Raw genomic sequence first — 88954 nt, 5'->3', positions numbered from 1 at the left:
CGTTAGCTTTCATACCTTTGCCCTTTGGGATAGTGTCCACATACTTGTGACTGACTCTGGACTCTCGGCATCCATTAAGGAAGAACTTGAGCTGAAGGGTGTCGAAGTTTTACTTGCGTAACTGACAAACCTCTTAAAGCGGACAAATAAAAGGGGCTGTTGCAAACTCATTTTGCAACAGCCTCTTAATGTTCCTAAATATACTCTTTATTTAGGAAGTGTTAAGCTGTCTTGAGTGTTCCTTTTTACCCCTTCAAGGTCGTGATTAAAACTTCCTGTATTAGTCATTTGATCATCTATAGTATCCTTGTCAAGGGTACTATGGGCACGACCATTTAAGACATCGACTAATCCCGCTTTTTGAAGTTCACTCGCAATTTCGAAGAGAGATTCTCGTTTACTACGAGGCAAACGGTTGACAAAGCGATTTATTTTTACAGGGGGTACAAGATTTCGAAATTTAACTCCTCCGTATTTCATAATGCGTTCCGGCAAAAATATCCTCCTCCTTAAACTAAATAATGATATGAATTTCTTCTAATATTATTTGCCTATTGGTCAAAACAAATACAGGTATTTCTGTTTTATTGTCGAACAAAATAAATTAAGAGAAAGACAGTAAAAGTGCTGTCTGTTCTAACCATAATGGAAAGAACAGACAGCACTTTGCAATGGGATGGAGGAAAATCCTAGTGTTAGTTACTGACGGCATACATATGATCGAAGGGGTAAAGGGAGCCAATATTTACCTTGTCACTGGTGCTCACATATTCTTGGTCGATACCGGATTGCCTGGTCAAGAACATCGGATATGTAACTATCTAAACGCTATCGGAATTGAGCCCTCTGCTCTCGAAAGCATTGTGCTTACGCACTATGATGTCGATCATGTTGGCAGCGTTATGGCAATGCAAAAGCTTGCAAAATGTCCCGTCTATTCTCATCTTCTCGAAATTCCTTATATCCTCGGTCAAAAAAGCCGTTCCGGTATCAAACGTTGGTTGCCATGGGCCATTCGACCAGTTTACGGAAAGCTGATTTCCCCAACGGAGCTGCGTCCCTTGGCTGGTGGAGAATTCTTTGAAGATTGGGAAATCATCCACACGCCCGGTCATACTCCAGGCCATATTTCATTGTACCGTAATGGTATCGCGATTGTGGGCGATCTCTTTCAGGGCGGAGAGATTCGCTTGGCTCCAAGTTATTTTACCTGGGATGGCAATGAATTGAAGAAATCTGCTCAAAAAGTGCTTGAGCGTCCCCTTCGCTGGATTTTACCTGGGCACGGTCCGGCAACGCCTGCATCAAGCCATTGGCTTGACAGCCTTCTGAAATCACACAAAAAATAATAAGGGGTAGCCTATACCAACAATTTATTGTACCGGAGGGTCCTCTGTAATTTGAACGCTACTCAAGGTATCTATGACTTGTCCACGAATAAAAGACAAATACTCTTGGCGCAATGCCTCTTGTTCATCACGCTCCCATTCTTCTAAGCCAATAGACTTTTGTTTCTTCGATAGCTCGTTAATACGCGCGACAATTACATTAATGGGTGAAGTGCTCAAGACACGATCATCCTTTCATCCAACCTGTCTACAGATTTTACTGGTTGTATTTTTTTGCCACTAATTATAGCATATTAGTAAAAAAAATGACAGATTTGTCCCTATACAGATGAATCAATGCTATAATATACCTAAAAACGTCTAACAGACGAATGGGGGTTAGGATGAAAAACTATAATCTAAGAAAGTTATATACCTTAATTAGAGGATTTTTAACAGATTTAAACATTCGCACCAAAGCGTTCCTTATGGACCTGAAACCAGGGAGCGCAAAGTTTCATATATCTTGGAAATCTCCTAAAGTTATCGTTGGCACGATAACCTTTATTTTGGTCATCGGCGGTTCAACCGTATATCTAAGTGGTACAGCTTCTGCTGCCTATCTTGTCCTTAATGGTCAGACAGTTGGTTTAGTTGAAAGTGTAGAGACAGGTCAACATCTGGTTGACGATATTCTGACAGAACGTGGACAGGCGATAGGTAAGGAGGTTAAAACCCACGATCAAATTGAGTATAAAACAGCTCGTGTCAATAAGTCAGCCCTTTTAGGTGAAATGTCAACTGAAAATAAACTTCAAAAAAAGCTAACATCTTATGTTGACGGGTATGCTTTGGAAATTGCAGGAACACAAATAGCTATCTTACCAAACCAAGAGGATATAACCAAACTCCTTAAAACATATCAGGAATTTTATACCAAGCCAAGTGACAACAACCAAGTGACATCAGTTGAGTTTAGCGAATCGATTGCGACGAAACCCATTGAAGCTCAGCCTGATCAGGTTAAATTACCTGATCAAGTTTTAAAAGAGTTAAAAGATGGAAAAATAACGACAACGGAGTACACAGCTCAGGAGAATGACTCTTGGTGGCTGATTGCTCGCAAAAACGATATGAAAACAAAAGAAGTCTTAGACGGTAACCCAGGAATGACAGAAGATAGTGTGATTCAGCCAGGGCAGAAGATTAAGCTCGTTTCTTCTAGTCCTTACCTGACTGTTCTGAGCAAAGGGATCTTATCCAGTACAGAAATTGTGGCATTTGATGTAATTACGAAGACGGATACAAGCCTTAATAGTGGAGAAACAGAGGTTAAAGAAAAAGGTAGTGATGGATCAAAACTTGTCACTTACAGCTATGTTCAAAAAAATGGGGAGTACATAACCAAGGAAGTTATCGACGAGAAAGTGACTAAGCAACCTGTTTCACAAGTCGTTGCTAAAGGTCCCAGTCGCTCTCCAGTTACAGTGGCCTACAAGACATCCAGAGGATCTGGGAGTATCTCTGGAATTTCTTGGCCTTTGAGTGGGTCGATTAGTTCTTATTACGGATCAAGGGGAGGCGGCTTCCATACTGGCCTAGATATCAGCGGTGATACAGGTGAACCCTATTCCGCAGCTGCATCGGGAACGATCGTCGCAGCAGGATGGAGTGGAGGATACGGTAACATGATCCTCATTGACCATGGAAACGGAGTGATGACACGTTATGGGCATTCCTCACGACTTTTGGTTTCTGTTGGCCAACATGTGAGCAAAGGACAGACCATAGGATTGGTTGGTTCAACCGGGAATGCAACAGGCCCTCATCTACATTTCGAAATAATTCTCAATGGTGATACGACGAATCCTCTAAACTATCTACGTTAAAAGAAAGCGCCGGTGGCGCTTTTCTTTATTCCAATCAGAAAGTGTAACGTTTCGTTCCATACTTTCTGGAAGTTCCTAAAAAGTAAAATCTGAAATCTGAAGGTGGGAGCGTTATGGTATTGTCTTCAAAAACAAGTCTCCGTGTTCGTTATTCTGAAACGGATCAAATGGGAATTGTTTATCATGCCAATTATCTTGTTTGGTTTGAGGTTGGAAGATCAGAACTTTTTCGGGAATTGAACCTCCCTTATACGCAATTTGAGGAACAAGGTTTAGGTTTGGCTGTCATCGAGGCCAGTTGCCGTTACCGTAAACCTGCTAGGTATGATGATGAGCTGGTTGTTATTACTGAAATGGATCAGATTTCTTCGCGAGCAGCAAAGTTTTCTTACCGCGTTTATCATGAAGAAATCCTACTGGCGGAAGGTAAGACAGTTCATGTGTTTATAAACAAAGAGGGTCGTCCTGCGGATGTTCGGAAGTATGCGATCTGGCCACGTTTAGAACCAATCCTTAAAAAACAAACCTAGACTAACTCTTGTTCCTACGAAATATTTATGGCAACATATATATTTCGATATATCTATTGCATTACAGCAAGCCTCATGGTATTATGTATACATAATACAAAAGAGAGAAGGGATTTTATGTTTCTAGTAACGTGGATCGAAGGTGAGGAAGTTAATTACCGGCTCGTAATGAAGCAGGAACTTTCAACACTGATGGCTGCCACAGCTCTTGGGAAACATGCAATCGTCCAGAAACTAGCATTTTAATGAACTATCGTTGCCTAGAATCAGTTTCCAGGTTTAGGATTTATAAATATCGAAATGCCTATCGAAAATCGATAGGCATTTATTTTTTTGGAATTCATTTTGCAGGATAATTTAAGTTTTTCCCGAATATTATTTAAGCTATAGGTTTTTTCATCCTGCAAAGCTTTTGTCGAATCCGCAGGGTCGATTACTTGGAATTTTCCATGGGGCTTGTTATAATGATGCTCAGGTCTTGGACAAGAGATGCACTATTGAACTAGGAGGTTGTACTTTTTTGAAATTCATAACTGCCTTTTTCCTCGTAATTTCTTTATTATTTAGTATGACCCCCACAACATCTGCTGCTCCAACTGGCTCAAAGCCTCAAGTACGTGGTGAGGCTGCCTATTTAATAGATGTAAAGTCCGGGCAAACCATCTTTACGAAAAATCCAGACGAGCCACTGGCTCCTGCAAGTACCACGAAAATTATGACAGGACTTTTAGCGATTGAACATGGGGACTTGAATGACATTGTCACAGTAAGTTCTACAATGCTGAATAACAAGATTGTTTATGGTACCCAAATTTACCTTGTGCCGGGAGAGCAGATGTTGTTGAAAGACATGCTTTATGCTATGTTTTTAAACTCTGCGAACGATGCCGCAGTTGCTATTGCTGAGCATATCGGCGGCGACTTATCGCATTTTGTCGATATGATGAACCAACGGGCCCTTGAAATAGGGGCTACGCAAACTCATTTTATTAATCCGAGTGGTCTAACGGAGAAAGGGCACGTTACGACAGCTCATGATCTGGCTCTTATCGCCCGTGTTGCGTATCAAAATCCCTTATTTGCCCAGTATGTCCGTACTAAAACAAAGGTTATTCCTAGACCAAAAGCTGATCTTCCAACGCTGATGGTTAATGAAAACAAGTTGCTCTGGAGTGACTCTGATGTTGATGGCATTAAAACAGGCTATACGGCTGCAGCCCAGAACTGTCTTGTTGCGTCAGTGACGAAGGATGGACGCCAATTCATAGGCGTTATCCTAAAATCTCCAGGCCGTGAAATTTACACAGATATGGAGGATATGTTTGAATATGGCTTTACTCAATTTGAAGAAACTGTGTACAAGCCTTCTGGTGCAGTGCTCTCAACGATTACGGTGAATAATGAACCAGTTGATTTGATTCTTGATCGCCCGATTTATACTATCCAAAAACTTGACCAGCAGAATTCAAGCTTAAGTTTGCATGTCATCCCAAGTTATACAAGTCCACTTGTTTCAGTGGAAGAGGGCCAAGTTTTAGCTCATGTCGAGGTTTGGGATGGGAACGCACTTTTAGATACGCTGCCGTTAAAATCTTCACTGACGATTCTACCCCTAACACATAATAAAGGAATTTCATATTATTTACTTCGGATTGCAGGACTAATGCTCATAGGAGTCGCTTTGTCCTTCGCCCTGGCCTTTAAATTACACGTAGATCGACTTCGCCGAAGACATGAACGGCTTGCTAGAAGAAGGGAGTCCAATTAGTGAATCACGTAACTAGAACATTCCTAAGTCGCAGTTTAAAGTTCATTTCTTTCTGGGTTGTGGTAGGTGGGCTCATCTTCCTTGTCGGGCATTTTATCAATTTGTTCTTGCCCTTTATCCTGGCGTTTATCATGACAGCAACAATCAATCCCCTCAGAAATTTTCTTGTCCGAAAGGTTAACCTGCCCCAGGGAGTCGCTGTTATTACTTCCATGATTGTCGAAATTGGTGGAATAGGTGTCATTATTGTTCTCCTGTTTATTCGACTCATTCGAGAAATTCAGGATATTTACATTCATTGGCCCAATTACAATGAATGGTTACAACACTTAATTGCTCATTGGCTGGCCAAAGTGGAAATTTATTACTTGAAATTACCCGGAAATAATATTGAAACTATCAACAATACTGTGAAAGAATTTGTTAATACGATTCCCTCTCTCTTAGCCTACATATTATCGTTTGCAGCCAAAATTCCAGAAATGGTTATTGTTATTGTTATTGCTGTCGTTGCTACGTTTTTTATGTCCAGCGGCTCGAAGCGCTATCTCAGCGAATTTTCGCTGATCTTTCCACTAGAATGGCGGGAACACCTTAGTGAATTAGGCCGGGATTTTTCCCGCGCTTTTGCAGGTTTTATCCGAGCTGAATTTATTGTGTTTCTGATTACAATGTTTCTTTCCATCGCTGGATTAATGATTATTCACGCCAGATATGCGATTGTTTTAGGAACTATCACAGGAATCTTCGGCATACTCCCTGTCTTAGGCGTGGGTATTATTCTTGTGCCTTGGTCAATATTAGCTTTCATAGGTGGACATAGTCTATTGGCTATCGAGCTCTTGCTCCTGACAACTCTGATTACGATTCTGAGACACATTATTGAACCTAAGATTCTGGGTGACAATGTCGGACTTGATCCGCTCTTCGTTCTGATGAGCATGTACATTGGTTTAGAATCTACGGGTATAATCGGGTTGGTCTTAGGTCCTTTTATTCTTATCGCTTACCAAGCTTTACGAAAGGCCGGAGTATTCCGAAATCTTTAAATCTAAATAGCTAAGTTTAGATTTCTAAACTAAAGCCAATCAGAAGTTGAGACTTAGCCAGGCGTACGTTTGGCTTTTCAGTGTGGTTTATCTTATAATGAGATTCATAAGGATTAAGGAGACAATTTAGGAGTTGACTTTTCTTGGAAATGGGTAAAAAGGTTGTAACCTTAGCCTACGGTTGTCAGATGTCTGAACGTGATGCCGGAACATTGACAGAGATCACAAGACAACTTGGCTATACAAGTTCAGATGAACTTCAAACAGCAGACCTGGTGATTGTTAATACTTGTTGCGTAAGAGAAAGTGCAGAAAATAAAATACTGGGGAAAATCGGTGAGCTGAAGAAGCTTAAAGAAAAAAACCCTAACTTGAAGATTGCCATCAGTGGATGTATGGTTCAACAACCGGGCGCTTTAGAACGGTTGCAGAAACGAGCACCCCATGTGGACATCTGGGCAGGGACCCATAATCTGCACGATTTCTCGGTTCTGTTGGAGCGAGCAGAACAGGGAGGAAAAGTGGCAGAAGTATGGCAAGAACCGAAAAAAGCTATAGAATCTACCCCGCTCGCCGAGAAAGGTAAGCTGCAAGCGAATGTTAATATCATGTACGGGTGTGATAATTTCTGTTCATATTGCATTGTCCCCCACGTACGAGGTAGGGAAAGGAGTCGCCATCCTGAGGAAATTATCCAAGAGATAAACTATCTCGTCGCTAATGGTTGCCGCGAAGTCACATTATTAGGACAAAATGTGAACTCCTATGGTAAGGAGTTTTCTCCAGCCTATGACTTTGCGGATCTACTCCGAGATGTGGATCAAATCCCGCATCTCTTACGAATACGCTATATCACTTCTCATCCCAAAGACTTATCTGACAAGTTAATAGAAACGGTCGCTCAGGGAGAGAAACTTTGCGAGCACTTTCATCTCCCTATTCAATCGGGCAGTAATTTTATTTTAGAACGCATGAATCGGAAATATACGAGGGAATACTATTTAAGTCGCGTAGAAAGAATTCGCAGGCTTCTTCCCCAGGCAAGTTTAACCACGGACATTATTGTTGGATTTCCGGGAGAGTCGGAAGAAGATTTTGAACAAACTTTAGCTATGATGGACTCGGTCCACTATAGTCAAGCCTTCACCTTTATGTATTCTAAACGCTCAGGAACGCTTGCCGCCAATATGGAAGATCAGATTCCGCTCGACGTCAAAAAACGACGTTTGCAGAGGTTGATGAGTGAGCAAAACCAGAAAAGCCTGGAGTGGCGGCAGCAGATGATCGGAAAAACATATGAGGTTCTTGTTGAAGGCCCCAGTAAAACGAATCCCCAGCGTTTAACTGGACGAACCCGTGGCAACGAACTTGTCGTCTTTAGTGGTAATCCAGAAATTATTGGGTCTTTGGTTAACGTACGGATTGTTGAAGCAGGATCATGGACCCTAGTTGGAGATATCGAAAGACCTTAAAAGAATCCGTTTCCTTTGAATTTAAGCAGGAATTAAAGAGTTCTATGTAGAATGTAATAACCGGAGGTGTCGATAATGACGAATGAAATTACAGAAAAAGCCGGGCTCTTAGCTGATGCCATTGCCCGAAGCACAGAGCTTGCTGAACTACGCAGCACAGAAGATGCAATGGCTGCTGACCTGACAGCCCAACAATTGATTGCAGAATTACAGAAAGCTCAAGAGAGGTTTATGAAGAGTCAACAAGAAAATAGTGAGCCTTCTGAAGCCGATAGAAAACTGGTTGACGAGATCGAAACCAAAGTTGAGGCAAATGCTGCCATTGCCGCTTATATGAAAGCGCAAGACAAATTCACAGAAATGTTGGATACGGTTAATTCTATTCTAGCCGGAGCGATTGCTGGCTCAGAGGGTTGTTCTTGCGGAGACGATGGCTGTGAAAGCGGCGGATGTGACGTTAGTGGGTGCGGCAGCGGCGGCTGTGGTTGCGGAGGTCGCTAACAACAGGCGAAGCTCAAGAAAAAGTTAAAAAAGGGAAGGGCTAAATCTCTAGCTCTTCCCTTTTAGGATTTATAGAAAACCTGGCTTGCGCCCACACGAAGACACTGTCTTCGCACGTATTAGCCTTCTCGTTAGCCACAGGCGCTGGCGGAAGTCTTTGGTTGCACTTTGCGCTGACCATGACTCGAACAGGACGTTCGAGGTTAGAGCGCCGCCCGAAGACACTGTCTTCGCACGTATTAACCTTCTTGCAGGATGGCGAGAAGGGACCCACCTGAAATTTATACTTTCCGACTTGGTATATAGAAAACCGCGTAGAACGAATTCTTGAAGGGGAGAATTAAGGTATGACCACCCCGATGATGCGACAATATCAAGGAATTAAAGCAAAAGCACCCGACGCTATTCTTTTTTATCGGTTAGGTGATTTTTATGAAATGTTTGGAGAAGATGCCGAATTAGCAGCGCCTATTTTACAAATAGCTTTAACGGGACGAGATGCAGGGGAAGGAAAGAAGATTGCCATGTGTGGCGTCCCTTATCATGCTTTAGATAATTACTTAGCAAAGCTTGTTAAGGCTGGTCATAAAGTTGCCATTTGTGAACAAGTAGAAGATGCTAAAAATGCTAAAGGGATTGTCAAGCGTGGGATTATCCGGATTGTTTCACCTGGTACCTTGACGGAATCAGTCTCTGAACGTAGCAATCACTATTTAGCAAGTGTGTATCATGATGAACACTGGGGCCTTGCTTTTCTTGATTTATCCACGGGTGAATTTTCGATTTTCCAAACTTCAGACTTTGAGGTTCTCCTTGCTGAATTGTCCCGGATTAATCCAGCTGAGCTCCTACTGCCTCCTGAACTTATGAAAAGACCTAAACCCTGGGTAGGTTATTACTGTAGTGTGCGAGAACGTAAAACGTTTGGTGGTCAAGAGTTGCAGAATAGATTTTCTGGACAGCAGGATTTGTTTCTTGAATTTCCAGTGGCAACCCAAGCTGCCACCGCATTGTGGACATATCTGTTGGAAACGATGCCAGGCGTTGATCCAACCCATATTATCGAAATAAAGACATTCCGTTCTGAGCAGTGGATGTTTCTCGATCAGTGGACGCGTCACAACTTGGAACTCACAGAATCCCTTCGAAGCGTTGGGAAGAGAGGAACGCTATTATCTGTTCTCGACTTAACCCAAACAGCATTTGGAGGAAGGCTTTTAAAGCATTGGATTGATAAACCCTTGCTGTCGCAAGATGAAATAGAACGGCGCCTTAATGCTATTGAAGAACTGACCTCTGACTCATTTCTGCGCAAAGACTTGTTTAAGCTTCTTTCCGAGGTATATGACCTGGAACGTCTGATGGGGAAGGTTTCTTATGGGACCGCCAACGCCAAAGATTTATTATCGTTGGCGCAAACCTTAGCTCTGCTCCCTGAAATTCGGACCCTTATCACGGCGAGTTCTGCCGAAACCCTAAAAATACACGCCCCCCATCTTGAGGGCCTGGACTCATTTGTCTCTAAACTACAAAGTGCGCTTAATCCTACTCCACCGCTATCTTTGAGAGATGGCAATATCATCAAAACTGGTTATTCTCAAGAAGTCGATGAATTGCGCTATATTGCCTCAGGCGGCAAGGAATGGGTTGCTCAACTGGAAAATGCCGAGCGTGAACGAACGGGGATTCGTTCCTTGAAGATAGGATATAACAAAGTTTTTGGTTATTTCATTGAAATCACCCATGCAAATGCTCACCTTATTCCAACTGACTATCAACGCAAACAGACCCTGTCTAATGCCGAACGTTTTATTACGCCCGAACTGAAAGAGTATGAACAAAAGATAATTGGCGCTGAGGAGAAACTTAAAGATTTAGAATACGAACTTCTCTTAGCCCTACGCGAAGACGTTCGCACTCATACCAAAGCGATTTTGCAAGTAGCACAAGTATTAGCGGAAGTCGATGTTTTTGTCAGCTTGGCAGAAGTAGCTGTTCGCAATCACTATGTACGTCCTCAGATTAAACATAATGGTGAAATTGTTATTATAGAAGGTCGTCACCCAGTTGTTGAACAAATGCTTGAGCCTGGTGTCTTTGTTCCTAATGATACTCAGATGTCCGAGAGCCACCATCTAGCTCTCATAACAGGTCCTAATATGGCAGGTAAATCCACCTATATGCGGCAAGTGGCCTTAATCGTCCTCATGGCCCATATCGGATCATTTGTACCAGCTAAGAAGGCCAGCATCGCTCAAGTTGATCGTATCTTTACACGAGTCGGTGCATCGGATGATTTAGCGGCCGGACAAAGTACCTTTATGGTGGAAATGCAAGAAGTCGCTCACATTTTAAGGTATGCGACAAGTAAAAGTTTGATCATTTTAGATGAAATAGGGCGGGGCACTGCGACGTTTGACGGACTTAGTATCGCTTGGGCTGTTGCGGAGCATCTTATTCAATCTCAGGGATTCAATCCTAAAACCCTTTTTGCCACACATTATCATGAGCTGACCCAACTTCAAGACGAATTTCCCAGGTTATTTAACCTTCATGTGGGTGTCAAGGAACGGGGAGAAGACATTGTCTTTTTGCACAAAATATTGCCGGGTAAAGCAGACCGCAGTTATGGCATTCAAGTCGCACGTCTTGCTGGCCTTCCTCCAGAATTACTGCAACGTGCGAAAACGCTGCTAATAGAATTAGAATCTTCTGAGCCAGTCCATGCTGTGGCTGACCCATCCACAGTGGTTACTCAATTTTCGCTCTTCGATGTTCCCCAAACCCATCCACTGCTGCAAGAAATTAACCAACTGCCTCTGGAAGACATGACTGCGCGTCAAGCCCTGCAATATCTCTTTGACTTACGTGAGCGCATTCAATCAACAGAAACTATGTAACAGAAGTCAGAGGTCAGAGGCCGGAAGTCCGAAGTTAGAAGTTAGATGTTAGAGGTATTTAACATGAATTATGAATTAGATGATTCAACTTTAGTCGTCAGAGTCCAGGTTCAAGTAACTTCGCAGTTCGTAGTCAAGAATTTAGGTTTAAAGATCGAACGACGCACTACGAACATCGAACCTCGATAAAGGGGGGGTTAAGATGTCTAATCAAGTTGGTATTGATGTTGGGGGGACTTATACTGATGCTGTATATATCCAGGATGGCTATATTCAACATACTGCAAAAGTGCCTACCCATTCTGAAAATATTGTCGAAACTGTGCTGGAAGCCTTTGAAAAGTTGAAGATTATCGATGAAAATTCAATTGATCAGATCAATGTAAGTACAACACTTGTGACCAATGCAATTCTTCAGGAACGAATACCCCCTGTTAAATTACTTTTGTTTTCTGGAAAGGGGATGAGCGTTGATGCGCTTCCCTGGCCGGTTCACTACCTTGAGCTCTCCGGGGAAATGGATTTCCGGGGTAGAGAAATTGAGCCCCCAGACCAGAGAGAATGGCAGGAACTTCAACTATCTGAGCAGGGTGAGAATCCTATCCATGTTGCTATTGTCGGCAAGTTTTCTCATCGCAACTGTCTTCATGAGCAACAACTAGCTGCCTACTTAAAAAAACTTAATCCTACCTGGCGCATCGCTTTAGGACATGAGTGGGGACAAGCTAATTTTTATCGACGCAGCCTGACCACCTATCTTAATTTAGGTGTTTCTGACTTATATCAACAATTTGCCCGGCAATTACAAACTGCCGTGGCAGCTCGAAATATTAAAGCCCCTATTTTTATTTTAAAGGCGGATGGGGGGATTTTACCTCTGGCCAAGATTCGCCCGATTGATTCGATTTATTCTGGACCTGCTGCCAGTGTCCTGGCCGCTTTAACTCAAAATGAACCTACTGACTCTTCGATCATCGTGGATATTGGTGGAACAACAACAGATATAGGTCTTGTCCTTTCAGGGGTCCCGTTGTTCGGTTCAAAAGGAGCTCAAATTGGTCCTTTTGCTACCCTTGTCCGTTCACTTGCCGTTCGTTCAATTCCGGTTGGAGGGGATTCTGTTGTCCGTGCCACTGATCAAGGATTTAGCCTCGAAAGTTACCGTGTTGGTCCAGCCTATTGCCTAGGTGGAACCGAACCGACGCCAACCGATGCAATGCGTTATCTTGGACTTATTGACTATGGAAACGAGCAGCTTGCTGAGGCAGGTCTTGCCTCCATTTTACCGCCGAATCGTCGTACCCCTGAGTTTCTGCATAAGCTTGCTGGAGCCATTCTTGATACGATGGTCGATCGAATTGCGGCGGCCGTTGATTCTCTGAAGCGAGAGTGGCAAGAAGAGCCGGCTTACAAGGTTTGGGAAGTTCTCCATCCTCATGAAGACCAGGCGTTTCGCACATTAGTCAGCGGAGGTGGTGCTCGAGGTGTTTCCAAGGCATTGGGAAAACGACTTCGGACTCCTGTTCAGCTGGGATACTATTCGGAAATTTCCAATGCCCTAGGTGCGGCTATGGCTCGTCCAACCTTTGATTGCACGCTTCATCTGGACACTTATATGAAACGGTATCGTGTAGAAGAGACGGGAGAGCAGGGAAAATGGACAGGATCTCTGCGACCTTACCAAGAAGTGGACAAGTTTTTGGATAGCCTTGTTCAGCAACAAGCCGCGCACTATGAGTTTCAGACTGAGGATATCGAAAAAGAGCCCTTTGATTTCTTTCCTATTGTTCAGGGTTATAAAACGGTGGGTCAAATTGTCCGTGGGGCAGCTCATCAACGACCCGGTGTGATTGGGAGGGTGCATGTATGAAACGGACCGGAATTTTGTTTTTCCTGCCTTTGATTGGTCACTTGGTGATTCCCATCCTGAACGCGAAGAACGCCTCCTCTATACTCAGGAGCAACTGTTTGAGGAGGGCATTCTCGACTTGCCTCAAATTAAGCAATTTTCACCGCGTCTGGCCTCGATTCGAGAGGCGTTACGGGCACAAGCTCTATTCCCAACACCGGGGATGCATACCGATTCCTTAGATGCCCATCTCATAGCAGCCGGAAGTGCTATCTTACTTGGTGAAGCACAGGTTCGCGGGGACATTGCCAATGGTTTCGTCCTTGTTCGCCCCCCAGGACACCATTCCGGAGCGACCGTTTGGGGAAATCGTGGATTTTGTTCAATCAATAATGAAGCAGTTCTGGTAAACCATTTGAGAGCTCATTTAGGTATTAAGAAGATCGCTATTGTCGATACGGATGTCCATCACGGAGACGGCACTCAAGATATCTTTTATCATGACCCCAATGTCCTGTTCATTTCCCTTCATCAAGATGGACGCACCTTGTATCCCGGATCTGGTTTTGTCAATGAAAAAGGAGGGCCGAATGCTTGGGGTCAGACCATAAACATTCCCCTTCCGCCAGGTACTGGCGACGAAGGGTACCACTATGTTCTAGAAAACTGGGTGTTACCGCGGATCCAGGCCTTTGCTCCTGATCTGATTATTAATTCAGCAGGGCAAGATAATCATTTCACAGATCCTTTAGCCGCAATGAATTTAACTGCCGATGGGTATGGACGAATTACTGAACTTCTTCAACCGGATTTAGCAGTCCTCGAAGGTGGGTATTCCATTGAAGGAGCCCTGCCGTATGTCAATCTGGCTATTCTCTTGGCGCTTGCCGGAGAAGATTACCATCATGTTCGCGAACCTCAGAAATTAGATCGCCCGGTTTTAGATCTAGCGACCCTTAAACCGTACATCGAGGGCCTTAAAAAACAACAGCAAACGCTTAAACCCAACTTCACAATTCAGAACAAAGCCTTTTTCCCTAAAGGAAATTGGATTTATAGTCCCCATTCCGTCTATTACGACACGGAAGGTTTTCAAGAAAACCGACATGATTACATCCGGCAATGCAGTCATTGTGCGGGTACTGTATATATAGAGAGCCAACGTGCTCCTTTTCCCCAGAAGTCGATCTTAATACGAATCCCGTTCCAGGCCTGTTCAGAATGTGAGCAAGCGGGTTACGACCTGTGGGATCATCTAATTCATCAGAGTGAGGATACTGCAAGTGGTTTATTACAAAACCAACTCCATGACAAATTATCAGTTTGGCAGAGGAAAGAAGGACTGAAGGAATTTTGACACCCGTAATTCATATCCTTGATGCTCACTCAGCAAACCAGATTGCCGCTGGCGAAGTCGTTGAACGGCCTGTTTCCGTTGTCAAGGAACTGGTCGAAAACGCTTTAGACGCAGGAGCAAAACACATTGACATAACGATCGAAGGGAATGGTGTACCGTTAATTCGGGTGCGGGATGACGGCTGTGGGATAGCAATATCCGATTTACCTTTGTCCGTCATCCGTCATGCAACGAGTAAAATCAGGGGGATTGGAGACCTGGATGATTTACGAACTCTTGGTTTCAGAGGGGAAGCTCTTCCGAGTATTGCCTCGGTTTCACAGATAGAAATTTCCTCACGTCCGGCAGATGAGGTTGCTGGGTTATGCCTGGCGTTAAACGGTGGGGAGCAAGAGGAGTTTAAAGAAGTGGGGTGCCCTGTTGGGACTTCTGTGACAGTCCGTAATCTTTTTTTTAATACGCCCGCTCGTTTAAAGTTTCTCAAATCTACTCCGACAGAATTTGGTCTAATAAGCGACACTGTCAGTCGAATCGCCCTGGCACACCCGGATATTTCTTTTTCTCTGACCCATCCCCATCAAGTTGTTTTGCAAACGTCTGGACGCGGTGATTTACGGGAAACCATTGGGGCAATTCTCGGTCATACTATCGCTCGACAACTTATTCCGCTTAATGCACAACAGGAAGATTGGCAGATCGAGGGCTTTATCAGTCCGCCAGATTTGGTTCGCTCTTCTAAACAAGCTCAAACGTTTATGATTAATGGACGAATTGTCCGTTCGCCATTTTTGAGCCGCGCCCTGGAGGATGGGTATCATACCCTCATTCCTGCAAAACTGCACCCTGTTGTTGTACTTCACCTGCATGTTCCACCCTCAGAGTATGATGTGAATGTTCATCCCACAAAAATGGATGTGCGGTTTAAAAATGAGCCCGCTCTAACCACTTTCATCAGTAAAGCCGTCTATCAAACGCTAATCAATAGTAAGCCTTTACCCTCGTTCCAGAAAAGACCCGCGCCATCGTTTCAACCTAAGTCAACCCTCCCCCTACAAAGCTTTCCTCCCTCATCAACCTCAGGCCTTCCTGCGAACCCCAAGATACCGTTGCAAATTCGGGAGATTGCTGCACCAAGCGAAGTGAAGCCGCTGGATAATGAACCACCAATAAAACCGCAAACCTTTGAGCAACCGAACTTCTTCAACCCCACTCCAGGAAAGTCCAGAATGCTTGAAAGTCAAGTATTCAGTCTTGCACAACAAAGGTCTCCGAATAACTCTAATAACTCCAATAACTCTAATAAGTCTTATAACTCCAATATCTCAAATTCCCAGGACCAGAGCTCTCTGATTAATCAACCTCAAGCTGAACCCAATTTACTCAAGGATTTAGATCAAGATGATCTCCCTGCTCAAGATGAATTACAAACTGAAGACATTCTATCCCATCTCTGGCCCTTAGCTCAGCTTTTCAATACCTATATCTTAGCGACAGACGGCAAAATTCTACTTATGATTGACCAACATGCTGCTCACGAACGAATTAATTATGAACGGTTGTTAGCGGAGTTCAAGGCAGCTGAACGAACCAGCCAAGCCCTTCTAATTCCCCTTCCCATGGAGTTTACGCTTCAGGAGGAACAAGCCCTTTTAGAACACTTATGGATCCTTACTGAAATGGGATTTGTTTTAGAACAGTTTGGCTCACGAACATACTTGTTGCGTGGTGTGCCTGTTCAAACTGGAACGTTTCCGGCAGATGAAATGCTTCGCCAGTTTATTGAAGAAGTGTTGCAGAAAAATTCGACACCTAGTTTTGACAAACTGTTAGAAGAATGGATTCATATGTTAGCTTGCAAGGAATCGATCAAAGCTCAGGATTCACTTTCCTTGCTTGAAATGGAACAACTGATTGCCCAGCTTGGCAAAACGGATAATCCGTATACTTGTCCACATGGACGCCCCACGATGGTTAAAATGACTCGCTCGGAATTAGAAAGACGCTTCTACCGCACCTAATTGGCATGAAGTTTGTGCCCAGCTGGACATGGTCATAATAGTTATGGAGAGCAGAGTGGAGGGAGGCTCCATGGTTAATGAAATCCCAATCTTTATAAAAACAACGCACTTTGACTTGGAACTGCAAGAGAGACTCCGTTGGTTTTGTCAACAACCTGGATGTAACTGGTTACTCACCAGGAGTGAAGAAGAAGAAATGCCAGAGCTGACAATTTCACGTCGTGGTGTTTACTTAACAAAGGGGACAGAACAACTAGCGTTTCATCCAAGTATGGCCCTCATTCGCCTAATTAATCTTCTGCGTGGTGAGTCCGACCGTTATCTCGAAGCAACTCAATTAAAGACAGGGGACTCTTTAATCGATGCTACACTTGGTTTGGGAACCGATGCCCTGATTGGAGCATGGGCTGTCGGCACCAAGGGCAGCGTCTTGGCGATCGAACAATCTCCGATCTTAGCAGCCATGGTACAAGATGGCTTAAACCATTTTAAGGAGATCGTACCAGCCGACAAAAGTGAGGATAAGCAGAACGCTTGGACGGCTATGGCCCAAGCTTCCAGGCAAATTGAAGTTCGGTGGGGAGAACACCGTGAGTTGCTCAGCCGCATCTCCTCTAACTCGGTCGATGTTGTTTATTTTGATCCTATGTTTCGCCAGACACGTAAACAATCAGACTCAATCCAGCCCTTACATAGCTGGTCAGACCATAGACCGCTTGATCAGGAGGCTGTTCTTGAAGCTTGCCGGATTGCTCGGCGTCGGGTTGTGCTCAAGGAACGAAAAGACAGTTCAGAGTTTGAACGTCTCGGGTTTGAGATCTTACGCGGAGGGCGTTACAGTCCCGTAGATTATGGCATTATTTCAGTATAATGGGGGGTGGTTTAGTGTATCCATTGGTAATAATTATCGGCCCGACGGGAGTCGGCAAGACCTCACTGGGCATTGCTCTGGCCCAGGAAATCGGAGGCGAAATTATTTCTGGAGATTCCGTCCAAGTGTATCAGAAACTCGATATTGGTTCAGCTAAGCCATCCGTTGCCGAACTCCAGCTCGTCCCTCATCACCTTATTGATTATTTGGATCCCTCAGAGCCATTTACCGCCGCCCAGTTCAAGTTGTTAGCGAACTCCCTAATTGAAGAGATTAGGGGCCGGGGACATGTTCCGATTGTCGTTGGCGGTACCGGTCTTTATATACGTTCCTTACTCGATCCCTACGATTTCTCCGAACAAGGTTCTGAAGAAATCCGTTCCCAATGGAAGGAGTTTGCCGATTCATTTGGGAACTTAAAACTCCATGAGGTCCTCAAAGAACGTGACCCTGAGACTGCAGCTCAACTTCATCCCAACAATGTTATGAGAATTATTCGGGCCCTCGAAGTGTTTGAATTAACAGGTAAAACCCTCTCCAGCCAACGTCAATTTCGAGACGACGAATACCAACCTCTGGACTCATCCATCGTCTATATTGGGTTAACGGCTTCACGTGACCTAATCTACGAACGAATCAATCAACGCTGCGTGGCAATGCTTTCTCAGGGTTTAATCGAAGAAACCTTGAAGCTATTAAACATGGGTTATGCCCCGACGTTAAAACCGTTACAAAGTATTGGTTATCGTCATGCACTTTGGTATTTAAAAGGGTTAGCCACACAACCCGAAATGCTGCGGTTACTGCAAAGGGATACTCGGCATTTTGCCAAACGCCAATTGACTTGGTTTCGGCGTGATCCGCGGATCACTTGGTACGATATAGAAACCAAATTGAACGATATTCTTAAGTCTATCGTCCAGACTTGCAGTGCTAAGCAAACTCGTGTAGAATAGGTTACGAAGAAATATAAGGTGATGGAGGTAAATATATGAATAAATCGACCATCAATTTACAAGATACCTTTTTAAATCAGGTGCGTAAGGAAAACCTGCCTGTGACCATTTATTTGGTTAACGGGTTTCAACTTAAGGGACTTATCAGGGGATTTGATAATTTTACGGTTGTTATCGAGTTTGAAGGAAGACAACAAATGGTTTATAAACATGCCATTTCCACAGTAATGCCGATTCGTCCGATTAACCTGGCTGCTGCGAGTGCAGGGGAATCAAATACTTAAGTCGGAAGTCAGAGGTCAGAAGCCGGATGTGTCAGATCGTTGTATTCCTTTTCTGATCTCTGGCCTCTGTTATACGACACTGGAGAAATGCGAATAGGCACGTAAGCATTGAAGAACTAAGTTCGGTGTGGTACCGGACTTAGTTCTTTTGCTTGAATTCGATACCTAACTATGATATCTTTAATCCATATGCTTTTATCTTAGTGAAAGAAAGGAACTCAACCAAAACTATGGAAACTCGAAATTTAAGAAACATTGCAATTATCGCTCACGTAGATCATGGGAAAACCACCCTTGTTGATGCCATGTTGAAACAGAGTGGAACCTTCCGAGCTAACCAACAAGTGATTGAACGCGTCATGGATTCCAATGATTTAGAACGTGAACGTGGAATTACCATTCTTTCGAAAAACACATCCGTTAACTGGCAAGGAACGAAGATCAACATTATTGATACGCCTGGGCATGCTGACTTCGGTGGTGAGGTCGAGCGTGTCTTACAGATGGTCAATGGAGTACTCCTGATTGTAGACTCGTTTGAAGGTCCAATGCCTCAAACTCGTTTTGTATTAAGGAAAGCCTTAGAACTTAAGCTTGTTCCTATTGTCGTAATCAATAAAATTGACCGACCAGACGCTCGCCCAGCCGAAGTTGTCGATGAAGTCTTAGACCTCTTTATTGAGCTCGGTGCAGAAGACCATCAGTTGGATTTCCCAGTTGTCTACGCATCAGCACGGGCCGGAATTGCAGGACTCGTGTCGGATGCTCTTGAAGATTCTTTAGAGCCCTTATTCTCTGTCATTTTGGAGAATATTCCTGCTCCGGTTGTCGATCTCGAAGCTCCGTTTCAGATGCTCGTTACCACCCTGGACTATGATGATTATGTTGGCAAGATTGTGGTTGGTAGAATTGTCCGAGGAACAATTCACCAAAACGAAAATGTAACTTTAATCAAGCGGGATGAGAGCTTTGAACGAGTTAAAGTTGGAAAAGTTATGATTTTTGATGGGCTGAAACGGCAAGATGTTCCCGAAGCATCGGCCGGCGAAATTGTTGCGCTCACGGGATTAACCAGTGCGAATATCGGAGAAACCGTTGCCTGTGCTTTAAGTCCTGAAGCCTTACCAACCATTGAGGTTGATGAACCCACCTTGTCCATGAATTTTATGGTTAATAATAGTCCTTTCGCTGGCAGAGAAGGACATTTTGTAACTTCTCGGAAGTTGCGCGAGCGTCTATTTAAAGAAGTCGAGACAAATGTTAGCCTCAGGGTTGCAGAAACAGACTCGGCTGATTGTTTTCAGGTATCTGGTAGGGGTGAGCTTCACCTTTCTATTCTGATTGAAAATATGCGTCGGGAAGGATATGAGCTTCAAGTTTCGAAACCTGAAGTAATCTATAAAATGATCGACGGCGTTAAATGCGAACCCATCGAGTTCTTAATCTGTGATCTTCACGAGAGTGCCCTGGGATCCATCATGGAGCTTCTCGGAAAACGCAAAGCGGAAATGGCCAATATGACAAGCCTTTCAGCGACTCAACTTCGCATAGAATTCAAAATCCCTGCTCGGGGACTAATTGGATTTCGGGGCGACTTCTTATCGGAGACACGGGGTGAAGGAATGATGAGTCATGTGTTCCTAGGTTATGAACCCTACAAAGGCGATATCCCGGGACGAAATCGCGGCGCGCTTATTGCTTTTGAAGAGGGAGAAACAAATGCTTACGGCCTTTATTCTGCTCAAGAACGAGGTAATTTGTTTGTAGATCCTGGCCTTCATGTATATGCGGGTATGATAGTTGGAGAGAATAAGCGTGAGCAAGATATTGAAGTAAACGTTTGTAAGAAAAAGCAGCTCACCAACATGCGTACCAGTTCAGCTGACGAGGCGTTACGTCTTGACAAACCCAGAGAATTCTCCTTAGAGCAATCGTTAGAATTTATTAACGATGACGAGTTGGTCGAAATTACACCTAAGAGTGTCCGTCTCCGTAAGAAATTTTTAGACCACCAATCTCGGGTGCGTTATGCAAAAAGTTTAACCGGGAAATAATAAAAAACTCATTTTTTCAGGACACCTTTTGTTCTTACTTGCGTATAGTAGTAAGGATGGGAGGTGTGCCTGTACATATGACAATTCGTGTAACGTTTCGACCGGACAATCAACTGCCTCCGGTCATTCAGACTCCCTTGCCTCGCGAACCAGAACGTGTTGCTACTCCAGTGTCAGAGTTGGTGGGGCTAGGCAGAATTCGTAAGAATAATAATGTTTCTTCCCTTGAAAAAGATAAGGATAAAATCAAAGAAATCTTGGACGAATTAGAATCATTTACTGGTTTAGTTACCGTTAAACGCCTTATTCGTGATTTGCAAGCCTTTGTGGAGATCCAAAAGCGAAGAACACAAGAAAAACTTATTGCTGAACCCCTTGTTCTGCATATGATTTTCCGAGGGAACCCAGGAACAGGCAAAACAACAGTGGCACGCTTGGTCGGGCGACTGTTAAAAGAGATGGGAGTCCTTCAAAAAGGCCATGTGATTGAATGTGAGCGGGCAGATCTCGTCGGTGAATATATTGGACATACTGCGCAAAAGACAAGGGAACAACTTAAAAAAGCGTTAGGTGGCGTCCTTTTTATCGATGAAGCCTATTCGTTAGCCCGTGGGGGAGAGAAGGATTTCGGTAAGGAAGCCATTGATGCTTTAGTGAAGGCCATGGAAGATAATAAAGATAATCTTGTGTTAATCCTTGCCGGATATCGCCAAGAAATGGAATGGTTTTTGCAAACTAATCCCGGACTGCGCTCACGTTTTCCTATACATATCGATTTTCCGGATTATTCACTCGACGAATTGTTGTCTATCGGGAATTTAATGTTTAAGACACGTCAATATGAGCTAACTCCAGAGGCTAGAGAGGCGCTTCGCTTTCAACTCAATAATTTGTTGAATACGCATCCTTATGCCGGAAATGCCAGGCTTGTCCGCAACCTCGTAGAAAAGACAGTGCGTAAACAAGCCGTACGTCTTTTCCAAAAGCCTAGCTCAAGCCGTGAAGAGCTAATCCAAATATTGCCGGTGGATATAAACCTGGAGGATCTCTGATCTTCTTTACCACTCTGAAACTATGAGGTTGTAGGTTATTTACACCAACGAGTTCTATTTTAATGATATTAAAAAAACTTAGAATTAAGAGGTTTCATATGGACATGGATATTTCGGGAGACTTGGCAGGGATTCGGGCAAGCCAGATACAAGAACTCAAAAATCTTTCTGAATTTGGGACTGAACGTTCAGAACTGATCCATCCTGAAATTCTAGATAGGCTAATCTACCTTACCCAACTTTGGAATCGAGAAATTGCTTTATACCTTTCCCGTCCGGGTACCTTGTTGGCGGCTGCCGTAGGGCGACATGCCACAGTGACGCTTCCCCCGATTAAGGGACGATCGGTTAGCAAACATCTGCGCTGTATCCATACCCATCCTAATGGGGATTATAGGCTAAGCCCCTTAGATTATAGTGCCTTAGACTCCCTTCAACTGGAAAGTATGTCAGCTGTTGGAGTCCGTGATGGGAAGCTTACCGGTATCCAGATTGCATATCGAACGGGGGAGAGCGATCCTTATATCGTTAATCTTAGTCCGGAAACCTGGCACAGCTTTGACTATAATGAGTCGCTTGCTAACTTTTCACGTGGTGCGACAAAAAAGCAGTCGGCATCGGGTAAAGAGCGCGCTTTTCTTATTGCGTTAGAGGACAGTGAACAAGAAACCAATGAAGATTTGACGGAATTACGGGAGTTGGCCCGTTCAGCTGGTGTCGATGTCGTTGGGCAGCTTGTCCAACTTCGCCGTTACGGCCAATCACGTAGTTATTTAGGGAGCGGGAAACTTGAAGAATTAGTTCATCGTTTACAGGAAACCGAAGCAAATGTCGTGATCTGTGATGATGAACTATCCCCGACCCAGTTACGAACCTTAGAGACGGAAACCGGGCTCAAAGTATTAGACCGTACGGGATTAATATTAGATATCTTTGCCCAGCGGGCCCAGTCCCGCGAGGGTAAACTTCAAGTCGAGTTGGCTCAACTTAAACATCTCTTACCTTATTTATCCGGTCAGGGACAAGCACTCTCCCGTTTAGGGGGAGGAGTCGGCTCACGCGGTCCAGGAGAAACGAAATTAGAGCTTGACCGACGGAGAATGCGGGATCGCATTACTTTATTAGAAAAAGAATTGAAACTCGTTCTACAGCATCGAGATGTCCAACGCAAGCAAAGAACGAAAAGTGGGCTTCCGATTATTGCTTTAGTCGGGTACACGAACGCCGGCAAAACAACGTTTATGAAGAAAGCCATGGAACAAGCAGGTAGTCGGTCCGACATCCCGATTGGTGAAAACAAATTATTTGCTACATTAGACCCGATTGTCCGTTCGATTAGAGTTAACTCTTCCTTGGAAATTCTTCTGAGCGACACCGTTGGGTTTATCCGAAAATTGCCCACTCAATTGCTGCGGGCATTTCTAGCAACTCTAGAAGAAGTTCAACAAGCTGATGTTCTCCTCCATGTAGTTGATGCAAGCCATCCCCAAGCGCTTCAACATGCAGAGACGGTGCATGAGGTGCTAAAGCAACTGGGATGTCAAGATAAACCCATAATTACCTTGTTAAATAAGGTTGATAAAGTCTTGGGTGAAGACGATCTAACCGAGCTATCTCAATCCCTTCCTTATCCAATTGAGATATCCCTCAAACGTGGGGATTCATTAAAGCAGGTTTGGAAACTCCTCAGCTCAGTACTTGCCTGATAATACTTTGCGAGGTTTTCTTGTTAAGGAGGAAATTTGTTTGCATTCGAATTCTGATTGGCCGGAGTTGATTCGCAAAGCAGTCACCGAAGCGGAAGCAGTACTCCTGGGTCAACTACCTATTTTACAAGAACAAGCAACACGAAACCACGAAAAGGTCTTAAAGGCCTTTCAAGAAGAACGTGTTGCAACTTATCATTTGCACGGAACAACGGGTTATGGCTTGGGTGATTCAGGTCGTGAGGTCCTTGACCGTGTAGTTGCCCGAGTTTTAGGTACGGAGTCAGCAATAGTACGTGGTCAGTTTGTTTCGGGAACACACGCCATTGCTGCCGCCTTATTTGGCGTTTTACGTCCTGGAGATCATGTGATTTCTGTCAGTGGGACTCCTTACGATACGCTAGAGGAAGTCATAGGGTTGAGAGGAGAGGGGCAAGGGAGCCTAATGGATTTCGGTGTAACCTATGATGCCATTCCTCTCGATTCCCAAGCTAAACTACAGTATCCTCTGATAAGCGAGAGCATAACGGATAAAACCCGAATGTTAATCGTCCAGCGCTCTCGAGGGTATGCCTGGCGGAACTCCCTGATGATTTCTCAGCTCAAGGAACTTGTTGATTATATCAGGAAAAACCATCCTCATTTGATTATCTTCGTTGATAACTGCTATGGAGAATTGGTTGAAGCGCTGGAACCTGGTGATATCGGTGTTGATTTAATGGCCGGTTCGCTTATTAAAAATCTGGGAGGAAGTATTGCTCCAACCGGTGGATACGTAGCGGGTCGCTCCGATTTAGTTAAACTAGCTGCCCAGCGCTTAACAGCGCCAGGCATAGGTGAGCACGTAGGGTCAACCTTGGAATGGCAGCGTCTCTTTTATCAGGGATTATTCTTAAGCCCTTTAACCGTTTCTGAATCCCTAAAAGGTGCAGTTTTTTCTGCAGCATTTTGGCGCGCCTTAGGATTTGAAGTACACCCTGAGCCTGAAATGCTCAGAACTGACCTCATTCAAGCGGTAAAACTTGGATCGCGGGAAAAGATGATTGCCTTTTGTCAAGGTCTCCAGAAAGGATCTCCGGTTGATTCTCACGTTTTGCCCATACCTTCTGGAATGCCGGGATATGAAGACGAAATCATCATGGCGGGAGGTACCTTTATTCAAGGTGCAACCAGCGAATTTTCAGCAGATGGGCCTCTTCGAGAACCCTATATTGCCTATCAGCAAGGCGGTATTTCACATACTTACGTCCAGCTGGGGAACATTTTAGCAGCACTAAATTTATGGCAACTGGGGCTTCTCAGTTAATACGCTTTGAAACATAGCGACACTGTGTTAAAATTAATAGGCAGAAAGAGGTGAATTATGGGAGATTCAGAGTCGCCGAAAAGTACAGCCCGTTTTCTCTTCGAATTGATAGAAATTGTTCTGATTGCCTTTGCGCTTTCTTGGGTATTGCGTACTTATGTAATTGAAGCCCGCAAAATCCCTACTGGTTCAATGCTGCCGACCATTCAACTCGATGACCGAGTCATTGTGGATAAGTTTTTCTTCAAGCATTTTGACCATCTTACCCCTGGAGATATTATTGTCTTCCATCCACCACCGAGTGCCCACGCAACAGAGGACTTTATTAAACGGGTTGTCGGCTTACCCGGAGATAAACTCGAAATACGTAATCACACAACCTACGTCAATGACCAACCACTTTATGAACCTTATGTTTTAGAAAAGTCCAAAAATGATTTTGGGCCGGTTGTGGTGCCGAAGGATTCGGTATTTGTTATGGGAGATAATCGTAATAATAGCGATGACTCAAGAGTGTGGGGATTTTTACCCATTGAAAACATAACCGGACGATCCCTTTTCCGCTATTGGCCAATTGATCATTTTGGTGCTCTTGCCCGTTAGGCGGGAGCTTTTTTCTTTTTAAGGCATATACTGTTATAAGTTACAATAACATCTCCTTTAAGGGATATTAGGAAACATAGATAGGTTCTATTCCAACTACTTATTTGAGAGGATGGGGGATTGTGAACGAGCACAAAATTAGTGTGGTTCTTTTGTTTGGCGGTCGCTCAGGCGAACATGAGGTTTCTTTAAACTCAGCTCAATCCATTTTCAAAGCCATAGATCGCAAGCGCTACAGTGTCGAAACGATCGGAATTAATAAACAAGGCCAATGGCTCTGGGGTGTCCTTCCAGAAAACATGATCAAAGAAGGGTTTCCTTCAGTTGAACAAGCTTGTCAGGTTACTCTGGTTACCGATCCTACACATCCGCATTTCATAGCTTTAGACGGTCGTGCACTTCCCAATCAAGGGGAGTTTGACCTGATTTTCCCGGTACTTCATGGACCCTATGGGGAGGATGGAACTCTGCAAGGATTACTCGAAATGGCCAATGTCCCTTATGTAGGATCTGGGGTATTGGGGTCCTCTCTTGGTATGGACAAAGATCGGATGAAAGCAGTCTTCCAGGAAAAAGATCTGCCTTTGGCACGCTATGTGACTATCCTGCGTTCCAACTTTATTAATGGACCGGAAACCTGCCTTAATGAGATTGAAGCAAAGATAGGCTATCCCTGTTTTGTCAAACCTGCTAATTTAGGTTCCAGTGTAGGAATTTCTAAAGCACACCACCGTGAAGAGTTGCTGGAGGCCTTGAATATTGCCGCGATATTTGATCGCAAAATTGTCGTAGAAGAAACGATCAATGGTCGAGAGATTGAAGTCAGCGTTTTAGGAAATGATGCCCCAGAAGCCTCACTTCCCGGGGAAATAAAACCTGCGCATGAATACTATTCTTATGAAGCTAAGTATTCTGATATTGGTTCCAGCTTGTTAATTCCAGCTCCTCTCGATGAATCCATCATTGCGCGATTACAGGAAATGGCCATCGAAGCCTTCCGTGCAGTAGAAGCTTGTGGTCTCAGTCGAGTCGATTTCTTTGTAACTCCTCAAAATGAAGTATATCTGAACGAGATTAATACTCTGCCAGGATTTACAGAAATCTCAATGTACCCAAAGCTTTGGGCAGCTACAGGGATTTCATACTCGGACTTGATCGACCGTTTAATCTCTTTAGGGTTAGAACGTTTTAAGGATAAACAAAACTCAAAAGTTTCCCGTGATTAATTTTAGCGCTAAAGATTAAGAAAACTACAAAAAGGGAGCATAATGGTTGCCAACCATTTGCTCCCTTTTTGTAGTGAAATTTGTGAATTTAAGGTTAACCTATCTGTTATGTGCATATCTTTGGTTAGAGGGTACATTTACTGAAGAGTACGATAGACACCGACGACCTTCCCTAAAATCGAGACATCCTGGGAATAAATTGGTTCCATGGAAGGGTTTTCCGGTTGGAGTCGAATGAGCGTTCTTTCCTTAAAAAACCGTTTTACGGTAGCTTCCTCTCCGATCAAAGCAACCACAATTTCTCCATTTCGCGCCTCATTTTGTTGCCGGACTATAATAAAGTCCCCATCTAATATTCCTGCCCCAATCATACTTTCGCCTTGCACTCGCAGCATAAAAACGTTATCTTGGCGAACAAGATCATCAGGAACGGGAAAGGTGCCTTCAATGTTCTCAACAGCCAAAATAGGTTGCCCGGCAGTGACGTGGCCTATAATCGGTATATGTATGACTTTCTTTGATTCGAGTGCCTCACTGGAACTATCCAGTATCTCGATCGCGCGAGGTTTTGTGGGATCACGTCGGATATATCCTTTGTCCTCCAATGTCTGGAGATGGCCATGCACGGTAGAGCTGGATAGTAATCCGACAGCTTCTCCAATTTCCCGCACGGCAGGTGGATATCCTTTTTTACGTATTTCCTCTTTTATGAATTCTAAAATTTTCATTTGACGTTGCGATAAATCCGGGTACATAGTCGCACACCCCCATCTTTTCAGCAATATTGTACCATTCATTGAAACAAAGTGCAAACAAATGTTCGTCAAACCACAAAAACAGAGGAAAGTGGTGGAGGACTATGAAAATTCTATCGACATTCCAGCGAGCGTTGGTTCAGTTAAGTTGTCTCATTCTTCTTGCCATGGTTGCCTGGCAGGTCCTTCATCGCTCCCCCTCAATTCCTTCGGATGTCTATCCGTATCTAAGTTCAATATCACCAGCTTTAGTTAAGCAGTGTACACAAGAAAACCGTCTATCTCCAACAATTTCCTGGGAGGACCTTTTAGCTATACGCTCGACACTGCCAGAGAAAGACGTTCAACCGCTGGTTAATCAGCTTAATCTCCAGGTACCATTCGTTGATTTAAACTGGGCAGCAGTTTCAGCAGATACGCTTAGAACAGTTCAAAGACATCGGGAGATTCTAAAACAATATCCATACTATCAACCTAATAAGTATATCTTCCCAGTTATTGGAACAACCTGGTTCGAAGATAGTTTCGGGGCGGATCGGGAAGGTGGCAAACGGAGCCATGAAGGGACGGATCTCTTTGCAAAAGAAGGAACCCCCATTGTCAGCACCTGTGGAGGTACAGTCGAACAATTAGGGTGGAACCGGCTGGGGGGTGAACGTGTTGGGGTACGAGGTGATGACGGTAATTACTACTACTATGCTCATCTGCAATACATTTCTTCAACGCTTGTCAAAGGTCAACGGATCGAAGCAGGCGAGTCTGTGGGAACTATGGGGCACACAGGAGATGCTTTAACAACACCAGATCATCTTCATTTTGGTATTGAACTATCGAACGGGCAATGGATCAATCCCTATCCATTTTTAGCAGTATGGCAACATTGGAGCGAGTATTAAAACTTGCCCTAAGTCTATAAATTCGTTATAATAACGTTGTTTGTAGGCGTGACTATGGATGCATATGCTAAATTTCATGTTAAGTGCTTAAAATCTCGAAAAGAGGGTTAATTTTTGAAACGTACTAAGCGTCGTTACAACAGGCCAATCTTATTTATATCCGTCATAATAATTGGTCTGTTGTCGCTGGTAGGATACCACAATTTTCACCCAGCTTTTGTCAAAAGCTTTTTCGCTTCAGCGTTATCAGCTATCTCAGAGACTAAACCTAACTTGCTCAGTTCCAATATATCGACTATAGCAACTGCAGCTGCGTCTAAAACGGATCTTTCAACGTCTGACGAAAGCTACGTGCTTATTGACCCTCAAACGACTATGACTCTAAAATCAAGCAATGCCGACGTACAGCGTGCACCGGCCAGTACGACAAAACTTCTCACCGGGCTCATCGCATTGCAGAACTTGAACGAAACGGATATTGTCCGTGTGGGCTCAGAGGTGAATATTGACGGTTCTCGACTTGGGCTTAGTCCGGGAGATGAAATATCGGTCCATGACCTCTTAACTGCGCTTTATGTCCACAGTGCTAATGATGCGGCTGCAGCACTTGCGGTAAAAATCAGTGGGTCAATTCCAGCTTTTGCAGATGAAATGAACCAATATGCAGCCACACTTGGGTGTCAATATAGTCATTTTACGAACCCACATGGCCTACCTGACCCTGACCACTATACGACCGCCAATGACTTAGGTAAAATTGCCAGTCTTTTTCTTAAGAATGAAGAGCTTATGAAATTCGTTAAAGAAACCAGCGCTAGCGTTCAATGGAAAGACGCGCGAGGTATGAATCGTTATGCCGAAGTGCAGAATACTAACAGTCTCCTGGGGATCTATCCTGGAGACCAAGGTCTCAAAACTGGTACAACTACAGCAGCCGGGCAATGCCTTGTATCCTATGTCACAAGACCAGACGGAGATTTGTTACTCGTCTTATTAGGTAGCAAACAACGCTACAGAGATACAATCAAGTTACTAGATGAGGGCTGGGCGGAACAGCGAACAAATGCTGCACTTCGCGGCCTTGCTAAAGATCCCAGATCCCTGATTATGACTCCTGGAATGTTTTAATTTAATTGATTAATTGGAGGTTTAGACCTTGAAAAACCTGGGTGAACCATGCGTATTAGAAAATCGTGTATGTACAGAATGCGGCGAATGTGATCTTTGTGATTTAGATCCTACGAAACAATGTGACAATTGCTGCCAATGTATTAATGCTCCAGAGGGAGACTTTGCTGAAATTGAGATTGATGACATACTGTTGAATACTGAAGACCCAAAGGTTGTTAGCCGTAGTAACCGGAATAGTAATAAATATAAGATTAAGTCCTAATAAAGTTATCCTCCCAGTCTTACAAAGGCAGTCATAATTTATACATCGATAAATCCTTGCAACAGCGAATAATCTGTTCTATATGGGTATTGAGCACTAAATTGGGCAAAAAATGGGCATAAATCGGCATTACAAAAGTGTTAAAAAAAGTTGACCTTCTATTTTATAGGGATCCGAATAGTCGGATCCCTTTTCTATGCCCTGACGAAGGAATATTCGTTATTTTGTAGAAATAACAATTGATAATAAATACACGTTAACTTAAATTGTCCGTATACATTGCAAAATGTTGTAAGGTCATTTTGAGTTAAGCAATTTGTAGAGGAGGAATTAATATATTTAAGAAATTATTTGCTTTTATTCTAATTTTCTTATTTTTAATTGTGGGATGTACCAAGGAGAATGATGTGTCTGAGAATTATATTAAAGTGACACCTAGTAAACTCTTTAAAGGGGATGCTAAAAAGCTAGAACCACATTTGGATATGATAACAGGTTGTGTTGAGGTTAAATACCAGGGTGACAAGAAAAATCTATGTCTTAGATATGAAATATGGGAGAATGGCAAGCTTAAAGACTCTCAGGATATTGTATCGACAATTATTAGTAACAATGAATTTAATGGAGAAGTTAGCATTTCATTAAAAGATATTATTGGTACTGATCTGGAAAAATCGGATTCTATGATAATGAAAACCGTAATTAGTAACGCTAATGGTTACGTTGGTTCAACAAAATACATAGAGAGATTTAATCAAAACTATGGATATAGTCCTGCTGAAATAGATGGAGAACTCAACGTAACGGATAGTAAAGAGCTTAGTGTGTGGGGATTAACCTCAAATAAAGGTTCATATACTATTGGAGGAAAAGGCGTTGAGGATGAAGTTAAAGCGGCAGACTGGGGACTAATCCTAAAAATGTATTTGAAATAAATAAGCTTTAAATAGACACAAACAAGAGGACAAAAATATCGAGTTTATAGATATAATATTTTAGAGAAAGAAGTGGACACTGGAAGCACTATGAATTATGATGTTGCTCAGAAGTGTATCAATAGCTAGAATATCGCTATAGTGGAATTACCAATGCCCGTGCGGCAACCAAGACTCTTCATTATAAGTAGCTTATAGATAAATGGGTTATGATAAGTAGCTTATAGATAAATGGGTTATGATACAAAAATAGCTAAGGATCAATCTTATTAACTGTAATGAAATTGTTCAAGAAGGATATACGGTGGATAAACTAGAAGTAATGAGTGATACGAAACAAATTAAACTAAGTCGGATTACAAAATTTGATTTTGACGGACCATTCGTTTGAATCCTTAGGGGACTTACGCCCCGTTCACCATTACTCATTAAGAAAGAAGGGGTGTAATTTGCTTACAGTAAACCAGTTGGTTGAGGAATTTGATTTTGAGGTTCTAGCTGGGCATATGGGGTTAGACCGGGAAATCACAGAGTATAGCTTAAAACGTCCAAGTGCTGAATTGGCTGGTTTTTTAAAGCATTTGACTCCCAAGCGGATTCAAGTATACGGTCGGACAGAATTAGGCCTAATTCAGCAATTTGAAGATTCTATGCGTCGTGTAAAAATTGCTCAAGTAATGGTTCCAGAAGTACCTTGTGTGATTATTACCCGAGGTCTAACACTTCCCCTGGAGTTTATTGAATTAGCCAGTGAACGTAAGATTCCTCTCTTGACGACCCATCGTACTGCAACTCAACTCTTTTATTTGTTGATTCGTTACCTCATCAATCAGTTAGCTCCTGTCACGGTTGTACACGGTGTTTTAGTCGATGTATATGGAGTAGGGGTTTTGATCACCGGCGAAAGTGGAATTGGTAAAAGCGAGGTAGCTCTAGAACTCATTAAAAACGGGCATTTGCTGGTTGCCGATGATGTCGTAAAAGTTCGCCGGGTTGATGAAGAGCGATTGTTGGGCAACGCTCCGGCAAATATTCGACATTTGCTTGAGTTACGCGGCTTAGGAGTTCTGGATGTGACAACGTTGTTTGGAGCTAGTTCCGTGAGAAGTGAAAAAGTAATTCAGTTTATAGTTCATTTAGAGGGATGGCAGCAAGAAAAAATTTATGATCGTTTAGGGATTGATCCGCCTAAAACACGAGAAATACTAGGGATTTCTATTCCAGAGATCACGGTTCCAGTGCGCCCAGGGCGGAATCTGGCAACAATTATTGAAGTTGCGGTCATGCAAAGTAGGAATATGTCTGCTAAGAGCAAGACGCGTATCAACTTTAATAGGGACAAGTAAAGAATGAACGAAAATCAGATGGTTGAGAACAGAGAAGAATCGTGTTCGATCGTCAGTAAAATTGTTAAGATCAAGATTTTTCGCAATCGTGTAGAGGGTGGCTCTGAGTATGAAGGGGAAATCGTTGGCTTCGAGTGCAGCTCCGCAAGTACAAATTGTTTATCGAGATGTCATTATCGGATGTTGATGGAAGATTTTTAAAGGTTTTTGCTTTGGCCAGATGTGCTGTCAAAGGAGCCAGCGAACAAGTGTAAGAATGATAAGATCGCGAACGGTCAGATCGCTTTAGGGTGGTCTGGCGTTTTTGTTTTATTTTTGAATATTTCCTCGATCTTAGGAGGATATATAGGGAAAATGTGGAAGGTATTAGAGTTAAGTTATTAGGAGATTCAAAATATAAGCATTGGAGGGGATTTAAATTAGTTTAAAGTCTCTTGGAATTTCGGCATTACTACTATTAATAATTTTTTCACTGTACAACACTATAGGAACTGGTATAACTATACTTATATTTGCAATTATCTTTTTAATGATGGCAATTTTATTTAGCATTAAAGGAGAATACTACGACAAATTCCTAAGCTTTATGAATCCAGGACTCTACAGTGCATACAGCAAAAAAGGTAGTGAGTTTATAAGGAAAAAGAGAAGAATTAATATAATAAGTTACTACTTTCTTTCTGCCATAACAGGATTCAATGCATTCATGCAAATAAGGTTAATGGCATCGATCGATCTAAGGCCTTTATTTGGCTTGAGAGAATCTTTACACTTTGCGCTAGTAATTCTGGGCGCGATTTTTCTAATTAATTACATTTCCATTGTAATAATAAAGAAATCCAAAACTGCTAATGAAGATTTAGCGTGGAATATTATCTTAGGCATTGTATTGGCTATTATTTTAATTGTGATTATAAGCATTTATATTTTGCAGCGCTTAATATTTTGAGGTTGCTATCCAAGAAGAAAGGGGTGAGTTTTTTGGAAGGTATACTTTTTTTTGCACCGCTGATTATTTTGTTTATAATTTATTATAAGGTGTTCAGAATTGCCTCAGATATAAAGGAAATTAAAGAAATGCTCAAGAGCAAAATCAAGACTGAACTATAATTAGTATGTGCAAGAACATTATAAGGCACTAGGCCTGGAAGTATGCGTTGAGCTGATTAGCTCAACGGAAGTAATTGGGTAGATATATCATGATCAAGTACTTATGGAGGGACATGATGAAACAAGTATCCAATGGACGTATCAAAATGGGCCCGGGAACATTGTATGGAGTCCTTTCACGACTACAAAAGGATGGACTCATTGCAATACTAAATGATGATGGGCGAAGAAAAACCTACACTATTAGTGAAGATGTAGTGAAGATGGCCGAGGCGCGCTTAAACTAGAATTTCAAAGGCTAAAGGATATGATTCAAGATGGGGTTCTATTGGAGGAGGGAGATTAAAATGGGCATGATAGTAAGAAGACTAATGCTGGATGACATCTATGCTATTGGTCGGAATGAAAGCTGGTTGTCTGACATGGCAAAAAAAGGTTTTCATTTAAAAAGAATAGGACGGATCTTTATATACTTTGAAAAAGGAGTATCTAAAGAAACCAAATATAGAATTGATATAATGTCATCAAAAGAACCTTCACTGGAACAATTGGATGTTTATCATGATTGTGGCTGGGATATAGTCACAAACAGTGGGAGCTTTTATATTTTTTCGGCCGATGAGAAATCATGCACTACGGAGTTACATACAGACCCAATTGAGCAAGGATTTTCTTTGTTAGACTTAAACAAACGCTTGAAAAACAATTTAATTATCATATCAATTGTAATGTTGCTATTCTTTGGCCTAATCTTTAGTTCCTTTTTTCTCAATGATTCAGTGTTTATGATCAAGGGTCAATTTGTTCAGCAAATACTCCTTGTAGTTGTTGAACTTTATGTTTTTTATTCTGTCATAAAATACTACGTGGCTATTCATAAGCTGAAAAAATCTCTTTTACAAAACAAGGCAATTTACAAAACAAGGCAATTAATCATGAAGTGGACTTTAGAAAAGTCAGATTGACTGGTGGTATATTGGCCGGTCTATTTTTAATTTTATCATTTATTACTATTTGCCTACCAGTTGTTCAAATTGTCAAAAGCAAAGATTACACACTTCCTGAAGGCAATACTAATCTTCCAATTGTAAGGCTTGAGGAAATAGAACAAAATCCAAAGTTTATGCGGGAGAAGGTTTATAATGGAAATAATGTTGATTGGGCGAATAGGGTAAGATATGATTGGAGCCTACTTGCACCTGTCCAGTATGAAATAGATGAACATGGAATTATTGAGGGTGAGGCTTGGGAAGATAAAAGCGGGAAATATTCACCTAGTATAACCACTCAATTTTACAGGCTCACCTTTGCAGGAATGGCAGAAAATATAACGCTCGATCTTATAAAACGCAACGTTTACCGTGAAGATACCGAAATAAAAGTGATCAATAATTCGAAACTTGATAAAATGTATATTGCAGACGAGTATAAGTAAACAGATATTTGCCTTTATAGGTAATCAAGTAATTCATGTTACCTATTACGGAAGGGAAAAAATAGATCATATCATTCCTTTAGTTGAGGAGAAGCTGCAATCTTATTAAGCTTATTAAAGAAGTATTCAAAGAAGGGTCTAACAGCATACGCTACTACCTAACACTGAGAGAAGAAGGATCAAGGAAATCCATTCCGAGATAGTGTTCAGCCCGGGTTCTAAGATAGCAGGATTGAGAGCAAGGGAAAGGTGCTTTAAATGGGATTCCTTATAAGAGAGCTTGTTTTAACGAATACCCAAGTAATAGTTGTCCACCAGAACAAAAAAGTAAGATAAGCAAAGATGGGATAATACCAGGGTTTAAAATCAAATAAGCCCACATTATGAACTAAATAACCATATCCAACACTGAAAGCCCCAAATCCTAACACATAAGCGTATTTAAATAACTTTCTTATCTTATATGGTAAAAAACGGAGAAAGATCATAACGGTTAAGATCCAACTGGGAGGAGAAAGTAAGTTTTCCCCTAAAACATTAAAAATGCCAGCATTTTTGAACGAGATAATATGTAGTACATTCTGAAATAAACCAACTACCACGACATCACCAAATCCTCCGAAAAGTAGGCCATAAATAAAGTATTTTTTTAAATCTTTTTGGGGGATAGTTAGTAATACAACGATAAAAGCAATTAGTATATACGATGGATAAAATAATGTGGACAGCATAAAAGCACAACCTCACTTTTTTAGACGTAGTTCAACGTAGATAGTTTTTACTAGTGACTTTTATATATACATAAATATAATCTTACTAAACTTAACTGCGCGAAAGACTTCTCATACGTACTTACAAATAAAAGAGGTTCAGATATTGGTGAGTCAATTTGCTTTGCTCGTTTTACGAAGATACAATTTTTAATTGGGTCCGATAATAGATATTATGTAAAGTAGTGTATTTAATACCGTAGGGGAGTAGTGCTAAAATAGCCTAATAGCTTGATTTTGCTTGCATCAAGTTATCGGGCTATTATTTATGAGCGCTTCATTGCATTTTTGTTGTGAACTTATGATGTCTGCGCTACAGACAAGTTTGTTTTAACTTCTGACAGTAATCAGTTGCCGTCTTTCAGTGGATAGCTTATACTACATAAAATCTTTTCTAGTTACTGGTTTAGTAGGTTCACCTGACAATTACAAAACTCAGCCTCCAGGAGCCTATTTAAGGCTTTAAAGATATGAGCCTAGTACGATTCATCTTAATCTACGAGACCCATTGCTATAGGGCTTATAAATGGTTAAGGGCATATATAACTAATGAGACAATTCCATTGGATTTCAATAGGCGAGTTGACCGATTAGATGTTGAGATTTCGATATGTTGAAGCGAAGATTTAGCATTCTTTTCAACTATGCGCTAAAATACTCTTTAAAGCATAGTTGAATAGGTAATAAATAAAAATGTATCATTACGATAGCTTCATTCAATTTCACTTATTCTATTTGTAGTTGCTTGACGAAAGTTAAAATGGATTTACTTATTCTACCCATTTGGATACACAAGATTTTTTTATCACCTTGCTGTCTAACACAGCCAAGTTTTGTGTTGGAATAAAAGATAGTACACGGAGAATGGCCTTTTTGAAGGAGCTCCCTCCCCCTACCCCAGAATTAGCCTTCTTAATTAAAATATCTATTCTCTATGCGCTGCTCAAAACCAAATCGGCTCTAAACTCCAGCAGATATAGCCTTTTTAATAAAAGCCTTACCATTTCTCGTTGAGTTGAAAAATGGTTTTTCAGTCGTCTAAGCAAAAATAATTGATGATATTGGATGTAATAAATATCAAATAAAGCACCGCTTCTACTGCTTTTCCGCCATGCACAAAGCAATGCTCTAAGCCACATTCAGTTTTTAAGTTATTAAAGATTGAGTTCTCAATATCCCACCGTGCTCTTATTATTTTAAACAATGTCGTGAGCGCCATATCCATACAAGTCGTTACAATCATGATTTGTGAGCGTTTCTTGTCCTTGTGTTTAATCGCAAATTTTACAAAACGCAGTGGCTGCTCCATGTTGTCCATAGTAAATCTTGACTCATAAACTTCGACTTTCTCAAAACCTTTTTCATCTTCCCAAACATCAACGGCCTTCGACTTATTTGCCTTCTTTTTGACTAACCGCAAACTGTTATTATTATTGTTTTTTGCTCTGACAATTGTATCAATACCGAGATTTCTACAGTGTTTACTAGCTTTTCAAAGTAGTTGATTCTCAATTTGACCTCTCTTTCCTCAGAAATTATCATAAAGAAAGGTCTGAAAACAGCTTAAAAACTCCGAATTTGATACACTTTCGAAATCGTAAGAATACCAGTGAAATAAATGGTTTGACGGTGGTAGAGGCTAAACTGCTGCCGAAATACCGCATATCCCGTCACATCGAAGGTTTTATAAGCCGCTAGATAACGATCCTCATATATTTATGCATCCTTCTTTAAATTCCTCCCAAGATAGCAAAAATAATCCAAGATAGAACAACAAAACCAGACCGTCCAAACGATCTGGTAAATTACTTCAGTGGCCGATCTCGCATATATTTCTACGAACTTGTTTATTAAGACAGCCACCCCATCGGGGTTTCGCCCCGTTAGAACGGTAACTTGCCAAAGGCTTTTACATGAACTCAAGTGTCCCTTGCCGCAGAAGATAAACAGAAACTACTTTCATACTCATTCTGTAAAACCTTTCTCTTGCATTTCTGTGGCATTACAAAATAATGCCATCCCAGTCTTCATTTTTTTAAATTCTAACTTTTCGTAAAATTTTTCCTTACCGGGTGCTGCATATAATATTAGATTACATTTTGGAAGTGACTTTCTAATATTATTCACTATCATTCTTCCTATTCCCTTACCTTGGTACTCTGGTAATATTGCTATATCATATATGGCAGCTTGATATGCCCCATCTGAAAGTGCACGACCAAACCCAATTAGTTTATCGTCGTCAAAAATAAATACTACTGTATGGCTATTTTCAAAAGCTTTCTTATGAGTTTCTGCTGTGAAACTTGTCATTCCAACTATTTTTAAAGTTTGACATACTAAATCCCAATTAATATTTGAACAATCATACTGGATCTTAAAATTCATCCCTTTTCCTCCTTGCAATGGACTAGATACCCTATCTTCCAATGGTATAGTTAATATCAACCTAGAAATAATTACGAACACGTTTCATGAGACCGCCACCCGGCGGAGGTCGCTCGGATATGCACATTCGAGCTTGGATCGAGTCAACTGGTATCCTTTCATCCCCACTAGCTCACCAACCTTCGAAAGGGGCATTCTTTTGGAAAGTGGGGAATTTGAGTCTAATTCCTTTATAGGACACTCGGAAATTAGAGCGCTATGAGTCTATAACATTATGTTTTTGTAAAACTCATAATGTGCGCCAAATGATGATTACCATGCCAAGCATATAACCCAATTGCCTTTTTAAGACTTAAGTCTCCGGCCTCTGGATGACGAAATTGACGATTGAGTTCATTGGTTGATAATGACCTCAGTAAAACTGACCATCTTTCATGAAGAGTTTCGATAAGCTTTAATGAAACATCAACTGATAAGGTTCGAGCGTCTTCAAGCTCAGCCCATAAGACTTCGTTAAACGGCTTTATTGTTGGGTTATCCTCTGTCAGTGCGAGTTTGAATCTAATATAACCATTCATATGACTATCCGCTATATGATGTACCACTTGCCGAATTGTCCAGCCTCCTGGCCTATAGGAAGAATCTAATTGCTCCTTAGTCAAATCTCTGACTGAATCAACAAGTAACTGAGGAAGAGCCTCAATTTGGTTAATTAAGTTTTCAATTTGATCCAGACTAACATCTTCTGCTATATTAAATTGGCCGATGGGATACCTTAGTTTATCCATAACCTGACAAGACCTCCTTTAAAATACTGCTATATTTCTTATCTCAAACTTGAAGTACGATTAAAATCACGCCACAGTTACAGCTCACATCAGTTTCCCATCGTATGCCTGTTCCTATAACCAGTTTCGAAGGAGCTACCTTCTTCACGGATACAGCATCGTGCTTTTCGAGCACGTTCTTGGCACATAAACGAACTGTTAGTGTCATCTTCCTCTGACTGCACGTAAGTTATGCCGGTAATAACTTTACCCATCACACAACCCCTGCCTTTATGTTTAATCATCTCATATTTTTATGTAAACACAAAATTAATTTAGTCCCTCATGTTTCTTGTTGAAGGACTAAAAAGGCCTTGTTGGAATAGGGGATGAGAGTATTTTCATGATTATTTATCCCTCTGAGGCAAATGTTTTTTTATGTAAAAACTGAGTACGCTAGCAATCCAGTTCTCCATTTCGTTGTAATATTTAGCTATAACAAACCAATTAACAATTTCATCGAAGGCATTAATTTTCTCAGTATCAGACAACCCCAACAATATGTGTAGATTTTCTTTACACAGCCATGTCGTTGGTCCTTTATATTTATAAATTTTTTCAGCGTCCGGCAACGCAGATTTATTTATTGACGTTATAGGATTATGGGTCACCGTCTCCCTGTATTTTTCCTTCACCTCCGGGTCTGTTCTGTCTAATGCGGTGAGCATTTTCAGCAGCTCATCTTAGGCATTGATCATGTTATCTCGGTGAATGGTAAATGTGCTACGGCCGACTTGACTGAGAATTTGGTTTCCGCGTCTTTGAGCTTTTTTTCCAGTTCGGCAATTTTCCTGGCAGACGGGACCTCTTCTTTGGCCGCCTCCAGCTCCCTTAGCTTTAAGGGACTTTTTCCTGCTCGGCGGAGTATTTCGGCTTGTAGTCGGTTCACCTGTTGCTCCAGGCTTTGGGTCTGAGTGGTTAATTGGGCGAGTTCGCGGCTTTTCAAGGTCAGGTCTTTTTGGAGGTCTTTTTTCTCCTGAATGGCCTGGTCTCTGTCCTTGAGAGCCTGCTGCAATTCCAAGTGGGTCATGCTCTTCATATCACGCTCCGCGATAAACTCCTCCAGCTCTTCTTCCGGAATCCTCAGGAGGATAAGCGCCTGGGTGTAGGTCAGATTCGTCACCGGTGACGAATCTGGATGGCTGTAAGTATCGGGGGAAGCAAGTAGTTTCGTCCCGTACTCATCCCAGAGCTGCATTAGCCTATCGGCCGTTCGCTGAGAGTAACTGACCGATTCCTTTAACCACTTGCCCCATTCTCCATAGGGAAGCAGGCTCTTAGCCTCCTTTAGGCGCCGGCCGATCTCAATGACGCTAGCTGTCTCAGAATCAGCTCAATTTCCTTCCTGCAGCAGTAAGGAGATTGACTCGAAGGGCGGGCGATAAATGGTGCCGGTGTATTTCAAGTGAATCAATCCTCACCTTACATCGTATTTCCCAATCGGGTAGAATTCTTAATCCAATTTGAAATAGGCATTTATATTCCTAAAGTTAACAGTTCTTCAAAACGATCAATTACATAATCATAGTCTTCAACCTCACCAAAGCCATAACTTGCATAGACAAACAGAACTTCCGCCACTTTGGCTGACTGGGCATCTCCATGTGTATCGCCTACGTAAATAGGTTTTTTCAGGTCATTTCTTGCCATGATGATTTTATTGGTTTCCCCTTTCGACAGTCCTGTTAACCCCAACATTAAAATCGCTGAAATATTTATCTAAGCTATGGGCCTTAAAGAAGGCTTGTATATAGCCATCCTGACAATTACTGACTATGAACAATTTGTAGTTTTGAGCTAACGTTTCAAGGGTTTCTTCTAATTTAGGGTATAACATTCCGCCATGTTCCTCTAAATAAACTTGTTCTGTTTCACAGAATTCTTTCATTAACTTCCTTTGCCAAGCTTCATCTAGTTCAGGGAACAACTTTTTACCGATTTCTATCGTTTCATGATGATTTACTTTAGGCGTGTTTTTAAGTCTAATTGTATCTGGAAATGATTTATTATCCCCTAAATGACACTCAATACAATTCTGATCGGAAACGAGGCAAAATTACTTGACCTGTGCTATAACTTGGATTAAATCTTCCGTCAGTCGGTTTATTCAAACCACGTTTAAGAGCGTAAATACCAGTGAAATTAATGGTTTGACTGTGGTAGACCCTAAAGTGCTGGACCACAACATCTCTTATATTTTTTTCCGCTGCCGCAAGTGCATAATTCGTTTCTTCCTACTTTAAAGTTCTTGTTTATTTTATCATTGGGTGAATTAGTAGAGGGAGTTAGATGCTTATATAACTGTGCAACTATAGTTTCGGCTGTTATTGGTCCCTGTTGGCCTTCTAAAGTTAATGTTATTATCATGGTAATGACAAAAAGAATAATTTGAATGAGTTGATAGATATTTTGACGGGTTTCAGGCAATAGATCGGTTATAGAAGTTAATTCGGGAACCTCTTGTTTAATCTGTTGCCTAATCTCATTAATACCAGATTCTTTATCCTGGTAATTACGCAAAATTAGTGATAATTTGTTAAGTTCATCGATCGTTTTATTTGGGCCAGTTAAAAGTTCAATTGTGTGACCGATAAAATTGTAAATGCCTGATGGAACTTGACCGAATTCTCCACAAAGTGGACAACTACCGCTAATATCATTGATTTTATCCGTTAAATTCTCCACAACGTTACCTGAAGGGAAGATTGTTCCACAAGAATTACAAAATATTGGTAGATTGATCATTTTGGCACACCTTCTTTAAATATGATTTAAAAGAATGGTAGGATAATTTTGGTGACCTTGCAAAAACGAAGGACAGCCGGATAAAAACAAGCATACATATGCATACATGAAGTGTTTTTCACTTTCTTTTTCAACAATTATACTATTAGTATAGGACAAATACACCATCACTCTGACAAAATTTCGAATCTTCATTATTATCGATGTCATCCCCAGCGAGAAATACTCAATGCTTGGCGACCAACATCGAGAAAATAACGGTCATTATTGCGGAGTATAAATATGGAACCTGTCCTCTATGGGGCTGCCAATTGATCAGAGAATGCCAAGGACGTATAGGTCCATCATATTTTCATGGCTTTCGATAAATATTTAAACCGATTTTTATATCCTCTTTGTCTGGTATTGACACATTTCCTTCAGTCGAACTAATAATAATACTTTTTCCCGAAGCAGATTTCCCAAATTCCTTTGAAATATCAACTGTTATAGTCAATATATTGCCATCTAATTTCATTTCACAATTCTTCATGTGATGTCCCTCCCCATTCAACCAAATTCATTTCTCGCTTTGCTCGTAACTCCTTGTCAATAAAACTTAGATTTTCACTAATATAGCACTGAGCCAGTATTCGTCGTCTTTACAGGCCCTACAATCTTTTGTTTTATATAACTCTAGAATCCTTAATTCCGGCAATGTCTCGATCATTCTCGAAAAGGCATTTTCATCATAGCAATTGAAACTTCGGCCATCCTTCTCGTAAGCCTTGTTACCATACTTGAAAGACATATAAAATACGCCATCTTTGCAAAGCATATCCACAAGTCTCTGGAGTACGCCTCTTATTGCTTCTCTACCAATATGTAAAAGGGAAGCACAAGCCCAAATACCATTAAACTTATCTTCGAACGTAACATCCTCAAATCGAGCATGATGAACGGATAATCCGGTTAATTGAGAGCTTAAATTGACCATAGCATCGGAGGCATCAAATGCGTCCACTTTGTAGCCCTTAGTGTGAAAATAAAGGCTGTCCCGACCCGAACCACAACCAGCATCAAGAATGCGACTTCCTAGTATTAGGTGCTTTTCAAATCGCTTGTAGTGTTCGCTCATATCCGCATTGACGGTATTATTGTAAAAGTCATGAGCATTTTTGTTATAATAATCAATCGCTGAGTTTACCATTTTCTCATACTTCATATGAATGATTTATAGAAAGCATCCGTTTCCGGATTGTATCTCCATATACCTTCCCAGGTATATGGAGATACCTGCCTAACATGCTCAAATACTTTTTCCACAAAATCTCTTCCTCTCAAAAAAGGTTTTCCCGTGGTCAGTAGCAACTGATTATTATTGGGGTGATTACTTGCAACAAAGTGCTCGTCCCTTTCGGGTTGATTTCCCCCTCAAAATGCTAAAACACAGCCTCAAATTCATAGACTGGTTGCCAGCTATGTAATAATTTATTAATGACTAGGTGCAAAGTAAATGTTGACTCATAAAACTCTGTTCATTAAAGCTCTTTATCCTAAGCAAAAAACCAAAAAGCACAGGCAAAATAACTTGACCTGTACTATAAGTTGGGTTAGCTCTTCCGTCAGACAGTTTATTCAAACCATGTTGAAGATGGTAGACATTCTTCATATATCTTACTAATTTTACAAAGTAGTTTCTTCTCATTTTGTCCTCTCTCCCTCTGATTTTAGCAGATTGAGAGGTCTGACAAAAGCTCTGAAAAACTCCGAATTTGAGGCTTTACAATCCCCTCCTTATCAGTTTATTTTAATTCAATCAATTTTTAAGACCTGCAAAAATAATGTCATACTGTGAACTGTACATCCATCAGTATATCAATTTATTCTGACTATTTCAATAATTATAATAATCAGAATAAATCTTGGCGCTTTTTTTGCATTAAGAATACGAATGATTTTGAATTAATCTATTTCACATGGACTGCTCGGAAAAAGGAAACAGCCAGAACGTTTTGACGCTCTGGCTGTTTAGGTACAAATATGCTTGTTACCAATCTGGAAGATCTGTGTTTCAATTCCCTCGGTATTTAGCGTCTTTGCCACTTCTTCAAGTGCAGTATAAGTACAGCCATTGGCGTGAGGGCTACCGTTTACTAATATAACATTCATTCATATTTACCTCCGTTCGTTTTCAGTCAGATTAGAGCCTGCATGAAGTAATTATTTTCCCATTGGTTGCCCGTTCTTTTTGCGAATTCTGAACCTAAAGGATAGCGATCTCCCGAAATCTCGATCTTCGAGAGCGCGTCGTTCAAATCACGCAGTTCCTCGGGGGTCAGTTCAACGTCCGCTGCGCCCAGGTTTTCTTCCAAACGCCCCAGCTTCCGCGTGCCGGGAATGGGAACGATCCACGGCTTCTGGGCCAGCACCCCTGCGAGTGCAATCTGAGCCGGCGTTGCGTTTTTGCCTCCGCTACTTCCTTGATCAGATTGACCAAAGCCTGGGGATCAACGAAATTATTCATTCATATTTTTCTAATCCTTCGTTCTTTTTTAGCGCTTTTTCTTTTTCAACGACTACATTTTCATAAACTGCAATCTTATAATTCAGGCGTTCCAGTGTTTTCTGCATGTCTCCCATTCTTGCTACTAACTGTTTACGCTGCTCATTTAAGAGTTCTTTTCTAGCCTCTATGGTTTCATCACCCTGTTGAAACAGCCCAACATACTCAATCAATACTTCAATCGGAAGACCTGCATTTCGCATACATTTGATAAATTCGACCCACCTACAGTCTTCCTCTGTATAATCCCTGATTCCGCCTTTATTGCGGTTCACACTCGGAAGCAGTCCGATACGTTCATAATAGCGGAGTGTATCCTGTGAAAGTTCGAATTTTTTCTCACTTCTGTAATCGTCATACGATTTTACCTCCTGACATTCGATATCATAACACTTGGAGTTAGCTCCAAGTCAAGTGTTTTTTGCAACTAGGCGCGCCCTCGCCAGGCTGTCGAACTCACTAGCCTTCTTATAGGCGTTCCACATTCACGTTTTAGTTATTAAAAAATAGAGTTTTCAATATCCCAACGTGCTCTGATTATCTTAAACAATGGCTTTAGTTCCATATCCGTACAAGTCGTTACAATCATGATCTCTGTGCGTTGCTTGTTATTATGTATGTTTCATTGCAAATTTAACAAAACGTAACGGTTGGTCCACGTTGTCCATTGTAAAGCTGTCACAAATGTAAATTAAACTATCTAACGGTTCCCGCGATGGATTCCATGTAATCACGTAAAAATTCAATGCCGTTTCGGATTTCTTCCGGTTCCAGATGTCCGTATCCGATGAGAAGCTTGCTCTGAAGCCTGCCTTTTTCGATACAATGGATTTCCACGGGGGTTATATAGATACCGTTTTGCAGGCAGCGTCTACGGAACGTCTCATCAAAACACCTTCCCGGAAAATCAATCGCAATGTGTAGTCCGGCGTCATCGCCGTAGGCCATCCATGCACTGCCAAAGGCATCTTTCAGCGATTCCATCAGAACCTGCCGCCGCTGCCCATAAATCCTGCGCATTTTTTGGACATGCCTGTCCAGTTTGCGCGTTCGTAGAAATTCAGCGAGTGCCGCCTGCTCAAAGGGTGGGTTTTGCACATCGGTATGGGTGCGTATTTCGCCCCATTGCCTATGCAGCTGTTCGGGAAGAACGACATAACCAATTCGGAGTGCCGGAAACAGCGATTTGCTGAAGGTTCCAACGTAAATAACATGCTGTGGATCCATCGCATACAGCGGTGCGATGGGTTCTCCGCAATACCGGAACTCGCTGTCATAGTCGTCTTCCAAAATGTACAGACCGTTTTCTCTGGCAAAACGAATCAGCGCTGCGCGCCGGGCGGCGGGCAGAATTCCGCCCAAGGGGAATTGGTGTGACGGCGTAACATAAATTGCGCAGGCATCCCTACCGTCGGGTAGGTATTGCATCTGCATTCCCTGAGAATCCACGGGGACGGGAACAATCGGGCATCCTTTATATAAGAACGTCTGAAGCATGCCGCTGTGGCAGGGGTCTTCCATCAGAACTTTTTTGCCGTTTCCGCACAGCAGGTCGCACAGCAGATGCAGAGCATGGGTTGCGCCCGCTGTGATAAAGATATCGTCTGAGTTCACCGTAAGGCCGCGGCTTCTGAAAAGCCAGGCGGTTATTTCCGAGCGCAATGCGGGAAGACCTTGCGGACCAGTATATCCGTACATCTCAATCGGCATTTCCACAGAAGCTTTATGAAGCAACTGTTGCCATAAAAAATGCGGTAATTGCCGCAAATCTGGTCTTCCAGTCCTAAAGTCCGCTTTTAACGTCTGCTTGGGCAAACCATTCTCGTGAGGCGCAAAAGGATCAGTTTTATCCATATATAAGCCCTCAGCAACCCGCGTGGCGGCCCCTTGACGGTTTATGACGAAGCCTTCTGCAATCAGCATTTCATAAGCCTCTCCGACGGTGTTTCGGGATACATTTAGTGCCTTGGACAACTCCCGCGTGGATGGCAGAGCGTCGTTTGATTTCAGCTGTCCGTTCATGATTCGCGTTTTCAGTTCCTGATAAATCTGTCGTTTTAACGGCTGTTCACTTTTCCGGTTTAATTCGATTCCCCACATACTGCCTCCAACTGGTCTAATGTGATCTGTATTGAACTGGCGCTTTATCTATACCAGTCTGCTTGGTAAAATTATACCATTCATCCAAGACAAAGCAAGGCATTATGAAGGGAAGATTTAAGTTTGAAGAAATGGAAAGGGCCGGTTTGTTTATTCTTTGCATTTTTGTTGGCGGGAACAAGCGTTATATCCGCAAGATTTGTTTCCGAAAAGCTCGGAACATTTACAATTGCATCTGTAAGCCTTTTCTTTGCGCTTCTTTTATTGTTGCCTGTCTGTGGGAAAAAGTTGATGGAGAACTTGCGCGAGATATCCGCAAAAGACTATGTCTTAATTTTGTTTCAGGCCATATTCGGTATTTTTTTGTTTCGCATGTTTCTGCTATACGGCCTGCATTTTACCAGTTCCGTGGAAGCAGGTGTTTTGACAGGAGCCACGCCCGCAGTGACGGCGCTTCTTGCGATGGCATTATTGAAGGAACCGGTAAACGGAAAAAAGCTCGTGGGGATCATCGGCACGGTGGGTGGCATTCTGATGATACAGGGGCTGTTGAGTGCTGGAAACGGTTTTTCTTTGAAGCATTTTGGTGGGAATATGCTGGTGCTCTGCGCGGCGGCAAGCGAATCCGCTTTCAATATTTCTTCGCGCGTTTTAGTCGTCAAGACCGCATACAGTCAAAAGGAACCGATCAATCCGCTGGATCAGACTGCGCTGGTATCGACAATCGCATTCGTACTCTGCCTGATCCCGGCGTTTTTTGAAGAACCCGTTCAGAGACTTTGCGAAATTGGGCTTCTGGAATGGCTGGCGCTTTTGTGGTATGGCTTATTTGTGACTGCACTGGCTTTTGTTTTCTGGTACGCTGGAATCAAGCGCTGCGGAGCCTTTACCGCCGCAGCTTTCTCGGGTATGATGCCTTTTACATCCATGCTTTTGTCGGTAATCATATTGGGTGAACACCCCGGGTGGCAGCAATGGTTGGGCGGAATTCTTGTAATATTCGGCATGGTTCTGATCGGTACCGGCGACATTTCTATCAGAATGACAAAAGCGCAGGAATTGAAAAATGGAGAGGAGATGGCGAAATGATGTCTATGATACAGAACGAATTAGGAGTTAACGCAAAGGATTGCTCTCTGGGTATCTTGATTATGGAGGGTGTACAAAATACGGCCTGCGGTAACAGACTGGCTGCAATAAAACACGATCTTGAACATTCGCTCAGAGAAAAATACGGTCATGCAACACGGGGTGAGTTGAAGGCGCTGCATCCTATAGATACTTATGTTTTATACTATAAAAAGTTCGGCCACACCTATCATGTGCTGCCGCAGTTGGAGTCGGTCATCAAGGGGAAAGCGATTCCGGATGGTTTGCCTTTGGTCGAAGCGATGTTCTTGGCGGAGCTTAAAAATATGCTCCTGACAGCCGGACACGACCTTGATCAAATAAAGTCCCCTCTGAGATTCATTGTTTCGACCGGACAGGAAAGCTATGCTTCTCTAAATGGCAGGGATGTAACAACTATAGACGGCGACATCATGATTTCTGATCAGGAGGGTATTATCTCCAGCATCCTTCGTGGCCCCGATCTGCGAACTGCCATAACGGAGCAAACAAGCCGTGTGATTTATACGGTATATGCGCCGTTAGGGGTGGAGGAACAGGTGATATATCAGCACTTAAACGATATTGAGTCTTATGTCCTAGAATGTTCCGTGAAAGCTGTTACCTGCTTTAAGCATGTCTCTCAGGAATGAGATCTGTTACACATCACCGAATTTTGCAATAACACTGCTCGACAAAGTGTTATTGCAAAAACTCTTGTAGTCAGATGCTTACCAGAATTCTACTTTACCGGAATATTGACGACCTCATTATACGTCTTGACATAAGTCATACGCTGGACATCAAGCTCAAGGGTTTGCCCTGTTCCCGGAAAATGCAGGGTTCGCGTATGAATAATCTTGCCTGATTTTCCCTCTGCAATTTTGTCATAATGATCATCCTGAGTATTATTCAGGCTCACCCTCCTGCCATCTATAAGCAGGTAGACTTTTGTTAGCACCACTCCATCCTCACTGCTCAGGGTGATACAGGTATCACCCTCGGAGGGATAGACTTTCTTGATTTCGATGGTTTGCCCAAGAATGCTGAGAGCAGGATTATCCGAACCAGGCTTAAGGGTATAACTCTGGTTCACCTGGTGATCCGTACCCAGGCTGACAAGCTTGATCTCCAGCTTCTGAAGATCCGTAGGCAGGGCATCATAATCTTCGTTAAAGATTATCCCTTGAAGGCTTGTGCCCATTCCTCCTCCTTGTTTGGTGAGTTCCTTGTCGTTAGCATAGAGTCGCAAATCAAAAGAATCCAGAGAGATGTGCGCAAGTCGCTCTTCCCCGCTTAACTTTGCTTCCGCAAGCTCTAAAATATTCATCACTGACCCGTCAATAACGGTTTTCGTGGGTGAAGAGAGAATGGAATTAATATGAATTTTACTTCCGTCCACATCAAACGTTTGATTAATGTCCTTTTTCAGGGTATAACCCATGGCCGTGTTTCGATCGAGCGTAAAAGGAATATTGCCGTTATCCATCGTCCCCTTCTCGATCATGCTTACCGTTAATGTCAGTTTTTTTTCGAAGAACTTTGGGGGGGCAAAACTTGTTACGGATTTAATTTCAGTCTTATCCGCACCGATTTGTCCGGTACTGTTATTCTCCATGTACTCTCCAATCAAACCTTTGATGGTCATCCTCGGCATCATATCCCCCTGATCCACTTTTCCTGCCGGATCTTTCAGGGTGCTAAAGAGCAGAAGTTGATTGCTGTCCAGCATTACACCATCCAAAGTCAGGATAAAACCATTCTTAAAGGTATAACTCTTACTGATGAGTTGACCCTTCCCTAATTCATTCAGTTGCTTCAAAGTCCCGTTCATAATCTGGTCATATCCCAAAAATTGTTTTCCGTAATAGGCCAAGGCGTCATAATTATAGGCAATCAGGGAAAAAGCTATTAAAGCCACAGCAGTTCTCAATTTCCATTGCTGCAGCGGGCGCCGGGGAACCCTTCGGTTAGCCAGAGCACTTCGCAGCCTTTTTTCTAAATCATCGGGAGCAGACAAACGATCAATTTCTGCTTTTCCTTCTTCAAAAATATTCTCAAATTTGTTCAACCCACTCACCTCCAATACTTTGCTTCAAGAGTCTGAGTCCGTTATGAATCCGTGATTTTACCGTTCCCAAAGGGATATTCAGGATCTGGGCAATGGATTCGTAATCCAGGTCCAAATAAAAGCGCAGTTTAAGTACCTCCCGCTGCCTTTCGCTTAATTTAGCCCAATGCTTCTTCAGCGCGATTTGTTCCTCCTTTTCGGCAAACACATCCTGATAACTTCCTTCCGGAACCTCTTCCATAGCAATAACTTTTTTCTGCTTGCGTAAGGTGCTGTGGCAGCAGTTAACCAATATGGTCTTGCTCCAACTGTAAAAGGAGGCTCCGTTTTTAAGACGCCTAATGTTCTCAAAGAGAAGCACAATCATATCTTCCATTGCGTCCAGCACGTCCTCATTGTTCCCCAGATAAACATAAGCCAGCCTGTAGAATTCTTCTTTTTTCGCCATCACCAGTCGAACCAAAGCCTCTTGGTCGCCTGCTTTTGCCCGTTTTACCAGTTCTTCCAGATCCACTTTGTCACCTCACTCCAGTCTGTTCTAAAGTAAGAGTATAAACGACGGTGAAAAGTTCATAATAAGTAGTTTTTTCTTTCTTGGCCTCTCTTTCCCTCTGATTTTATCAGAAAGAGAGGCTAACATAATAAACTCCGAATTTGAGTTTGGTTGTTTATTATAAATGCTCAAACTAATCCTATATGCAAATTACCCCGTATCACTCCTACTTGAGTAATACGGGGTAATATTTTTATATTTTTGGTGCGCCACCCAGGGATCGAACCAGGGACCTGCCGATTAAGAGTCGGATGCTCTACCAGCTGAGCTAGTGGCGCAATAAGAACACTCGGAAGCAAAAAATTCCTATCGGTTCTCGAGGTCAGTAACAATGTTAAGAATAGCTGCTGACATACACTTTGGTCGTTAGGAGAAGAAACATTTGGTAGCCCCAAGGGGAATCGAACCCCTGAGTTCGCCTTGAGAAGGCGACGTCTTAGCCGCTTGACCATGGGGCCGTGTTAATTGGCTCCGGGACTAGGATTCGAACCCAGGCTACATGCTCCAGAAACACATGTGCTACCACTACACCATCCCGGAACACTGGCTGCCTTTTTAACTGGCAATCATCACTGAAACAATATATAGAAACATTCGTATTAACTTATGTTGATTATTATAGTCTATTTATAACTCATATGCTAGTCATTTGTAATTTTTTTTCTTAATAAATTTAATGGCTTTATCTAAGCGTTCTAAGCACTTCCTTTTCCCTAATAAAGCCATGACCTCAAATAGACCAGGACTAACGGTCCGACCGGTTAAAGCTAATCTTGTCGGGTGAATAATAATACCGCCTTTAATCTTGAGTTCATCCATTAACTGACGATACGAGATTTCAATACTTTCTACATCAAACCGATCTAGAGTGTTTAGACATTCGCTACCCTTAGAGAGCAAAGCTTCCACGCCTTCTTGTTTAATAAAGTATTTTTCTTCTCCTTTGTCATCATAGCTAACAATATCTTGAAAAAAGTAACGACTTGCTTCCGCCAGTTCTCCCAAGGTTCTTACTCTTTCTTTGACCACACTTACGACGTCTCGTATGTACTCTCGCTTTTCTTCCGCTTCTATCTGACTGATTAAACCCGCCTGAATGAAAAAAGGAACCGCTTGTAGTGTCAGGCTAACTGAATCATAGGAGGTCATATATTGTCCGTTAAGCCAAATCAACTTTTGCACGTCATACACAGCAGCAGTTTTCGAAACTTTTGCGAGCGAAAAGGAAGGAATGGTTTGGGCCGGAGAAATAATCTCGCCTTGCTCCTCAGTCGGAGACCATCCAAGAAGGGTCAAATAATTAACTAAGGCTTCAGGTAGACAACCCATCTCTTGGAATTCGCCAACAGCAGTTGCACCGTGCCTTTTGCTTAACTTACTACGGTCTGGCGCTAAAATCATGGATAAGTGAGCAAATAAGGGTGTCTCGTGTCCCAAGGCACGATAAATAAGACACTGCTTGGGGGTATTGGATAAATGCTCTTCAGCCCGAATAACATGACTAATTTGCATGGCATTGTCATCAACCACACAAGCGAAATTATAGGTAGGCGTTCCATTCGATTTAAGGATAATAAAATCATCAAATTGCTCCGATTCAAAACTTACTGTTCCTCTAATAATATCCTCGACGAGAACTTGGCCTGCGTCCGGTACTTTAATCCGGATCACCGAGGGGAGTCCCTGCTTCAGTCGATCTTGAATTTCCTCTGGAGATAAATTTCGGCATTTTCCCGGATAACGAAAGGGTGTACCCTCTTGCCGTTGCTTTTGGCGTTCCTCTTCAATTTCTTCTACACTACAGAAACAATGGTAGGCCTTGTTTTCTCGAAGTAACGTTAGAGCTTCCTTGGTGTAAAGTTCTTGACGTTGAGATTGGAAATAGGGACCGAAATCACCGCCTTTTTCCGGTCCCTCATCCCAGTCTATCCCTAACCATCTTAGGCTATTAAGAATTTGACCTACGGAATCTTCTTTAAGTCGTTCTGTGTCAGTATCCTCAATACGAAGAATTAATTTTCCGTTGTGTCTTTTGGCAAACAACCAGTTGAACAATGCTGTCCTTGCTCCCCCAATGTGCAAATAACCCGTAGGACTCGGAGCAAATCTAACTCTGACCTTTTTCATGAATTACTCTCCCAACCTAAATTGCAGTTAATTTCTTTGGTATAGCGAGTGTGTTTCGTTTTTGTTCTTCAAGGTAATTGCATAGTGCCAAGAAATCTTCATATCTATTAATTTTGGCCAGATTTCTCAAATCAAGAATTATGCCTGTACTCAAGTGTTTTATAAATTCCATATCCGACATTCTCGTTTCCTCAAACAATCCACTTTGCCAATTGTAGACACATGGAGCGAAATCGTCCCAGTTTTGATCAAAATATTTAACTTTGGCGTAGCAAAGCTTGTAAATGTAAAAGATCATTCCCAACGGCGATGCTTTTTTAGCAAATTTCTGACTAAAGTATTTTTGAATGGGATGGTGCTCATGATGTCGTTCCCAATAAATGTCGGCGTTACTTCTTAGTTGATACTTGTCTAATATCTCACATTTTTCCATTCCGAGCTCTTGTCTTAAATACTCATCCCGAATCTCTTGTGGAGCACTCTTCAATAATTGATGATTCAATTAGGTCCCCCCTTCAAGTCTAGGCTACATGAATTCCTTGTTGAATGGACAAGAACATAATATATTTGTTATGATTGGATATTATTTATTAATTATACATCCGTGCTACTCTATTTTTCAAGGCACTTAATGATTGGATTAGGTTGGGAGCATGCCCATGATGGACAAAAAAAGGCCAGATCCTATGATAAATACGATCTGGCAGGACTATAGTGTAGTTAAACGGAATGGGTTCTCCTCTTAGACGTAACCGTAATCTAGTCCATCGTAAACTGGATGGGCAGAGCATCAATTTTGATAGGATAGCCGATTTCTCGGGCAGTATCCATCATTGCCTGGATATTGGCAAAGGGCGTATTGATAGGTAGACTACATCCAGAACATATGATGTACCCCTTTGGACTATCGTACGCTTGTTTCACACACTCAATGGTTGCCTGCCTGACATCCTGAATCGTACCATCATACATTACACTAGAGGGATCGACATTGCCCATAATCCGTACTTTATCTCCAACCTTATTTTTGCAGTTATATAAACTTGCAACATTGTCAATACTAAGGCAATTCGCTCCAGACGCCACCATATCTTCCCAAATTTTTTCAGTCTTTCCACAGATATGCAGAGTAACTGTTTTCCCTTTAGAGAGGATGAAATCGATTAATCTTTTCAGATAGGGAAATGAAAATTCTTTGAACTGTTTAGGACTAACTATGGTAGTGGAGGACATTGGTTCCGATATGGTTGGGGTTAAGCCGATCTTAATAAAAGCCTCTGCATACCTTTTACAGGTTTCTAAAGATAACTCACATAATTTATGGACCGCTTCGGGGTTTTTTAAGATCAGCTTAGTCATTCGTTCAATTCCTATTAAGAAAAAGGCGTTCGTAAAGGGCCCTACAATACCGCCCGAGCAAGGAACCTCCAGACCGATCTGATCAATTAATATTTTCGCAGCTTCTAGATGCGCAGGTAGATGCCCATCTTTATAGGGGTTAGCGGGCTGCAGTTTCTCGATTTCCGATACATCGTTAATAGCTGGTGTTTCCAGATTAGCGGTATCATCCAAGGGATAATAAACCTTAGCTCCCATAGCCTCTGCTTGTACGTAAAGGTCGGTGAAAATTCTGACGCCGTCATGACCAAACATCCGATAGGCTTCAACCTGGGCTTTAGCAATTAACTTTCCGTTTCCTTTAAACTCTGATATTTTACAGCCAATCACCCTAGCTGCTCCGTTAGCAATATTGGGATTACAAGGTAACCGATCTATTGACTCACCTTTGTTATAAGCAGTCATCCTTTCTAAAGAAGTCATTTTATCTTTCATGGTCTATGCCTCCAATTACTAATTTTATGGCTAACTTGGCCGCTTCTGAAGCATTAACTGCATAGCCATCTGCTCCAATCTTCTCAGCAAAGCCCTGTGAAATTGGCCCGCCTCCAACCATTACTTTAATTTGATCGCGAAGGTTTTCTTTCTTCAATATGGCTAACACTTCTTTCATGCCTTCCATTGTCGTGGTCATTAAGGTTGAGAGGGCAATAATCTTCGCATTGACTTCTTTTGCCTTCTCGACGAAATCTCTTGGAGGGATATCTCTGCCAAGGTCGATCACCTCAAATCCTGACGTTTCGAGCATAACCTTTACTAGATTTTTCCCAATATCATGAGTATCACCTTCTACAACCCCGATAACGATCTTATTTTTGATTCCTGCATTATTGACTTTAAGGTGTTGCTTTAAAATATCTAGACCAGCGTACATGGCGTCCGCACATGTTAATAGTTCGGGTATAAAATACTCTTCTTCCTCATAAAGTTGCCCAGCCCTATTCATACCGTCAGATAGACCTTTCTCTATTGCCTCATAAGCATCAATATTCTCTTCAATGATGGTGTTCGAGAGGGTCACAGTTTTTTCTTCTTCCATTTCGAATACGGCATCGGATAATGATTTAAAGAGTAGTTCCTTATTTTGGGCCATTTCAGCTTCTCCCTTCAATACTTTGCCAATCTGTTTTGCTTTTGCTGACCAATTGTTTTTTAATGGATGCAGAAACAAAATACTCTGATTAAAATGGTCTGATATTTTCGTTCTGCAATAGTCTCTAGCTGATCATTTCAAGGAACGCTTCAATTCGAACTTTCAATTGTTCAATATCAGACTCTGAATAGTCCGTTTCAATTTGTAAAAACGGGCGACGTTTCTTCTCCTGAAGATAGTTCTTCAGACTGTAAGATTCAATGTTATATGTATGACACCCTTGCCAAGTGAGATCCATGATACCGTCTACGTTAAACTCGTCCGCTAGTTTTTCTATAAGTTCAAAACGCGAGGCGTTCGGAGACATACAGGAACAAGGCGTTCTAAGATATTTTTCGGCAATGGCTAAGAGAGGTTCTTGGTCTTCATTAACATGTTCGTAAACCGCTTTGTACGCTCCGCAGCTTTCGAAGCAGACCACATTTCCACCACACTCTTCAATGATCTGCACAACCTTATGGGAGCCTATCCCTACAGGGACACCAGTTAGTAATATTCTGGGAGTTTTTATATTAAACGGGGTCACTCCACGCTTGTATAATTCATGTAATTCGGAGGTTAAGCGATCAACTATTTGAACGACTTCCTTTTTGTCAGTACAAAAACCTCGATTGTAGATAACCATTAGTAAATCCATACCGCTTAGCGGTGAAGGCTTAAGTTTTCCTACATCCAGTAAATCTTTAAGTGAACGTCTTTCTTCATTTACCAATCGAATCGCATTTCTTAAATCTTGATCCGTTATGGTTACGGCAAACTCCCTTTCCAAGCGTTCTTTCATCTGATTTACTTCCCCCAGCCAATACCGTAAAGCCTCTTCACCATCTTGCTTTTGCGGAAGTTGAAGTAAGTGGAGTGGCTTATATTGAGAAAGTAGTTCGTACATTTTTTTCTTACCGTCACAGGTTGTTTCGGCAATGAGAATGTCGGAAAAATTAAAGTAGGGACAAGTACCGGAGGCTGCAAACCCATAACTTGATTTAATTAGGGGACAAAGATTTCTTGGAAGTACCTTCTCAGCGACGGCTATAGGATCTTGCCTAGTACCGCACAAGGGTATGGGTATTGCCCCTGCAGCTAAAATTATTTCTGACGGCGAATACAGACAATACATTCCGGCAACTTTCTTGCCATTTTCTTTGGCCTTGGACAGTGAAGTCACACTATTTGTGCGTAAATCCTCAAATTCGTCTAATAGGTTTGTTTTCATAGTTATCTCCTTTCAATTTAAGATTGTATGAAACCCATAACAGCTGCACCAAGGGCACCTACAATTTGAGGGTTCTTTGGAATATTAAATTTAAATCCTAGAGTTGACGACAGGATAGTACAAATTTCCGGATTGTTAGCTACCCCACCAGAAAAAGTAATCTCATCAAGACAAGGGACTCTGGAAGTTAAACTAATCAATTTTTTAGCAATGGTTTGAACTATTCCTGAAGCAATAGACGCTTTAGTCACTCCTTGGGCCAGGAAGCCAATGATCTCGGACTCAGCAAAAACAGTGCACATACTATTAAGACTAACAGGCTCATTACCTGAGGCCATTTGCCCTAATTCATCTAAAGTAATATCCAGAATTCCCGTCATGACTTGTAAGAATCGCCCAGTACCAGCGGCACATTTGTCATTCATGATAAAATCAGCAACAGAACCATCGTCGGCTACCGCAATCACTTTACTATCCTGACCTCCAATATCTATGACTGTTCTAGTTTGCGGAAAGAGAAATTTAGCCCCCTTTGCATGACAGGTTATCTCTGTCACCTTTTTATCGATAAATGAAAGCGATATACGTCCATAGCCGGTACCGACGACATTATCCACGTCCCGTTCTTGCAAACCAGCATTATTTAGCGCTTCACGAAATACATTTCGTCCAGCTTCTTTAGGGTTCCAGCCAGTAGGGATCATAGCCATACTTCTTATCGTTCCATCAAAAATGACTGCCTTCGTTGCAGTCGAACCAACATCAATCCCAGCGGTTATCACCATTTCACCTTCCCCATATTCACGCAACCTTTATTACATACAAACTTAATTTCTATAAATTATGAAAAAATCCTTTATATATAATTAATTAATTATCTTATATCATTATAAATATAAAATATATTATTAAACTAAACCTTTTGATTTTTCTTCAAAGAGATTTTGATCGCATCAACCTTCGGCAACTTTGTTCGTCGGGGGAAACAGTTTACTAAACTCATTATTCTTTATTTACATTGTCCATTTTCACCTTTTCGTTTTCATGTGAATAAAAGTTGAAGTTGTTGTCAATAGCAAGAAGTACACAAAAAACAAAGGACTTTTAAGATGTAGGTCTTTATCTTAAATTTTGTAATACTTTTGTCACAATCCCTGGTTATTATAGAGTCGTAAGGTTTTAACACCTAAATCAAAAGGAGCGTGATTTTATGAAAAACTTCAAGAAACTCGTTGCAGCTGTTACAATTGCCGGAGTTTTAGGGGTAACAGGAGCTGCCTATGCTGTAGACGCAACGACACCAGCTGGGATTGTATCCACCTTAACCGGCAAGTCTGTGGAACAAGTGACCTCAGAACGAGCCGCCGGTAAAACCTATGGAACCATTGCTAGTGAAGCTGGAAAGTTAGAGGAATTCAAAGCTGAGACTCTCGAACAGAGAAAGGCGTTTCTAGACCAAAGGGTTAAGGATGGTAATTTGACACAAGCGCAGGCAGATGCGGCTTATAATACTATGAAGGCCAATCAGGCAATCTGTGACGGAACCGGCAGTGCTCGAATGGGCCTAGGAAATGGTTCTGCACTGGGTATGGGTATGGGTATGGGTGCCGGTCGACGAAATGGTGGTGGAAGAGGCCTGAACGCTGGGTGCAGATTAGTGCAATGATGGGATATTCAATTTAAGTGCGAGCCGGGAAACAAAGATTATTCCCGGCTAATCTATTTTGTAGAAGGTACTAGACTGAGGAGATACCGTGTAATGTTTTTGATGAAACATGCATCTTCCAAATACTCGATATTACTTCAATTCTCCAAGCTGTTCTATTTTTCGGTTTTAGCAGTTTTAAGAGCTTTATCCATTTTAGACGGACTTCAAAATGTATTGTTGCTTTTGCCTTTAGCCCAATTATACTGATATAATTGAGCTATATTATAAAAACATTAAAAGGCAGGGTCAAAATATGAGTAAAGTTATCGCATTTATCGGTAGTCCGAGAAAAAACGGGTATACCTCTAAACTAATTCAGGAAGTAATCAAAGGAGCTCAATCAAAAGGTGCTGAAATAAAAATCTATGACCTTAACGACGATGGTATCAAGGGCTGCCAAGGCTGTTTCTATTGTAGGAGTCATGAGGGCTGCGCTACAAAAGATTATTTACAACCAATGTACGAGGATATTAAAAATGCTGACGGTGTAATTTTTGGCTCACCCATTTATTTTATGCAAATCTCAGGGCAAGCAAAGCAATGGCTTGATAGAATGTACCCTGTGCTTGAAGGCACTGGATTCCCATTCCAAGCCCGTTATCCTGGAAAAAAAGCAGTTACTATTTTCTCACAAGGAAACGAGAACAAAGATGCGTTTCAAGCCACAATCCAGTTCGTCAATGGCACGTTCTCTATGTTCGGTTGGGAGCTTACAGATAGCTTGCTTTGTTCACATACAGGTTCGCCTAATTTCAAGTTATCGGATGAATTACTAAAACAAGCATTTACCGCTGGAGAGTTACTCTCAAAGTAAAAAATACATACCTATAAAATTTCATTATGCTGAACAGCTTTTAATTTTGTAAGAACGGAGCTTTTGATTCCTACGTCTTCGCAAAATTACATTCATCTAAATATTCAAAATGGAGCCACCGATATCAGATGCAAAAGCTTGATCTCGGTGGCTTCAACATTTCTTAAATCTTATACAGAAACTATTTACAGGTATTCATTTTATTCTTAATCTCTAACCCTTTTAATTGACCGTTAATATTGCTTAGGTACTCATAAAAATATTCATGCGGTTGCCGGCAAGTTTCTCTACAAATTCCTAATAACTTGTTGTCCTTAACAACATTCCCATCATGGTGGAAGCGGATAGGACGTAGGTGTTTTGAGACACTTTTGAAACCGGGTAAAAATAGCAGTGAAATCAATAGTTGAGCTGTGTAGAAGCTAAAATGCTGTCTATTATGGGCTTTGCTTGAATCATTTAGAGGGAATTAATAATCTATATCGAAATATATAAGTATTAATCTTATATGTAGAATATTCACAACAAGATAGGATGAAAACCCTTGAATTTTATTAGAGAAAAACGTTTGGCAAAGGTGCTTCTGATTATGTTGATCCTAGTACCAGTGGTTACAATGGGTTATCTGTTGCTTTTTGATCAACTGAATGAGCAACGTCAAGAAATGATCAATAAGAATATGCAAATTGCTAGGCTTACGGCCAACTATGTTGATGACTATTTGAGTAGTTATAAACAAACTTTAAAAGGTGTTGCCTTTCGGGTGCCATTAATTGATAATGATCGTAACGAATTAACTAAGCTCTTAAGAGATATAAGCCTTGCCCACTCCGAGGCATCTTTATTTTACGTGGCAAATGCTAAAGGTCAACTTCTCGCTAAATATCCTAATGACCACGCAGATAAAAATATTGTTGATCGAGATTTTTTCACAGCAGCAATGCAAAAAAAAGTTTTTATCGGGGGACCCTATGTTGGCAGAGTCACAGGCATAGACATCATTAGCATAACAGCGCCATTTTACCAAGATGGCAAAGTTTCGGGTATAGTTGGTGTTTCAATTCCATTAGACGAATTGCAAAATAAACTTTCGGTTATACAGATTGGACACTCTGGATACGCTACGCGTTTCACCAAAGATGGAAATTTCCTTTGGCATCCTAAATTAGAAGAATTAAAAAAGACAATGGAATTAGATAAAACACCCTTGTTTAAAGCTGCTTTAGCCGCGAAAACAGGTGAAGGGTCCATCGGTCCATCACCGGGTGAAGAACCACCCGAACAGCATTCATTCGTAACGTTGACGGAAGCACCCTGGGTTATTGTTATTGTGCAACCACTTCAGGAATTTAACAATCAGATGAATCAAATTATGTGGCGTAATATCTTTATAATCATTCTTTTAATAATGTTTATCATCGTTATACTTCGTTATTTCAACTTATTGAAAGATCGGATAGCGGCTGAGCATATTCAAAAGGCGGAAAAGTTAGCACTTGTTGGCCAGTTAGCAGCAGGGGTCGCTCATGAAATCAGAAATCCGCTCACCTCTATTAAGGGTTTTGTTCAATTGATTCAAAGTAAAAAGAGCGAGCCAATTCCTGAATTCTATTTAGAAACCATTATGCAAGAAATCGATCGGATTAATGATATTGTGGGTGAAATGGTGGTTTTGGCTAAACCTGTACCTGTTCAATTTGCAGAGATAAATTTGCGGAATCTTATAAATGATATCCTTAACCTTATAGGACCACAAGCTGTCTTAAAAGATATTCAATTGGAATTGATTGCATCGGAGGATCTTTTAGCGATTAGAGGGGAACCTAATCAACTAAAGCAAGTATTTATTAATCTGATTAAAAATTCCATAGAATCGATAGTCGATGGAGGATTTGTAAAAATTCATCTGACAAATCGGGGTAATTCTGTTGTAGAGGTTAAAGTGCAAGATAACGGACCGGGAGTGCCCCGTGAGAACTTAGAGAAGCTGGGGACACCATTCTTTACAACAAAAGAAACGGGTACAGGTCTTGGCCTTATGGTGACGTATGGTATTATACGAAATCACAAAGGCGAAATTAATGTACTGAGTGAAGTTGGACATGGCACAACTTTCAGTATAAATTTTCCTGTTCTAACTATAGAATAGAAATTATGGACATATTCAACAAAGAACAGTAATTTACATAACAAACCCATCGTAATCAAGCTTAGGCGTGATTACGATGGGTTTGTTTCTGCTTTTCTAATAATTGTTTTATCACTATGTAAGAAGTAAGCACATACTCTAAGCTGATTATTTCTAAAACTGGGTTTCAATGGTTCAATCTTCTTCACTGCTCCTTCCATTCAGACTTGCCACTGCAATTTTCATTTTTTCATCCACCATTTTTTTGAAAATAGTTGCTATATCGTCAAGCCAATCACCGTCAAAAAATTCAATCGAACGTATATCACAGTTTATGCCATTTTGGTATCATTACAATTTTCACTCATTGGGTTCTCTCCTTAACCTAAACTTTCCTGAAATAGTATTTTGATCGTTTTATCAAAAATATTTTTTGTAGCGCGCCCAGCTTCACAATCCATATCAACAATACTCTGCCCCCTATTGATTGCCTTTACAACGTCTGGGTCAAAGGGGATTCTTCCAGCAAAAGGGAGGTTGAACTTTTGGCAAAACGATTCGATTATAACGGTATTTTCAATGTTGGTATCGAATTTATTAATACAAATGGCGGTTCGCGTTTGAAATTTTGCTGCAGTTTTAATGATACGTTCCATATCACTGATTCCCGAAACAGACGGTTCAGCAACGATCAAAACCATATCAACACCACTAATCGAGGCGATCACCGGACATCCTATACCGGGTGATCCATCAATGATTGCAAGGTCATGGTCTGTAATCGCCGCCGTTCTCATTTGCTTTTTTACTTCGGTTACCAGCATTCCGGAGTTGCCACTTCCCATTCTAAGCTGTGCAGTAGAAAATATTGCATCGTCTAAATACAACATTAATTCTCCGGTTAAGACCGGTTTTGAGAAGATGGCTCCCACAGGGCAAATTGATTCGCAGACACCGCAGCCTTCACAAGCATAGTCATCAACCTGATAATCAAGACCCACTTGTATTGCATCGAAACGGCAATTTTGCAGGCACAAATCGCATTGCACACATAATTTTGGATTAATGACTGCCTTAGGCAATCCGTAATAGTTTGATCGTTTGGCTTCCGCTGACTGATTCATAACCAAATGCAAATTAGGGGCATCCACATCACAATCTGCATAGACTTTAGCCTTAGCTAACTTAATAAATGCACTGGCAATCGTTGTTTTTCCCGTACCGCCCTTGCCACTAAGGATTAATAGCTGCTTCATATCTGCACCTCCTTAGTCACAATTTGAAGCAGAGAAGAGAACATATCGCGATATTTATTATTTTGTCTAACTAAAACTAACGCCTTTGAATTCAAAGTTCCAAGCTCCTGCTCAAAAGGAATCTTGCCAATGATTTTAATATCCTTTTCTAGACAAAATTTTTCTGACGGATTTTCTCCTTCCATACACTTGTTTAGTACCGCACCGTGCGGTTTGTTAAATAACTTTACGAGCTCATAAACCATATTCAAATTATGAACACCAAACAAAGTAGGCTCTGCTACCAATATGCAATAGTCCGCATCTTTGATGCTGTCCATGACAATACACGCGCTTCCGGGTGGGCAATCAATAAAGGTGAATTTATTTTCATGAGTATCCTTCAGAAGTTTTTTGATAATGGGGATGCCGGACTTTTCACCGGCATTTAATATCCCTGTAAGGACTGCAACATTTTCTGAAATACCACTTTGAATTTCCCCGATAATGATTTCTTTCTCTGATAAGGCTTTCTCAGGACAGAACAACACACATCCTCCGCAGGAATGACAAACTTCATTAAACACCTTTGGTTTGTTGATAATATAGGCCAAGGCATTGAATTTACAAAAATCAATACATTTACGGCAGCCATTACAAAGTTTTTCATCGACAGTAGGAACCTTGATCGAGATTTCTTCTGATTGAATATTCTCCGGCTTGAAAAACAAATGTCCGTTTGGCTCTTCAACATCACAATCTATATAGATTGATTCCTTGGCAGACGCAGCCAGATTTACAGATATAAGTGTTTTTCCTGTGCCGCCTTTGCCGCTTAGCACAGCTATCTTCATACTATCTGCCTCCGTGACCATGAAATCCAGCATGAATTTCTTCCAATAAAGAGAGTTTTCCCTCATTAAAGGCATCGATATTATCCTTAAGAGAATCATTGATCGTTTTATATAGTTGGATATTCGCTGCTTTAATGACCTCTGCAGCGTTCTCGCCGCATCGCGGGGTAAGCAAGGCATTTACCTTGTTATCTACAACGGTCTGCGCAGCCTTGATCCCTGCACCACCTTGGCTGGCTACTGCGCTATTATCGAGAAAAACACTTTCGTTTGATTCAGTATCATAGATTAAGTAATAGGGCGTGCGGCCAAAGGAATCACAGACACTTGCTTCCATAGATTTGTCATTTACCGGAATTGCAATTTTCATTGGAAATCCTCCATTCTCTTCAATTTGCGGCAAAAGTAACAGGAGTGTCCCCCTGCTAATTTTGCTGCCTCTTACAAGCTCTGTAATTGCTTGCTTATGATATCAAGCTTGCTTTCAAGGAGCGCTTTTTGCTCTTGCAGTAATTCCTTTTGTGTTTTGGATACGGTTTGATCTGCGGCAAAATTTCTATGGCCTCTTCTGGAACCTAATCCTTGTCCTAATCCAGTAGTGCTGCGAACAGCCTCTGTTCCCTGATAGCCTAAACCTCTTCCGCTCGCCACTCCACGTCCCGTAGGCCCTGTTCCATCTCTTCCAGGCAAATTCATCGTCTCCTTTATAAGTTATTGGCATATGCCTTTTATAATTCTATTATTGCACGGATATGAACATATGTCAATAACGATAATGTCTCTATAGATTTCAACATCAAGCTTATTAAAAATAAAAAACCGCCGACCAAGATGCATGGTGCACCCCAATCGTCGGTTGTATTTCATCATTAACTCCCCATATTTCGATTAATCTCATTTCTTATTGATTATAACCCATAATCTCTTGGCAATGTGCCTGGATCACTTGATGAAGATACTTTTCTAATGTCCATCCCACAGTATTTTCGGTTTCCCTATCATAAACCTGTTTCATAAGGTTAAGTACTGGTTTTTCAATTTCGAGAAATTGCCGTTTATTAATTGTCTCTTTATTTTGGTTAGCTCCCTTGCCCCCAAATCTAACTATAACTCCCTCTACAGAAGGTTCAATGGATCTATTATTTAATATATTGCTAGGGTCTAAGTCCGTTTGCATCTGCCCAATTGGTTCTATGACAACTTCGGATTTTTCTACGCTAGAGATGTCTGGAGTAGCCTGACGATGACCATCGGTCAACTTGCTTATCTCTTCAGTGAATCTGGTAATTTCAAGTATGTTCTCTACAAAAAATATAAGTTTTTTGGAATATTTCATATTACCATTTATTACGTACAAAACATTCAATACATTTGAACATGACGTACAACTTAACTTAATAATATTATAATTATAATGAAAATCTAGACGACTAACTGTAGTTCCAATATCACAGATGTTTTCTAATTCATCAACGCTGACTTTAGAGCTTATCTCAAAATCTTGATCCTTTTGACGTAAGAAAGTGTAACCATCGGAGGGTAATATATTAAGGAATCGACATAATTTTAGAACGAATTTCTTAAATTGACCTTTATGAAAGAGTTTGTTTTCGTATTGAAGTGCAACTTCCGTACTCATTATGCGTTACCCTCTTCCTTTATAGAGAATTAGCTTTCTGGGTATAGTGCTTGAAATTGTTTGCACCAATTATTTTAACCATCTATACGCTCTTGGCAACGCGACCTGATCACCTGGTTAAAATACTTGTCAAATGATTCAACCGAATTTTCACTTTCCCTTTCATAAACCTGTTTCATAAGGTTAAATAATGATTCTTCAATTTCAAAGAATTCGCGTTTATTAGTTGCCTCATCACTATCTAAGGTCAACTCGCCAGTCCCTTGTTCACTGAGCCTTGTAAGCTCCAAAGTGTTTTCTGTCAAGAATACGATGTGCTTGGCATTTTCTATATCACCCTTAATATTGTACGTAATATTCAAAGCATTCGAGTACAACTGAAGTCTAAACTTTATAATACTAAAACTAGAATGGAATGCAAGACTAATAATTGTCTTGCCGATCTCCCAGATATTCATTAGGTCGTCGACTGTAGACCTTGTCTCAAAATCATCGCCTTTTCGATGTATTAAAACATAAAGGTCGGTTATCGATAAGTTACAAAACCGAGCTATTTTTTGAGCGAATTGCTTAAATTTCCCTTTGGGAAAGACTTTATTCTCATATTGACGTTCGACAAATGCAACCTTCACACATATAGCCTCCAAGATCTTAGTAAGTTCCATGTTAGTTTCCCATTTTAAACAAAAATGCTAGTTATAATATGTCCTTAAACCGTTCCAACCACCATTCCCAGTAGGATTTATCATCATAAGATGGCTCATTTACATTATCCGTATTAGTCTTCAAAATACCATATCTCCCTGCATTTTTTTCCCCGCAAAGAATTTCGTAAGCCTCTGTAATTAATTTGAATTGCTCCTCTATGCTTTTATCATCTCGATTACGATCAGGGTGGTATTGTTTAGCTAATTTTCGGTATGCACTTCGGATCATGTTCATATCCGCTGCATCCGTTACTCCAAGTATACTTCTGGCTTTTTTTATGAGTTCAACTGTTATCATACAGCACCCCAATCATTCACCTTCAATGGCAGCTTCTCATTGTTATAATCAGTTTCCTCTGAGCTCTTTAATAACTTTGTATGAATAACAAGCAGACTATATGTTTGTAATATCTAGATAACTTATCATTATTTTCAGGCGATAGTCTCTTTTAATTACCAGTTCTTTATTCCTTGACCCACTTGAAAACAAAAAAACCAGGATTTCCATGCATTTGTCCTTCAAAAGCTAAAGCCTGTTGTGCATTGCCCTTAAATTTAAAGGATGTTGGTCTGGCGTAGTATTTTATCCACTGCCCGTACGGAAATCGCCTCATCGGGCAAATCATAGAGTGGTTTACTTATAAGATCCTGTTGAAAAATTAATTCATCATATGGAACATCTCCAATTAACTTTAACCCAGTTTGAGCAATTTCTTCAGCCAGAGATTCTAGGCTGTTCTTAACTGTATGCGTAACTATCAAGTAAACTTCACCAATATCAGCCTTTAATCCTTGGATTAAGTCATTAACGCGTCTGGCTGAGCGAATTCCGCGTGCTGAAGAATCACTAACGATAAACATTATATCAATGTGAGGAATTGTCAGGCGGCTAATATGCTCCATTCCAGCTTCAGTATCCACTGCCACAAAATCATAATTTTTCCCCAGGGTTTCCAGATACATACGCAAAATGTTATTGGGGTAACAATAACATCCAGGACCTTGAGGATCTCCCATAGCTAAAAAATCAAAATTTGGAGTGCAAATCAGCGATTTTTGCAGATTCTTCATAAAAGTGATATTCTCCGCGCTATCAGAAACCGTTTTGATATTCTTTTTTCCTTCTAAAAGTTCAGAAATAGTTGTAGTGACAGTTAAACCTAAAGCTTCATTCAAATTTGCATTTGGATCGGCATCGACAGCTAAAATTGATATTCCCCTTTTTTTATGGATCATTTGTCTTAACATCAAAGTTATAAAAGTTGTTTTTCCAACGCCACCTTTTCCGGCAACAGCAACATATTTTGTCAAACTAACTCCTCCCACATTAAGTTAATTGTCTTTTGGCCATAGGAATAGGCCTATTTGCATCAAATTCAGTTTTATATCCTAAGCCCAAAACCAAAAGCACAGGCAAAAACACTTGACCCGTGCTATAAATTTGGTCCCTGTACGAATGCTGATTGCACTGTCGGGGTTTTATCCTTTTTCTGATAAGTAAAAGTAAAAACTAAATGCTATTTCGCTATTCCAATGTACCGCGTGAAATAAAATAACTCAATGAAAAAATTGCTTATCCTCATCTACTAAACCCAAGGCAACTTCTATTAAGGCAGTGAGATGCATCATTTTCATACCAAGTTTGTAATGCTTATTCATGTCAACAAACTGATCCATGCAGTTATGGCAAGGGATGCATCCAATTGTCGCACCGGTGGCCACTAGTTGATCAACTTTAGGTTTGGCTTTAACCATACGCATTGCTTTAGTTTCAGCGACGGCTCCCGCTCCCCCACCAGCTCCACAACAAAAGTTATACTCCCTGTTAGGGAACATTTCACGAAAATCCATTACAGTATTACTCAGCACATAGCGTTGAGGCTCAACAATCCCCTCTTTACGAACTGTATTACAGGGATCATGAAGGGTTACCGGGATTGTATTTCTGGTCTTATCTAGTTTTAATGTGCCATCTTTAATCCAATCTTCATATAACTCCATTATATGGCGAACAGGGAGCTGTTTACCTTTCCAGTAATCACGAGCAAATACTCTGGTCGATCGGAAAGCATGTCCACATTCTGTGACGATAATTTCCTTAGGGTTTAACCTCTCAGCTTCTTCAAACATCGGGCGTGATATTTCAGCGAATTCATCGTTTTTACCTGTGAACAAACAAATATTAGTAGCATCCCAGCGCTTAGAGCTAATTGTAAAGTTTGCTTTGGCGGCGTGGAAAACATTTAGTATACTCTGAAGATCAGCTGGATAATGTTTAATCTCCCGAGCATTGAATCCAAAAAAGAAGTCTGCATTAGGAACATCTAACGGAATCTTATAAGTCGGATCCTTCAAATCTTCCTGCATCATTTCTTCAATCCATTCTAGTGTCTCCTCATACTCAATTTGTTCGACACCCATCTGATTACCTGTCCGTATATGATCATCTGCAATAACTTGCAAATAACCGGGTGCCCTTTCCACTTTTCCTCGGAAGGCTCTTGTGAGTGCGTTCATATTCACTCCCATTGGGCATTCCACGGTACATCGATTACACATAGTACAATTCCAGATAAAGGGATCATTCTCTGCTTCTTCTCGCATACCTAGAGCTACTTTTCGTATGAACTTACGAGGGTCTTGATCCTTATGAAGATCACTATAAATACAGCCAGCCGTACACATACCACAAGTAAGGCAATTAGAAAAATCATAGCCATTCAATAACTCTGCTATTTCATCACGTAAGCTCGAATCTAAACGTTTAATTCGTATTGGTTCCCCCATCTTACGATCCCCTCCGACATTAAATTAAAATTCACTCAGCAATTCTTTTAATTGGGTCATAGAAAATACTGGACCAGATTGTAGCGAAAACGTAATTGCCATTTTCTGAATAGGCTTATCGAATTGTTTTGCTAACACTGTGCTAAGAAGAATTATGATCGGATAGTTTCTGAAAACAGTATAAAAAGCGCTATTCCTTAACTGCTTTGTAGGACACAATCTGGCCAGGAGAGCATTCTTCATTCAACTTCACTTGAAATATGTACTGAAGCGGAAAAAAAGCATCCTCCTTTACCTAGTTAGAACTTGCTATTTAATGGTTATACAGTGGGCTGGGCAGCCCTCAGCAGCTTCTTTGGCAGCTCCCTCATATTCACTCGGAATGGGGTTTGTGTAAGCTACTGCTAACCCATCGGCCCCCATCTTAAAGACCTCAGGACAAAATTCGGGGCAGGATTCACATCCGATACACTGGTCTTGGTCTACTTCAGCAATCATATTGTATCCTCCTTAAAATTATTTTCTCTTTGAACAAAATTTCTACAGGATTCCGTGCCGAATTTGACCTGTTACAACTTTTACCAGAATATAAAAATATTTCCTCAGGTTTATGAACATATGCCCCTTATTGACTTGAATTATACTAACCATTTGAACATATGTCAATAATCTTTTGTCTCGTGGAATTGAGTCTTACTGACCGGAAATCCTAGCAAAAAACCAAAAGCACAGGTATTATAAACAGATGCGGCAAATTGAACCCCCCGCACCAAAGATTGCTCTTTGAATACGGGGGTATTAGTTTGAGTGACACCGATTGTCACCCGACATCATATAGTGGAGCAAAAGGTGAAAGACGGTGAACGAGGTGAAACTAGCAGTAGAAATTTATGCCCACAAACCACTCTCAATTAATCCAGATACATATTTCCAAACTGCTCTATGGACTGACGGAAAGATTATTCCTGACTCATTAGGACTTGACGTCTATCGCTTTGCAGCTCTTGTTACCAGTGACAAGCGACTGTCCGGTATAGGCCGTCGGCTAGACTACAATCTCAATTCTTTTCCGGCGGGAATGGGTCCTATCGAAGCCCGTCCTGCCCAGTATTTATCCCTAACGAACATACCGGATGACCTGTCTTTGTCAATCCATACAAATTCAGTCCTCAATGCCGATGTATTGGTGGATAATTTAGGACTGCGTCTTCTAAATGAATACGGGAACCACTTTAATATACCTTTATACCAGACTGGCTTAATCATGTTCGGGGATGAAGATAATTGTTGCCACATCCCTCTTGCATCCTTTGTTCAACGTAAGTTATTTAAGGAAGTCTCCCAAAAACTTTAAAGTAATCAGGAAACATGTCGTCATCATTTATTATTAGAAAAATAACTGACCGAGTAATCGTGCGATTAAGCCCGTACTAATAAGTTTCATAACTGCTCCTAGTATTGCAGCCACCATAGCCTCTCGCTCGCTCAGATCGGTACAGCCGGCCCACACCGCTGGAATTTGCCCGAATATGACTGAGAAAGGGAATCCAGAACAAGCCAGAACAAAAGAGCCAATTACGAGCCGTGGAGCTACTGCAGCAGGATTTGCGGCCAAAGTAGCCTTTAATGTTCCCATAGCTAACGTAGGCGAAACAAGGACAGATATTATGCCTGTAGTTGGGTCAATCGAGAGAAAGGACAGCATACTCGTCAAAGCTGACTTAATAGGTGCCCAAATTCCCGCAAAGTCTAGCCCGCCGATGATCGCATATATAACAACTCCCGCCGGGATAATCAGCAAGAACAGTACTTCAGCCCCTTCCCGGGCAGCGCCAAAAATCGTCGGTAAAAACGCTGTTTTTGGAGTAAACCTCGGCAACTCTTGGAGCGATACTGCTTTGGCATCACGGTATATCGTAAGACGGAGTAACGGCGGTACGATGATGAGGGGGAGGAAAACAGCAATGAAAACGACAGGAAAAACCTTGATCCCCACGGTGGTCATCGCCAATAGCCCAAGCATAAGAGTGGAAAACGATTGCTGGGATTGAACCATCGTTGCGACGGCTATCTTCTGCTCGTCCTTGGTAGCACCAGCTTTAACCAGGATCGGTCCGGCAATTCGACCTGCAGCATTGATATCGCCTAAAATGTTATACACAGCAGGAATAACCACGGCGGAGTTTACCCGGAAATATTTCATAATTGGCACAAAAATCCGGATTAGGGCATCGGTAAAACCAAGCCGCTCCAAAATCCGGCCAGTCATCACGCTCACAATGATTGCAACCCCGACCGTAGAAGGTGACCAAACTCCATTATTCCAATTGCCGAAGATAAATGCTTTAAAAATAGAATAAGCATTATTGACCATAGCGTCAAAAACTCCGGCAATCGTATTTGGTTTAAAGAACAGACCGAGCATGAACGTGGCTACTAGGGCCAGTCCAACATATTCGATGGCTGTCATCACCCGTTTTGGGGGAGCGCCCTGTCCTGGCGACCTTTCATTTTTTTCTAGATTAACCATAATTCTTTCCTCCTTACTTATTAAATGGACTCTCGGCATTCGCCGAGCCGGTAGGGACAAGGCTTCCCTTGAACCCCGGCTATTATTTATTAATCAGATGTTTTTCCACAATCATATCCGCATAATTTTGGATAGCTGTTGAACCAAATTGTCTCAAAGGCGTTGATGTACAACGTTCCCGAAACATTACCACTTCAACTTGGGGTAATAATTGCTGGAGAGCAATAGCTAGCGGCAACCCATTTTCATAAATTTCTAAAGCGTGCGAGTTGCCCACGATAACATTAAGTCCAAATTCTTTGGCCTTGTCGATTAAAGGATGTTGGTCCGGCACCCGACTAATAGAGGCCAGCAAAGTGTCAATTTCCGGATGTTCTCTCATGGCCTGGGCAAGATGTTCCGGACTGAAACCGGTATGAGGAAAAATATGCAGGATAGTTTCCACCTCACTGTCGGATTGACCACAGATTATCTTTGCTCCGGTCAAAACATTAGTTTCTGAGATGCCGGAGCAGTGGCGGACATCTTTCTCTAACTCCAGCATTTTTCGTTCTTCGTCCATTCCCATTAGTGTTTCTAAGCGCAATAAAATGTCTTCCAGACATCTTACTTCTGGCAATGCTTGCCCGACATACATAATGTTGCCAGGAATCCCACCATAAGCGATCTCTGTCCTAAATGCCTGATGTCCATGCAGGATAGCTAAACCTGGATGTAAACCGTGAAATGCTTCATGCAATTCAAAGGCGCTAATACGATATAACCCCAAATAATTTTTGAGAGTCACTCCCCCACTGTTAGCAGCATCGGCAATAGGATGATGGGCAACTATGGCATCGACTCCAGTGGCTGCGGCAAGTTCAATTGCGGACTCGGTCAAGGTCATAAGCACGGCTAATTTTCTGATCGGTTGGTCGATTTGTCCAAATACCAGGCCTGGTGTCTCCATCACGGCCTTTCCGGGAATGTTCGAGGATTTGACGACTACAAAAGGATTTTTACCGGAAAACATTTCAGCTAGACTTAAGGGAACCCGTCCGCCGGAGATAGTGTTTAGCGCTGTTAGCAAATCCCTGTTTGTAATATTGTCTCTGTTCACATTTGTCCCTCCAAAGATTCAAGATATGTTGAATTCAGGAATTCTATAAAGACTCTATACAGCCCACCTCCTGTCTTTTATGTTCTTCCCCGGGAATATAAAAAAACCGTCAGCTTAAGCTAGAGTGATGCCAATAAACATCACTTAGTTCTTAAACCGACGGTTTTGCGGGCTCCAATAAGGTTCCCTCATCCGAACGATTTGTAGCTTCCCGACCGGCCTGCAAACGATTTCTCACGTAATTGGGCCAATGTTTCAAGAAACATAATTTACATTTTTCTCATGCTAGGTATCAGATAATTGTTCATGCAATACGATCACGGTTGCAGCAATTTCTTGCTCTGGATCATAATCTTTAAGTACAGAAATAACCTTTAAGTTAAGCTCGGATTCCACCATTGTTTTAAGGCGTAATTTATTTAAGTCTAGCAAAGCTACATCAGCCATTCTTGTCACTGAGCGATTAATCTGATCCAATGCCCGCAAACCTGGCAGACGACGATGTTCGGCCAAAATAACAATCTTTTTGCCAACGATATCAACCCGCAACCGTTTAACACCAATCTCATACATTTCCTGATTTACAGAATTATAAATTCGCATTACAGCTTGTTTCAATTCTGTGAGGGTTTCAGCCATGATGTAGTCCCCCCATAAAATATCTGTAATAATTATATCAATGTCATTCGACATAATTTATCTGTTTCCTGCATGACACAAGCAATTTAACTAATATTTTCAAATATTACTAACATTATATTTTAATTACGCTTATATTGTTCGCCCTACCTTAATCATCGTTACCATTCTTGTCGTTTGCTCTTTTTATTATGGCTGTAATCAGCGAAATGAGTAAACCAACGGCCGATATAATAAAGAGAATTAACGCGGAATTGTCGTTTGTATCTTCAACAGCGGATTGTACTGATAAATTTCCGAAGAGGTTAAAGGAGGCTATCGCAAGAACAACAGCTCATTGTGGGAACGTGAGAAAGGGTGACGTTAAATACCTCAATGTCGGGGATACTAACCTCGGGCTTTTCTCAAGGCGTAGCTATCAGGATTAACATATACAGTATATTTTTGATTTAAGCATTTATACCTGAGGGTATTACTTGGAAGACATGGTTAATAATAATGATTTATATTATCATTAGAGTCACTAATTTTGCGATCTGGATTATCTCTGGATACATATGGAGAGATTGGAGGAATTCAATCAGTTATGAATTCCCATCAGAAATCTCCAGTCTGGAAGTTACTAACTGTGAGGCAAGGGCCAGGAAAAACCTGGCCCTTAAATGATAAGATTTTTATAAGGTCATTAAGCTTGATTATGACTGCCAAAGAGACGGATTTTGGTCTTTACAACGTCCTTTATCGCATCCCGACCTGGACCTAAGTATTTCCGCGGATCGATCAGATCGGGTTTTGCAGCAAGTATCTTACGAATGGTTTCTGTACTCGCTATTTGATTCTCCGTGTTTACATTAACTTTGCCAACACCATGACTGATAGCCTTACGAATGGATTCATCCGGCACCCCTGAACCGCCATGCAATACGATGGGGGCTTCAATCTTGCCAGCTACTTCTGCGATGATATCAAAACGAATCCGTGGTTCTCCCTTATAAACTCCATGCGCAGTACCGACAGCAAGGGCTAAAGCATCGACACGGGTTTCTTCCCAGAAACGGACCGCTTCTTCCGGTTTAGCAAAAGCTGCATCCTCTTCAGTCACGGATAAATCATCTTCTGTCCCACCGATTGTTCCCAGTTCCCCTTCAACGGAGACCCCCATAATGTGCGCTACCTCTACTATCTTTTTAGTTAAAGCAATATTCTCAGCAAGCGGATGATGGGAGCCGTCAAACATCACAGATGAGAACCCGGCACGGATACATTCCAAAACAACGTTAAAGCTACTGCCATGATCTAAATGCAGGGCAACAGGGATGGCATAGTTATCGGCTGCTGTCTTGGCCAGGGCAACTGTAAATTCCAAGCCCATATATTTCAGGGCACCTTCAGAAACACCAAAGATTACCGGTGACCGTTCTTCGGCAGCGGCTTCGATAATGGCCTGGGTAAACTCCAAGTTATTAATATTAAACTGGCCGACAGCAAACTTTTTTTCCTTTGCCCCACGCAACATATTATTCAGAGCTACTAAAGTCATTACATACATCCTTTCGCATATAAGCCAATGTTTTCTGGCATTCTTAATCTGTTTTGTATGTGTCTCCCTTGTATTGATTTATATAGCTATTTTTAGAATATAATTCTTAGGTTTACCAATTCATTGGCTAAATCATACACACCTTATTAAATGAAGGATGCAGGGCATTTTTAGACACGTTGATTATGAAATACCGACCTAAGTCTATTTTGCATAACTGCGACTTCAATAATCGTCCCCAGATTACGTCCCGGACGAACCGGAACGGTGATCTCCGGAATGGAGATCCCTAAGATTTGCCGTGTTTGAGGTGGATCAATCCCTAAACGATCGTAAACTTTTTCTTGCTGCCATTCTTCCATGTGAACAATAAACTGGATATCTTTTTCATCCCGTACGGTACCTGTTCCAAACAACGTCGTCACATCAAGAATTCCTAAACCGCGCACCTCCAGTAGATGTTGAATCCGAATTGGAGCAGTGCCCCGTAAACTTTCTTCATCAACCCGACGAACTTCCACGGCATCATCGGCAACCAACAAATGCCCGCTTTTGATTAATTCTAAAGCTGCCTCACTTTTCCCGATTCCGCTCTCACCTGTAATTAATACCCCCACTCCGTATACATCCACAAGGACACCGTGTACAAGTGTGCTTGGTGCTAACTGATTCGTGAGATAGCGGATTAACAAATAAAAGAGTTGGGTCGTCGATCGGTGGGTTTTCAAGAGAGGAATCTTCCGCTCAGCAGCTAATTCGATAAACTCTAAGGGGATCGTTAAATCCCGCGTAATAATCACACAGGGGACTTCTGCAACCATGACTTGGGCAAGATGCTCGCGTCGTACGGACTCTTCGAATTGCTGGATGAGTCCTAACTCCGTTCGACCATACACTTGAATTCGCTTGGGTGTCAAATGCGTTAAGAATCCCACCAATTCGGCACTCGGACGTTTCAAACTATAGTCCGAAATTTCTTTACTTAATCCCCCATGCCCTGTTATAACCTCCAATTTAAATTCCTCAACTAATTGGCTTACCATCAGCATTTGTACACCTTCTTTCTGAAATGGGGGCGTCTCGTTTCAATACCCCCCTATGATCCACACTGGTTCTAAGGGGGGTATCAGTATCAATTCCTTATTCGTTCTTATACGTTCAATATCTGAAAAGTAATAAGGACATGTGCGGAAACCCCTTGTAGAGGACCTGTCCACCCGTTTCATCTATCCTCGTATTGCCTCAATTGCTCTAAAACCTCAGCTGCAGTACCACACTCTAGAATACGTTCTATAAACTTCTGTTTGTTCACACCCTCAAACGTCAACTTGCTCAGTACTTGGCGAACTTTAGGTAACGAGCCTGGCGCCATACTGAGTTCCTCGATTCCTAAAGCCGCAAAGAAAGGTGCCAATAAGCTGTCCCCTCCAGCCTCACCGCATATGCCTACCCATATGCCGGCCTTCTCTGCGGCTTGGCTCACCCGGGCAATCATACCTAAGACCGCTGGGTGATGAGGTTGATATAAATCAGCCAGTTCATTATTTTCACGGTCTACCGCCAACATATACTGAGTCAAATCGTTCGTCCCGATACTAAAGAAATCCACTTCCGAAGCCAATCTCTTAGCATTCCAGGCGGCAGCCGGAATTTCGATCATCATGCCTACTTGAAGTTCTCCCACGGGGTATCCTTCCCGCACCACTTCATCTCGGGCTACAAATAGCAGTTCCTTGGCCTGTACCAATTCTTCGAACGTTGCGATCATAGGGAACATCACGGCAGTTGGTCCCGCCGTGGAAGCTCGCCAGATCGCCCGGAGCTGGACCCGAAAAATTTCTGGTCTGCGCAAGCACAGCCGCAAGGCCCGAACACCTAAGAAGGGGTTCTGTTCTTCAGGGAGCATTAAAGCAGGTGCTTTTTTATCCCCACCAATATCCAACGTTCTAATGACGGTGAGATGAGGGGTACAGGCTGCAATCACTTTGCTGTAAGCCTCTACTTGCTCTTCCTCCGAAGGAAGTTGATCTCCCATAAATAAGAATTCTGTTCGGTAAAGCCCTACGCCGTGCGCTTTATACTTCTGCAGCAGTGGTAAATCAACTGGACTTCCAACATTGGCGGCCAGAACCATGTTCCCAAATATAGCTCCAGTCGGACCGTCTTGTTCCTCATCAACCAAATCATTACGGTTAGTAGTGGTAATCCCCTCTGGAGATCGCTTCACCCAACCTTCATCCCCGTCCAATTCGGCCCACTTTAAGTTGCTCAATTCCTCCCAAGCACTATCAACACCCGTCACCGCCGGAATCCCGTAAGTCCGAGCTAGAATTGCAGCATGCGAGGTTTTCCCGCCTTTGCGCACGATAAATCCTAGTACTCGATCCTTAGGCAAAGCAATAGTTTGAGCCGGAGTCAGTTCCTCAGCCATGACGATCCAATTTCCCACTACCGGAAAAGAGGCCGCCCCAGACCCTTGAGGACCAAGCAGATTTTGCAAGAGCTGTTCCAGCACATCTTTTACATCCACTGCGCGTTCCTGAAAGTATGGGTCAGGGATACTTTTCAACATCTGAATCGCTTCCGCCGCTACGTCTTTCAATGCTTGCTCGGCACGTAAATGTTGAGAGTTAATGCGTTTTTGTGCCTCACCCACAAAGGCAGGATCCGTGAGCAACAGTTGATGAGCAATAAAGATCTGAGCAAATTCTTCCCCTTTTTCCGCTCGAACTTGTTGCTCATATTCGATTAATCGCTGGTTAGTGAGTTCAATGGCTTTTTGTATACGTTCCAATTCTTGTTCCGCATTGACCTCCCCCACCTGCTCACGGAGCAGATCTGGCGCAAAGCCCTGCAGAAGCCAGATCTCGCCCGCGGCTCGACCCGAAGATACCCCTAGACCATACCATTCGTTTTCATTACTATCCATTTTACTCACCCTGGTTTTCTAAATTATTAACGAGACCTTCCAAGTTCTCAGCCGCTTCCTGTTCATCTGCGCCGTCCACAATCAATTGAAATTGACTGCCAGAGGCTAACCCCAACGAAAGAATCCCTAAAATACTTTTACCATCGACTTCGGAATCATTCGACTTGATTTTAATACTACTTTTATATCGGCTTGCCATCTGTACCCACAAAGAAGCCGGCCTGGCATGAAGCCCTGAACTATTCGTAATCGTAATATCTTTGGTAATCAATGCAATTCCTCCCTGCTCTATTAGCTAAGCTGACTGAACTCACTGTTCGATTGGTTTTTTAATGGCTGAAAGGATTAAAGCTGATACAAGTGTTCCGGCTATCAGAGCCACAATATAGGGAACTAAGTTGCTCACAACATGAGGTATCGCTAAGACCCATATTCCACCATGAGGTACGATAATGGTACTTCCAAAGGCCATCGATATACCCCCAGCTAATGCTGAACCAACCATGATGGACGGTATAACTCGCAAAGGATCTGCCACAGCGAAGGGGATTGCGCCTTCTGTGATAAAGGATAAACCCAGTGCCCAGTTAGCCTTGCCCGCTTCTATTTCTTCTAAAGTATATTTATTCTTAGCAAGGAGAGTAGAAAGAGCTATACCTAAAGGAGGTACCATTCCTGCTATCATAACAGCAGCCATGATGGCGGATGGGTTACCACTAGCTACAGTAGCGGCTCCGAACGTGTAAGCGGCTTTATTGACCGGACCACCCATATCGAAGGCCATCATAGCACCCAAAATAATTCCCAGTAAAGCAGCATTTGTACCGCTTAAAGACGTTAGCCAGGCTGCTAAAGACGTGTTAAATAAAGTCATAGGTTTACCAATCACATAAACCATCAGTAGTCCCATGATAGCCGTTGAAAGCACTGGGATAATAAGGACTGGCATTAAACCTTGTAAGGATTTGGGCAGCTTGATATACTTTTTAATTCCTAAAACGATATAACCAGCCGCAAAACCGGCAACCATTGCGCCTAAGAATCCGGATCCATTAGCCCCTGCAATATACCCACCAATCATACCTGGTACAATACCGGGCCTGTCTGCAATCGAAAATGAAATATAGGCACCTAATACTGGGATCATCAACGCAAAAGCGGCTTTACCAGCAGAGAATAACGTTTCTCCCAAGCTTCCTGGAACTTTAAAAACATAAATACCACCAATGGCAAAACCTAAAGCAATCAGCAGACCCCCTGCCACCACGAACGGTATCATAAAGGACACGCCCGTCATCAGATGTTTGTAGACCCCTGTTCTGGACTTCTTTCCCTCGGGTTTAACCTGAGTCACTTGATTCGGGCTAATGGAACTTGTTTGAGCATTAGCAGCCTGGGTAAGCAAACCTTTAGCGTCTTTGATCGCATCCTTGGTTGAAACTTCAATCATCGCCATTCCAGCAAACCGGCTCTTGTCAATCGACGTGTCTGCAGCAATAATGACAGCCTTGGCTTGAGCTAAATCCTCTTGAGTAATGACGTTCTCCGCACCGACTGACCCTTGGGTCTCGACTTTAATCTCATGGCCCATTTCCTTAGCTGCCACTTGAAGCGCTTCAGCGGCCATATAGGTATGGGCGATACCTGTAGGACAAGATGTTATAGCTACAAATTTCATACCAATTCCCTCTCCTCTTTTGCAATATAGACTTCAGAACATCAATGAAATCCGGTATTTTTCAAATTTAGTTCTCGTGTGCTTCTATCGCACTTTTGACTTCAGCTGGGGTTTTAGCGCTTCTGAGTGACTCTAGAAATGAACCATGGATGAGCAACCTGGCCAATTTCGACAGAGCGTGCAGGTGAATGTCCTCTCCTTGGATAGGGGCCGCAATGAGGAAGAAGAGGTCCGCTTGGGAACCATCCAGAGACTGAACATCGATTCCCTTTTCCAGACGAGCCATTGCCAAGGCGGGCCTTGTAACCCCTTCCGATTTAGCATGAGGAATAGCTACGCCAAACCCAACTCCCGTCGTTCCCTTTGTTTCCCTTATAGCCACGTCCGCCAAATACTGCTCTACATTATGAACTGCGCCGATTTCCTGAAAGCCGTGAGCCAGAGTTCCCCAAACCTCTTCCTTAGTCTCCGCCTTAAGCCCTAATAGAATTGAATCATCCGCTAATAGTTCTGTAATTTTCATCTGTTACACCCTCATTTCTTCAATTATTACGTTGGGCAAAAGTTTTTCCACGTCGTTGAGTTTGCCAGCTTGGGTTCCTGGTTGGGCTACAGAGGCAGCTGCAACCGCTGTGGCCCACCGGGCCTGTTCAACTAGCGACATTCCTTGAGCTTCTCCATAGACAAACCCCGCTACCATAGCATCCCCAGCCCCTACAGTACTACTCACCTTAACATCGGGGGGGTGAACTAACAAACGTTGGGTTCTGTCAGCAATCAACGCCCCTTTACTACCCAGCGAAATTACGACCTTAGCAATCCCTCCAGAAATTAACGTCTCAACCGCGTTCAACACATCGTTCACCTGGTCCATGGAATGCCCCATTAACTGCTTTAATTCATCTAGATTGGGTTTAATGGCATAGGGTTTTGCTTTGATGCCCTCGGCCAAAGCGCCTCCGCTGGTATCCAGAAAGACCTTGCAATCATAACTCTTTAGAATTTCCGTAAACTCTCGGTATATATCCAGTGGTGCTTCTCCAGGCAAGCTCCCCGAGAGAACAAAAAGCTTCGATTCTTCTGCTAACTGCATAATGACGTTTTTTAGTTCGTGTAAATCCGAAGGACCATAGTGAATACCCGGGAAATTAATCTCGCTGACCTGCCCACTAGCCTCATCGACAATTTTAGTGTTCACCCTAGTAGCCCCATTGACTTTAATAAAATGATTAGCAATGGCTTGAGCTTGAAAATAATGCTCAAAAATATTAGCATTTTCTCGACCTAAGAAACCGCTCACGGCTACGTCCTGGCCCAAACTATTAATGACCTTGGCAACATTAATTCCCTTGCCCGCAGGATCTAAGCGTTCTCTGCCTACCCTATTAACCTGCCCGACATGGAATTGTGCGAAATAGAGGGTTTGATCAACTGCAGGATTGAGAGTCATCGTGACAATCTTCGCTCGTTTTTGCTTATTCATGAGTACATCCCTTCAGCTCTGAAATAAAGTTCTTCTAAAATTATCAACACACTTCTCGTTCCCGTACTTATTATTCAGCAATTCGTACTTGCACATATTGACTTAACCTTTTTACGTTCGCTTCATCTAGGCCATCATCGGTCAGTAGTAAATTAATCTCACTTAGACTACAAATTTGACACATCGCTTTTTCCCAGAGTTTCGAGTGATCCACCACCAAAATAACCTCTTTACCCGCCTTTACCATGTGTCTTTTGGTTTCAGCTTCAATAAGATTAGGAGTCGTTACCCCGAGATCGGAGTCAACAGCATTGGCGGCAAGAAATACTTTGTCAAAATGAAGTTTCGCCAACATTTCATTCGTTAAGAAGCCCACTAGAGAACGAATACTTTTCCTTAAGCTCCCCCCCAAGACAATCACTTCAACTTGGGGATCCTCAGCAAACACTTGAGCGATATCCATACTATTAGTTGCAACCGTAATAGATTTCCCCCGTAAAGCAAAAGCTATTTGCAGGGTGGTTGTACCGGTATCCAAAAAAACCGTTTCTCCATCCTTCACCATGTCAACCGCTGCTTTGGCAATTTTTTGTTTTTCATCATAAAAACGGATTTCTTTTTCCTGATAGCTCAACTCAAAACTAGATTGAACAGATATAGCCCCTCCGTGAGTCCTTTGAATCAACCTGGCATTTTCTAGTTCCTGCAAATCCCGGCGTATTGTCGATTCGGAAACTTCAAATCTTTGGCTCAAATCTCCCACTTTGACAGGTTTACCGGATTCCATTAGTTGCAAAATCTCCGCTTTGCGCTCTTCAGCAAACATACTCTTACCTTCCTCATTGGTCAAATTATTGTCTTTGCTCGTTTCTTGACTGATAATGCTATTTTCTTTGATTGTTTTTGCTCATTATTAACTGTTTATGCTCATTATAATCTATAATAAATTTCTTTTCAAGTGGAAAGTCAGAAAATTTGAGCATCAAAGAAGAAGAAAAATGGGGCCCTTCATCCGGTATGTACCTGCTAGGACTCCTTTTTACTATTTAAGCAAAGAGACTACATAATTTGGCCTCAAGCCAACACTGCAACTCAATAAATGACCTTACATATGTTCGCAACCTGCCCCGTACAATGGTATTCCGCGGAACAAATTCCCATCAAACCAATCAAGTTGCGAATCCTGCGCTGCCAGATATGCTATGGGCATGATATTATATTTCACATCTTTGCCTACATTATTAAGTTCCAATAGATAACTACCTGACATTCCTGAGCTGACATAAAGGCGTAAATTGCAGCCCCAGGTTCGGCTGCCTTGATGCCACATGTGAAAGCGCAAATAAAAATGCTCTAAAGTTTTCTGTGGACATATTATCGTTAAGAATACCCTCACGTTTCTTCCACGACGGGTGGTTGGTGTTTACGTTGTTGTTATATGTAACGTTATAAGGTGCGTCTGTGACAATAAATCTGGCTTTCTGTCCGTTCATCAATTTCTTAACTTCTTCTTCACTTGTTGAATCGCCGCAACGCAAGCGATGTTTTCCAAGCAGCCAAATATCTGCTCGCTGGCTTATCGGGGTTTCAATCTCCGCTTCAGCCGCAGTTACATCAAATTCATCTTCTTTTAGATCATCGGTACTAGTGTTGACATCACCAACTAAGTCGCTTAGATCAGCGGCCTCAAAACCTGTTAGAGAAACTTCAAAGCCACTGTCGCTAAGATCTTTTAGTAAGTCCGTGAGAAGCGGCATGTCCATTCGCCGGATACTTTGTTCATAGCAATATTTAAGGCTTTCTCTGATCCCTCATCCAAGTCAACAATGACACATTCAACCTCTGTCCAGTTCAAGTACTTAAGAACAGCCAGTCTCTGGTGTCCGGAAATGACCGTAAATCCTGTTCTTTTATTTACTACAATCTATTCTACGAACCCAAATTCCTCAATGCTTCTTTTCAACTTTTCAAATTCCGTGTCCCCAGGCTTCAGGTCTTTACGAGGATTGTATTTTGCAGCCTTCAATTGTTCCACTGCTATTGTCTGTATGTCCATGTTTTCCTCCCACGAAAAAAGGAGCCTCTTTCGAAGCTCCTAAAAATATTGGTATGTTTGTTCAATATGGCAAAGAAGTCAAGACTAACTTACACTGACGCTTCACCGTCAAATGTTTGTGGTGTTCAAGAACGGGCCTTACGACTAGTGATTGGTCCTTTCGTTAATGTCTATATTAGGTTGATTCATTGTTTTCCCTCAATTCGTTTAAGTTTAAGCTAAAAGCAAACTACACTTTATATATTTTCTTTATGAAAGTCTTTCTTTAAGCCAGTCAATCAATAAGCATTCTGCTTCTGTATCCATATTCCCCCACTCTATACATCGCAGATGCGTTTAGGAAAAAAATGCTGGCAGTTTGTTTATGACCCTTTGCTAGTTCTTTCTCAGCATAGTCCTGCGCCTTATCTCCAATTTCTTCACGTACAAGTAGATAATCTTCACCACTTCCAGTTTTTTGCACATATTATAGTAGTCAACATGATTTACGCCGTGACCAACCATCCTTGGTAAAGGTTACTCGATAGGTCTCTTTCTGAGTTCTGCTATCTGAGTTACCCAAGTTGTATCCTGAAATATCAAAAATACAGACCAAAGTTGTTAATGAATTCTATACTGTGTATAACAACATATTTTCTAACTTTGTTAATAATGGAATTATGAAGAAAGAATTATATGCCGGACAATATGAAGATTTGTCAATTTCTTCATTATCATTAAGTATGTATGGAATACAGGAAATAACTCTTCTTAAGAAATTTCTTGCAAAGCAGAAAAATATTCTATCAATCCTGTGGAGCCTTTTATTACCTCATCTAACAACTAAAGGGATGGAAATGTATAATAAACTAAATGCACCGGATAAAATATCCTAATATCTTTTTTACACACTCAAGGGTCATCCATAATCATCGAGTTGGCTAAATCCCCTAAAGCCCTTTATTGATCAGCCCTTCTCCCACTCAACGTGCCGTGTCACGATAATATGACTATAAAAAGATAAGTTTCCTTAGTCAAGGGTATACTCCTTTTCTTGTCTGAGGAAATATTTTATTTCCCTTTAAACCCCATAATCTCAATACTTTGAAATTATTCTTTTACTAAGTACTCCACGTGCGTTGATGTTACTTCATTGATGATTTCTCAATATAGTTCAATTAATCGATGTTGCGGAAGCCGAAGGATCATGTTTTTAGAAACATGGTGTTTGGATAGATTTCTACTTTCATATCGGTAAATTAGGTTAAGATTTACTTTTTGATGTTTCACCTAAAACGACTATTTAAGGCTTAACATAATTAGGGTCTGATTATAGAATTTAATCCCTATTTTTTGGAAATAATAATTCAATAACTATTTAAGGAGTGCAAATTATGAACAATGTACAAGAAGCTAATCAAAGCCAGGTAGAACAAGTCCCAATGGGAACTGTACAACCAATTTAGCTGACATTCCGCCATTATCTTCTGAAGTCGGCAATTTATGGTCGAGTTATTACGCAGAAAGTATGTCCGTGTGTTTCCTTAAAAGCTATGTTGCTAAATCGAAAGACACTGATATCCACACTGTTTTACAACGCGCACTTGATGTCTCAACCCAACGAATAAAATCTATGGAGAACATATATAATTCAATCAATCATCCTATCCCGGAAGCTTTCGGCGACAGGGACGTTGATAGCAATGCGAAACAACTATTTTCCGAATCGTTTATGTTATTATACACTAGACTTATGCACAAATTTGTTTCGATAAATTACTTGAACGCATTAACCGTTTGTTCTCGTTCCGACTTTCGTAATTACTTTTCTGAATGTGTGAACACTTCTGTTGAGATACACCAAAAAGCTACTGAATTACTTCTAGCAAAAGGTCTTTTGTCAAAGTACCCAAGCATTATAATTCCAGACAGAGTAGATTTCGTACACAATAAAGGTTATTTTGGCACATATTTAGGTGCTATTCTCCCGTTTATTGGAGAGAATAGACCTTTAAATGCGATAGAAATTACTTACATTTTTTCAATTATGGAAACTAAGCAGTTACTTAGAACATTGAATTCAGGTTATAGTCAAGTCGTTAAATCAGAAAAGGTTAGGAACTATATTTCTAAGGCTAAACAGCTTGCAGATAAGCAATTAGAAAGTCTCGGTTCAGTTTTAGTAGATGAAGATATTCCCCTACCTTCAATCACAGAAATATTAGTTACTGATTCTAAAGAGTCTTCTCTTAGTGATAAGTTAATCATGTCCCATATCAACTTAGTACTAGCGTATATCATTTCTGAATACGGAATTGCCTTGACAAGTTCCACCAGAGTAGATTTAGTAAGAATGTTTAGTGGTTTCATTAATGAACTTCTTGGATTAGCAAAGAATGGCGGAGATTTAATGATTGAAGCTGGATGGCTAGAAAAAATTCCAGAGACGGCTGACCGTAATGAATTAATTCAACATTAATCAAGTACATAAACCGAAGGAAAATAATGAGACACTCTAAGGGTAATCCCTATGAGTGCCTTATTTGTATGAAGTAACATAAAAAAATGATTATTTATTTGTTTCACGAGTAGTCAATCATTTTAGGGAAAAGATACAGATATAAAAGTCAGGGAGGTGTTTTTCAATTAAAAAAATCAAAGATAGAATGACTCTGGGAATTGTGAGTGGATTACTTACGAAGCTCAACGTCGCATCCTCTCCAATTCCTTCACTTTTTTTAACAGTGCATTCTCCATTCCCAGATCAAAGTTTTCCCGTTCAAGCTGGGCTATCCGGTCTCTCAGTTCTTCCTCAGGTGTTCGGCTCGGCAGTGTTCCGGCGCGTTGTCCTCGCCGATCTTCTAACCTCGATTCTCCCATCTCACGGTATTTCTTCGTCCACGTATAGACCTGCTGGTATGAAACCTGGTACTTGAGTGCTATCCCCCTATAATCGTTTCCAGTGGATAGGCACTCTTTTACAATTTGTATCCTCTCTTGTCCAGTAGTATTTCGGCCTTTCGTCATTCGGCTTCCTCCAGTCTGTGTTCGGAAATCCTTATGACAATTATATGCCTTCAGCCAATGATCCGAGTGTGCCAGTATCCAAATAGTAAAACCTCCATTCATATTTGTGTAAGTAGTATGTACAGCCGAATATGAAAATAGTATTATAAATCCTATCAAAAAGGTTAATTATCTTTGGACTAATTTTTCTAAACCCCAGCAACCTCTGAATCAATCATCGCCTGAACGACAACCGTCAGGTCGATCTTCAGATGCTCAAAACCCATGCTGATTCGGTAGCTGATCGCATGAATTTGTTGATAGGTGTATCATAACGGAGTAACTTAAACGGAAATTAAATGGAACTTAAACGCAAGGTAAATAGAACAAAAAAACACCACAGATGTTTGCTGTACAATACATCCACGGTGTTATAAGTGACTTTTTGAGTTATATTCCATCTAAACGTGACAGTGAAATATTTAACCGGTTCTTAAGAAAGGTTATGAGAAAATACGCGTAGAGGCATTAGGAGGGACAAATCTAATCCAAACACTGTCTGCAATTGGTCAGTTTTATGTAGTTGTTATCGAGATAATTATTCTAACGGCAAATTCTGAATAGGAATTGCTAAGGCCCGAACTTCTGATTTGCCATTTATTCCGATATTCGTGCTGGCAAAGATAATCCCTACCGCTTTGGCCTGATTATCTAAGACCGGGCTACCGCTATTACCAGGATTAATGGGAATATTGATATCAAATACCGAGGCTGAGCTATTTGTTAGATAATGAAATTGTCCTACTTTTCCTCTTTGCGATATCTGTTCGAACCCTAATGGATTGCCAATAATGGTCACGGTTTCGTCACTTTGTATCCTATCTTTCAGGTTAAGTGCTATGGTAGGAAGATCATTCCCTGCAATCTTAATGATCGCTATGTCTACATTCGGGATGACCTCATATTGTGTGGAGTAATACACTCTTCCGTCACCAAAGCGGATAGTTATCGTACTAGCGTCGGCTACGACATGTTGATTAGTTATTATCGTACCTGTCGGGGAAATATTAAAGCCAGTGCCCTGTTTGACCTCTGTATTCAAAAGATTCTTTGTAACCGACGCCTCGATACTTACTACCGCAGACTTACATTGCTGAACGATTGCGTCTTCCTTTAAAGCCCTATTCTGATCTAAAAAATCTAGTTTATGTGAGATGAGATAAGGAAAATTGGGTATAGAAAAAGCTATGAATGCTAAGATAATCAAAATGGTTATTGATTTCCTAAAATAGCCAGGTTTCTTGGTGCTCACTATTTCATCGTCATCAAATTGTTCTTCGTCAGGTTGATGATTGATTAATTCATCATCGTTCATTATTGCCTCTTCTCTTCCTCACCCTACGGAGGAGGTTATAAAGCTTCATACCGCTGAGCGGAGTTCAGCTAATCTTTTTACAAAGAACATCTCAATTGTATCACTTCTATCTTGATCTCCGCAAAGTCAAACTGATTTTTTCAATTGCATTCATGACAAATCCCACCTCAAGTCATCAAAATCGTAGCACGGCTTGTTAAAATAGCCATTGATTTTTAATCCCCTCTTATAAGAACTTATTCACTTCAATGAAGACAGTGGATAATAAGGCTGGAATAAATGCTAACACACAAATCACATTATTCCCCATCCAAACGTGGCAACGTAATGTTAAACTCCGTCCCCTGGTCAAGGGCACTTTTAAGCTGTATCTGTCCATTGTGCATGGTTACAATTTTTTTCACTATGAATAAGCCTAATCTATTGCCACCAAGCGAACGATCTCTTGATTTATCCACTTCATTCCCTATAGTTTTTCACATTACATAGTTTGATATGTTCAGTCCAGTTAGAAAGCGTAACTTATCAAGTTCAAAATTAAGGGCCTTCACGTAAACTCGTGAAGGCCCTTAATTTTAAGCAGTAGAGAAATCACAATTTATAACTTATAAATTGTGATTTTTAAGTGTATACGCAACATGGATAAATCCATTAATGGCCACATTCATCATGGTGCATATGATCATTGCATACAGAGCCATTGGATTTGAGCATACCTTGCAGATACTGTTCTGAGGCAGCTTTTGCGCTGCCTTTGGCACCTGTAATAACCTGTATACCTTTCCCTTTGAAGATTTCGATCGCGCTGCCACCCATGCCGCCTGATATAATAACATTTACTCCCATGTCATTTAAGAAATTAGGTAAAAATCCAGGCTTATGTCCGGGATTGGGTATCGACTCACTTTTGACAATTTTGTTGTTTTCAGCTTCATAAATATTGAAATTCTCACAATAACCAAAATGCTCTGTAACCATTCCATTCTTACTTGCAACTGCAATTTTCATTTATTTCACCCCTTTAAAATTTTACAAGTGATGGGTTATTTCCCCATCAAAACTTTTAAGTTTTATCACAAGCTACTACAATTATTTCGTTCTTCATTGGGGTTTCTCCATTATATCCGTTCTTGTTTTTTCGTTGTAATTAGTGATTGCATTTCGCAAAGCACTTACGCCTAGGTTAGAGCAATGAGCTTTAGTTTCCGGGAGGCCATCAAGTGCCTTGATAATATCCTCTTCAGTAATGCTTAAGGCTTCATCTAAGCTTTTTCCTTTAGCTAATACAGACGTCATACTAGATGTAGCTATCGCTGCACAGCAACCAAACACAAGATAACTGACCTCTTGAATGATATTGTTTTGTACTTTTAAAAATATGATTAGTGCATCTCCGCAGGAAGGGTCTCCATAGATTCCCTGGGCATTGGCATCAGGCATACTATAGGCATTCTGGGGATTTTTAAAGTGTTCCATCACCGTCTCAGAGTAAATAGTCATTCACCTCCCTTGTCTTCCATAAACCCTCTGTCACATCTATGTCTGAGGCAACCACCACAACCGCATGATTTTTCGAGACCATCACAAAGCTTGTAATCTCCGCCCTCGATTCTTAATACTTTTCCCCTTACTAACGATTCTGCAAGTTTTTTCCTCGCGTCATTATAGGTGCGTTGAACGGTTGTCCGGGCGATCTTCATTTGATCAGCGCACTCTTCCTGCGTAAACCCTTCTAAGTCAATCAGTCGTATCGTTTCATACTCATCAACAGTCATATTAATAAAATGCTCTTGATTAATCGGAGCGTTGAGTGGTCCAAATTGATTGCTTTCCGGCAAGCAACACACTTTTCTCCATTTTCTTGGCCTTGGCAGAATTTTTCACCTCAGTTTGTGGCTAAAGTAACAGGATCTCTCACCTGTCACGTTAGCTTTTTTTGTAAGTTCTCTAGTTGCTTGCTAATAGCGTTAAGCTTACTTTCAAGCTCTTGCAGCAATTTATTTTGATTTTTTAATACATTTTGGTCTGTTGTCATTTGCTCCCGAGCAAAGTCCTAGGCCTCTTCCGTTCATTGTTGAACGCCTCATTGACCCGTTCTATCTCTTCTTGGCATACTAATTCCTCCTTTTAGTTATTGATCTATGCTATTTTAAATACATTATACTCAGTTTTGAACATATGTCAATTAATATCCCCGTATTATCTTTCTTTCGTATTTCCCTTTCTCTAAACAAAGAAAATTACTGTTCCTCATTGTCGTTAGTTGAGCTCAATCTACTATGTTGGAAAGAATCGATAACAAAGTAGTATTAAAATATAATTGACATATGCCCTAAATGGAGTATAATTTGTGTTGAAAAGGACATATGTTCATAATGGGGTACATCATTACATAATAAGACTACTCTTAATATTTTCTTCATAGCTAGGCAACCGACATACCCAAGGAATAACTTTTGGAGAGTTAACTTTGTGGAAAGAGGAGAGCTGAGTATGATAAATGAAAAGGATTTACGTCCAAAGGATATGGGACGACGGGATGAGCAACTAATCAAACTTGAACACGAACAATTAATGCCGTTATTTCCGCCCTATGATAAACCCAGAATGGAACCACCCTTAACTGATCCTAAGCCGGATTGGAGAGAAAAATTTTGTACTTCTTTAGATGGTTATGTTGGTGTCGATACCTTAACTCGCCCCAAAAATAATGGGGAAGAAGATGAATTTGTACGGAAGTTCCTCAGTGGCTTAGAAAAGATCTTCTCTGATGCCAACAATGGAGCACTCCAACCTTTTTTATTATCCTTTGAATACTGCGCAAAATGTGATACATGTTCTGCTGCCTGCCACATCTACGAGGCATCAGGGAAAAACGAGTTATACCGTCCAATTTTCCGTTCGGAAGTTCTGCGAAAAATTGTAAAGAAGTATTTTACCAAAAGTGGAAAGCTGTTTGGCGGTTTCATCGGAGCAGATATCGATGTAAACTGGGAAACGATTGCTCGACTTGGAGAATTAGCCTATCGCTGTAATCTTTGCCGTCGTTGTGCTCAGACCTGTCCGTTAGGCTTAGATAACTCACTTCTCACGAAAGAAATTCGCAAAATATTCAGTCAAGAAATGGGCATTGCTCCACTTCCGCTGCATACTAAAGGGACGGTGCTTCAGATAAAAACAGGTTC

The 88954-nt window shown here is 41.5% G+C and carries 96 protein-coding genes, 3 tRNA genes and 4 pseudogenes; 41 read left to right on the top strand and 62 right to left on the bottom strand.

From position 1 onward, the window contains the following. Window positions 1-207: 207 nt before the first annotated feature. On the bottom strand, window positions 208-495 hold the full coding sequence (locus DOT_RS08035; RefSeq protein WP_009616789.1) for a hypothetical protein: 288 nt from the start codon (window positions 493-495) through the stop codon (window positions 208-210). A gap of 197 nt (window positions 496-692) precedes the next feature. Here DOT_RS08035 and DOT_RS08030 point away from each other — a divergent pair, with 197 nt between their 5' ends. After that, a complete protein-coding gene (locus DOT_RS08030; protein ID WP_009616787.1) occupies window positions 693-1349 on the top strand; it encodes an MBL fold metallo-hydrolase in 657 nt (218 codons plus the stop codon). A 24-nt stretch (window positions 1350-1373) separates the two neighbouring features. Here DOT_RS08030 and DOT_RS08025 read toward each other — a convergent pair whose 3' ends face one another. Next, entirely contained in the window at window positions 1374-1568 is a 195-nt protein-coding gene (locus tag DOT_RS08025) for a DUF896 domain-containing protein (RefSeq protein WP_050809843.1), read from the bottom strand. Between the two features lie 164 nt (window positions 1569-1732). Between DOT_RS08025 and DOT_RS32320 the strand changes: the two genes are divergently transcribed. From DOT_RS32320 to DOT_RS07930, 21 genes and pseudogenes are all read left to right on the top strand, one after another. Continuing rightward, window positions 1733-3217 (top strand): peptidoglycan DD-metalloendopeptidase family protein, encoded by a 1485-nt coding sequence (locus DOT_RS32320; protein WP_009616784.1) that lies wholly within the window; start codon window positions 1733-1735, stop codon window positions 3215-3217. 113 nt (window positions 3218-3330) lie between these two features. Next, a complete protein-coding gene (locus DOT_RS08015; RefSeq protein WP_009616782.1) occupies window positions 3331-3747 on the top strand; it encodes a thioesterase family protein in 417 nt (138 codons plus the stop codon). 117 nt (window positions 3748-3864) lie between these two features. Continuing rightward, window positions 3865-3993, top strand: a complete 129-nt coding sequence (locus tag DOT_RS32315) for a hypothetical protein (RefSeq protein ID WP_009616780.1) — start codon at window positions 3865-3867, stop codon at window positions 3991-3993. A 274-nt stretch (window positions 3994-4267) separates the two neighbouring features. Next, the gene (locus tag DOT_RS08010) at window positions 4268-5515 is read left to right on the top strand and encodes a D-alanyl-D-alanine carboxypeptidase family protein (RefSeq protein ID WP_009616778.1); all 1248 of its coding nucleotides are present in this window, start codon (window positions 4268-4270) and stop codon (window positions 5513-5515) included. Further along, a complete protein-coding gene (gene ytvI / locus DOT_RS08005; RefSeq protein WP_009616777.1) occupies window positions 5515-6564 on the top strand; it encodes a sporulation integral membrane protein YtvI in 1050 nt (349 codons plus the stop codon). The genes DOT_RS08010 and ytvI overlap by 1 nt, the downstream gene beginning before the upstream one ends. A 149-nt stretch (window positions 6565-6713) precedes the next feature. Then, window positions 6714-8036: a tRNA (N6-isopentenyl adenosine(37)-C2)-methylthiotransferase MiaB gene (gene miaB, locus DOT_RS08000; protein ID WP_040411592.1), complete on the top strand. Its 1323-nt coding sequence runs from the start codon at window positions 6714-6716 to the stop codon at window positions 8034-8036. A gap of 75 nt (window positions 8037-8111) precedes the next feature. Continuing rightward, window positions 8112-8537: a YlbF family regulator gene (locus DOT_RS07995; protein WP_009616773.1), complete on the top strand. Its 426-nt coding sequence runs from the start codon at window positions 8112-8114 to the stop codon at window positions 8535-8537. A gap of 347 nt (window positions 8538-8884) precedes the next feature. Then, window positions 8885-11437 (top strand): DNA mismatch repair protein MutS, encoded by a 2553-nt coding sequence (mutS, locus tag DOT_RS07990; protein ID WP_009616771.1) that lies wholly within the window; start codon window positions 8885-8887, stop codon window positions 11435-11437. A 63-nt stretch (window positions 11438-11500) separates the two neighbouring features. Continuing rightward, entirely contained in the window at window positions 11501-11626 is a 126-nt protein-coding gene (locus DOT_RS32310) for a hypothetical protein (RefSeq protein WP_282433443.1), read from the top strand. Window positions 11627-11639: 13 nt separating this feature from the next. Beyond that, complete coding sequence (locus DOT_RS07985) at window positions 11640-13307, top strand: hydantoinase/oxoprolinase family protein (protein WP_009616769.1); 1668 nt, start codon at window positions 11640-11642, stop codon at window positions 13305-13307. After that, window positions 13304-14643, top strand: a pseudogene (locus DOT_RS07980) (histone deacetylase). The gene DOT_RS07985 and the pseudogene DOT_RS07980 overlap by 4 nt, the downstream one beginning before the upstream one ends. Continuing rightward, entirely contained in the window at window positions 14640-16661 is a 2022-nt protein-coding gene (gene mutL / locus DOT_RS07975; protein ID WP_009616766.1) for a DNA mismatch repair endonuclease MutL, read from the top strand. The pseudogene DOT_RS07980 and the gene mutL overlap by 4 nt, the downstream one beginning before the upstream one ends. A gap of 70 nt (window positions 16662-16731) precedes the next feature. After that, complete coding sequence (locus DOT_RS07970; protein WP_009616764.1) at window positions 16732-17532, top strand: class I SAM-dependent methyltransferase; 801 nt, start codon at window positions 16732-16734, stop codon at window positions 17530-17532. Between the two features lie 14 nt (window positions 17533-17546). Next, window positions 17547-18488: a tRNA (adenosine(37)-N6)-dimethylallyltransferase MiaA gene (gene miaA / locus DOT_RS07965; protein WP_009616762.1), complete on the top strand. Its 942-nt coding sequence runs from the start codon at window positions 17547-17549 to the stop codon at window positions 18486-18488. Window positions 18489-18523: 35 nt separating this feature from the next. Next, a complete protein-coding gene (gene hfq, locus DOT_RS07960) occupies window positions 18524-18772 on the top strand; it encodes an RNA chaperone Hfq (RefSeq protein ID WP_009616760.1) in 249 nt (82 codons plus the stop codon). Between the two features lie 230 nt (window positions 18773-19002). Then, on the top strand, window positions 19003-20826 hold the full coding sequence (gene typA, locus DOT_RS07955; RefSeq protein WP_009616758.1) for a translational GTPase TypA: 1824 nt from the start codon (window positions 19003-19005) through the stop codon (window positions 20824-20826). Between the two features lie 77 nt (window positions 20827-20903). Continuing rightward, the gene (locus DOT_RS07950) at window positions 20904-21878 is read left to right on the top strand and encodes an AAA family ATPase (protein WP_009616756.1); all 975 of its coding nucleotides are present in this window, start codon (window positions 20904-20906) and stop codon (window positions 21876-21878) included. Window positions 21879-21982: 104 nt separating this feature from the next. Next, the gene (gene hflX, locus DOT_RS07945) at window positions 21983-23584 is read left to right on the top strand and encodes a GTPase HflX (RefSeq protein ID WP_040411590.1); all 1602 of its coding nucleotides are present in this window, start codon (window positions 21983-21985) and stop codon (window positions 23582-23584) included. 40 nt (window positions 23585-23624) lie between these two features. Next, window positions 23625-24890: a methionine gamma-lyase family protein gene (locus tag DOT_RS07940; protein ID WP_009616752.1), complete on the top strand. Its 1266-nt coding sequence runs from the start codon at window positions 23625-23627 to the stop codon at window positions 24888-24890. A gap of 57 nt (window positions 24891-24947) precedes the next feature. Further along, complete coding sequence (gene lepB / locus DOT_RS07935) at window positions 24948-25493, top strand: signal peptidase I (protein WP_009616750.1); 546 nt, start codon at window positions 24948-24950, stop codon at window positions 25491-25493. A 122-nt stretch (window positions 25494-25615) separates the two neighbouring features. Then, window positions 25616-26719, top strand: a complete 1104-nt coding sequence (locus tag DOT_RS07930) for a D-alanine--D-alanine ligase family protein (RefSeq protein WP_009616748.1) — start codon at window positions 25616-25618, stop codon at window positions 26717-26719. Between the two features lie 137 nt (window positions 26720-26856). Here the strand turns inward: DOT_RS07930 and lexA are convergent, their stop codons facing one another. Further along, window positions 26857-27474: a transcriptional repressor LexA gene (gene lexA, locus DOT_RS07925; protein ID WP_009616745.1), complete on the bottom strand. Its 618-nt coding sequence runs from the start codon at window positions 27472-27474 to the stop codon at window positions 26857-26859. A 104-nt stretch (window positions 27475-27578) separates the two neighbouring features. Between lexA and DOT_RS07920 the strand changes: the two genes are divergently transcribed. From DOT_RS07920 to DOT_RS31755, 10 genes are all read left to right on the top strand, one after another. Further along, window positions 27579-28370 carry a M23 family metallopeptidase gene (locus DOT_RS07920; RefSeq protein ID WP_009616743.1) on the top strand — a complete coding sequence of 264 codons (792 nt, stop codon included), beginning with the start codon at window positions 27579-27581 and terminating at the stop codon, window positions 28368-28370. A 114-nt stretch (window positions 28371-28484) separates the two neighbouring features. Then, a complete protein-coding gene (locus DOT_RS07915; RefSeq protein ID WP_009616741.1) occupies window positions 28485-29498 on the top strand; it encodes a serine hydrolase in 1014 nt (337 codons plus the stop codon). 28 nt (window positions 29499-29526) lie between these two features. After that, on the top strand, window positions 29527-29763 hold the full coding sequence (locus DOT_RS07910) for a hypothetical protein (RefSeq protein ID WP_040411574.1): 237 nt from the start codon (window positions 29527-29529) through the stop codon (window positions 29761-29763). Window positions 29764-30170: 407 nt separating this feature from the next. Next, complete coding sequence (locus DOT_RS07905) at window positions 30171-30698, top strand: hypothetical protein (protein WP_009616739.1); 528 nt, start codon at window positions 30171-30173, stop codon at window positions 30696-30698. Window positions 30699-31147: 449 nt separating this feature from the next. Continuing rightward, a complete protein-coding gene (gene hprK, locus DOT_RS07900) occupies window positions 31148-32044 on the top strand; it encodes an HPr(Ser) kinase/phosphatase (RefSeq protein WP_009616737.1) in 897 nt (298 codons plus the stop codon). 3 nt (window positions 32045-32047) lie between these two features. Beyond that, window positions 32048-32245 carry a hypothetical protein gene (locus tag DOT_RS28505; protein WP_083824011.1) on the top strand — a complete coding sequence of 66 codons (198 nt, stop codon included), beginning with the start codon at window positions 32048-32050 and terminating at the stop codon, window positions 32243-32245. A gap of 328 nt (window positions 32246-32573) precedes the next feature. Then, on the top strand, window positions 32574-32993 hold the full coding sequence (locus tag DOT_RS07895; protein WP_242833797.1) for a hypothetical protein: 420 nt from the start codon (window positions 32574-32576) through the stop codon (window positions 32991-32993). 277 nt (window positions 32994-33270) lie between these two features. Further along, on the top strand, window positions 33271-33441 hold the full coding sequence (locus DOT_RS07890) for a PadR family transcriptional regulator (RefSeq protein WP_009616727.1): 171 nt from the start codon (window positions 33271-33273) through the stop codon (window positions 33439-33441). A gap of 60 nt (window positions 33442-33501) precedes the next feature. Next, window positions 33502-34119, top strand: a complete 618-nt coding sequence (locus tag DOT_RS31760; RefSeq protein ID WP_009616725.1) for a DUF2812 domain-containing protein — start codon at window positions 33502-33504, stop codon at window positions 34117-34119. Further along, window positions 34116-34589, top strand: a complete 474-nt coding sequence (locus DOT_RS31755) for a hypothetical protein (RefSeq protein WP_040411567.1) — start codon at window positions 34116-34118, stop codon at window positions 34587-34589. The genes DOT_RS31760 and DOT_RS31755 overlap by 4 nt, the downstream gene beginning before the upstream one ends. A gap of 254 nt (window positions 34590-34843) precedes the next feature. On the opposite strand, the gene DOT_RS07875 is transcribed toward DOT_RS31755, so the two are convergent. From DOT_RS07875 to DOT_RS07815, 15 genes and pseudogenes are all read right to left on the bottom strand, one after another. Further along, on the bottom strand, window positions 34844-35320 hold the full coding sequence (locus tag DOT_RS07875) for a hypothetical protein (protein WP_009616721.1): 477 nt from the start codon (window positions 35318-35320) through the stop codon (window positions 34844-34846). Window positions 35321-36389: 1069 nt separating this feature from the next. Continuing rightward, the gene (locus DOT_RS07870; RefSeq protein ID WP_348982141.1) at window positions 36390-36812 is read right to left on the bottom strand and encodes a transposase; all 423 of its coding nucleotides are present in this window, start codon (window positions 36810-36812) and stop codon (window positions 36390-36392) included. A gap of 512 nt (window positions 36813-37324) precedes the next feature. Continuing rightward, window positions 37325-37747 carry a GNAT family N-acetyltransferase gene (locus DOT_RS07865; RefSeq protein WP_009616715.1) on the bottom strand — a complete coding sequence of 141 codons (423 nt, stop codon included), beginning with the start codon at window positions 37745-37747 and terminating at the stop codon, window positions 37325-37327. A 272-nt stretch (window positions 37748-38019) separates the two neighbouring features. Next, a complete protein-coding gene (locus DOT_RS07860; RefSeq protein WP_009616713.1) occupies window positions 38020-38535 on the bottom strand; it encodes a YfiT family bacillithiol transferase in 516 nt (171 codons plus the stop codon). Between the two features lie 43 nt (window positions 38536-38578). After that, on the bottom strand, window positions 38579-38743 hold the full coding sequence (locus DOT_RS31385; RefSeq protein ID WP_207637034.1) for a hypothetical protein: 165 nt from the start codon (window positions 38741-38743) through the stop codon (window positions 38579-38581). Window positions 38744-38921: 178 nt separating this feature from the next. Further along, window positions 38922-39242, bottom strand: coding sequence for a hypothetical protein (locus DOT_RS31750; protein ID WP_242833796.1), 321 nt, complete (start codon window positions 39240-39242; stop codon window positions 38922-38924). 26 nt (window positions 39243-39268) lie between these two features. Further along, on the bottom strand, window positions 39269-39847 hold the full coding sequence (locus DOT_RS07855) for a DUF3102 domain-containing protein (RefSeq protein WP_242833798.1): 579 nt from the start codon (window positions 39845-39847) through the stop codon (window positions 39269-39271). A 203-nt stretch (window positions 39848-40050) separates the two neighbouring features. Next, window positions 40051-40516, bottom strand: a pseudogene (locus DOT_RS07850) (HAD-IA family hydrolase); the annotation flags it as partial. A 224-nt stretch (window positions 40517-40740) separates the two neighbouring features. Beyond that, complete coding sequence (locus tag DOT_RS31745) at window positions 40741-41319, bottom strand: SEC-C metal-binding domain-containing protein (RefSeq protein WP_009616704.1); 579 nt, start codon at window positions 41317-41319, stop codon at window positions 40741-40743. Between the two features lie 352 nt (window positions 41320-41671). Next, the gene (locus tag DOT_RS07840; RefSeq protein WP_009616700.1) at window positions 41672-41851 is read right to left on the bottom strand and encodes a hypothetical protein; all 180 of its coding nucleotides are present in this window, start codon (window positions 41849-41851) and stop codon (window positions 41672-41674) included. A 66-nt stretch (window positions 41852-41917) separates the two neighbouring features. Beyond that, window positions 41918-42523 (bottom strand): class I SAM-dependent methyltransferase, encoded by a 606-nt coding sequence (locus tag DOT_RS07835; protein WP_083824009.1) that lies wholly within the window; start codon window positions 42521-42523, stop codon window positions 41918-41920. 815 nt (window positions 42524-43338) lie between these two features. Beyond that, a pseudogene (locus DOT_RS07825) lies at window positions 43339-43470 on the bottom strand (NAD(P)H-dependent oxidoreductase); the annotation flags it as partial. A gap of 26 nt (window positions 43471-43496) precedes the next feature. Next, window positions 43497-43730, bottom strand: a complete 234-nt coding sequence (locus DOT_RS28490; protein WP_242833795.1) for a hypothetical protein — start codon at window positions 43728-43730, stop codon at window positions 43497-43499. Between the two features lie 91 nt (window positions 43731-43821). Beyond that, window positions 43822-44222 (bottom strand): annotated as a pseudogene (locus tag DOT_RS07820) (MerR family transcriptional regulator). A 338-nt stretch (window positions 44223-44560) separates the two neighbouring features. Next, the gene (locus DOT_RS07815) at window positions 44561-45964 is read right to left on the bottom strand and encodes a PLP-dependent aminotransferase family protein (RefSeq protein ID WP_009616687.1); all 1404 of its coding nucleotides are present in this window, start codon (window positions 45962-45964) and stop codon (window positions 44561-44563) included. A 123-nt stretch (window positions 45965-46087) separates the two neighbouring features. Between DOT_RS07815 and DOT_RS07810 the strand changes: the two genes are divergently transcribed. After that, a complete protein-coding gene (locus tag DOT_RS07810; RefSeq protein WP_040411564.1) occupies window positions 46088-47053 on the top strand; it encodes a DMT family transporter in 966 nt (321 codons plus the stop codon). Next, window positions 47050-47724, top strand: a complete 675-nt coding sequence (locus DOT_RS07805; RefSeq protein WP_009616680.1) for a hypothetical protein — start codon at window positions 47050-47052, stop codon at window positions 47722-47724. The genes DOT_RS07810 and DOT_RS07805 overlap by 4 nt, the downstream gene beginning before the upstream one ends. An 89-nt stretch (window positions 47725-47813) precedes the next feature. Here the strand turns inward: DOT_RS07805 and DOT_RS07800 are convergent, their stop codons facing one another. The 11 genes from DOT_RS07800 to DOT_RS07750 form a co-directional block, all read right to left on the bottom strand. Beyond that, on the bottom strand, window positions 47814-49151 hold the full coding sequence (locus DOT_RS07800) for a DUF4179 domain-containing protein (protein ID WP_242833794.1): 1338 nt from the start codon (window positions 49149-49151) through the stop codon (window positions 47814-47816). Continuing rightward, complete coding sequence (locus tag DOT_RS07795) at window positions 49129-49656, bottom strand: RNA polymerase sigma factor (protein ID WP_009616676.1); 528 nt, start codon at window positions 49654-49656, stop codon at window positions 49129-49131. The genes DOT_RS07800 and DOT_RS07795 overlap by 23 nt, the downstream gene beginning before the upstream one ends. A 241-nt stretch (window positions 49657-49897) precedes the next feature. Next, window positions 49898-49973 (bottom strand) — tRNA-Lys (locus tag DOT_RS07790). A gap of 105 nt (window positions 49974-50078) precedes the next feature. Then, window positions 50079-50153 (bottom strand) — tRNA-Glu (locus tag DOT_RS07785). Window positions 50154-50161: 8 nt separating this feature from the next. Continuing rightward, window positions 50162-50235: transfer RNA gene (locus DOT_RS07780), tRNA-Gln, on the bottom strand. Between the two features lie 105 nt (window positions 50236-50340). After that, window positions 50341-51822, bottom strand: a complete 1482-nt coding sequence (gene gltX / locus DOT_RS07775; RefSeq protein WP_009616674.1) for a glutamate--tRNA ligase — start codon at window positions 51820-51822, stop codon at window positions 50341-50343. A gap of 16 nt (window positions 51823-51838) precedes the next feature. Continuing rightward, window positions 51839-52324 (bottom strand): hypothetical protein, encoded by a 486-nt coding sequence (locus tag DOT_RS07770; protein ID WP_009616673.1) that lies wholly within the window; start codon window positions 52322-52324, stop codon window positions 51839-51841. A 257-nt stretch (window positions 52325-52581) separates the two neighbouring features. After that, entirely contained in the window at window positions 52582-53655 is a 1074-nt protein-coding gene (locus tag DOT_RS07765) for a uroporphyrinogen decarboxylase family protein (RefSeq protein ID WP_009616671.1), read from the bottom strand. Continuing rightward, complete coding sequence (locus DOT_RS07760) at window positions 53645-54313, bottom strand: corrinoid protein (protein WP_009616668.1); 669 nt, start codon at window positions 54311-54313, stop codon at window positions 53645-53647. Before DOT_RS07760 ends, DOT_RS07765 begins: the two co-directional genes overlap by 11 nt. 124 nt (window positions 54314-54437) lie before the next feature. Then, window positions 54438-55583, bottom strand: coding sequence for a double-cubane-cluster-containing anaerobic reductase (locus tag DOT_RS07755; RefSeq protein WP_009616666.1), 1146 nt, complete (start codon window positions 55581-55583; stop codon window positions 54438-54440). 17 nt (window positions 55584-55600) lie between these two features. Then, the gene (locus DOT_RS07750) at window positions 55601-56368 is read right to left on the bottom strand and encodes an acyl-CoA dehydratase activase (protein ID WP_348982139.1); all 768 of its coding nucleotides are present in this window, start codon (window positions 56366-56368) and stop codon (window positions 55601-55603) included. 425 nt (window positions 56369-56793) lie between these two features. Between DOT_RS07750 and DOT_RS07745 the strand changes: the two genes are divergently transcribed. The 3 genes from DOT_RS07745 (at window position 56794) to DOT_RS27740 (ending at window position 60254) form a co-directional block, all read left to right on the top strand. After that, window positions 56794-57249, top strand: a complete 456-nt coding sequence (locus tag DOT_RS07745) for a hypothetical protein (protein ID WP_009616661.1) — start codon at window positions 56794-56796, stop codon at window positions 57247-57249. Window positions 57250-57544: 295 nt separating this feature from the next. After that, window positions 57545-58105, top strand: a complete 561-nt coding sequence (locus DOT_RS07740) for a flavodoxin family protein (RefSeq protein ID WP_009616657.1) — start codon at window positions 57545-57547, stop codon at window positions 58103-58105. A 616-nt stretch (window positions 58106-58721) separates the two neighbouring features. Then, window positions 58722-60254 (top strand): PAS domain-containing sensor histidine kinase, encoded by a 1533-nt coding sequence (locus tag DOT_RS27740; protein WP_157998430.1) that lies wholly within the window; start codon window positions 58722-58724, stop codon window positions 60252-60254. A 359-nt stretch (window positions 60255-60613) separates the two neighbouring features. Here DOT_RS27740 and DOT_RS07730 read toward each other — a convergent pair whose 3' ends face one another. The 10 genes from DOT_RS07730 to DOT_RS07680 form a co-directional block, all read right to left on the bottom strand. After that, window positions 60614-61489: an ATP-binding protein gene (locus DOT_RS07730; protein WP_009616647.1), complete on the bottom strand. Its 876-nt coding sequence runs from the start codon at window positions 61487-61489 to the stop codon at window positions 60614-60616. Further along, the gene (locus DOT_RS07725; RefSeq protein WP_009616646.1) at window positions 61486-62322 is read right to left on the bottom strand and encodes an ATP-binding protein; all 837 of its coding nucleotides are present in this window, start codon (window positions 62320-62322) and stop codon (window positions 61486-61488) included. The genes DOT_RS07730 and DOT_RS07725 overlap by 4 nt, the downstream gene beginning before the upstream one ends. Window position 62323: 1 nt before the next feature. Then, on the bottom strand, window positions 62324-62692 hold the full coding sequence (locus DOT_RS07720) for a NifB/NifX family molybdenum-iron cluster-binding protein (RefSeq protein WP_009616645.1): 369 nt from the start codon (window positions 62690-62692) through the stop codon (window positions 62324-62326). Window positions 62693-62763: 71 nt separating this feature from the next. Then, on the bottom strand, window positions 62764-63018 hold the full coding sequence (locus tag DOT_RS07715) for a DUF5320 domain-containing protein (RefSeq protein ID WP_348982138.1): 255 nt from the start codon (window positions 63016-63018) through the stop codon (window positions 62764-62766). Window positions 63019-63223: 205 nt separating this feature from the next. Continuing rightward, a complete protein-coding gene (locus tag DOT_RS07710; RefSeq protein WP_009616642.1) occupies window positions 63224-63961 on the bottom strand; it encodes a hypothetical protein in 738 nt (245 codons plus the stop codon). Window positions 63962-64035: 74 nt separating this feature from the next. Continuing rightward, entirely contained in the window at window positions 64036-64593 is a 558-nt protein-coding gene (locus DOT_RS07705; protein WP_139024160.1) for a hypothetical protein, read from the bottom strand. Between the two features lie 64 nt (window positions 64594-64657). Next, the gene (locus tag DOT_RS07700; RefSeq protein ID WP_050809842.1) at window positions 64658-64966 is read right to left on the bottom strand and encodes a DnaJ domain-containing protein; all 309 of its coding nucleotides are present in this window, start codon (window positions 64964-64966) and stop codon (window positions 64658-64660) included. 257 nt (window positions 64967-65223) lie between these two features. Further along, window positions 65224-65979, bottom strand: a complete 756-nt coding sequence (locus tag DOT_RS07695) for an AAA family ATPase (RefSeq protein WP_009616634.1) — start codon at window positions 65977-65979, stop codon at window positions 65224-65226. Between the two features lie 246 nt (window positions 65980-66225). After that, the gene (locus DOT_RS07690; protein ID WP_009616631.1) at window positions 66226-67455 is read right to left on the bottom strand and encodes a (Fe-S)-binding protein; all 1230 of its coding nucleotides are present in this window, start codon (window positions 67453-67455) and stop codon (window positions 66226-66228) included. Between the two features lie 309 nt (window positions 67456-67764). Continuing rightward, on the bottom strand, window positions 67765-67953 hold the full coding sequence (locus DOT_RS07680; RefSeq protein WP_009616627.1) for a ferredoxin: 189 nt from the start codon (window positions 67951-67953) through the stop codon (window positions 67765-67767). Between the two features lie 361 nt (window positions 67954-68314). On the opposite strand from DOT_RS07680, the gene DOT_RS07675 reads away from it, so the two are divergent. Further along, window positions 68315-68809, top strand: coding sequence for a hypothetical protein (locus tag DOT_RS07675; protein WP_009616625.1), 495 nt, complete (start codon window positions 68315-68317; stop codon window positions 68807-68809). Window positions 68810-68842: 33 nt separating this feature from the next. Here DOT_RS07675 and DOT_RS07670 read toward each other — a convergent pair whose 3' ends face one another. The 16 genes from DOT_RS07670 to DOT_RS30350 all read right to left on the bottom strand — a co-directional run bounded on the left by DOT_RS07670 (window position 68843) and on the right by DOT_RS30350 (window position 81872). Then, complete coding sequence (locus DOT_RS07670) at window positions 68843-69985, bottom strand: hypothetical protein (protein ID WP_009616623.1); 1143 nt, start codon at window positions 69983-69985, stop codon at window positions 68843-68845. An 82-nt stretch (window positions 69986-70067) separates the two neighbouring features. Then, on the bottom strand, window positions 70068-71084 hold the full coding sequence (locus DOT_RS07665; protein ID WP_242833793.1) for a Nif3-like dinuclear metal center hexameric protein: 1017 nt from the start codon (window positions 71082-71084) through the stop codon (window positions 70068-70070). A 285-nt stretch (window positions 71085-71369) separates the two neighbouring features. Next, a complete protein-coding gene (locus tag DOT_RS07660) occupies window positions 71370-71723 on the bottom strand; it encodes a Na-translocating system protein MpsC family protein (RefSeq protein WP_040411560.1) in 354 nt (117 codons plus the stop codon). 685 nt (window positions 71724-72408) lie between these two features. After that, the gene (gene fba, locus DOT_RS07655) at window positions 72409-73263 is read right to left on the bottom strand and encodes a class II fructose-1,6-bisphosphate aldolase (protein WP_009616618.1); all 855 of its coding nucleotides are present in this window, start codon (window positions 73261-73263) and stop codon (window positions 72409-72411) included. A gap of 170 nt (window positions 73264-73433) precedes the next feature. Next, a complete protein-coding gene (gene hprK, locus DOT_RS07650; protein ID WP_009616616.1) occupies window positions 73434-74312 on the bottom strand; it encodes an HPr(Ser) kinase/phosphatase in 879 nt (292 codons plus the stop codon). Window positions 74313-74485: 173 nt separating this feature from the next. Continuing rightward, window positions 74486-76192, bottom strand: coding sequence for a phosphoenolpyruvate--protein phosphotransferase (gene ptsP, locus DOT_RS07645; protein WP_009616614.1), 1707 nt, complete (start codon window positions 76190-76192; stop codon window positions 74486-74488). Window position 76193: 1 nt separating this feature from the next. Continuing rightward, window positions 76194-76463: an HPr family phosphocarrier protein gene (locus DOT_RS07640; protein WP_009616612.1), complete on the bottom strand. Its 270-nt coding sequence runs from the start codon at window positions 76461-76463 to the stop codon at window positions 76194-76196. A gap of 39 nt (window positions 76464-76502) precedes the next feature. Beyond that, window positions 76503-77870, bottom strand: coding sequence for a fructose-specific PTS transporter subunit EIIC (locus tag DOT_RS07635; protein WP_009616606.1), 1368 nt, complete (start codon window positions 77868-77870; stop codon window positions 76503-76505). A gap of 67 nt (window positions 77871-77937) precedes the next feature. Beyond that, on the bottom strand, window positions 77938-78393 hold the full coding sequence (locus DOT_RS07630; protein WP_009616605.1) for a fructose PTS transporter subunit IIA: 456 nt from the start codon (window positions 78391-78393) through the stop codon (window positions 77938-77940). A 3-nt stretch (window positions 78394-78396) separates the two neighbouring features. Further along, window positions 78397-79353 (bottom strand): 1-phosphofructokinase, encoded by a 957-nt coding sequence (pfkB, locus tag DOT_RS07625; RefSeq protein ID WP_009616604.1) that lies wholly within the window; start codon window positions 79351-79353, stop codon window positions 78397-78399. 70 nt (window positions 79354-79423) lie between these two features. Further along, the gene (locus DOT_RS07620; protein WP_009616603.1) at window positions 79424-80179 is read right to left on the bottom strand and encodes a DeoR/GlpR family DNA-binding transcription regulator; all 756 of its coding nucleotides are present in this window, start codon (window positions 80177-80179) and stop codon (window positions 79424-79426) included. Window positions 80180-80458: 279 nt separating this feature from the next. Further along, window positions 80459-80623, bottom strand: a complete 165-nt coding sequence (locus DOT_RS31025) for a hypothetical protein (protein WP_192807806.1) — start codon at window positions 80621-80623, stop codon at window positions 80459-80461. Next, window positions 80613-81116: a hypothetical protein gene (locus DOT_RS31740; protein WP_050809841.1), complete on the bottom strand. Its 504-nt coding sequence runs from the start codon at window positions 81114-81116 to the stop codon at window positions 80613-80615. The genes DOT_RS31025 and DOT_RS31740 overlap by 11 nt, the downstream gene beginning before the upstream one ends. After that, window positions 81086-81226, bottom strand: coding sequence for a hypothetical protein (locus DOT_RS31735; RefSeq protein ID WP_348982140.1), 141 nt, complete (start codon window positions 81224-81226; stop codon window positions 81086-81088). Before DOT_RS31735 ends, DOT_RS31740 begins: the two co-directional genes overlap by 31 nt. A gap of 51 nt (window positions 81227-81277) precedes the next feature. Then, entirely contained in the window at window positions 81278-81409 is a 132-nt protein-coding gene (locus DOT_RS32305; RefSeq protein WP_009616599.1) for a hypothetical protein, read from the bottom strand. Window positions 81410-81683: 274 nt separating this feature from the next. Continuing rightward, window positions 81684-81872 (bottom strand): hypothetical protein, encoded by a 189-nt coding sequence (locus DOT_RS30350; RefSeq protein ID WP_009616598.1) that lies wholly within the window; start codon window positions 81870-81872, stop codon window positions 81684-81686. Window positions 81873-81972: 100 nt separating this feature from the next. On the opposite strand from DOT_RS30350, the gene DOT_RS07605 reads away from it, so the two are divergent. Both DOT_RS07605 and DOT_RS07600 read left to right on the top strand, forming a co-directional pair. Next, window positions 81973-82284: a hypothetical protein gene (locus DOT_RS07605; RefSeq protein WP_009616597.1), complete on the top strand. Its 312-nt coding sequence runs from the start codon at window positions 81973-81975 to the stop codon at window positions 82282-82284. A 632-nt stretch (window positions 82285-82916) separates the two neighbouring features. Then, a complete protein-coding gene (locus DOT_RS07600) occupies window positions 82917-83867 on the top strand; it encodes a DUF3231 family protein (protein ID WP_009616596.1) in 951 nt (316 codons plus the stop codon). A 224-nt stretch (window positions 83868-84091) separates the two neighbouring features. Here the strand turns inward: DOT_RS07600 and DOT_RS07595 are convergent, their stop codons facing one another. From DOT_RS07595 to DOT_RS31020, 7 genes are all read right to left on the bottom strand, one after another. After that, window positions 84092-84415, bottom strand: a complete 324-nt coding sequence (locus DOT_RS07595; RefSeq protein WP_083824007.1) for a helix-turn-helix domain-containing protein — start codon at window positions 84413-84415, stop codon at window positions 84092-84094. 577 nt (window positions 84416-84992) lie between these two features. Next, entirely contained in the window at window positions 84993-85769 is a 777-nt protein-coding gene (locus DOT_RS07590; RefSeq protein WP_009616593.1) for a serine protease, read from the bottom strand. A gap of 299 nt (window positions 85770-86068) precedes the next feature. Then, window positions 86069-86227 (bottom strand): ATP-binding protein, encoded by a 159-nt coding sequence (locus tag DOT_RS28475; protein WP_009616592.1) that lies wholly within the window; start codon window positions 86225-86227, stop codon window positions 86069-86071. Window positions 86228-86420: 193 nt separating this feature from the next. Beyond that, complete coding sequence (locus DOT_RS07585) at window positions 86421-86777, bottom strand: NifB/NifX family molybdenum-iron cluster-binding protein (protein ID WP_009616591.1); 357 nt, start codon at window positions 86775-86777, stop codon at window positions 86421-86423. 93 nt (window positions 86778-86870) lie between these two features. Further along, complete coding sequence (locus DOT_RS07580) at window positions 86871-87269, bottom strand: iron-sulfur cluster scaffold-like protein (protein WP_009616590.1); 399 nt, start codon at window positions 87267-87269, stop codon at window positions 86871-86873. After that, window positions 87266-87643, bottom strand: a complete 378-nt coding sequence (locus DOT_RS07575; RefSeq protein ID WP_040411556.1) for a DUF134 domain-containing protein — start codon at window positions 87641-87643, stop codon at window positions 87266-87268. The genes DOT_RS07580 and DOT_RS07575 overlap by 4 nt, the downstream gene beginning before the upstream one ends. 47 nt (window positions 87644-87690) lie before the next feature. Next, window positions 87691-87804 carry a DUF5320 domain-containing protein gene (locus tag DOT_RS31020; RefSeq protein ID WP_009616588.1) on the bottom strand — a complete coding sequence of 38 codons (114 nt, stop codon included), beginning with the start codon at window positions 87802-87804 and terminating at the stop codon, window positions 87691-87693. A gap of 458 nt (window positions 87805-88262) precedes the next feature. Between DOT_RS31020 and DOT_RS07570 the strand changes: the two genes are divergently transcribed. Beyond that, window positions 88263-88954, top strand: a 692-nt coding sequence (locus DOT_RS07570; protein ID WP_009616587.1) for a (Fe-S)-binding protein, incomplete at its 3' end; no start/stop codon positions are given.

The sequence above is a fragment of the Desulfosporosinus sp. OT genome (genome assembly GCF_000224515.1).
Lineage (GTDB): Bacteria > Bacillota > Desulfitobacteriia > Desulfitobacteriales > Desulfitobacteriaceae > Desulfosporosinus.
The sequence above is the reverse complement of the archived record's forward strand: the minus strand, read 5'-3'. Positions and strand labels throughout refer to the sequence as shown.

Coding starts and splice junctions, on each gene's coding strand:
- DOT_RS07765 (WP_009616671.1), bottom strand. CDS start 53,655: ATGAAAGATAAAATGACTTCTTTAGAAAGGATGACTGCTTATAACAAA.
- DOT_RS07995 (WP_009616773.1), top strand. CDS start 8,112: ATGACGAATGAAATTACAGAAAAAGCCGGGCTCTTAGCTGATGCCATT.
- DOT_RS07630 (WP_009616605.1), bottom strand. CDS start 78,393: ATGAAAATTACAGAACTATTAGCGGATGATTCAATTCTATTAGGGCTT.
- DOT_RS31020 (WP_009616588.1), bottom strand. CDS start 87,804: ATGACAACAGACCAAAATGTATTAAAAAATCAAAATAAATTGCTGCAA.
- mutS (WP_009616771.1), top strand. CDS start 8,885: ATGACCACCCCGATGATGCGACAATATCAAGGAATTAAAGCAAAAGCA.
- DOT_RS07700 (WP_050809842.1), bottom strand. CDS start 64,966: ATGATAACAGTTGAACTCATAAAAAAAGCCAGAAGTATACTTGGAGTA.
- DOT_RS07860 (WP_009616713.1), bottom strand. CDS start 38,535: ATGGATAAACTAAGGTATCCCATCGGCCAATTTAATATAGCAGAAGAT.
- DOT_RS07865 (WP_009616715.1), bottom strand. CDS start 37,747: ATGAATTTTAAGATCCAGTATGATTGTTCAAATATTAATTGGGATTTA.
- DOT_RS07730 (WP_009616647.1), bottom strand. CDS start 61,489: ATGAAGCAGCTATTAATCCTTAGTGGCAAGGGCGGTACGGGAAAAACA.
- hfq (WP_009616760.1), top strand. CDS start 18,524: ATGAATAAATCGACCATCAATTTACAAGATACCTTTTTAAATCAGGTG.
- DOT_RS07840 (WP_009616700.1), bottom strand. CDS start 41,851: ATGAAGAATTGTGAAATGAAATTAGATGGCAATATATTGACTATAACA.
- DOT_RS07670 (WP_009616623.1), bottom strand. CDS start 69,985: ATGGTTAATCTAGAAAAAAATGAAAGGTCGCCAGGACAGGGCGCTCCC.
- DOT_RS07595 (WP_083824007.1), bottom strand. CDS start 84,415: ATGACGAAAGGCCGAAATACTACTGGACAAGAGAGGATACAAATTGTA.
- DOT_RS07660 (WP_040411560.1), bottom strand. CDS start 71,723: ATGGCTGAAACCCTCACAGAATTGAAACAAGCTGTAATGCGAATTTAT.
- DOT_RS28505 (WP_083824011.1), top strand. CDS start 32,048: ATGAACGAAAATCAGATGGTTGAGAACAGAGAAGAATCGTGTTCGATC.
- pfkB (WP_009616604.1), bottom strand. CDS start 79,353: ATGAATAAGCAAAAACGAGCGAAGATTGTCACGATGACTCTCAATCCT.
- DOT_RS07760 (WP_009616668.1), bottom strand. CDS start 54,313: ATGGCCCAAAATAAGGAACTACTCTTTAAATCATTATCCGATGCCGTA.
- DOT_RS07720 (WP_009616645.1), bottom strand. CDS start 62,692: ATGAAAATTGCAATTCCGGTAAATGACAAATCTATGGAAGCAAGTGTC.
- DOT_RS31745 (WP_009616704.1), bottom strand. CDS start 41,319: ATGATCAATCTACCAATATTTTGTAATTCTTGTGGAACAATCTTCCCT.
- DOT_RS31760 (WP_009616725.1), top strand. CDS start 33,502: ATGGGCATGATAGTAAGAAGACTAATGCTGGATGACATCTATGCTATT.
- DOT_RS32315 (WP_009616780.1), top strand. CDS start 3,865: ATGTTTCTAGTAACGTGGATCGAAGGTGAGGAAGTTAATTACCGGCTC.
- DOT_RS07875 (WP_009616721.1), bottom strand. CDS start 35,320: ATGCTGTCCACATTATTTTATCCATCGTATATACTAATTGCTTTTATC.
- DOT_RS07585 (WP_009616591.1), bottom strand. CDS start 86,777: ATGAAAATTGCAGTTGCAAGTAAGAATGGAATGGTTACAGAGCATTTT.
- DOT_RS07680 (WP_009616627.1), bottom strand. CDS start 67,953: ATGATTGCTGAAGTAGACCAAGACCAGTGTATCGGATGTGAATCCTGC.
- DOT_RS07690 (WP_009616631.1), bottom strand. CDS start 67,455: ATGGGGGAACCAATACGAATTAAACGTTTAGATTCGAGCTTACGTGAT.
- typA (WP_009616758.1), top strand. CDS start 19,003: ATGGAAACTCGAAATTTAAGAAACATTGCAATTATCGCTCACGTAGAT.
- DOT_RS07835 (WP_083824009.1), bottom strand. CDS start 42,523: ATGAAGTATGAGAAAATGGTAAACTCAGCGATTGATTATTATAACAAA.
- DOT_RS32305 (WP_009616599.1), bottom strand. CDS start 81,409: ATGGACATACAGACAATAGCAGTGGAACAATTGAAGGCTGCAAAATAC.
- DOT_RS07620 (WP_009616603.1), bottom strand. CDS start 80,179: ATGTTTGCTGAAGAGCGCAAAGCGGAGATTTTGCAACTAATGGAATCC.
- miaB (WP_040411592.1), top strand. CDS start 6,714: ATGGGTAAAAAGGTTGTAACCTTAGCCTACGGTTGTCAGATGTCTGAA.
- DOT_RS07725 (WP_009616646.1), bottom strand. CDS start 62,322: ATGAAGATAGCTGTGCTAAGCGGCAAAGGCGGCACAGGAAAAACACTT.
- DOT_RS32320 (WP_009616784.1), top strand. CDS start 1,733: ATGAAAAACTATAATCTAAGAAAGTTATATACCTTAATTAGAGGATTT.
- DOT_RS07970 (WP_009616764.1), top strand. CDS start 16,732: ATGGTTAATGAAATCCCAATCTTTATAAAAACAACGCACTTTGACTTG.
- lepB (WP_009616750.1), top strand. CDS start 24,948: ATGGGAGATTCAGAGTCGCCGAAAAGTACAGCCCGTTTTCTCTTCGAA.
- fba (WP_009616618.1), bottom strand. CDS start 73,263: ATGACTTTAGTAGCTCTGAATAATATGTTGCGTGGGGCAAAGGAAAAA.
- DOT_RS07815 (WP_009616687.1), bottom strand. CDS start 45,964: ATGTGGGGAATCGAATTAAACCGGAAAAGTGAACAGCCGTTAAAACGA.
- ptsP (WP_009616614.1), bottom strand. CDS start 76,192: ATGGATAGTAATGAAAACGAATGGTATGGTCTAGGGGTATCTTCGGGT.
- DOT_RS07920 (WP_009616743.1), top strand. CDS start 27,579: ATGAAAATTCTATCGACATTCCAGCGAGCGTTGGTTCAGTTAAGTTGT.
- DOT_RS07985 (WP_009616769.1), top strand. CDS start 11,640: ATGTCTAATCAAGTTGGTATTGATGTTGGGGGGACTTATACTGATGCT.
- DOT_RS07590 (WP_009616593.1), bottom strand. CDS start 85,769: ATGAACGATGATGAATTAATCAATCATCAACCTGACGAAGAACAATTT.
- DOT_RS07950 (WP_009616756.1), top strand. CDS start 20,904: ATGACAATTCGTGTAACGTTTCGACCGGACAATCAACTGCCTCCGGTC.
- DOT_RS32310 (WP_282433443.1), top strand. CDS start 11,501: ATGAATTATGAATTAGATGATTCAACTTTAGTCGTCAGAGTCCAGGTT.
- DOT_RS31750 (WP_242833796.1), bottom strand. CDS start 39,242: ATGCTCACCGCATTAGACAGAACAGACCCGGAGGTGAAGGAAAAATAC.
- DOT_RS07715 (WP_348982138.1), bottom strand. CDS start 63,018: ATGAATTTGCCTGGAAGAGATGGAACAGGGCCTACGGGACGTGGAGTG.
- DOT_RS31385 (WP_207637034.1), bottom strand. CDS start 38,743: ATGACACTAACAGTTCGTTTATGTGCCAAGAACGTGCTCGAAAAGCAC.
- DOT_RS27740 (WP_157998430.1), top strand. CDS start 58,722: ATGGGTTATCTGTTGCTTTTTGATCAACTGAATGAGCAACGTCAAGAA.
- hprK (WP_009616616.1), bottom strand. CDS start 74,312: ATGCTGATGGTAAGCCAATTAGTTGAGGAATTTAAATTGGAGGTTATA.
- DOT_RS08015 (WP_009616782.1), top strand. CDS start 3,331: ATGGTATTGTCTTCAAAAACAAGTCTCCGTGTTCGTTATTCTGAAACG.
- DOT_RS31740 (WP_050809841.1), bottom strand. CDS start 81,116: ATGGACATGCCGCTTCTCACGGACTTACTAAAAGATCTTAGCGACAGT.
- DOT_RS07635 (WP_009616606.1), bottom strand. CDS start 77,870: ATGAAATTTGTAGCTATAACATCTTGTCCTACAGGTATCGCCCATACC.
- DOT_RS07805 (WP_009616680.1), top strand. CDS start 47,050: ATGATGTCTATGATACAGAACGAATTAGGAGTTAACGCAAAGGATTGC.
- DOT_RS07890 (WP_009616727.1), top strand. CDS start 33,271: ATGAAACAAGTATCCAATGGACGTATCAAAATGGGCCCGGGAACATTG.
- DOT_RS07710 (WP_009616642.1), bottom strand. CDS start 63,961: ATGAGTACGGAAGTTGCACTTCAATACGAAAACAAACTCTTTCATAAA.
- lexA (WP_009616745.1), bottom strand. CDS start 27,474: ATGTACCCGGATTTATCGCAACGTCAAATGAAAATTTTAGAATTCATA.
- gltX (WP_009616674.1), bottom strand. CDS start 51,822: ATGAAAAAGGTCAGAGTTAGATTTGCTCCGAGTCCTACGGGTTATTTG.
- DOT_RS07755 (WP_009616666.1), bottom strand. CDS start 55,583: ATGAAAACAAACCTATTAGACGAATTTGAGGATTTACGCACAAATAGT.
- DOT_RS07750 (WP_348982139.1), bottom strand. CDS start 56,368: ATGGTGATAACCGCTGGGATTGATGTTGGTTCGACTGCAACGAAGGCA.
- DOT_RS31025 (WP_192807806.1), bottom strand. CDS start 80,623: ATGTCAGGTAGTTATCTATTGGAACTTAATAATGTAGGCAAAGATGTG.
- DOT_RS07745 (WP_009616661.1), top strand. CDS start 56,794: ATGAAAAACTTCAAGAAACTCGTTGCAGCTGTTACAATTGCCGGAGTT.
- hflX (WP_040411590.1), top strand. CDS start 21,983: ATGGATATTTCGGGAGACTTGGCAGGGATTCGGGCAAGCCAGATACAA.
- DOT_RS07895 (WP_242833797.1), top strand. CDS start 32,574: ATGATGGCAATTTTATTTAGCATTAAAGGAGAATACTACGACAAATTC.
- DOT_RS07740 (WP_009616657.1), top strand. CDS start 57,545: ATGAGTAAAGTTATCGCATTTATCGGTAGTCCGAGAAAAAACGGGTAT.
- DOT_RS07580 (WP_009616590.1), bottom strand. CDS start 87,269: ATGACTATTTACTCTGAGACGGTGATGGAACACTTTAAAAATCCCCAG.
- DOT_RS07600 (WP_009616596.1), top strand. CDS start 82,917: ATGTCCGTGTGTTTCCTTAAAAGCTATGTTGCTAAATCGAAAGACACT.